Here is an 88,306-nt window from a genome sequence, read left to right as displayed (position 1 = left end):
ATGAGTGAGCGGCGGCAAACCGTGCCGCCGGCGCGCCCGGGCACACGCCTCGTCACCGACCCCCAAAGGGGCGAGTGGCGCAAACTCCCGGCACGGTGACGGCCGCAGGGAATAGACGGCGCAGTGGACGCTTACGCCAATTTCGCCAACGAGCGCGGCGCAGCGGGGAGACGCGTCGTCGGTACCGCGCATTCGCACCAACGTTCGGGTCACCGGCACCACCCACGGAGCAAGAGGAGCCGCTTCGCTCACGTGGAAGTCGACCCGAAAAGCGGCACAGCAGGCACCACAACGCAGGCAGGGATTTGCCGACTCGATCTGCTTCATGGGGTGCTCCTTCGCTCGGAGAGGTTTGCAGTGACCCGGTAGAGGCTTTGATGCGAGTCGTGGTATTTGCGTTCAAAGGGGGTGAGCGGCTCGCCTTGCGGCACGAAGGGGGTGACGGTCGCGGCCACACCGCTCTCGTGCAACGCCACGGCAAGCTCCTCGGCAAAGACCGGCCAGTTGGTTCGGCACTCGAACTGCCCGCCCAATTCGAGCACCGTAGGCCAAACAGGGTGGGCATACCACCGGCGTTTGAGGTGCCCGATCTTCGGCCAGGGGTTGGGATAGAGCCACCAGTGGGCTAAAAGGGGGACGCGCGCCTCGGCAAGGAGGCGCCAGAAATCGATCACGTCGGCACGAAGAAAGAGGAGGTTCTCTGGCCAGAGCGCCTCTGGGAGGGGTTTTCGCCGGTTGAGCCGCTCCTCGGACTGGTCGACACCGACCACCAGCGCTTCGGGATGGTCGCGCGCGAGCCGCAGCGAAGACCAACCGACGCCGCAGCCGGAATCGAGAATCACCGGCGTGCGGCCATCCCACCGTTCCCGAAACCGTTCGAATGCCGCCAAGTTGTAGGGGGCGTAGGGTTTGCGAAAGGGGGTAGCGAGGTGGCGCCGAACCACCGCGACGAGCTGCGTGTGAACCCCTTGTTGGGCGCTTGTGGGGATACGGGAGATGCCATAACTCATGGCGCGCGATTTTATTGCTTTTTTTCCCTTTTTTGGCGATAATTCCGTTTTCCCCTGATTCATCGGCGGCCACAATCGCCGTCGGCCTATTGCGAGGTAACCCCATGAAAGAAGGAATCCATCCTGACTACCACGAAGTGACCGTCACCTGCTCGTGCGGCAACAGCTTCGTCACCCGCTCCACGTACGCCAAACCGACGCTGCACGTGGAAGTCTGCTCGAACTGCCACCCCTTCTACACGGGCAAACAGAAGATCGTCGACACCGCTGGTCGTGTCGAGCGCTTCCGCCAGAAATACGGTCAGATGGTTCGCTGATCGGTAGCCTTCGGTGGCCCAGGCCTTGGGCCACCGCACGGTTGCGATGTTCTTCGATCCGCCCCCATCCCGCGAACCGGCGCTCTGGGAGCGGCTCCTCTTCGGCACGCTGGGTGCCGTTCTTCTTTTTACCCTTTACGCGCTCGTTGGGCTCCACCACGCGCCGTGGCTCGGCGAAGATCTCCGCCACCTCTGGTCGGCGTGGGCCGTCGCGCACGGTCAGCTGATCCCGGACGCGCTAACCCACCCCGATCTCATCCCATGGGGCCCCCTCTATGGCTGGAGCGCAGCGCTCTTGGGTTCGCTCGCCGAAGTGGTCGGCGTCCCCTTTCACGACGGGAGCCGGCTCGCCACCCCGTTGTGGCTCGCTGTGCAAACGCTCCTCGTTACCGACGCTGTGCGGCGAATCGCCGGTCGAAATGGCGCGATCGTTGCGGCAATCGCCGCCGCAACGCCATTAGGGTGGCTCATCTTTGGCCACCTCCATTCGAGTGTCGCGGCAGTCTCCGCCGCCGTCGCGTGGCTCCTCTGGGGAAGTGTCGCCATTGAGGCACGCTCCCTCCGTCTCTTGCATGGACTAATCGGCGCAACGCTCCTCTTCTGGAGTAGCGGCATTCCGGGGTTGATCCTCGCCCTCGGCGCGCTGCCGCTTATCCTTCGCCGCGCCGCAGTAGCTCCCCGTACCTCGGCGCTTTCCCCGGTGCTTGCCGCGTACCCCGGTTTCCTAACCCAGACGACCCCGCCGTCCCTCCGGAACAGCCGCCGTTTGCCCGCTTGGTTTGCCGCCACTGTTGCTGCGCTTCTCGTGCTCGCCACTGCGGCGCTCCTGTTCCTCTTGCCCGACGCCGTGGCGTGGGCCCGCGCGACCTTCGACACCGTCGCGCTCGACCCGCGACGCGGGTTCGACGCGCTCCGCTCGCGCGGGGGCTGGACCCTCTGGCCGCTCTGGTTGGTGGTGTTTTGGCCCAATCGCCTCTACGAACTGTGGCGGCTCCCCGAGGTTGCCCCCATCGCGCTCTGGCTTCTCTGGCTCCTCCTCGCCACCCTCGTCCTCTTTCCCGTAAGCGAAAGTACGCTGCTCCTCCTCACCGCGCCGCTCGCGTGGGTGGCCACCGTGCGGCTGCTGCGCTTTGGTCCGAGCACGTCGGCAGCGTTTGCCTCGTTTACGCTCGCGATGACGCTCGTGCTCCTTGTGCTCGTCGCGTTGGTCACCAGCGCGCAACTCCTCGACTGGCCGCCGGGATTGGCGCGTTACGTGGCACGGGTCGCTCCCGATTTTCGCCTCGACGCGGGACCGGTACGGCTCACTGCTGCTGCGGCCGGTCTGCTTCTCTGGGTGCTGCTCATCAAGCACCTGCCGCGGCAGGCGGTGCGCGCCGCAGCCCATTGGCTGTTGAGCGTGGTGCTCATCTGGTGGCTCACCGTGCTCCTCCTCTTTCCGTGGATCGACGCAGCACGCGATCTTGCCCCCACGGTGCGCACCCTGTGGCACCATCCCGTTGTCGCCGCCCATCAGTGCCTTGCCCCGCACCCGCGGATGGGGGCCGATGTTGTCGCGGCGCTCAGCTACTACGCCCCCGCACAGGGTAGAATCGCCGCTGATTGTCCGCTGGTCACTGTGCGGCTCAAAGCGCGGGCGCTCGACCCGGCGTGGCGACGGTGGATCATCGCCCAAGCCGTACGGGGGAGCGGCAACCGCACCGAGTGGTGGATCGTCGTCCCTCTGAGCGCGCCGCCGCTCGCCGCCCTGAAGCAAAGTGACGAGGAGGAAACCCCATGAGCGAAAAGAGCCGCAGTAACCCCGATCCCCTTGTGCGCTTCTGGCGGCCACTGGAAAAAACGGGCGAACACGCCGAGCTGCTCGCCGCGGCTGAGCCGTGGCGAACCTTCCCGATCCGGGAACACCTCGCCGCCGACCCGGCGCGGGTGGCGGCGCTCACCTGGAGGATCGGTGAGTGGACCGCCGACCTCAGCAAGCAGGCGTGGGACCGGTCAGTGGTCGAGCGGCTCGTTGCCCTTGCGGAGGCGGTGGGGCTCCAGCAGGCGATCGCCGCCCTCTTTGCTGGCGAAGCGCTCAACTTCACCGAGAATCGGCCGGCGCTCCACATGGCTTGCCGCGGGGGAGCGCCCGTACCCGACGCCGACCGCGCGCGCTTTGCCGAGAGTGAGGCGCACTTCGCGGCACTGGTCACCGCCTACCGTGCGGGTCAGGTCACCGGGGCGAGCGGCGCAACGCTCGACACCGTCGTCAACCTCGGTATCGGCGGCTCCGACGTCGGCCCGCGCCTCATTGCCGAGGCGCTCGCCCATTGGGGCTATCCCCAGCACGGGCGCGTGCGCTTTGTTGCCAACATCGATCCGAACGACTTCACCCGGGCAACCGCCGACCTCGACCCGGCGCGCACCCTCTATGTCGTCACCTCGAAGAGCTTCTCGACCGCTGAGACGCTGACGAATAGCCGTCTTGCCCGGTTGTGGCTCTCGGAGGGGCTCGGAATGGCGGCTACCGACCCGCGCCTCAACCGCCATTTCGTCGCGATCACGAGCGCCCCGGCAAAAGCCGAGCAGCTCGGGTACGACCGCGACCGGATCCTCTGGCTCCCCGAGTGGGTCGGGGGGCGCTATTCGCTCTGGTCGAGTGTCGGGTTGCCGATCGCGCTCACCTACGGCATGGAGCCTTTTGCCGAACTGCGCGCCGGGGCGGCTGAAGTCGACCAGATCTTCCGCACCACCCCGCTTCTGGACAATCTCCCCGTGATCCTTGGGCTCCTCGGGGTGTGGCTCGCCACCTACCTCGACCAGCAACAGTACGCGCTCCTCCCCTACGCGCAGGGGCTGCAGCTCCTGCCCGCGTGGTTGCAGCAATTGGAAATGGAGAGCAACGGCAAGCGGGTCCGCCGCGACGGGTCTCTGGCTCCCTACCCCACCGCGATGGCCGTCTGGGGGATGGTGGGAACGCTCGGGCAGCACGCCTTCCACCAGTGGTTCTACCAGGGAACCCGGCCGATCGCGCTCGAATTCGTTGCGTTCGCCGACGCCGCGGCACAAGAGGGGAATAGCGCGCTTGCCGCGGCGCGGCGCAAAGCAGCGTGGGCGCTGGCGGCCAACGCGATCGCGCAAGCCGAGGCGCTCCTTGTCGGCCGGTCGCGCGACGCAGCGTATCAGGCGCTCCTTGCCCGCGGCGTCGCGGAGCACGATGCGGAGCAGCTTGCGCCCCATCTCGAGATTCCAGGGAACCGCCCGAGCACTTTTCTCATGGCCCGCTCCACCGGGGCGAGGGCACTCGGGCAGCTCTTGGCGCTCTACGAACACGCGACCTTTGTGCGCGGCTTTCTCTGGGGAATCAACCCCTTCGACCAGTTCGGCGTCGAGCTCGGCAAGGAGATGGCGCGGGGGCTTACCACGTCGGAAGAGACCCCGCACGACCCGTCGACGGCTCAGCTGCTCGCGCTGTTGAAAAAGGCAGCGCGGTAACGGCGCAACTCCTCGATCGACTCGAGAATGTCCGCAAGCGCCGTATGGGCGCTCTCTTTTTGGAAGCCCTTCAGAACCTCGGGCGCCCAGCGCTTCGCGAGCTCCTTGAGGGTGGAGACGTCGAGGTTGCGGTAGTGGAAATAGGCCTCCGCCTTCGGCATGTAGCGGTAGAGAAAGCGGCGGTCCTGGCAGATCGAGTTGCCGCACATCGGGCTTTGCCGCGGTGCCACGTACTGCGCCATAAAGGCGATCATCCGGGCTTCGGCTTCGGCTTCAGAAACCGTCGACGCGCGCACGCGGTCGATCAACCCCGATCGGCCGTGGGTCTTCTGGCACCACTCGTCCATCGCCGCGAGCACCTCGTCGCTCTGGTGGACCGCAATCGGCTCCAGCACCCCGACCACATTCAGCGCATTATCGGTCGCAACCAGCGCCACCTCCAGAATGCGGTCGTTGTCGGGGTCGAGCCCGGTCATCTCCATGTCGATCCAGATGAGGTAGGGGCTTACCTGCTCTTGGTCGCTCATCGTCGTCCCATCCTATTTGCCTTCCAAAACCAACCGCGCTATGATGACACAACAGAGGGAAAAGACGGAGAGACACCCCATGAAACGGACCGCCCAACCCTGGCATCTTCCCCTCACCGCAGCGGCGCTCCTCTTTACCGAGACCGGCATCGGCGCCGACCCCTTCCCCAACGCCAATCTCGAACAGGGCCAAGCGTTTCACGACGAGCTCTGTGTCGCCTGCCACACCCGCCGCTTTGGCGGCGAAGAGGGTTCGGGGGCCTACCTGCGGGAGAACCGCCGGGTCAAAAGCCCCGACGCGCTCACCCAGATGCTCACCGCCTGCACCACCAACCTCCGGCTCGAGCTCTTTCCGGAGGATGAATACCACATTGCAGGATACCTCAACCGGCGCTTCTACCGCTTCGGTCTCGAATGAGCCCGCGAAAGGAGCAGTGCGAAGAGGGGATCGTCGTCGCCGCGCACGGGCGCCACTTTTGTGTCCAGCAGACCCCCAGCTTCTCGGCACCCCTGATCCTTGCCCACACCCGCGGCAAACGAAACGACTACGCGTGCGGCGACCGGGTGCTTTTTCGTCGGGTTACAACAGACCGGGCAGTGATCGAAGCGCGCCAACCGCGCACGACGCTGCTTTACCGCGCCGACGCCGTACGGGAGAAGCTCCTGGCGGCGAATGTCGACCTCGTGGTGGTCGTGACCGCCGTCGAGCCGAGCTTCTCGCCGGAGATCGTGAGCCGCTGTCTGGTTGCCGCCGAAGCGGAGGGAATCGCGGCGCTCATCCTCCTCAACAAGTGCGACCTCCCAGGCGTCTCCGCAGCAGAAAAGGCGCTCGCCCCGTTTGTCGCCGCAGGTTACCCGGTGCTCGCCCTCTCCGCCCACCAGTCGGTTGCTCAGCTCGCTGAACGGCTCGACGGGCACCGCGCCGTGCTCGTCGGCCAATCGGGAATGGGGAAATCGACGATCGTAAACGCCCTCATTCCGCACGCCGAGGCCCGCATCGGCGAGATCTCCCGCGCGCTCGACTCAGGCCGTCATACCACCACCTTTATCCGTCTCTACCCCTTTGGGAGCGGCTGGGTCATCGATAGCCCGGGACTTCAGCGCTTCGGTTTGGCGCACATCGACGAGCAGATGCTTCCCAAGACCTTCCCCGAATTTCGCCCCTACCTCGGGCAGTGCCGTTTTCGCGATTGCCGCCATGACGACCAGACGCCCGGCTGCGCGATCACCGCCGCGGTAGCTGCGGGCAGAATCGCCGTCGAGCGCTGGCGCCACTTCGTCACGTTGAGCGAGGAGCTCAGAGCCGTTCGAAGATCGCGGTGATCCCTTGCCCGCCGCCGATGCACATCGTCACGAGCCCGTACCGGCCGTTGATGCGGCGCAACTCGTAGAGCAATTTGGTGGTCAGAATCGCACCCGTCGCCCCCACTGGGTGGCCGAGCGCGATCGCCCCCCCGTTTGGGTTGGTCTTCGCCGGGTCAAAGCCGCACTGTTTGAGCACGGTGAGCGCCTGGACCGCGAACGCCTCGTTCGATTCGATGACGTCGATATCGTCAAGGGTAAGCCCTGCGCGCTTCAGCGCCACTTGAGTGGACGGAATCGGCCCCTCTCCCATCACGTCGTTCGGCACCCCCGCGACGGCATAGGAGACGAGGCGGGCGAGCGGCTGCAACCCCCGCTTTTCGGCGACCGAGGCGTCGGTCAGCACCAGGAACGACGCGGCGTCGTTGATCCCCGAGGCGTTGCCGGCGGTGACCGTCCCATCTTTCTTGAAGACGGGTTTGAGTTTCGCCAAGCTCTCCATCGTCGTCTCGGGTTTGGGGTGTTCGTCGGTGTCGAAAACGACCTCCCCTTTGCGCGTCTTGATGGTGACCGGCACGATCTGCTCTTTGAACCGCCCTTCCGCGATCGCCCGGGCGGCGCGACGCTGCGACTCCAGCGCAAAGGCGTCCTGCTCCTCGCGGGTAATGCCGTATTTCTGAGCGAGATTTTCAGCGGTGACCCCCATGTGGCCGACGCCAAAGGGGTCGGTGAGGACGGCCACCATCGCGTCGATCGCCTGGGTGTCCCCCATGCGGGCACCGTTGCGGAGCGCCGGCAAGAGATATGCGCCGCGCGACATCACCTCCACCCCGCCGCCGACCGCCCAATCGACGTCACCGAGGAGAATCTGCTGCGCCGAGGTGACGATCGCCTGGAGCCCCGAACCGCACAAGCGGTTCACCTGCATCGCCACCGAATTCATCGAACAGCCCGCCTGGATCGATGCGACCCGCGGCACGTAGGCGTAGCGCGCTTCCGTGGGAATGCAGTTGCCCACGGTAATGTACTCGATGAGATCGGCTTCGATCTGCGCGCGCTCGATCGCCGCTTTCATCACGATCCCGCCGAGATCGGCCGGTTCGATGCCGGAAAGGGTCCCGCCGAAGGTCCCGATTGCCGAACGGACTGCACTGACGACAACGACTTCACGTGCCATTTTTCCCTCCCTTAGGTTGAGTTTGAGTAGAAGTACCAATTTACCACGAAATGATCGGATCAGAAGGGGTGGTCTCCTGCGCTTCGCTCTGCGGCTCAAGCTTGCGCGGATCCCCACCCACCCGCTCGGTAATCGTCTGCGCCGCCTGGCGGACTGCCTGCGCCATCGGCCCATCCCACGCAGGGTCGAACGACTCCTGTGGCCCCAACACTGTGAGCGCCAACGCAAGATGCCCATTGTGGTCGAAAACCGGGGCGGAGAAGGCGTTGATCCCGGGAATCGGTTGCCCAACGACGCGCGCCATCGCGTGGCGCCGCACCTCGGCCACCTGCTCTTCGACAAAGCGGCGCGAGATCCTGAGCCGCTCGCGCCCCCCGGCAAGGCGCTGCAACTCGCGCTCGATCAGCGGTTCGACGAGGCGCGGCGGAAGGTAGGCGGCAAAGACCCGTCCCGTCGCGGTGGTCAAGAGCCCCATCACCGTTCCCGGACGCATATTGACGTGGATCGCCCGCTGGCACTCCTCGACATCGACGATTGTCGCCCCGAGATTCCCCCAGACGGCGATCGCCACGTTCTGCCCCACCGCGTCAGCGAGTTGCGCCGCCACCTCGTTCGCCACCCGCACCGGGTTGAGCGCGTGCAGCGCCGCCAACCCCATCCGCAGCGCGAACGGCCCCAACTTGTAGCGGCCGGTGAGCGGGTCCTGCTCCACCAGCCCCAGTTTGCCGAAACTGACCAAGTAGGGGTGGGCTTTCGCCGGGGTCATCCCTGCTGTCGCCGCGAGATCCTTCAACATCATCGCGGCACCTGCCTCGGCAAGCACCCGCAACAACTGCCCTCCGACCTCGACCGATTGGATTCCTCGCCGTTCCGTCGCCATGTTCACCTGATCCTCTTTGCCGAACGATGTTCGATAATATCAAATCTATTGACAATTGTTGAATCTCGCGCTAAGCTGGTAAGAGAAAAGTCTCTCAAGGAACCCAACTATGACACAGAAAGCCTTTGCCTCGGTAGCCGATCTGGAAGAAAAAGCCGTCTCGTTCGTGCAGCTCTCGGAACACGCGTGGGCCTATACCGCCGAAGGGGATCCCAATACCGGCGTGGTGATCGGCGATGACGCGGTGATGATCATCGACGCGACCGCCACTCCGGTAATGGCCCAGAGCGTCATCGCCAAAGTGCGCGAAGTGACCGACAAACCGATCAAATATGTGACGCTCACCCACTACCATGCGGTGCGGGTGCTCGGTGCCTCTGGGTACAAAAAGGAGGGGTTGGAGCAGATCATCGCCAGCTACCCCACCCTGGAGCTCATCCGCGAACGGGGGCAAGCCGACATGGAGTCAGAGATCGGCCGCTTTCCTCGCCTCTTCCGCGCCGTCGAGAGCATCCCCGGTCTCACCTGGCCGACGCTCGCCTTCAAAGAGGAGATCACCCTGTGGCTCGGGGAGCTCGAAGTCCGCATCTGGCACCCGGGACGCGGCCACACCAAAGGGGATACGGTCGTCTGGCTCCCGCAAGAGAAGGTGCTCTTCTCGGGCGACCTGCTTGAAGCCGAGGCCGCCTGCTACACCGGGGACGCCTACTTGAGCGACTGGCCGGAAACCCTTGCGCGGCTCGAAGCGCTGGGCGCCGAAAAGGTGGTCCCCGGCCGCGGCCCGGCGCTCACCACGCCCGAGGCGATCGCCAACGCTTTTGCCTACACGCGCGACTTCGTCACCACCCTCTTTGCTGCCGCGCAAGAGGCGGTGGCGCAAGGGCTCGACCTCAAAGGGGCGATGCGGATCGCACGCGAACGGATGGACCCGAAATTCGCCCACGTCTTCATCTACGAACACTGCCTGCCGTTTGACGTCACCCGCGCCTTTGACGAAGCGAGCGGCATCCGCGACCCGCGCGTCTGGACCGCCGAGCGCGACCAGGCGATGTGGCACGCGCTGCAAGAGGCTTGACCGACCACACGAGAAGAAGAGACCCGACGCCGTTCCGTTGCCGCCGCACCACTCGTCCCTAACCAAAGGAGGTGATCGCGATGCTCAAAACCTACACCTACCCGAAGTTCCCGTTTGTCCGACCGCCGGAGCTCGACCAGCACGACGCCACCCGCCACGTCCCGGTGGTCGTCGTCGGAGCGGGCCCCGTCGGGATGTGCGCCGCGCTCGATCTGGCGCAAAAGGGCAAACCGGTGCTGCTCTTGGATGACGACGACACCGTCTCGATCGGCTCGCGCGGCGTCTGCTACGCCAAGCGGGCGCTCGAAATACTCGACCGCCTGGGCGTTGGCGAACGGGTCACCCAGAAGGGGGTCTCGTGGAACGTCGGCCGCACCTTCTACCGCAACGACGAAGTCTTCTCGTTCAACCTCGTCCCTGAACCCGACCACCACCGCCCCGGGATGGTCAACCTGCAACAGTATTACCTCGAGGAGTACCTCGTCGACGCCTGCCGCGCGACGCCCGGACTCGAGATGCGGTGGAAAAACCGCGTGATCGCGGTCACCCCCGGAGCAGATCAGGTGGCGTTGCGGGTCGAAACGCCCGAAGGGGCCTATTCGCTCACTTGCGACTGGCTGATCGTCGCCGACGGCGCCCGCAGCCCGATCCGCCACATGCTCGGCCTTGAGGTCGAAGGGAAGATCTTCCTCGACCGCTTCCTCATCGCCGACGTGGTGATGAAGGCCGATTTTCCCGCTGAACGGTGGTTCTGGTTCGACCCCCCGTTCCATCCGGGGCAGTCGGTGCTCCTCCACAAACAGGCCGACAACGTCTGGCGGATCGACTTCCAACTCGGTTGGGACGCCGACCCCGAGGTCGAAAAACAGCCCGAACGGGTGATCCCGCGCATCCGCGCGATGCTCGGGGACGAGCGCGAATTCGAGCTGGAATGGGTGAGCGTCTACACCTTCCAGTGCCGGCGGATGAACCGCTTCAACCACGGCCGCGTCCTCTTTGTCGGCGACGCCGCCCACCAGGTCTCGCCGTTCGGGGCGCGCGGGGCCAACTCGGGCATCCAGGACACCGATAACCTGATCTGGAAGCTCAACCTCGTGATCGACGGCAAAGCCCCCGCGACGCTCCTCGACACCTACAGCGAGGAGCGCACCTATGCGGCCGACGAGAACATCATGAACTCGACGCGCAGCACCGACTTCATCACGCCGAAAGGTCCGGGCAGCAAGACGATGCGCCAAGCGGTGCTCACCTTGGCGCGCCACTACCCCTTTGCCCGGAAACTCGTGAACTCCGGCCGCCTCTCGGTGCCGAGCTTCTACGTCACCTCTTCACTCAACACCCCCGACCGCGACCCCTTTGCCGGACGGATGGTGCCGGGTGCGCCGATGGACGACGCGCCGGTCGCCACCCCCGACGGTCGAGCCGACTGGCTCCTCAACTGGGTGGGCAACCGCTTCCAGCTCCTCTACTATGTCGACGACGCCGCTGCGATCCCTCCCGAAACGGCAGCGCTCCTCACCCGCTGGGCGATCGCGCCGGTCCCGATCGAACCGCTCGTCGTCGCGCAGCGGGGCGTCGCGCCGGAGGGGATCGCCACCCTCCACGACGTCAAAGGGCGGGTCCGCGAACGCTACGACCTTGCCCCCCAAACCACCTACCTGCTTCGCCCCGACCAACACGTCGCCGCCCGCTGGCGCACGCCCGACGTTGCCGCGATCGACGCTGCGCTTGCCCGTGCCACCTGCCGCGACCGCTGGTAACGAAAGGAGTCCTGACGATGCTGCTCAACACCCAACCCAATTTCCACCACCCGGAGAAGCGCTACTTCTACGACTACTCGCCGGGCGACGACTTCTACGCGCTCCTCATCGACGCCCACCGCGACCTGAGCGACGAGAAGAGCGCCCTGTTGAACGCCCGCCTCGTGCTCCTCTTGGCGAACCACATTGGCGACCTGCGCATCCTTGAAGAGGCGATCGCGATCGCGAAAGCCGAGCTCTAACCTGGGAGAAACTGCCATGAGCCTGATTCGGAAAATCCACCACGTCGCTTACCGCTGCAAAGACGCCTACGAGACTGCGAAGTGGTACGAAAAGCACCTCGGAATGCGCCTCATTCTCTCGATCGCTGAGGACGAGGTCCCGTCGACGAAAGAGCCCGACCCCTACATGCACATCTTTCTCGACGCTGGAAACGGCAACATCCTCGCCTTCTTTGAACTCCCCACCCGCCCGCCGATGGGGCGCGACCCCAACACCCCGGCGTGGACGCAACACATCGCGTTCGAGGTGGGGTCGCTCGAGGAGCTCCTTGCGACCAAAGCGCGGCTCGAAGCTGAAGGGATCGAAGTGGTCGGCCCCACCGACCACGCGCTCTTCCAGTCGATCTACTTTTTCGACCCCAACGGCCACCGGATTGAACTCGCGGCGAACACCCCGCGCCCGGGGATGCTTGAAGCGCTCGACGCGGTGAAGTGGGAGATGCTCGAAGAGTGGCGGGCCACCAAGCGCGCCCCGCACCACGCCCGGTGGATGCACGACGGCCGCTACCGGACGATGTTCCCCGAAGCGTAGATTACGGAGCAGAAGATGAAACTTGCGACCCTCAAAGCGGGCGGACGCGACGGCACGCTGGTCCTCGTGTCGCGCGACCTCACCCGCTGCCAAGCGGTTCCGGAAATTGCCCCGACGCTGCAGCGGGCCCTCGACGACTGGGCGACCATTGCGCCGCAACTCGCGGAGGTTTACGAGGCGCTCAACGCTGGCGCGGCGCGCCACGCCCAACCCTTCGACCCGCGCCGCTGCGCCTCGCCCCTGCCGCGCGCCTACCAGTGGGCCGACGGCTCGGCCTACCTCAACCACGTCGAACTCGTCCGCAAGGCGCGCGGCGCCGAGATGCCGCCGTCGTTCTACGACGACCCGCTGATCTACCAAGGAGGGTCGGACAGTTTCATCGGCCCCTACGACCCGATCCGCGCGCGCGAATCGTGGGGCATCGACTTCGAAGCGGAGGTCGCGGTCGTCACCACCGACGTCGCGATGGGGATCGACCCGATCGCCGCCCGCGATGCGATCGCGCTCGTGATGCTGGTCAACGACGTGAGTCTGCGCCACCTCATCCCGGGGGAGCTTGCGAAAGGGTTCGGCTTCTTCCAGTCGAAACCGGCGAGCAGCTTCTCCCCCGTCGCCCTCACCCCCGACGAGCTGGGCGACGCGTGGCGCGACGGTAAAGTCCATCTGCCGCTCAGGGTCGCCTACAACGGCCGCCTCTTTGGCTATCCCAACGCCGGGGTCGACATGCAGTTCGACTTTGGCCGGCTCATTGCCCACGCCGCGATGACCCGCGACCTCGCTGCGGGGTCGATCATCGGCTCCGGCACCGTCTCGAACAAACAGGGGGGGCTCTACGGCTCGAAGGTCGAAAATGGCGGCGTGGGCTACTGTTGCATCGCCGAGGTGCGGATGCTCGAGACGATCGAAACTGGCGCGCCGCAAACCCCCTTCATGAAAGATGGCGACACCGTCGCGATCTGGATGACCGACCGCGACGGCAACGACCTCTTCGGCCGCATCGAAAACCGCGTCGCGGCGCTCCCCGAGGAGTCACCGCGATGATCCGCCTCTACAGCTACTTTAGGAGCTCCGCCGCCTACCGCGTGCGGATCGCGCTCGAGCTCAAGGGGCTCTCCTACGAGATCGTGCCGGTAAATCTCCTTGCGGGCGAGCAGAAGAGCGCCGAACACCGCGCCCGCCATCCAGCGGGGCTGGTGCCGGTACTCGAATTTGCCGACGAGACGGGAAGCGGGATGCTCACCCAGTCGCTTGCGATCATCGAGTTTCTCGACGAGCGCTACCCCACCCCCCCGCTCTTGCCCGCCGACCCCTTCGCCCGCGTGCAGGTACGCGCGATCGCGCAACTGATCGCGTGCGAGATCCACCCCGTCAACAACCTGAGGGTCCTCAACGCCCTCACCGGCATGTTGGGGGTGAGCGACGAGGCGAAACTCGCCTGGTACCACCACTGGATCCACGAGGGGCTCACGGCGCTCGAGGCGATGCTCACCGCCCCCACCAACCCGGGCGGCCCTTTTGCCTGGGGCGAGACCCCCACGCTCGCCGACTGCTGCCTCATCCCCCAGCTCTTCAACGCCCGCCGCTACGGCTGCGACCTCACCCCCTACCCACGGCTCGTTGCGATTGACGCGGCGTGCCAAGCGCTCCCCGCCTTTGCCCGCGCCGCCCCCGCCGCGCAACCCGACGCGCGGTAAAAGAAAGTCCCCACAGACGGGAGAGCGGGAGGTGATCGCTGAGAACCCACACCCTATGCGCTTCCGCGCAGCGACGTTGCGGTGAATGGCATCGACCGCGCGAAAGCTGCGGCGCTTCTCGATCTCATCGCGCGGGAGCGAAGCGTCCGGCGCCCCTGTGATATACTGGTTTAGTGCGCCTTTGTCGCTCCCTCTTTTCAGCGATACCCTTGATGAGTCCTTCCCTTCAAGATTGGTTGCAGCTCCAGGAACCGTTTACGCTTCTCACTGCCCTGGCCGCAACCGTTGGCCTTCTTGTCGTCGTCAGCGTACTGCTCCGGCGTGTCCGGCGCCAGGCGCGAGCGATCCGAGAGGCGGATATCGAACGCCACGCGATTCTCGAGGCGCTGGGCGACGGGGTGATCGTCCAGGACGCCGCCGCGGACCGGATCCTCTACATCAACCCGACTGGGGCGCAGATGCTGGGGTACACCCCCGAAGAGCTGATCGGGCAACTGAGCCACGCGACGCTCCACTACGCCCACCCAGACGGTTCGCCCTACCCCCACGAAGCGTGCCCGATCTGGCAAACCGCCCAAGACGGTCGGGCGCGGCGTGTCGACGACGCCTTCTGGAGCCGCCACGGCGAGGCGATCCCCGTCGAGCTTTCGGTCACCCCGATCCGCAACGACCACGGCCGCATCACGGCGCTCGCCGTTGCCTTCCACGATCTCCGCGAACGGCAGCGGCTCCTCGCCGAAATCGCACACACCGCCCACTACGACGCCCTCACCGGCCTACTCAACCGCCACGGATGGGAGCGTGCGCTTCCCCGGGAGCAGGCCCGGCTGCAACGAAACGGCACCACTGCGGCGGTGGCGCTCATCGACCTCGACCACTTCAAACAGATCAACGACCGCTACGGCCACGACGTTGGCGATCAGGTCCTCAGCGCGCTCGGCGCACTGCTCACCCAGAACCTGCGCCCGACCGACCTCATCGCCCGCTGGGGGGGCGAAGAGATTCTCGTGCTGTTCCCTGAGACCGATCTCGACAGTGCGCTCGCGGTCCTCGAGCGGCTACGCAACCAATGGCAACGGCAGCGGTGGGAGACCCCCGAGGGGCCGTTAGAGGGGGTGACCTTCTCGGCAGGCGTCGCCCTGTGGAACGGCGAAACCCCATTTGCCGACGTGCTGCGCGCCGCCGACCAGGCGCTCTACCACGCTAAGCGGTCGGGACGGAACCGGATCGAGACGGCGTTGCTCCCCACGCCGCTTGCGCCACCGCCCGCGCGAGCGCCACAAGGCCATCGGTGAGCGCCGCCGGCCCCGGTTGCAGGATCAGCGACGACTTGATCTCGACGAGCTGGCCGCGCGCCACCGCGGGAATCGCCTCCCATCCCGGCCGCGCCGCCACCTGTTCGGGGCGGAACTTCTTGCCGCACCACGAGCCGATGATGAGATCGGGCGCGCGCCGCACGACTTCCGCGGGATCGGCAATGATCCGGTTGCGCGCAAGCGGCTCAGCCGCTCGGTCGGCAAAGATATCTTCGCCGCCGGCGATCGCGATCAGTTCGCTCACCCAGCGAATGCCGCTGATCATCGGCTGGTCCCACTCTTCGAAATAGACCTTGGGGCGAAAGGGGAGCTGCTTGCCCGCCTCCGCAACCGCCGCGATCTGCTCTTGCCACGCGCGCACCAGCGCCTCGGCGCGCGCCTCTGCCCCAACCCACGCGCCCAAGCGGCGAACGTAGGCCAAAATCCCCGCAACGGAGCGGTGGTTACTCACCCAGACTTCGACCCCGGCGCGGATCAGCGTTGCGGCGATCTCCGCCTGCATATCGGAAAAGCCGATCACGAGATCGGGCTCGAGGCGCAGAATCTCGTCGATCTTCGCGCTCGTGAAGGCCGAGACCTTCGGCTTCTCTTTGCGCGCCCGCGCCGGCCGGACGGTAAAGCCGGAGATGCCGACGATGCGCCGCTCTTCGCCAAGCAGATAGAGCGTCTCGACGCTCTCCTCAGTCAGGCACACGATTCGCTGCGGCCACGGCTCGCCGCTGAGCGACGACAGAGGGTCACCGCTTGCGGTAGTCACGGTGGCAATCCTGACACGCCTGATAGACCCGGTCGTAGGCCCCCTTGAGCGCGGCGCGCGCCTGCTCCTCCCCTTGCGCGCTCCCTTGCGACGAAAGGGTTGTGCGCTCTGCCTCCACTGCCCTTTTCAACCCCGCCACCGCGTCGAGAAAGGCGGTTTTGCGCTGGGCAAAGCCACTGGGATCGCTACAGGTTTGCGGCGTCACCTTCGCCGGGGGCACGCAGGTATCGGGGCGAAAGTGGGGCCAGGGGGCGTCGGCGAGGTCGGAGAACTTCGCAAAATGGTCGAAGAAGCGCTGGGCGTCCCACGGCCCCTGACGCAACATCACCCCCATCGGTTCGAACTCGCGCAACATCGCTTTGAAGAACTTTTGCCGCGTCGCGATCGGCTGCCCAGGCAACGGGTCCTGAGGTTCCGATCCGCACGCGGCAACGAGCAACAGCGCCATCGCAGCAACGACTCTGGTTCGCATCGACCCGCTCCTTGCGAAAAGCGCAATGGTAGCAAAAGGGGGGTCACTCCGCGCAGTGGAACCGGTGCTGCACCACGGCAAAGCGGCGGGCGACGAACGCGGCGTCGCAGTAGCTCGCGTTCGCCGCGGGGTTGAGCCCTGTACCGTGGTAGTCGGAGAAGGCGGCCGACTGGTTGACGTAGACGCCGTCTGTGAGGTTGAGCGACAACGCCACCCCCGCCCGCCAGCTCGCTTCGATCATCCGCTCCTGATAGTGCGCGTCGGTGCTGTAGAGCCCGAGGGTGAGCGCCCCGTGGTCACGGACGATCGCCTCCGCGCGGGTGATGAGGGCGTCGCGGTCGGCGCAACGCACGACAAAGGCGATCGGCCCGAACCGCTCTTCGAGGTAGGCTGCTTCGTCGCGCTCGTCGCAGGTGATGAGCACCGGCGTACGGACGCGCGCTGCGGGGTATTCGGGATGGGGTAGCGCCCGGCTTGGCAACACCACCTGCCCGAACTCGCCGGCATTCGCCCGCTCAATCCGCGCGAGCGTCTCATCCGATTGCACCGCGCCCAGCACCGCAAAGGCCACACGGGGGTCAGCGAGGAAGGTGTCGATCGCGTGAGCGAGATCGTGTGCCACCGTCTCGAACGACTTCACCCCTTCTGGCGTCTTCACCCCGTCGCTCGGCACCAGGATCGCCTGCGTCGTCGTGCACATCTGCCCCGAGTAGAGCGAGAGGGTAAACGCCAGATTCTTCAGCATCCCGGCGTAGTCGTCGGTCGATTCGATCACCACGGTGTTCACGCCGGCCAGTTCGGCATAGACCTGTGCCTGGCGGCAATGTTCAATGAGCCAGTTGCCAAAGGCGCACCCGCCGGTGAAATCGATCGACTTCACCGCAGGGTGTTGCACCAGCGTCTGCGTCGCTTGGCGTTCGTCGAAAACCGCGAGTTGCACGACGTTGGGGTCGCACCCCACTTCCGCGAGGACGTCGCGGATCACCCGTACCGTGATCGCCGCTGGCAACACCGCATGGCTGTGGGGTTTGACGATCACCGGGTTACCGGTGGCGAGCGCCGCAAAGAGCCCCGGGTAGGTATTCCAGGTGGGGAAAGTGCCGCAACCGATCACCACCCCCACGCCACGCCCGACGATCTCGTAGCGCTTCACCATTTTGATCGGCGGGTTCTTCCCTTGCGGCTTCTCCCAGATCGCCTCTTTGGGGATGCGCCGCATCTCGTCCCAGGCGTAGGCCACCGCCTCGATACCGCGATCCTGGGCGTGCGGGCCACCCGCCTGAAACGCCATCATCCACCCTTGGCCGGTGGTGTACATCACCGCGTGGGCGATCTCCATACTGCGGCGGTTGAGCCGGGTGAGCGCCTCCAGCAGCACCCCCACCCGCCCCTCCGGCCCGAGCCGCTGCCAGGGGAGCTGCGCCGCCTGCGCCTGTGCAATCAACGTCTCGACGGCAAAAACGGGATACTTCGGCGCGAGCGCAACCCCGTAGGGCGAGCGTTCCGGCGCAATCCACCGCTCAGCCTCACCCTGGTCGTGCAACGGAAATTCGCGGTCGTGGTAGCCGAGCGCCGCCGCTCTCCCCTCCTCGAGCGCCGTCTCGCCATAGACTTTGGGGCTCGGCATCTCGGGAAAGGGGGACCAGTAGCCGCGGGTGTGGATCGCGCGAATCGCATCATTGAGCAACGCTTCGTGGCGGGTAAAGAGTTCGTGGGACATCGCAGCTCCTCCGAGTGGTATGGGTCGACAAACTTTAACATAAACGAACGGATTAGAAAATATCAAAAACCCAGTTGACTTTGTCGCGCGTCGAGGATAAAGTATTCATCGAACGGCCGGTCGATCGAAGAACCGCCGCGACGACTACACCAAAGGAGGAAGAGGATGGAGAAGCCTTGGCGCACCATCGCCTACCGCGAAGCAAACGGCGTCGCGTGGCTCACGCTCAACCGCCCCGAGCGGCTGAATAGCTTCACCACCGAGATGCACCTGGAGGTGCGCGAGGCGCTTGCGCGCGTTGCCGCCGAACGGGAAGCGGGCCGAATTCGGGCGCTGGTGCTCACCGGCGCGGGGCGGGGCTTTTGCGCCGGACAAGACCTCAACGACCGTGCCGTTGCCCCCGGCGAAGCCGCACCCGACTTAGGGGCGTCGATCGAACAGTACTATAAGCCGCTGATCCTCACGTTGCGGCAGCTCGAGCTTCCGGTGATCGCGGCGGTGAATGGCGTCGCCGCAGGCGCAGGAGCAAACCTGGCGCTCGCGTGCGACCTCGTCTATGCCGCGCGTTCCGCCGCATTCATCCAGTCGTTCGCCAAATTGGGGCTCGTCCCCGACACCGGCGGCAGTTGGGTTCTGCCCCGCCTGGTTGGCCCGGCCCGCGCACTCGGGCTTGCGCTCCTCGGGGAGAAACTCTCCGCGGAGGAGGCAGAGCGTTGGGGGCTGATCTGGAAATGTGTCGCCGACGAGGAGCTGATCCCGACGGTGACCGAGGTGGCCGAACGGCTCGCCGCCGGCCCGACGCTGGGTTTCGCCGAAACCAAACGGCTCATCTGGACGAGCCTGGAATATGACCTCGCCGCGCAGCTCGACCGCGAGCGCGACGCGATGCGCCTCTGTGGCCAAAGCCACGACTACCAGGAGGGGGTGCGCGCGTTCCTCGAGAAGCGCGCCCCCAACTACCTCGGCCGCTAACCGAGCCGCCCTGTGGGAGGAGCCCCGATGACCACCCCAGCCGAATCAGCCGCTCAGCCCCTTCCCCCGTCGGCACCGGTGCTCGTGATCGGCGCCGGCGCGATGGGGCGGGGAATCGCCGCGGTCGCTCTGCTCGCCGGTCACCCCGTCACCCTCTACGACCTCGACGCCGCGCAACTGCAGCGCGCCCTGGCAGCGATCACCCAAGAGCTCGACGAAGGGGCCGCGAGCGGCAAGATCCCCTCGGAGCGCGCCGCTGCCGCGAAAGCGCGCCTCACCCTCGCAACCGATTACCGTGCCGCTGCCGCGTCAGCCGCGCTGGTGATCGAAGCGGTGGTCGAGGAGCTCACCGTCAAACAGCAGCTCTTCCGCGACCTCGAGGCGATCGTCGCCGCGGAGACGATCCTCGCGAGCAACACCTCGTCGCTGTCGCTCACCGCGATCGCCGCTCCCCTCACCCATCCCGATCGGGTCGTCGGAATGCACTTCTTCAACCCGGCCACCCGCATGAAGCTCGTCGAGGTCGTGAGCGGCCTTCAGACCAGCCCGCAGGTTGCCGCCACGGTGCAGGCAACGGCCCAAGCGTGGGGCAAAATTGCCGTTCGGGCGAGCTCAACCCCAGGGTTCATCGTCAACCGCGTCGCCCGCCCCTTCTACGGCGAAGCGCTGCGGCTCCTCCGTGACCAGGCGAGCGACATCGCGACGATCGACGCGGTTCTGCGCGACGCCGGCGGCTTTCGCATGGGGCCATTCGAACTGATGGACCTCATCGGCCACGACGTCAACGCCGCGGTCACCCGGTCGGTGTGGGAGGCGTACGGTTTCGACCCCCGCTTCCAACCGAGCCTCATCCAAGAGGAGCTGGTCATTGCCGGGCGGCTCGGCCGCAAAAGCGGTCGCGGCTTCTACGACTACCGCCCCGGCGCGGTCAACCCCACCCCCAACGACGCACCGCCCACCCCCCTTGCCGACCCCAACGCGACGTTGATTGGCGACCACCCGGCGATTGACGCCCTTGCCGAACGGTTGGCGCATGGGGGCGTGACGGTGAAACGGGCCACCGCTCCGACAGAGCCGCGGATCGAGACCCACACTGTTCGCCTTGCGCTCACCGACGGTCGCCCCGCAATGGTTCGTGCCGCAGCAGAACGGTGCCCCGCCTTGGCGCTCCTTGACTGGGTACGCGATTGGCGAACCGCGACCCGCATCGCGATCACCTTTGCCGCCACCACCCCCGAAGCGGCACGAGGGCAGGCGGTTGCGCTCCTCCAGGCGGCCGGTTTTCGCGTCGCGGTGATCAACGACCTTCCCGGGCTCATCTTCGCGCGCACCCAGGCGATGCTCGCCAACGAAGCGGCCGATGCCTGGTCGCAAGGGGTTGCGAGCCCGGCCGACATCGACCTCGCGATGCGTTACGGCACCAACTACCCAGAAGGGCCCCTCGAATGGGCCGAACGGGTCGGTGTCGCTCAGGTGGTGACGCTTCTCACCCACCTCCACCACCACACCGGCGACCCGCGCTACCGCGTCGCGCTCGCGCTGCAGCAACGTGCGGCCGAAGCGCAACTGGCCACCGCCCCCCGCCACCTCGGATAGGAGAAGCCCATGGCGACCCCGTCACCCGACGCCCCAACCCCCACTGACCCGCAGCAGCTTGCCGAAGCGGTCGCACAAGCGATGTACGCGCGCGACCATTGCGCCCACTTCCTCGGCATCACGTTGGAGGCGATCGCCCCGCACTACGCCAAAGTGGCGATGACCGTGCGGCGCGAGATGTTGAACGGCTTTGCGATGCTCCACGGCGGAATCCTCACCACCCTCGCCGACACCGCGTTCGCCTACGCCTGCAACAGCGACAACGAAATGACCGTCGCTTCGGGGATCGCCACCGAGTTCCTCGCCCCGGCCCACGAGGGCGACCGCCTCACCGCCGAGTGCCGGGTCGTCGCCGCGGCGGGCCGCACCGGCCTCTACGATGTCACCGTGACCAACCACCACGGCCGGCTGATCGCGGTGATGCGCGGCAAATCGTACCGCCGCAAAGGCCACCCGATCTACACACCCCATTGACACCCAAGAGAGGAGGTTTCCCCATGCCTGTGAAAAAACCGCAACCTGGCGATCTCGAACCGATCGAAACGGCGAGCATCGACGAACTGCGCGCGCTGCAACTCGAACGACTCCGGTGGAGCGTGCGCCACGCCTACGACAACGTCGCCCCCTACCGCGCCAAATGTGAGGCGAAAGGGGTTCACCCCGACGACCTGAAAACGCTTGAAGACCTCGCCAAATTCCCCTTCACCACCAAGCAGGACCTGCGCGACCACTACCCCTTCGGTCTCTTTGCCGTGCCGCGGGAGCGTATTGTCCGGATCCACGCCTCGAGCGGCACGACGGGGAAACCGACCGTCGTCGGCTATACCCAGAAAGACATCGACACCTGGGCCCACCTTGTCGCCCGCTCGATCCGCGCTGCGGGGGGCCGTCCCGGCGACATGGTCCACGTCGCTTACGGTTACGGGCTCTTCACTGGAGGGCTCGGGGCCCACTACGGCGCCGAACGACTCGGGTGCACGGTGATCCCGATGTCAGGGGGACAGACCGAAAAGCAGATCCAGCTGATTCTCGACTTCAAACCCGACATCATCATGGTCACCCCCTCCTATTTCTTGACGCTCCTCGACGAGATGGCGGCGCAGGGGATCGACACCCAGAAGATCTCGCTCAAAGTGGGTATCTTCGGCGCTGAACCGTGGACCGAGGCGATCCGCCAGAACATCGAGTCGCGCACCCCGATGGACGCCGTCGACATCTACGGCCTCTCGGAGATCATGGGACCGGGGGTGGCGAACGAATGCATCGAGACCAAAGATGGGCCGACCCTCTGGGAGGACCACTTCTACCCCGAAATCATCGACCCGATCACCGGGAAACCTCTCCCCGACGGCGAAGAGGGTGAGCTCGTCTTGACCACCCTCACCAAAGAGGGGCTGCCGATGATCCGCTACCGCACCCGCGACCTCACGCGACTCCTCCCCCCGACGGCGCGCAGCATGCGCCGCATGGCGAAGATCACCGGCCGCACCGACGATATGCTGATCATCCGCGGCGTCAATGTCTTCCCCACCCAGATCGAAGAGCTGATTCTGCGCGTGCCGCAACTCGCCCCCCACTACGTGATCGTCGTCGAAAAGGAGGGGCACCTCGACAAGCTCACCGTCAAAGTCGAAATCAACCCCGAAGCAGGGGTTGGCCGCAAGGAGGCAGTGCGGCAAGAGGCGGCGAAGCAGCTCGCCCACCTGATCAAGACCTTCGTCGGGATCTCCGCGGCGGTCGAGGTGGGGGATCCCTTCGCGATCGAACGGGTGACCGTGGGGAAAGCGCGGCGGGTCATCGACAAGCGCCCCAAAGAGTAAGCGGAAGAAGATGGCGCGGACGCGCAGCCCCAACTTCGCCGAACAGCGCGAAGCGATCCTCGAGAAAGCGGCGATGCTCTTTGCCCGCTTGGGCTTTCACGCGACCTCGATGGCGATGCTCGCCAAAGCGTGCGGCGTCTCGAAAGCGCTCCTCTACCACTACTACCGCGACAAGGAGCAGATCCTCTTCGACGTCGCCGACGCCCACGTCGAACGGCTTCTGACGATCGTCCGAACGGTGCTCGCCGAGCCCCTCCCTGAGGAGCGCGACGCGGCGGAGCGGGCGCTCGCCACCCTCATCGCCCAGTTTCTCGACGAGTATGCCGACGCGCAACACCGCCACATCGTCCTCGTGCAGGACGTCAAGCACCTCCCCGGGGAGATGGCCGAGACGATCCGCGAAAAACAGCGGCTGGTGGTGCACGGCTTCGAGCGGCTGATCGCTCGCCTGGTGCCGCCCGACACCCCGCAGGTGACCCGCTCCGCGCTCACCATGACCCTCTTTGGGATGATCAACTGGACCTTCACCTGGCTACGCCCCGACGGGCCGCTCAGCCACCGTGACCTCGCCCCGCACGTCACCGAACTCTTCTTGCGCGGCCTGCCGGCGGCTGCTGCCCATCCCGAGGTCAAGAACCGCTTTCCCCCGCCTCCCCCTGGAGAACCCCTATGAGAGAACCGGTCTTTCTCGTCGACGGCATCCGCACCCCCATCGGTCGCTACGGGGGCGCCCTTGCCCACGTCCGCCCCGACGACCTGGCCGCCCACGTGATCCGCGAACTGGTCGCCCGCCACCCGGAGGTCGATTGGACGCAGCTCGACGACGTCTACTTCGGCTGTGCCAACCAGGCGGGCGAAGACAACCGCAACGTCGCCCGAATGGCGGTGTTGCTTGCTGGCCTTCCCGTTGCGGTGCCGGGAAGCACGATCAACCGCCTCTGCGGCTCCGGGCTCGACGCGATCGGCACCGCGGCGCGTGCGATCGTCGCCGGCGACGCCGACCTGATGATCGCTGGGGGCGTCGAGAGCATGACCCGCGCCCCGTTCGTGATGGGGAAAGCGACGGCCCCTTTCTCCCGCACCGCGAAGATCGAAGACACGACGATCGGCTGGCGTTTCGTCAATCCGCTGATGGCCGCGCGCTACGGCACCGACTCGATGCCGGAGACCGCAGAAAATGTCGCGAGCGAGTTTGCGATCGCCCGCGCCGACCAGGACGCCTTTGCCTACCGCAGCCAGCAACGGACCGCGGCGGCGCAGGCAGCCGGTTTCTTTAGCGGCGAAATCGTCCCAATCGATGCGCCCACCGGGAGCAAAGGCAGCCAAACCGTCGCCGTCGACGAACACCCCCGCCCCGAAACGACGCTGGAGGCACTTGCGAAACTCAAAGGGGTCGTGCGCCCCGACGGAACAGTCACCGCCGGCAACGCCTCCGGGGTAAACGACGGCGCCGTCGCCTGCTTGATCGCAAGCGGCCGCGCCGTCGAGCGCTACGCGCTTCGGCCCCTCGCGCGCATCCACGCGATGGCCACGGCTGGCGTCCCTCCCCGGATCATGGGGATTGGCCCTGCGCCGGCGACGCAAAAGCTCCTCGAACGGACCGGGCGCCGGCTTGGCGAGATCGACGTCATCGAACTCAACGAGGCGTTCGCCGCCCAGGCCCTTGCCGTTTTGCGGCTCCTTGGGCTACCCGATGACGCCGACCACGTCAACCCCCACGGCGGCGCGATCGCGCTCGGCCACCCCCTCGGGGCGTCGGGGGCGCGGCTGGCGCTTACCGCAGCGCGGGCGCTCCACCGTCGCGACGGCCGCTGGGCGGTGGCGACGATGTGCATCGGTGTCGGCCAAGGGATCGCGATGCTCCTGGAAAAAGTTTGATCTGTGGTACCTTATGACCACCCCATCCCCGCCGGGTCAGTGCGGGTCCACTCGGAGGAACGAAAGGAGACCGACCATGAAAAAACCCCTGATCAAAGCAGTTGCCGTCGCCCTCGGCATCGCCTTTTCGGCCAGTAGCGCCTGGGCCGAGGTGAAGGTGGGCGTGAACGTCTCGGCAACGGGACCCGCAGCGTCGCTGGGGATCCCCGAAAAGAACACGATCGAGCTGATGCCCAAGGAGATCGCGGGCGAGAAAATCACCTACATCGTACTCGACGACGCCTCGGACACCACCACGGCGGTGAAGAACACCCGCAAGTTCATCACCGAAGACCAGGTCGATCTGGTGATGGGGTCGACAATCACCCCCAACTCGATCGCGATGATCGACGTGGTTGCCGAGGCAAAAGTCCCGATGATCTCGTTTGCCGCCAGTAACCACATCGTCGAGCCGGTGGACGCCAAACGGTACTGGGTCTTCAAGACCCCGCAAAACGACCTCCAGATGTCGACGGCAATCGTCGAACACATGGTCAATCAAGGGGTGAAGAGTGTCGGCTTCATCGGCTTTGCCGACGCCTACGGCGAAGGGTGGTACGAAAACTTCGCCAAAGTGGCCGAGGCGCGCGGGCTCAAGATCGTCGCCAACGAACGCTACAACCGCACCGACACCTCGGTCACCGGCCAGGTGCTGAAACTGGTCCAAGCGAACCCCGACGCGATCCTCATCGCCGGATCGGGCACTCCCGCGGCGCTGCCCCAAAAGACGCTCAAAGAGCGGGGCTATCGTGGCAAGATCTACCAGACGCACGGGGTGGCGAACGACGCCTTCCTCCGCGTCTGCGGCAAAGACTGTGAAGGGACCTTCCTGCCGGCGGGTCCAGTGCTCGTCGCCGACCAGCTGCCGGCCAACCACCCGGTGAAAGCCTCGGCGATGGAGTATGTCCAACTCTACGAAGGGAAGTACGGCAAAGGGTCGGTGTCGACCTTTGGCGCCCACGCGTGGGATGCGGGTAAGCTCCTCGCCGCGGCACTCCCTGAAGCGCTCAAAAAAGCGAAACCGGGTACCCCGGAGTTTCGCGCGGCGCTCCGTGACGCGCTCGAGAACGTCAAAAACGTCGCGGGCGCCCACGGCATCTTCAACATGAGCAAAGAGGATCACCTCGGGCTTGACCAACGCGCCCGCGTGATGGTCCAGATTCAAAACGGCACCTGGAAGTATGTCCCGTAAGCAAGGGCAATAGACCTCGTCCCCAAGCCGCCCCTCTCCCCACGCGCGGAGGGGGAGACTACAGGAGAACCGCCGCGATGGACTGGACGATCGCGCTCATCCTCACCCAAGACGGCATCGTCAACGCCGCGATCTACGCGTTGTTGGCGCTGGCGCTCGTCTTGGTCTTTGCCGTGACCCGCATCATCTTCATCCCGCAGGGAGAGTATGTCTCTTACGGGGCGCTGACCCTGGCGATGCTCGAACTCGGCAAAACCCCTGCAACAGTGTGGCTGCTCGTTGCCGGCGGCTGCGTTGCGCTGGCGATGGAGCTCGTCGCCCACCTGCGCGGCCGCGCCGTCTTCTGGCGGGAGGCGCTCCTCTGGTATGGGGCGATTCCCCTGGCGACGCTCGCCCTCGTCTATGCGTTCGACTGGGGGACGCTCCCCCACTGGAGCCGGATGGTGCTCACGATCCTCCTCATCGCGGCGATGGGGCCGATCACCTACCGCATCTTCTATCAGCCGATTGCCGAGGCATCGGTTCTGGTCCTTCTGATCGTCTCGGTTGCGGTCCATCTCACGCTGGTGGGGCTCGGGCTCCTCCTCTTCGGTGCCGAAGGCTACCGCACCACCCCTCTTTGGGATGAGCGGTTTGCGATTGGCCCCCTCCTTGTCCCCGGGCAGGCTTTTTGGGTCGTCGGTACGTCGCTCCTCCTCATCGCGCTCCTTGCCTGGTTCTTCAGCCGCACCCTCTACGGCAAGGCGTTGCGCGCAACCGCAGTGAATCGCAACGGCGCTCGCTTGATGGGGATCTCCCCGAACCTCGCGGGACGGATGACGCTGCTCCTTGCGGCTGCAATCGGCGCGATCTCGGGGATTCTGGTGAGCCCGATCACCACCCTCTACTACGACTCGGGCTTTCTCATCGGGCTCAAGGGGTTTGTCGCCGCGATCATCGGGGGACTTGCGAGCTACCCGATCGCCGCGGTGGGGGCGCTCGTCGTTGGCCTGATCGAAGCCTTCAGCTCCTTCTGGGCCAGTGCCTACAAAGAGGTGATTGTCTTCACGTTGATCATCCCCGTGCTCTTCTGGCGTTCGCTGACCACCCACCACGTGGAGGAGGAGTAATGGCGCTCACCCCTCAATCCCTCACCCAACAACCGCCTGTGGCCCCAGCCACTGGCGCAACCGGAATTCCGGCGCGCGCGCTCCTCATCGCCTTTCTTGCCCTGATTGCCGTCGCGCCGCTTCTCCTCGGCCCCTTTCACCTCACCCTCCTCAACTACATCGCGCTCTACGCAATGGTCGCGCTCGGTCTGGTGTTGCTCACCGGTGTTGCTGGCCTCACCAGCTTCGGCCAGGCGGCGTTCGTCGGCCTTGGCGCCTACACCAGCGCCGTGGTGAGCACGGGGCAGCTCCCCGAATGGCTCCAGTGGCTCCCCGCGTCGGCGTGGAGCGGTCTGCTCCTCGGGTTACTGCTCACGGCGATCGCGGCGCTGCTGATCGGCGCGATCACCCTTCGGCTCTCCGGCCACTATCTGCCGCTGGGGACGATCGCGTGGGGGCTCAGCCTCTACTTCCTCTTCGGCAATCTCGAAACGTTGGGGGGGCACACCGGGATGCGCGGCATCCCGCCGATCACCCTCGGGCCGTTCGTCTTGTCTGAGCCGCAGACGATCTACCCTCTCATCTGGGGCCTGCTGCTGCTTGCGATCTGGGCGGTTTCGAACCTCCTCGACTCGCGGCCGGGGCGCGCGATCCGCGCTCTCAAAGGGGGCGTGGTGATGGCCGAAGCGATGGGGGTAAACACCGCCCGCTACAAGATGGCGGCGTTTCTCCTTGCAGCGCTCCTTGCCGCCCTCTCCGGCTGGCTTTACGCCCACATGCAGCGCTTCGTCAACCCCACCCCCTTTGGGCTCCAGATCGGCATCGAATACCTCTTCATGGCGGTCGTCGGCGGTGCTGGCTACCTCTGGGGGGCGCTCCTCGGGGCAGTGCTCATCACCCTCACCAAACAGTGGCTGCAGGATCTCCTGCCACAGCTTCTGGGGCAGAGCGGCAACTTCGAGTTGATCGTCTTTGGCCTGGTGATGGTGGTGGTCCTCCACCAAGCCCGCGACGGCCTCTGGCCGATCCTGCGCCGCGTCGCCCCGGTCCGTCCTACCCCCCGCTGGCTTCCTGACCACGCCGAGCCGCTCCCCAGCCACCCCAAACCGCAATGGGGGGAGCCGCTCCTCATCGCCGACCAGGTGACGCGCCGCTTCGGGGGGCTGGTTGCGAACGACCAGATGTCGCTCACCCTCCACGCCGGGGAAATTCTCGCGCTGATCGGACCGAACGGTGCAGGAAAATCGACCTTTTTCAACCAGATCTCCGGCGTAGACACCCCCACCGCCGGTCGGATCCTCTTTCGCGGCGTCGACATCACTGGAAAGCCCTCACGCACGATCGCCGCGTTGGGGATGAGCCGCACCTTCCAACACGTTCGGCTCCTCCCCAACCTGTCGGTGCTCGACAATGTCGCGATCGGGGCGCACCTTCGCACCCACGCCGGGATCCTCTCCGCGATGCTCCACGCGGAGCGGCGCGAGGAGGGGCGAATTCTCGTCGAAGCGCGGCGGCAGATCGAACGGGTCGGCCTCGGCCCGTTCCTCCACACCGAAGCGGGCGCGTTGGCGCTGGGGCAGCAGCGGATCGTCGAAATCGCGCGCGCATTGATGAGCGATCCGTCGCTGCTGCTTCTCGACGAACCGGCGGCAGGGCTGCGCCACAAGGAGAAAGCGGCGCTTGCCGAGCTCCTCAAGCAGCTGCGCGCCGAGGGGATCGGGATTCTTTTGGTCGAACACGACATGGACTTCGTGATGAATCTCGCCGACCGCGTCGTGGTGATGGAGTTCGGCCGCAAAATCGCCGAGGGCCTCCCCGAGGAGGTGCAACAAGACCCGCGGGTGCTCGAAGCCTACCTCGGCGGGGTGCAATGAAGGAGCTGCGATGAGCGAGGCGATTCTGACCGTCAACAACCTCCACGTCCGCTACGGCCGGGTTGAGGCGCTCCACGGCGTCTCGATCACCGTCCCGCAGGGCGCGATCGTCACCGTAATTGGCCCGAACGGTGCCGGAAAGACGACGATGCTTTCGGCGATCATGGGGCTTCTCCCCTCCCAAGGGGAGATCCACTTCGCCGGCCAACGGATCGCTGTTCCCGACGTCGAGCAGCTGGTCCAGGCCGGGATGGCGTTGGTCCCTGAGAAACGCGAACTCTTCGGCGAAATGAGCGTCGAGGATAACCTCATCCTCGGCGCCTTTCAGCGCTACCGCAGAGGGGATCGCGCAATTGCGGAGACACTTGCCGACGTCTATGCCCTCTTTCCGCGCCTCCAGGAGCGGCGGAACCAGCTGGCGGCGACCCTCTCGGGAGGTGAGCGGCAGATGCTCGCCATCGGCCGTGCCCTGATGGGCAAACCGCGGCTGCTGCTCCTCGACGAGCCGTCACTCGGTCTCGCTCCGCTGATCATCCGGGAGATCTTTCGCACCATCGCCCGGCTGCGCGACCAGGGGGTGTCGATTCTCCTGGTGGAACAAAACGCCCGCGCCGCGTTGCAAGTGGCCGACTACGGCTACGTCTTGGAGACCGGCGAGGTGACCCTCGAAGGCCCCGCCGAGCGGCTGGCGAACGACCCCCAAGTGATCGAAACCTATCTCGGCATGAGCAAACGGCAAGAGAAGCTCGCCGCACTCTAAGAAGAGGATCCCCGATGAGCGAACAACCGACCCCTACCTCCCCGCAACCTTTTCACGGCGGCTGGCGCGTGGTCGAAGACGAGCACCAAGCGCTCGCCGCGGTGCTGCACGCGCTCCACTTTTTGCTCGACGAGATCGGCGCAGGCCGCATCGAACCCGATTTTCGTCTGCTGCGCGCGATGCTCTACTACCTCACCGAATACCCCGAGCGCCGCCACCACCCCAACGAAGACCGCTACCTCTTCGCCCGCCTGAAAGAGAAGACCCACGAGGCGGACGCCGTCATCGCCCGTCTCGAAAAAGAGCACGCCGCCGCAGAACAGCGCGTCAGTGAGCTCGAAGCGGCGCTCCATGCCTTTGCGAGCCGCGCCCCTGGCGGTTTTGAGCGCTTTCGCGAAGTCTTCGACCGCTACGCCCACTTCTACCGCCAGCACATGATGACCGAAGAACGGGAGGTGCTGCCGCTGGCTGAGCGCTACTTCACCACCGAAGATTGGGCCTTTGTTGCTGCCGGCTGGCAGAGCGCTGGCGTCGATCCGCTCGCCGGCACCACCACACGCGACGAGTGGCAGGCGATTTTCGACAAACTGGTCCGCCACGCCCCGCCGCCGATCGGCCTCGGAGCCGGCCCCTACCCAGACGACGTCGCAACCCGCGCGCGGTAGGCGGCAAGGCGCAGCGCCAGCGCGCGCAACATCGCCGCGGTCGCCCCCCAAATGAAATAGTGGCGCCACGGAGCGGCCCAATAGCTGCGCCGCACCCCCTCATAGGTGAGGCTCAAGCGCAAGTAGTTTGCCGGATCGGCGAAGCGGGCAAGCGGCGCAAAGAAGACCTCCGCAACCTCGAACGGGTCGGGGCGCAATTCGCCGACGGTGTCGCTCCACGCGATGAGCGGCGCGACCCGGTAACCGGTCACCGTGAGATAGTCAGGGAGCGCCCCCAGGATCGCGACGCGCTCAGCCGCCAACCCCACCTCCTCCTCGGCCTCACGCAGCGCCGCCTCCTCGACCGACTCCCCCTCTTCCACCCGCCCCCCAGGAAAACTGATCTGCCCAGGGTGGTGGTAGAGGTGCGGAGTCCGGCGGGTCAGCAGCACCGAGACCCCCTGTTCGGGATGGGGGGTCAAGAGCGCGACCACCGCCGCTCGCCACCGCTCTTGACGTGCGCCGTCGTCGCCATAGGGTTGCGGCACGACGACCGGCAGTTGCAACGCGGCGCGAATCGCCTCTGGTCCCCAGACCAGCGGGTGGTCACCGCCCCCGGTTTCCCCGTTTTCTCTCGCCATGTCCCTTCGCGCTAGCCCCTTTTCCGCACGCACAGTATAGCATGGGCCACCGCACCCCTCCCCGAGAAACGGCTGAACAAAAAATTTGACCGACCGGTCGGACTATTTGCACTTTTCTTGATCTAGATCAAAGAAATTTCCTTCCGATCGGCTACAATTCAACTCACGCAAACTTGTTTGCGATTTTTGAACGGCACCATCCACACGTAAGGAGGTATCACCATGGCACACAACGAAAAGCTCGCGCTCCAAATGGAGCTCCCCCCGGCCACGCCGCAACCCAACGTCTATCCCCTCTCGTGGCACGCCCACACGAAGAAGCTCGAAGAGATCTGGGACGCCGCGCAACGGGAGAACTGGGACCCGAAGCGACTTCCGTGGGATACCCTCGACGTCGACTCCTACACCTGGGAAGAGCGCGAAGCGATCGCCTACTGGTGGACGCTCCTCTCGGTCTTCGACGCCTCCGCCCCTCCTGTCTTCGCAACTGCGCTGATCAAGACCTACGAAGAGCACGAAGAGGACCCGGTTCGCCGCTGCTTCTTCTCGATCACCCGCGACGAGCAGAACCACGAACAGATGTGTGGTCTGACGATCACGAAGTTTCTCAACCACCACGACCCCCTCACCTACGAACCGAAAACCGAGCTCGGCAAGCGGCTGCAGAAGAACGCCAAATGGCTCTACTACAACGGCGGACGCTACTGGAACGGCTACAAGAACGCCGTCCCGAAATATTCGCTCGCGGTGCTCTTCTCCTCGTTCCTGATGGGCGAGATCGCCGCCGCGACGATCTTCAAGCAGATGCACGACAACAGCCGCGAACTCGTCTTCAAAGAGGCGTTCCGCAACATCGGCCGGGACGAGGGGCGCCACATGGCGATCTGCATGGCGCTGATGGAGCGCGACTACCCGAAACTCCCCGTCGAAGACAAAGCGCTCGTCACCAAGCAGATCCGCGCCGGTTACCTCTTCCTCTCCGCGGTGCTCTTCGAGCCGCCGATGGAGTTCTGGGATCTCCCCGAAGACTTCATCGCCAACCAGCGCGAAGCCGAAGAGGTGGCGCGCCAGGCCGGTTTCGGCATCCCCACCTATGAGGCGAAAAAAGAGAACTGGCGCAACGCCATCCTCAACCTCAAAGGGGTGCTCGACCGCTACGGGATCCCCTTCCCGGCGATTCCCGAAGTGGGCATCTCCGGCGAAGAGGTGAGCGAAGTCGACATGGCGTCGATCATCCCGGTCTTCTGAACCCCCCTTTTCCCACGCCAACCCTTTGGCCGGCGCCCCCGGGGCCGGCCACACCCCGGAGAGACAATCATGAGCGAACCCACGGTGATTCGCCTCTACCCCTCGAACCGCGAAGTGATTTGCCCCCCTGGGGATACGGTGCTGACCGCGCTCGAGAAGGCGGGCTATGCGCTCCCCAACAACTGCCGCGCGGGCGCGTGCGGCGAATGCAAAGTCAAGGTGCGCGAAGGGCAGTTCGACCAGGGGGTGGTGCTCGACATGGCCCTCTCCCCCGAGGAGCGGCGCCAAGGGTACGGCCTGATGTGCATGGCAAAGCCCCTCTCCAAAGTGTTGGTGATCGAATGGGGCACCGCCGACGCCAAACCGAAGCTCTTTCCCCCGCGGGAGAATCAGCGCTTTGTTGTGGTCGACCGCATCGTGCGCACGCCGCGCGTCGTCGAGCTGCGACTCCGTCCCGTCGGGCAACCGATGCGCTACTGGCCCGGCCAGTACGTGATGGTGAGCGACCTTGCCGGCACCGTTCCGCCGCGCTCCTACTCGATCGCCAACGCCCCCCGCCCCGACGGCGAGATCGCGCTGCAGATCGCCAAGATCGACAACGGCACGACGAGCCTTTGGGCAACAGAGCGCGTCGCCGTCGGCGAGATTGTCAAGATCGACGGCCCCTTCGGCACCTTCATCGGCGACCCGTCAGCGGAGACCCCAGTCCTCTGTCTTGCCGCCGGAACGGGACTCGCGCCGATCCTCGCCCTCACCGAGGCGGCGCTGCGGCGTGGCTACCGCAAACCGGTGACGCTGATCCACTCGGGGCGCACCCGCAGCGACCTCTATGGGTTGGGGATGATGCGCTACTGGGAGACGAAACACCGCAACTTTACTTACCGCGCAACGCTCACCCGCGACGCAGCGGAGGGCTTTTGGCACGGGCGGATTCCGGCGTTGCTGCCGGTTCACTTCCCCGACCTCTCCGCCTATTCGGTCTTCATCGCTGGAAGCCCCGAGTTCGTCGCCGACTGCAAAGAGGCGGTCGGCGCGCTCGGAGCGCCGGCCGCGCGCATCCACACCGAAGGCTTTTTCGGGCAGGCGCAACCGACGACGCCCCCCGCCGACGCGATGCTTTCAGCGTAAGTAACCTTAGGGTGCGGGTGCTACCGCCACCCGATTGCGCCCCTGCGCCTTCGCGGCGTAGAGGGCGGCATCGGCCCGGGCAAACCCCTCGTCGAACGATTCGCGGCGCGGGTCGAGCTCAGCGACCCCAACGCTCACCGTCACCCCTTCCCCGCCGCGCGTCCGCACGCTTTTTTCGATTTCGTGGCGGATCCGTTCAGCCTTCTTCTCCGCGTGCTGGCGGTCGCAGTTGGGCAGCAGCACGACAAACTCCTCGCCGCCGAAGCGGGCGAGAAAGTCGCTCGCCCGAATGGAGCGGGCGATCCGTTGCGCCACCGCGGTGAGCACCTGGTCGCCTTCGTCGTGGCCGTAGGTGTCGTTCACCCGCTTGAAGCGGTCGATGTCGATCACGAGGAGCGACAAGGGTTTGCCGTCGCGCTTCGCCCGCTCGAAATAGCGTTTCGCGACATCCTCGTAGGCGTGGCGGTTGGGAACGCCGGTGAGCTTGTCGGTCACCGCCATCACCTGCAAGAGGCGTTCACGCTCCTTGCTCTGGACGAAGAGGCGGCGCATCAGGACGAGATTGTGGACCCGCGCGAGGAGCTCGACATCGTGCGGCGGCTTGACCACGTAGTCGTTCACCCCAAGACGGTAGAGCTCGTTCTTGCGCGCCGTGTCGTGGTAGCCGGTGAGGACGATGATCGGATGGAAGACGAAATCCTCGGGCCGGCGACGGAGCTGCCGGATCAGCGCCAAGCCGCTCTCCCCCTCATTGAGCACCAGATCGATCACGAAGAGTTCGAATTCGTGCTGCGTGAGCGCCGCCCGCGCCGCTCGGACACTTTCGGCAACGGTCACCCGATAGCCGCGCCGCTCAAGGATCGCGCGGATGCTCTTCTGTTGAATAGGCGAATCCTCAACCAGCAGAACCTCCGCCCCCGCGACAAAGTCGCTGCGGTGGGCGAGGAAGTAGTTGAGAAAGTTCTCGAGTTGCGCGAGGTCGTCGCGGGTAAAGACGTCGGTCACCCCTTCGTGGAAGGCGCGGGCGAGCATCTCCTGGTTGTGTTCCGAAGTCACCAGAATCACCGGCGCCGCCTCCTGAAGCCACGGGCGAATCTGGCTCGCGAGCGCAATGCCATCGCCGTCGGGCAAGACATAGGTGGTCAGCACCACGTCGATGGGGTGGTCGCGCACGATACGAAGCGCCTCCCGCACGTCATAGGCGCGATGGATCGTGAGGCCAAACCGCTCGAGGACGCGGGTGAGAAACTTTCCCGACGCCTCCCCGGGGTCGACGAGGAGGGCGTGGAAAGCGTGCTTTTCCGCTAATGGGTCATGAACCATTCGATGATCCCTTTGGCGATGAAGCCGATGAAGCCGACCCCGAGCGCGACGAAGAGCCAGAGCGTCCCGTATTTTCCCGCTTTCGACTTCCACGCCAGATGGCCGATGATGAAGATCATGTAGAGGATGAAAGCGGGGACGAGGAGACGCATCGCCCACTCCTCCCACTCCTCAAAGGTGAGTCCCAGAATCAGCTCTTCACCCATCCGCCACCCCGCTGTGCCAGACCACCTACCCCGCTACCCAACCTGCACCCCGCGTCAGCCGCGCCGTTTCGCCGCCAGTTTCGCCGCGATCCGCAACCGCAGCGAGTTGAGGCGGATAAACCCTTCGGCGTCCTTCTGGTTGTAGGCGCCGCGGTCGTCTTCGAACGTTGCGATCGTCGGATCGAAGAGGGAGTCGGTCGCGGAGTCGCGCGCAACCACCATCACGCTCCCCTTGTAGAGCTTCACCCGCACCCAGCCGTTCACGCTCTGCTGGGTATAGTCGATCAGCGCTTGCAGCGCACGGCGCTCGGGACTAAACCAGTAGCCGTTGTAGATGAGGGCGGCGTAGCGCGGCATCAGGTCGTCCTTGAGGTGGGCCACCTCGCGGTCGAGCGTGATCGATTCGATCGCCCGGTGGGCTTTGAGCAGGATCGTCCCCCCCGGCGTTTCGTAGCAGCCGCGGCTCTTCATCCCGACATAGCGGTTCTCGACAAGGTCGAGCCGGCCGATCCCGTGCCGCCCCCCCAACGCGTTGAGCCGCGCGAGGAGCTCATGGGGCCGCATCCGCTCGCCGTTGATCGCCACCAGATCCCCCTTCTCGAAGGTCAGTTCGACATACTCCGGCTCATCAGGTGCCTTCTCTGGCGCCACGGTCCAGCGCCACATCGACTCTTCCGGTTCCGCCGTGGGATCCTCGAGGTGGCGCCCTTCGTACGAAATATGCAACAGGTTCGCGTCCATCGAGTACGGAGCGCCCCCGGCGCGGTGTTTCTGCTCGATCGGAATGCCGTGCTGTTCGGCGTAGGCGAGAAGTTTTTCCCGCGAGTTGAGATCCCACTCCCGCCACGGGGCGATCACGCGAATCTCCGGCATCAGCGCGTAATAACCGAGCTCGAAGCGCACCTGGTCGTTCCCTTTACCGGTCGCGCCGTGGGCAACCGCATCGGCCCCAGTCAAACGCGCGATCTCGATCTGCCGCTTGGCAATCAGCGGCCGAGCGATCGAGGTCCCGAGGAGGTATTCGCCCTCGTAGACGGCGTTCGCGCGAAACATCGGGAAGACGAAGTCGCGGACGAACTCCTCGCGGAGATCGTCGATGAAGATGTTCTCCGGTTTGATCCCCAACGCGAGCGCCTTCTGCCGCGCGGGTTCGAGCTCTTCGCCCTGACCGAGATCAGCGGTGAAGGTCACCACTTCACACTGGTAGGTATCCTGCAGCCACTTGAGAATCACCGAGGTGTCGAGCCCGCCGGAGTAGGCGAGCACCACTTTGCGCACGTTGCTCATCAACAAAGTCCTATGAAAGAGTCCAAGAGGGGTCGATAGAAACCGAAATCGTTGTCTATTTTACCATTTTTCCCGACAGGGACCGGCGGTGCAGCGCTGAGGGTTGGCGTCAGTGGTCCAAGCGCCCCAGCACCAGGTACTCCATCAGCGCCTTCTGGACATGGAGCCGGTTCTCCGCTTCGTCCCAGACCACCGACTGCGGTCCGTCGATCACCTCCGCGGTCACCTCCTCCCCGCGGTGTGCCGGCAAGCAGTGCATGAAGAGGGCGTCAGGGGCCGCGACCGCCATCATCTCGCTGTCCACTTGCCAGTCGCGGAAGGCGGTCGCACGCGCCTCGTGCTCCTCTTCAAAACCCATCGAAGTCCAGACGTCGGTGGTCACCAAGTGGGCACCGCGCGCCGCCTCCATCGGATCGGCGAAGCAGGTATAGTGGCCGTTTGGGGTCACCCGCGCCACATTCGGGTCAACGGCGTAGCCCGGGGGGGTTGAGACGTTGACGTGAAAATCGAGCACTTCGGCTGCCTGGAGCCAGGTGTTGCACATGTTGTTCGCGTCGCCAATCCACGCGACCGTTTTGCCGGCAATCGAACCGCGGTGTTCGATGAAGGTGAAGATGTCGGCAAGCACCTGACAGGGGTGGAACTCGTTCGTCAATCCGTTGATCACCGGAACCCTAGAGCGGGCGGCGAAGCGCTCGACGATCTCCTGTTCAAAGGTTCGGATCATCACCAAGTCGCTCATCCGCGAGATCACCTCGGCGGCGTCTTCGACCGGCTCGCCGCGCCCCAGTTGCGAGTCGCGGGTATTGAGGTAGACGGCAAACCCCCCGAGCTGCTGGATCCCCGCCTCAAAAGAGAGGCGGGTGCGGGTGCTCGCCTTTTCGAAGATCATCACGAGTGTGCGGTCAAAGAGGGGGTGCCACGGCTCGTAGTTCTTGAACTTCCTTTTGATCCACGCCGCGCGTTCGAAGAGGTAGTGGTACTCGTCAGCCGTGAAGTCACGAAACTGCAGATAGTGTTTGATCGCACCCATCATGCCCCTCCCAATGGTGTTTTATGCGGAAGCCAGAAAACGGTGAACGAGCGGCACAAGCCGCGCGACCAGCTCTTCACCCTCGGCGTCCGAAAGGATCAACGGCGGGAGCAGCCGGATCACCCGTTCCGCGGTGACGTTCACGAGGAGCTTCGCCTCCTCGAGCGCCTGCCGCATCAACGGCCCACACGGGCGGTCGAGGACGACGCCGAGCATCAACCCCTCCCCGCGCACTTCGACGACCTCTGGCGTATCGGCAAAGGCTGTAGTGAGCCGTTCCTTGAGCGCTCGGCCCTGCTTCGCGGCGTTCTCCCGCAGCCCCTCCTCCTCGATCACCGTCAGGGTCGTGAGCCCCGCGACACAGGCGAGGGGATTGCCGCCAAAGGTCGACCCGTGGTTGCCCGGGCCAAAGACCCCCGCGGCAGGGCCGCGTGCGAGGAGCGCCCCGATCGGCACCCCGGACCCCAGCCCTTTGGCGAGCGTCATCACGTCGGGCGCGAGCGCCTCAGGGGGCAAGCCCAACGCCGCGGCGGCCCACTGCCAGCCGAACCAGTGTCCGGTGCGCGCGACCCCGCACTGCACCTCGTCGCACATCATCAGCACCCCGCGCGCGGCGGTCTGCTCGCGGATCGCGCGCACCACCTCAGGGGCTGCAAGGCGAATTCCCCCTTCCCCCTGGATCACCTCAAAGAGGACCGCAACGACGTCGGGGTCGGCGAGCGCCGCCGCCAACGCCGCGACGTCACCAAACGGCACCCGCACGAACCCCTCGACGAGCGGTTCGAACCCCTTCTGCACCTTGACGTTGCCGGTTGCCGACAACGCAGCGAGTGTCCGGCCGTGAAACGCCTGCTCCATCACGATGATCTTGGGGCAGGCAATGCCACGCTGGTGGCCGTAGAGGCGCGCGAGCTTGATCGCCCCTTCGTTTGCCTCCGCGCCGGAGTTGGCGAAGAAGACCTCGTCCATCGCGCTCAACGCGCAGAGGCGATCAGCAAGCTCCTCCTGTTGCGGAATGCGGTAGAGGTTGGAGGTGTGAATGACCCGTCCCGCTTGCGCGCAGATCGCCTCGACGAGCCGCGGGTGGGCGTGCCCCAAGGTCGAGACGGCGATTCCCGCAAGCGCGTCGAGGTAGCGCTCGCCCGCCTCGTCGTAGAGCCAGACCCCTTTGCCGTGGGTAAAAGCGACCGGCAACCGGGCGTAGGTGTTCATCAGGTGGTTCATCATCTTCCCATCAACGAAAAGGGGGAACCGTACCCTCCGGTTCCCCAAGCAGCTATTTTATTCTGATTATTGGTTTTTCAATACGTCGGCGATCTGGTCGAGCGTGGAGCGGTCTTCGATCGTCGTCAAATCCCCCGGATCACGCCCTTCGGCCAGGGCCTGAATCGACCGGCGCAACATCTTACCCGAGCGGGTCTTGGGTAGGCCCGCGACGAAATAGACGCGGTGGGGCCGGGCGATCGCGCCAAGGAGCTCGTCGACCTTCTGCTTCACCTCCGCTTCGAGCTGCTTGCGCCCTTCGTCGCTTTCGATCCGCGACGGGTCCTTCACCACCGCAAAGGCGATCGGCACCTGCCCTTTCACCTCGTCGTGGACGCCGACGACGGCCACTTCGGCAATCGCCGTGTGCGCCTGGACCGCCTCTTCAATTTCGCGCGTCCCCAAGCGGTGGCCGGCGACGTTGATCACGTCGTCGGTCCGCCCCAGAATGAAGTGGTACCCCTCCTCGTCTTTGATCCCCCAGTCGGCGGAAGAGTAGACGAGGGGTTCGCGGAAGAGGCTGAAGTAGCTCTTGATGAACCGCTCGTCGTCCCCCCAGACGGAGCTCAGGCATCCGGGTGGCAGCGGCGGGAGGACACCGACGATCCCCTTCTCGTTCGGGCCACACTCGGTGCCATCTTCGCGGAAGATCTTGAGGTTGTAGCCATAGACGGGAAAGCCGGGAGAGCCATACTTGACCGGTTTCTCTTCGATCCCGCGGCAGATCGCCAGCATCGGCCAGCCGGTTTCGGTCTGCCAGTAGTTGTCGATCACCGGTTTGCCCAACGCCTCGTGGATCCAGCGGTGGGTCGTCTCATCGAGCGGCTCGCCCGCAAGGAAGAGGTGCTTCAAGGTGGAGAGGTCAGCGGAACGGAGGTATCCGGGGTCCTGCTTCTTGAGGACGCGAATCGCCGTGGGGGCCGAGAACATCACCGTGACGCGATACTTTTCCACCATCCGCCACCAGATCCCCGGGTCGGGCCGAAGCGGCGTCCCCTCGTAGAAGATCGTCGCCATCCCAGCAAGGAGCGGGCCGTAGACGATGTAACTGTGGCCGACGACCCAACCGATGTCGGAGGTGGCAAACATCGTCTCGCCAGGCTTGCCGCAGAAGATGTAGTCCATCGAAGCGGCAAGGGCCACGGCGTAGCCGCCGGTGTCGCGCTGCACCCCTTTCGGCTTTCCGGTCGTCCCGGAGGTGTAGAGGATGTAGCTCGGGTGGGTCGACTCGACCCATTCGACCGGCACCACGGCGTCGCGGTGGTGCGCAGCGAGCTCCGTGTAATCGAGGTCACGGCCCGCGACGCGCGGGAACCCTTTGTCCAACCCCCGATCGACGATCACCACCTTCTCGGGCGGCGTCTTCGCCAAGCGGCACGCCTCGTCGACGAGGTGCTTGTACGGCACCACTTTGCCGTTGCGCATCCCCGCGTCGGCCGTAACCATGATTTTGGGCTGCGCGTCGTCGATGCGGGTCGCGAGCGACGCCGCGGCAAAACCGCCAAAGACCACCGAGTGGATCGCGCCAATCCGCACCGCAGCGAGCATCGCAAAGGCCGCTTCCGGGATCATCGGCATGTAGATCAACACCCGGTCGCCCTTTTGCACCCCGAGGCTCTGGTAGATCGCCGCCATCCGTTCCACTTCGCGCTGGAGTTCGGCAAAAGAGTAGCGCCGCTCCTCGTCGGTCTCGGTCGAGACGTAGATGAGCGCGGTGTCGTTGGGGCGCGCGAGCGCGTGGCGGTCGACGGCGTTGTAGCAGAGGTTGGTCTCTCCGCCCTTGAACCAGCGGACAAACGGGGGCCGCGAATAGTCGCAGATCACCTCCGGCGCCTTGTGCCAATGAATTCGCTTCGCCTCCTCCGCCCAAAAGGCGTCGCGCTCGTCGATCGAACGGCGGTAGAAGGTCTCGTAGGCACCCATTGCTCTTTCCTCCCTGAAGTCACTCAAACCTGAATCAATAATTATGCATCACAGGTCACTGATTTTCACCACCGTCCGCCCCTTCGCCTGCCCCGCGATGAATTCGTCAAAAATCGCCGGGAGCGCCGTCCGAGGCACTTCGCGGGTGATCGCCCGAAGGTGCTGCGGTTTGAGGTCGGTGGCCAACCGCTCCCACACTTTCCCCCGCAGCGGAAAATCGGTGTAGGCCGAATCGACGCCGAGCAGACTCACCCCCCGCAGGATGAAGGGGAAGACGGTTGTTTCGAGTTTGAAGGAAGCGGCGTTGCCGATCGACGCCACCGTACCCGCCTGCTTCATCGTCGCCAGCATCCAGTGGAGAATCGGCCCGCCGACGTTATCGACCGCGCCAGCCCAGCGGCTTTTCTCGAGCGGCCGGGTTGCGGCGAAATCGATCGTCGTGCGGTCGAGGATCTCTGCGGCACCGAGCGCCTTGAGCTGCGCCTCCTCCGAGGCTTTGCCGGTGAGCGCCACCACGTGGTACCCCCGGCCGGCCAACATCTGGATCACCAGCATCCCCACACCCCCGGTGGCGCCACTCACCACCACCGGCCCCAGTTCCGGTTTCAGCCCTTCGTGCTCCATCCGTTCGACCGCCAACGCGGCGGTAAACCCTGCAGTGCCGAGCGCCATCGCCTCGAAGAGGTCGAGCCCCTGAGGGAGCGGCACGATCCACTTCGCCGGAATGCGCGCATATTCGGCGTAGCCGCCATGGTGCGAAACGCCGATGTCGTAGCTGGTGGCGATCACCCGATCCCCCGGGCGAAAGCGCGGGTCAGACGACTCGACCACTGTCCCGGCGAGATCGATCCCGCCGATACAGGGGAAACGGCGGATGATCTTCCCTTTCCCCGTTGCGGCAAGGGCGTCCTTGTAGTTGATGCTCGAGTAGTGGACGCGGATTAGCACCTCGCCCGGGTCGAGCGCCGAGAAGGGCACGGCTTCCCACGCTGCGGTCACCCCCCCTTCCGGATTTTCGCGAATCATCAATGCGGTGAAAGTCTCACTCATGATCACTCCTCCTGGTATCGACAAACGAAATTCCTATTCTAGCCGCAACGGCGCTCGAGCACCACGGCAAAAAAACCGTCGCAGCCGTGGCGGTGGGGAAAGAGGCGAACCGCCTCGGCGATGCCACCCACCGGACAAGGGCCGTTCGTGAACGGCGCCCCGCTCTCGGCGTGCCGCCAGTCGGCGGTGAGCCGCTCCCAGGGGATCGGGGCAAAATCGCCGTGTTCGGCGAGAAACCGCTGCACCACCTCGTCGTTCTCATCCGGAAGAATGCTGCAGGTGACGTAGATGAGCCGCCCGCCGGGTTTGACCAGTCGCGCGGCCGCGGTGAGGATGCTGCTCTGCTGCGCCACGAGCGCCGCCACCGTCTCTTCGTTCTGCCGCCATTTGAAGTCGGGGTTGCGGCGCACCGTCCCGATCCCGGAACAGGGGACGTCGACGAGCACCCGATCGGCCTTTGCCGCGAGCCGCTTTAGTTTCGCGTCGTGTTCGCTTGCAATCGCCAGAGGCTGGACGTTGGTGGCACCGGCGCGCGCAAGACGCGGCCGCAACCCGGCGAGGCGCTTCGCGATCGCGTCGAGCGCGAAGATCTGACCGGTGTTTTCCATCATCGCCGCGAGCGCAAGGGTCTTCCCCCCCGCGCCGGCGCAGAAATCGACCACCGTCTGCCGCCGCTTCGGCGCGACGAGCCGGGTGACCAACTGGCTCCCCTCATCTTGCACCTCGACCACCCCGTTGCGGTAGAGGGGGTGGGTCGGCAGCGCGATCCGGTCGGTGAGGCGAATCCCCCACGGCGACCACGGCGTGGCAGCAGCATCGACTCCCGACGCGCGCAACCGTTCGAGCACCGCGTCGCGCTTCGCCTTGAGGGTATTGACCCGCAGATCCAACGGGGCCGACGCGAGGAGCGCCGCGCCGATCGCGCGAGCCTCCTCCTCGCCGTAGGCCGCCGAGAGCCGCGTCCAGAGCCAGTCGGGGAGGCTCAACCGCTCGGCGTCACTCCAGGGGTAGTGCGCCATCGCCGCTTTGCGCGCAGCGAGCCATTCGGCTTCGTCGGCAACCAGAAGGGGCGCCAATCGCGCGACCGACCAACCGCAGCCGGTGACGAACCACGCCAAGAGCAACCGCCGCGGTGCGGTCGTCTCCGCCCAGACGGTGAGCCGTCGGTAGTGGCGGATGACACCGTAGTAGTTTTCGGCAATAAATGCCCGGTCGCGCTGCCCCAGTTTGGGCCATTCGCGGAAAAAGGCCGAGAGGACCTTGTCGGCTGGGGCGGTGAAGGTGAGCGCCTCGGAGAGCGCCTGAACGGTGGCCTGAATGCGGGGCTGGAGCCACTCAACGCTGAAGTTCATAGGCAAACGCCCCCTCTTCGCCCGTAACGGTCAGGCGGACGAGCCGCACCGTCGGCTCCTTCTGCCACCACACCCCCACCTGCCAGTCGCCGTTGGGGGTCTCTGCCGCAAAGCGCACCGTCGCCACCTCATCGCCGTTCGCGAGGCGCGTCTGCTCTTCACCGACCAGCCGGTAGCGGATCGCCTTGCCGCGCTTCACACCCAAAAGCGTCGTCTCGCCTGCGGTAACGCCTTCTGCCGCGCGGCTCGGCAGCGAAAAGAGGAGACTCAAGAAATCCTGCGCCTCCTCGGGCGCCGCGTAGTGGATCACCGCCCCTTTGCGCGTCACCTGAACGCCGTTATTCGTCCGCTCGATCACCTCCTCCGCTTTACCCGGGCGGCTGCGCACCACACGGGTCGGAATCCACCACCCCGAGCGGATCACACCCTCACTCACCCGCGTCTCGTCAAAAGGGACAAGGAGCGCTGCGACGCCGGCGCTTTGGGTCTGCAGCACAATCCGGTAACGCCCGTCAGTAAGACGCTCCCACGCAAGGCGTGCCGTTCCCACCGCGAGCCCCTCGCGAGAGACCCGGTATTCGGCCGCCCCCTGCGGCGCAGGCGACGCCGCTTTTTCCCTTGACCATGCCGCGTGACTCCCCAGAAGAAGGGCAAGGAGAACGCCGAGCACCCACCCCCTCACGCCTCGACCTCCGGTAGATGCAGCGACCGCTCCGGGTAACGGGCGTCGGCGACCACCACCCGGCCCTCGGGGGTAAGCGCGAGCCGCCCTTCGACAAACCAGCGGATCGCCTGCGGGTAGATCCGGTGTTCTTCGCGCAGCACCCGAAGAGCGAGCCGCTCCGGCGTATCGTCGGGCAACACCGGCACCGCCGCTTGGATGATGATCGGGCCGTGGTCGAGCGACGGGGTGACAAAGTGGACCGTCGCGCCATGGAGCCGACACCCCTCGGCGATCGCCCGCTCGTGGGTATGCAACCCAGGAAACGCCGGCAGGAGCGACGGATGGATGTTCATCATTCGCCCCGCGTAGCGGGCGACAAACGCTTCGCCGAGAATGCGCATGAACCCCGCGAGCACCACGAGGTCGGGGTGGAACCGGTCGATCGCTTCCGCGAGCGCCTGATCAAACGCGTCGCGGCTGCCGTAAGCTTTGTGGTCGACGACCACGGTCGGAATCCCGTGTGCTGCGGCAAAGCGCAACCCGGCCGCATCGGGTCGATTACTGACCACCGCCGCCACTTCGGCTCCGGGGATCTGGGCGCGCACGATCGCCTCCATGTTGCTCCCGCGCCCGGAGATGAGAATAACTAACCTTTTAGTGGCTTGACCCATCGCGTCGTTCCGTGATGCACACACGCGAGATTGTACGCCTGTCGTACAATCGCCCCATGCCCATTCAGCTCCTTCCCGACGCCCTCATCAACCAGATCGCCGCTGGCGAAGTGGTCGAGCGCCCCGCGTCGATCGTCAAAGAGCTCGCGGAAAATAGCCTCGACGCCGGCGCGACAGCGATCGAAATTCGCCTCGAAGGGGGCGGAATCGACCGGGTTTGCGTGCGCGATGACGGCTGCGGCATTCCCGCCGACGAGCTCCCGTTGGCGGTCGCGCGCCACGCGACGAGCAAAATTGGCTCGTTCGACGATCTCGTGCGCGTCGCGACCAAAGGATTTCGCGGCGAGGCGCTCGCGGCGATCGCCGCGGTCACCCAGCTCACGATCGCCTCGCGTCCCCGTGGCGCTCCCCACGGCATGAGGCTCGACGTCGCGAGCGGCGAAATCGCCCCGTGCGCGATCCCCCCCGGCACAGAGGTCGACTGCCGCGCCCTCTTCGCGACGGTCCCCGCGCGGCGCAAATTTCTCAAGAGTCCGGCCACCGAGCTCCACCACGCCCAAGAGGCGGCGCGGCGGCTGGCGCTCGCCCACCCGCAGGTCGCTTGGCACCTCCTCCACAACGGCAAAACCCTCTGGCGTCTCCCCGCGCAACCCCCCGCCCACCGTTTTTTTACGCTCCTCACCGAAGACCCTACCCGCTGGCGCGAGGTCACGGCGACGACCCCGGCAGCAGAGCTCTTCGGGTGGGTGATCGAACCGCGTTTTGCTCAAGCGACCCCCCAGCAAGCGGTGCAATACCTCTTCGTCAATGGGCGCGCGGTGCGCGATCGGCTCCTTGCGCAGGCGGTCAAGCGAAGCTACGCCGACATCCTGCACGGCGAGCGGCAACCGAGCTACGCCCTCTTTCTCACCATTGACCCGGAGCGGGTCGACGTCAATGTCCACCCCGCAAAGAGCGAGGTCCGCTTCCGCGACCCGAACGCCGTCTTTCACCTCGTCCACTCTGCGGTCAGCGCCGCGCTCGCGCCGACGGTAGCTCCTGCGAGCGGTTCCCTGAGACCCGCCCCTTCAGACTCTCTGACCCCCTCCGCTTCAGACCGCGTGCGCGCGGCCACCCCCGCTGCGCCGCCGCACACGGCCTATTCCAACTCCTTCCGCTCTTCTCCTCCGCGCGTCGCCGAGCCGACGATCACCCGCTATCTCGACCTCGCCGCACACGCCTTTCGCCAAGAAGCGCTCCCCCTCCACCCTGAGCCGCGTACCCCCGCGGCGCCACCCGAGACCAGCCCCCCCGCTCCCGACGCGCGAACCGGTGCCAAACAACCGCTAAGACCAGAAAACCAGCTCCCCCAGGAGACACCCCCGGAGCACGCACCCTCTCAGGAAACACCGCCACTCGGTCACGCGCTCGCGCAACTCCATGGCATCTACCTCTTGGCGCAGAATGAACGGGGGCTCGTCGTCGTCGATATGCACGCCGCCCACGAGCGAATCCTCTACGAGCGGCTCAAACGCGCCTACGACGCGACCGGTATCCTGCCGCAACCGCTCCTCACCCCCATCCCCGTGCCGTTGCGCGGTGAGGCGCTTGCGCTCTTCGGCGAACACCGCGAAACCCTCGCGTCACTCGGATTTGAGGCAAGCCAGATCGACGCGCAGACGATCGCGGTGCGCACCCACCCGTCGTTCGTCGCTCCCAACGACATCCCCGAACTCGTCGGCGAAATCCTCGCCGAACTCGCCGACGCCCCGAGTGCTCACGCCGCCACCGCCTACCGTGACCGGCTCCTTGCCCGCATCGCCTGCCACAGCGCCGTGCGGGCCAACCGGCGGCTCACCCACGACGAGATGGAGACGCTCTTACGCGACCTCGAAGCGACAGAGCGGGGTGGGCAGTGTAACCACGGCCGCCCCACGTGGATCGAACTCCCTTTGGCCGCGCTCGACGCCCTCTTCCTGCGCGGGCGGTAAAGGACTCCCCTCCCACCGCTGACGTGCGCCAACCGCACACCACGCGAGACGCCCTCCTACCCCCGCGCCGCGTACCACCCCAGCGCCACCACCACAAGCGCCACAGTCGCCCAGCCGATGCGGTCGATCGTGCGATGCAGCGTCGCCTCAAGCCGCTCCCCTCCCCACGCCATCAAGCCGGCTACGAGAAAGAAGCGTAAGCCCCGGCCAACGAACGACGCAGCGATGAAAGGGAGAAGTGCCATCTGCAGCACCCCCGCGGCAATCGTGAACACCTTGTAGGGGATCGGCGAAAAGCCCGCGACGAAAACCGCCCAGACACCCCACGCTTCAAACCACTCCCGCGCCGTCAGGTAGGCGGCCCAGTAGCGGGACCCCTGCAACCACGGCTCGATCGCCGCAAAAGCGCCCCAGCCGATCGCATAACCGGCAACGCCTCCCACCACCGACGCGACGGTGGTGAGGAGCGCGAGGCGCCACGCCCGCCGCGGCTGCGCCATCGCCATCGGCGCGAGCATGACGTCGGGGGGAACGGGAAAAAAGGAGGATTCGGCGAAAGAGAGGAGGGCAAGAAACCACGGCGCATTGCGGTGGCGCACCCACTGCATCACCCGGGCGTAGAGGGAAGAGAAGAGGCGCATCGAAAAGACCGAAAAAAGAAAACTGCAGCGATTCTAGCGCGCCCCCCGCTATTTTCGCCACAGCCAGAAGAGGAGTGACAAAAGAAGCGAGACGACGAGGCTGGTGGTGATTGGGAAGTAGAAGGTGAAGTTCTCCTTCTCGATCACAATGTCGCCCGGCAGGCGGCCCAACGGCAATTTACTGAGCCATGGGTAGAGGAAGGAAAGCGCGAGCGCGATCACGCCGATCCAGAAGAGCAGCTTTTGCATGGGCAGGGCAACCTCCAATCATTGCCAATCCGAGCAGCCCAAGGAAAATTCTACCCGCTGATGATTCTCCGTCAAATGCACCGTTGCTGTGCATCAACGCATCGTCTCAGAGCAGGGGTTGGTCTCCCAACCGCTCCTCACTTCTTACCTCGCTTGAAGAACCGGCTTTTTCTCTGAACGTGCCACGCAAACGGTAGAGATTCATCATCTGGCACATTTTTTGCTTCCTTTGCCCTTGCAATCATTTTCCACCTTTTGGGAGCATTCCGATGGACTTCAGACGAAAATGGATCGCCGTGGTGACCGTAGCCACATTCACCCCGCTTGCTTTCGCCGATGAAGCCGCAGCAGAGCACACATTCACTGGCAACATCACCTTCGCCTCCGAATATCTCTATCGGGGAATCGCGCAAACCCGAGGCAAGCCGGCCTTGCAAGGTGGTTTCGATTACGCCCACCGTAGCGGTCTCTACGCAGGCGTTTGGGGGTCGAATATCTCCTGGATCAACGACAGTGTCGCCGGTGCCAGTGCCAGCCTCGAGATCGATGTGTATGGCGGCTACAAAGGCGCCATTACCGACGAGTTCGGCTTCGACGTCGGCGTGCTGACCTATAACTACCCGGGCAGCGGCAAACCGAGTGGCAACGCTAAACCCGACACCGTTGAACTCTACGGGGCGCTGTCGTGGCGATGGCTGACACTCAAGTATTCGCGCACCACCGGGAGCCTTTTTGGCTGGACACAGCCTGACGGTGGCAAAACCAGCGGTTCCGGCTATCTGGAATTGAATGCGACGTACGATCTCGGTGATGGCTGGGGGATCACCGGTCACATCGGCCATCAAAATGTCAAGGGGCTGAGCGACGCCTCCTACTCCGACTTCAAGGTAGGCGTCACCAAAGACGTTGGGTTTGGCGTCGTCGGCTTAGCTTATTCGACCACCACTGCCCGGGACCGCTGCGCCGGAAGCGGGCCCGCTGGCCCACGTGACCTCTACTGCTTCGTCAAGCACGACGGCAGCAGCGCTTACGAGGCTGGAAAAAATCGCGTGCTTCTGACCTTCAGCAGAAGTTTCTAGCAGAGCATCGCTGGCGGAGAGGGCGGGATTCGAACCCGCGTGCCGGTTTTACCCGACCATCCGATTTCGAGTCGGCGCCGTTATGACCACTTCGGTACCTCTCCGCATCCCCAGGTGACTCCCCTGGTGCCGTTGGGCGGACTCGAACCGCCGACCTACTGATTACGAATCAGTTGCTCTACCAGCTGAGCTACAACGGCAAGGGACTCGCATTATAACAAAAAAAAGGCGAGGCAACGCAATGCCCACCCCGCTTGCCTCGCCAAGTGTTGACCCACCTCAAGGAAAATCGAGCCATTTTAGTTTATCATGATGGAAGAACCCTACTGGGAAACCAAGCCATGAACGCACCCCAACCCCCTCTCGCAGTCACTGAGACCCCGTGGCTCCCTCCGCGCAGCGTCACGGTGGCGTTGGATTCGGGTGACTTCTCCCTCACCGCCCATCCCGCGACTCAATTCACTGGCCCGATCGAATATGGCTGGCAGGTCTACCGCCAGTATGGGCAGAAGGCCTTCTCTCTGGGCGTTGGGCGGCTTGCCGACTCGCCGCTTGCGGGAACGCGCCGCCTCTTCGTCTGCGGCTACAGTCACCTCTGGGAGAGTTTCTACATCTCCTCGGCAGGCGGCGCCGCGTACACCTTCAAACACTTTGGCGTGCCGTGGGTCACCCTCTTGGGGCGCGCACCCCACCCGTCGGTGGTGATTTTGCGCTTTGATGGGAATCAACCGACCGTGACCGTGGAGCCGCTTCCCGACCTCGAAGCGCTCTGGCGCGAGGGGTACCACCGCACGAGTGACGGCGCGCGGCTCCGCGGCGCGCTCGCGGTGCAGCAAGCGGTGATCGACCGCTTCGGCGGCAACTTCCCGGCCAAAAAGGTGCGGGCGATGGCGGTGGGACCGGCAGCGGCCGTGACCTGGGAGGGGACGATCGTCTCCAATCCGGTGGAGAAGGGGGCGATCACCTGGGTCACCGAATTCTGCGGCCGGGGTGGGATGGGGTCGACGCTCCTGCGCGACTTCAACGTCGCCGCGCTCCTCTTCGGCGGCGACTGGGAACCCGGCACGAAGGAGAGCACCAAGGAGTATGACCCCGATTTCACCGCCCGCTTCGGCGACCGCTACATCCGGGTGGAACAGCGCACCACCCAGAAATATTCGCTCGACCCCAAAACGGGCACTGGCGGCACCTTCGGCTCCAACTACGCCGCGATGGGCGACAAGATTTTGTCGTTCCACTACCAGAGCGTCTTTGCGCCGCGCGAAGAGCGGATCAAGCAGCTCGAAACGTTTGTCTTGGGCCACTACTGGAAGCAGTTCCAAGAGGAGACGATCGCGCCAAAGCAGTTTGAACACTGCGGCGAGCCGTGCTCGGTCAGCTGCAAAAAAATGAACGGTCCTTACAAAAAGGACTACGAGCCGTACCATGCTTTAGGTCCGCTGATTGGAATCTTCGACCAGCGCGCCGCCGAGCGGATCAACGAATATGCCGACGCGATGGGGTTTGACGCGATCCAACTCGGGGGGATGCTCGGCTGGCTCTTCGAGGCGGTGGCCCAGGGTGACTTCGACCCGGCGGACCTTGGCCTCCCCCCCGCTGCGGAACTGCGGTTCCGCGGTTTCACCGCCGACCCCGCTGCGTTCGACGTTGTCGCCGACAGCGCCGCGAACGCCGACTATGCACTGCGGGCGATCGATGTGATCCTCTGGGACGAACGGGCAAGCCCGTTGCGCGAGGGGATCCGCGTCGCCGCCCAGGCACTGAACGCCCGATACCCCGCGACGCGCCCCGGCGACCGCGCGGTCTATCTCGCCCACGGCGAGCGGGGAGGACTCGTTCCCAACCAATATTTCGTCCCCGGGATGTTCAGCCCGATGCCCCTCATGGGCAAGTACTATGTCTTCTACGGCCACGACCTTCTCTCCCCTGAGTCGCTTGGCCAATGGAACGTCGCGCGGATGGCTGGGGAACTCCTTTCGGACAACGCAGGACTCTGCCGCTTCCACCGCGCATGGGGCGAACCGATGGCCGCGCAGCTCCTGACCCAGCACCGGGAACTGCCCGACGACTACCCCGAGCGGATCGTGCGCCTCACGCAGGAGATCTTCGCTGCCGAAGAACCGGCAAGCCGCTTCTGGGAGACGCCACGCCTCATCGACCTCTTTGCCCACTACTGGCGGTGGCAGCGGGAGAATGGCGTCGACCTTGCGCCGGTTGCCGACTTCTTCGCCCCTGAAGCGCTCCCCGGTGAGACGACGGCGGAGACGATCGATCGGCTGCTCGCCGCCAACGACCGCGCCACCTGGGAGCGGCTCGCCCGGCGCTACTGGGAGACGGTTCGCGCCGCGCAACGCAAAGCGGTGAGCGAACTGCGCCTTCGTTGACCTAGATCAAAGCCAACCTCCCTCCCTTTTGTTACGATTTCCCGTTCCACAAGGGAGGGACCCATGAATCCATTCACACTACCCGCAGGGACGCGCGCGCTCCTCTCAGGCAACGAAGCGGTCGCCCGCGGCGCCTGGGAAGCGGGCGTCGCGGTGGCCGCCGCCTACCCTGGGACGCCATCAACCGAAATCCTCGAAACCTTCGCCCACGCCCCCGACGGCTACGCCGAATGGTCGGTCAATGAGAAGGTTGCCCTCGAAGTCGCCCTGGGCGCGTCGGTGATGGGAAGCCGCGCGCTCTGCGCGATGAAGCATGTCGGCCTGAACGTCGCCGCTGACACGCTGATGACTGCAACGCTCACGGGCGTCGTCGGCGGCCTGGTGATCGCGGTTGCCGACGATGTCGGTCTCTCCTCGTCGCAAAACGAACAGGACTCCCGCTACTGGGGGCGCTTCGCCCATCTCCCCGTCATTGAACCGGCCGACTCGCAAGAGGCGCTGACCTTCACCCGGGAGGCCTTCGCCCTCAGTGAAACGCTCGGCGTCCCGGTGATTCTACGCCTCACGACCCGCGTCTGCCACGTCAAGACCCCGGTCACGGTCGGGACGCGCCAACCCCCACACCCCGACGAGACACGCCGCTTTCGCAAAGACCCAGCGCGCTGGGTGATGGTGCCGGGAAACGCGAAAGAGCGACTCCCGTGGCAACACCAGCGGGAAAACGAGTGGCGCGCGTTGAGTGAAAAGAGCGTGCTCAACCGCCTCGAACCGGGAAATGATCGCCGCTGGGGCTTCGTCGTCTCGGGGCCTGCCTACTACCACGTCAAAGAGGCTTTTCCCGACGCCCCTGTCCTCAAACTCGGCTGGTCGCACCCGCTCCCCTTTGCGCTCTGTCACCAACTGGCCGCGCTGTGCGAAACGGTCGTCGTTGTCGAAGAGACCGAGCCCCTGGTCGAACAGGAGTTGCGCGCCGCGGGTTTCGCTGTTGTCGGCAAGGAGCGTCTTCCCCGCTGGGGCGAATTGACGCCAACACGTCTGCAAGCGGCGCTCAGGGAAGAGGCACCAAGCCCCTCAGCTGCCGCTTCGCGCCGATCGCCCGTTGCCGCGACCGTCTCATCGCACCACGCTGAAAAAGGGTCACTCCCCGCACAACCGATCACCCTCTTTCCCCGCCCCTCTTCTCTCTGCGTCGCCTGTCCCCATCTCGGCGTCTATTACACCCTGTCGCAGCTGCGCAACGTCGTCATTGCAGGCGACATCGGCTGCTACACCCTCGGGGCTGGCCACCCGTGGAACGCGCTCGACACCTGCATCAGCATGGGGGCCTCGATTCCGATGGCGATCGGGATGGATAAAGGGCGGCAGCCCGAGGATGCCAAGCAACGCATCGTCGCGGTGATCGGCGACTCCACCTTTCTCCACATGGGGATGACCGGCCTCGTCGACGCCGTCTACAACCGCGCCAACATCACCGTGCTGCTCCTCGACAACCGCGCCGTCGGCATGACCGGCGGGCAGGACCACCCTGGAACCGGCCGGAATCTCCGTGGCGAAGAGGCCCCTCGCGTCGATTTTGCCGCACTCGTGCAAGCGCTCGGCGTTCCGGCCGAACATGTCGCGGTCGTCGACCCGTACGAACTCCCCACCCTCTTCAAGACGCTGCGGCGCGAGATCGCCTACGACGGCCCGTCGGTGATCATCACCAACCAACCGTGTGTTCTCACCGACCGCTTCGTTCCCCGCACCCCCTACCGCGTCGAGGAGGAGCGGTGCACCGGCTGCGGCAACTGTCTCGACGTCGGCTGCCCCGCGATCCACGTCCGCGAACGGCGCGACGCCGTGAAGCCGAGCGGTAAAACGGTGGAACTGGCGTTTGTGACGATCGACACCGTCGCCTGCACCGGCTGCGGCCTCTGCCTCCAGCCGTGTGCCCCCGACGCGATCCAGCCGGCGACACTCTCCCACCACACCGTTGCCGATCGCGACCATGCCCAAGCGGCGCTAAGCGTCGTGGAGGCGACCCCATGACGGTGATGAACATCCTCATCGTCGGCGTCGGTGGTCAAGGGGTCTTGACCGCGTCGGAGATTCTCGCGCAGGCGGCGCTCCACCTCGGGCTCGACGTCAAAAAGAGCGAAGTGGCCGGCATGGCGCAGCGCGGAGGCGTCGTCACCTCGCACCTTCGGGTGGGCGAACGGGTCCTATCGCCGCAGATCGACCCAGGCAACGCCGACCTGATCTTGGCGTTCGAGATCGCCGAAGCGCTGCGGTGGTTGCCGTGGAGCCGCCCGGAGGCGACGCTCGTCGTCAACAGCGGCCGCATCGTCCCCCCGGTGGTCGAACTGGGGCTCTACCGTTACCCCAGCGACGCGCACGAACAGCTCGTCGCCTCGGGCCGCCGCGTCCTCATCCTCGACGCAGCCACAGAGGCGCAAGCGCTCGGCGACATCCGCCTAGGGAACGTACTGATGCTCGGCGCCGCGAGCCCCTTCCTCCCTTTCACCCCCGAGAGGCTCCTGCAAGCGATCGAAGCGCGCTTTGCGCGCAAGGGAGAGGCGGTGGTCGCCAAAAACCGTGCCGCCTTTGCCCGCGGCCAAGCGATCGCCGCAGAGGGGACGCCGACTCCTGCCGCGACCGCAAGCCACTGACCCGCCCCCCAGGGGGGCGGAAGGAGGCAGTCGGTTACGCGCCGAAGGGGTGGCGGCGCAGGATCGTTTCACTCCGCTCGGGGCCGGTCGAGATCACGTCGATCGGCACCTCGCAGAACTCCTCGATGCGGTGGAGATAGGCACGCGCCGCGGCGGGCAGATCCTCCCAGCGCTTCGCCCCAAAGGTGCTCGCCTGCCACCCCGGCCACGACTCGTAGATCGGCTGGCAGCGGGCCACCTCATCCGCCCCCATCGGGAGCAGCTCGATCCGCTCCCCGTCGAGCTGGTAGCCGACGCAGAGCTTGAGCTCCTCGAGCCCGTCGAGGACATCGAGCTTGGTGATGCAGAGGCCCGTCACCCCATTGATGATCAATGACCGCTTCAACGCCGCAAGATCGAGCCAGCCACAGCGGCGCTTACGGCCGGTGACGGTGCCAAACTCCCGTCCCTTCGTCGACATCTGCCACCCCGGCGTCCCCTCGCGCTCAATCTCGAGCTCGGTGGGGAAGGGGCCACCCCCGACCCGGGTGCAATAGGCTTTGGTGATCCCCAAGACGTAGTGGAGCCGCCCCGGGCCAACCCCCGCGCCCGCAGCGGCCGCTCCAGCGACGCAGTTGCTCGAGGTGACAAACGGATAGGTGCCGTGGTCGATATCGAGGAGTGTCCCTTGCGCCCCTTCGAAGAGGAGGTTCCCCCCCTCCTTGTTGATGCGGTAGAGCTCGGCGGAGACGTCGGCAACGAGCGGCTTGATCACCTCAGCATCCGCAAGGAGCTGCTCCCAGAATGACTCCAGGGTAACCGGCTCCGCGTCGAGGAGCTCCGTCAGGAGGTGATTGACCACCGCGAGATTCGCCTCGATCCGCTCGCGCAGGCGCGCGGGCTCAAAGAGGTCATAGACCCGCACCGCCCGGCGCGCGACCTTGTCTTCGTATGCGGGACCGATCCCTTTGCCCGTCGTGCCAATTTTATTCGCCCCAGAGCGCGCCGCCTCGCGCGCGCGGTCGAGCGCCACGTGGTACGGCAGGATCAACGGGCACCCTGGGCTCACCTTGAGGCGCGAACGCACCTCGATTCCGCCCTCCTCCAGCGCCGCAATCTCCGCAACGAGATGGTGGATGTCGAGCACCACGCCATTGCCGATGAAACAGGCCACTTTGGGGCGAACGATCCCGGAGGGAACGAGGTTGAGCTTGAAGGTCTCTCCGCCCACCACCAGCGTATGACCCGCGTTATGCCCCCCTTGGAAACGGACCACCCCGTGCGCCGAATCGGTGAGCCAGTCGACGATCTTCCCTTTCCCCTCATCGCCCCACTGCGTCCCCACCACTACGACGTTTTTGGCCATCGAATCCTCCCTCCTCGGTTAGACCTTCTCGATGGGCACCACCGACCAGGCGCCCCCCTCCCAAACCAGACGACGGGTACATCCCGCCTCTTGCCAGCTCGCGAGCGAATGGCCCGGGAGCTCATCGACCACCACCTCCCCTTGGGCGCGCAGCACCCGAACCCGCTCAACGAGTTGCGCCCGCACCTCACACGGGATGTCGCGCGGAAGCATCGGCGCAAGGATCGCCCCCGAAAGCGGCGCAAGCGGTAACAGCGGCTGCACCGACCTGAGGTCGATCGAAAAACCGGTCGCAGCGCGCGCACGGCCGAAGACTGCCCCCATCCCGTCGTACCGCCCACCGAGGGCAACCGCCGCGGCACTTCCCGGCACGAACGCGGCAAACATCACCCCCGTGTGATAGTGGTAGCCACGAAGGTCGGCGAGGTCGAAGCCAATCGTCGCCTCCTCCTCGGCCAACGCTTCGGCAATCGCACGCAGATGGGCCAGTGCCGCCGCGATCTCGGGCCACGCAGGGAGTCGTGCTTGAGCCTCCTCAACTACCTCGGCACCGCCGTAGGCGTGGGGCAACCAGAGGAGCGCCTCAGCCACCTCAGCAGCGCACGACCGTCCCGCAACGAAATCGGCAAGATCGGCGCGGTTCTTTGCCCTAAGCAACCCAAAGAGGGTCTCCGCCTCCTCTTCGCTCCACCCGGCGGTGAGCGCCCGGAAGATCGCCATATGGGCGAACTCGAGGCGGATCGCCGCAAGCCCCGCCTCCTCGAGCAACCGCAACAGCAGCCGCGCCACTTCGATGTCGGCTTCGACCCCGGCGTGGCCGTAGAGCTCGGCGCCAAGTTGCCACGGTTCGCGCACCGCCAAGAGGTTGGCGGGCCGCGCATGGGCGACCGGCCCGCAGTAACAGAGGCGCGTCACCCCCTCGCGATTGAGGAGATGCGCGTCGATCCGCGCGATCTGCGGCGTCATGTCGGGACGAACGGCGAGCGTCTTACCGCTCACCGGATCGACCACCTGGAAGGTCCGCTCCGCAAGATCCCGCCCGGAACCCACGGTGAGCGCCTCCAAGTACTCCAAAAGGGGCGGTGCAACCAGCTGGTAGCCGTGGCTGCGCAGCAGCGCCAACGACCGCCGCCGCAGCGTCTCCAGCTGCTCGGCAGCGGGAGGGAGCTCGTCACGGAAATGGTCAGGGACCGTCCACAACGTCATCGCGACCCCTCGGAACCCTTGAGATCGCCGCGAAAGTGGCGGAAGAATTCGCTCGTCGCGTCAAGGACCAGAACGTCTTCGCGCCGGGCAAAGCTCGCCCGGTACGCCTCGAGGCTGCGGTAGAAGCGGAAGAAGTCGGGATCTTTGCCGAACGCCTCGTTGTAGACTCGCGCCGCTTCCGCGTCCCCCTCACCGCGGATCCTCTGCGCCTCCCGGTAGGCGTTGGCGATGATCACTTCGCGCTCGCGATCGGCTTCGGCGCGGATCCGCTCGGCGTCGGCCGCTCCTTCCGAGCGCAGGTTGTTCGCGACCCGTTTCCGTTCGGCCTCCATCCGGCGATAGACCGATTCCGAGACTTCGGCGGGGAGGTCGACCCGCTTCAAACGGACATCGACGATGGTGACGCCAAAGGTTCGGGCATCTTTGTCGGTCTTCTGGCGCACCTCCTCCATCACCTTGTCCCGCTCGCCCGAGACGACGTCGTGGACGGTGCGCAAACCAAACTCTTCGCGGAGCGACGCATTCACGGTCTGCAGAATCCGCGTGCGGGCGCGCAGCTCGTCCCCCGCAAGCGAGACGAAGTACTGTTTCGGATCGACGATCCGCCACTTGACGAAATGGTCGACGAGGACGTTTTTCTTTTCCGAGGTGATGAACCGCTCGGGGTCTGGGGTGTCGATCGTCAAGAGCCGCTTATCGAAAAAGCGGACGTTTTGGATGAGGGGAAGCTTCACGTGAAGGCCCGGCTGGTCGATCACCTGGCGCACTTCACCGAACTGCATCACGAGCGCGTAACGCCGCTCATCGACGACAAAGAGGCTCATCGAGGCCAACACTGCAACGAGCAGCGTCACGCCGAGTAAGAGGGTAACTCTCGGATTCATGGGCGACTCTCCCGATCACGCGTCAAGGCCCGAACCGCATCGCGCGGCCGGTCAGGGAGCGGCGAACCCGCGTTCCCCCCGCCGGGACTCACCGCTCCCGAGACCGCGTCGCGCAGCAGATCTTCAGGCGCCTGGCTCGCATCGCTCGCGGCAGTGCCACTGTTCCCGCGCCCTTTTTGCGCGAGCAGCTCGGCAAGGGGGAGCAGCAACAGGTTGTTCGACGACTCAGCGTCGACGAGCACCTTACTCGTGTGGGTGAAGACCTGCTGCATCGTCTCGAGGTAGAGCCGTTCGCGGGTGAGCGCCGGCGCTTCGCGGTACTGGGTGTAGAGGCTCAAAAAGCGTTGGCTGTTCCCCGCCGCTTCGCTCACCACCCGCGATTTGTAGGCCTCGGCCTCTTCGATCATTCGCGACGCCGTCCCGCGTGCCCGCGGGACCACCGCGTTCGCGTACGCCTCCCCTTCGTTGCGCAGCCGTTCGCGGTCCTGCCCCGCCTTGACCGCGTCGTCAAACGCTGCCTGCACCTGCTCGGGCGGCTGTGCGTTCTGGAGCGTCACCCGAACGATCTGCACCCCCGTCTGGTAGCGGTCGAGCATCTGTTGCATCAACGCCTGCGAACGCGCCGCAATATCCTCGCGCCCTTCGTAGAGGACGTAGTCCATTTTGCTCTTGCCAACGATCTCCCGCATCGCGCTCTCGGCCACCTGTTTCACCGTCTCATCGGGCGCTCGGTCGCGGAAGAGGTAGTCCTCCGGGGATTTGAGGCGATACTGCACCGCGAAGAAGATGGTGACGATGTTCTCATCGTCGGTGAGCATCAGCGCTTCGCGGAGGTTCTTGTTCCGTTCGCTCCCGCGGTAGCCCACCTCGACCGTTCGAACGCCGGTGAAATCGACCAGCTGATGGGACTCAAGCGGCCACGGCAGCCGCCACCGCAGCCCCGGCTCGGTGGTTTCGAGGTATTTACCCAGGCGCAGCACGACCGCCCGCTCGTTGGCTTCGACCTTGTAGAATCCTGAGGCCAACCAGAGCACGAGTAGCGCGACCCCAATCAGGCCCAAAAAGAGCCCCAGCCGCCGCGGGTCGCTTCCGCCACTGCCAAAACCTCGGTCACGGGGGGACTCTCCCCCCCCTTTGCCGCCAAAGAGGGTATTCAGCCGTTCGTTGAACTGCCGCCACACCTCGTCGAGGTCGGGTGGTCCCTCCTCGTCGGGACGAGTACCCAACGGGCGTTGCCGCGGATCCTTGGGTTCGGTCGGTCGCTGGGGCGCGTTGTCGTCACCCCACCGCGGGTCGTTCAAAGCCATGGCGATCTTTCCCTTTCGCACCATTCCGGGGCGTCGTTGGTCGCAGTCGCGCCGCGCTGCTCCTCGGCAAGCGCCTGCAGCCGCTCGTCCATCGCGCTGCGGAGGAGCTCAAGCCCTGCTCCTGTTGCGGCGCTCACGGTGACGCGGCGAATCGTACCACACGGCTCCCGCACCACCTCTGGGGTTTGACCGAGGAGGTCGATTTTGTTCCCCACCTCAAGAACGGGCACGCTCTCGGCCCCAATCTCCCGCAGCGTCTCCGTGACCGCGTCACGCTGCGCTGCGCTGTCGCGGCTCGCAAGGTCGCTCACCACCAGCAGCAGATCGGCCTCTCTCACCTCTTCAAGCGTCGCGTGAAATGCGGCGACGAGATCGTGCGGCAACGCGCGAATGAAACCGACCGTGTCGGAGAGGGCGATGTTCCCAACCGTCGGCAGCCAAATCCGCCGCGTCGTGGTGTCGAGGGTGGCAAAAAGCTGGTCGGCCGCGTAGCTCTCCGCTTTGGTGAGCGCGTTGAAGAGGGTCGATTTGCCCGCGTTGGTGTAACCCACCAGCGCCACTTGCGGCACATGGTAGCGGATGCGCCCGCGCCGCCGGGTCGCCCGCTGCCGCTCAAGGCGTTTGAGCCGCTCGCGCAAGCGCTTCACCCGCTCGCCAATCAACCGTCGGTCGGTCTCCAACTGCGTCTCGCCCGGGCCGCGCAACCCAATCCCACCCCGCTGCCGCTCCAGGTGGGTCCAACTGCGGATGAGCCGCGTGCTCAAGTACTGCAGCTGCGCGAGCTCCACCTGGAGCTTCCCTTCAGCGCTCTTCGCGCGCAGCGCAAAGATGTCGAGGATCAACGCGTTGCGGTCGATCACCCGGCAGGAGAGCGCCCGCTCGAGATTGCGCTGCTGGCCGGGGGTCAGGGGATGGTTGAAGACCACGAGATCGGCGTGATGCTCTGCGACGAGCGCGGCAAGCTCCTCGACTTTGCCCGCACCGATAAAGGTCGCCGGGTCGGGTTTGGCACGTCGGGCGGTGAGCGACCCGACAATGCACCCTCCGGCACTCAACACCAGCTGCCGGAGCTCCTCGAGCCACTCGGCAACGTCTCCTTCGCCGAAATCGACCTGAACGAGCCAGGCCCGCTCACCGAACCGCGGGCGTTCGAACATCAGGACTCTTCGCTCTCCCCGTGCACCTCCCGGAGCGTCACGGGACGGGACGGCACGACGGTGGAGATCGCGTGCTTGTAGACCATCTGGGTCACCGTGTTCTTGAGGAGCACGACGTACTGGTCGAACGATTCGATCTGACCCTGCAGCTTGATGCCATTGACGAGGTAGATCGACACCGGCACCCGCTCTCGGCGGAGGAGATTGAGAAACGGATCTTGCAGTTGTAGGGCTTTATTGCTCATCTTGGTAACTCATCTTTTGGGGAGTGAGAACACGATATTGTACGCGACTTCCTTCCCGCGTGCACCGGGCGTCACCGCTCCTTTTCCGCATAGGGGTTGTGGGTTGTGCGGAATTCAAGGCGCAGGGGAGTCCCTTTCAACGCAAACGCCTCAGTAAAACCGTGCTCTAGGTAGCGCACATAGGATTTGGGTAGGTGCTCGAGGGCGCTGCCGTGGACCACGATGATCGGGGGATTGCTTCCCCCTTGGTGGGCGTAGCGGGGTTTGGGACGGAAGAGCCCATGGCGCGGGGGGGCTTGCCGCTTGACGAGTTCCGCAAGGACTCGGGTAAGCTGCGGCGTCGGAAGCTTTTTCATCGCCGCCGCGTAGGCCTCATTGACCGCTTTCATCAGCGCCTTGAGGCCATGACCAGTTTTCGCCGAAAGGGTCACCACCGGTGCAAAGGAGAGAAATCCGAGCTTATGCGCGAGTTGGTTTTTGATCCGCTGCCGTTGATAGGTGTCTGCCGCGTCCCACTTATTCACGGCGACGACGAGCGCCCGACCCGTCTCGACGATGAAGCCACCGAGGTGGGCGTCCTGCTCCCCCACCTCCTGGGTCGCATCGAGGGTCAGCACCACCACATGGGCCCGCTCAACCGCCTGGAGCGCTTTGATCACCGAAAACTTCTCGACCACGTCGGTCACACGCCCCTTCTTCCTCACCCCGGCGGTATCGACCAGCGTGTAGCGGCGCCCGTCGAGCTCGAAGGGGACATCGATCGCGTCGCGCGTCGTCCCCGGCATATCGAAGGCGATCAGCCGCTCTTCGCCGATGAGTGCGTTGATGAGCGTCGATTTTCCTACGTTGGGGCGGCCGAGCACCGCGACGCGGATTCCCTCTTCCTGCTCCTCTTCCTCGTCACCCGTCGCAAGCGGCTCTTCGGGGCGTTTCGGTTTGGGGAAAGGGGCAAGCAGCTCGTGGATCATCTCCCGCACCCCGTCGCCGTGCGACGCCGAGATCGGGAGCGGTTCGCCAAAACCGAGCGCGTAGAAGTCGCTCCGCGCCACAATCCGGTCGATCCCCTCGCTTTTATTGACCACGACGCGCACCGGCACCCCCAGCGCCCGCAGGTAGGCGGCAATCTCCTCGTCGTGGGGGGTGAGTCCTACTCGCGCATCGACAACGAAGAGGACAAGATCGGCCTCGCGGATCGCGAGCTCCGCCTGCCGCACCATCTCGGCAGTAATCCCCTCCTTCGCTGTCGGGTCGAAGCCGGCGGTGTCGACCACCAAGTAGGGGCGCCCCCCCACCTTCCCCCGCCCATAGCGACGGTCACGGGTCAGCCCCGGAACATTCGCAACGAGCGCGTCGCGCGAGCGCGTCAGGCGATTGAAGAGCGTCGACTTGCCGACGTTGGGTCGTCCAACCAAAACGAGTGTTGGTAACCGCTCGCTCACCGAACCCCCTCCACGACTGCCACCGTTCCGTCGCGGTTCTGCACCACAACGGCGCCATCCGGTAACCGCTGCGGCGGGACGACGATGGGGCCGCTCCCCACCCGAACCCGCGCCCGCACCCGACCCTCCCCCAGGTCGATCGCGTGGAGATACCCTTCACTGTCGCCGACGAGCGCCATGTCGCCCACCACCACCGGGCGCGTCAATTGACGATAGGCCAAGCGGTCGTTCTGCCACCGCTCCCGGCCGCTGAAGAGGTCGAGCGCCAAGACGCGGTCGGTCTCGTCCACAGTGATGATCGACCGCAGATCGCGATCGATCCCGACCCGCGTCGAGACAGGGCTGGAGACCACCTCGCGCCCGCTCTGCAGGTCGAAACAGGCGATCCGAACCTGATAGGCCGCTGCACAGAGCTCATTGCGGTCGACGAGGATCGTCCCGACGATATCGGTCAGCCGCTCGATCTCCGTCGTCCCTTTGGGCGGTGCGACCGTCAGTTCAAAGAAGGGTTGCCCCCGTTTCGGATCGAGCGCAGCCACCACACCTCCGGGATAACCGACGAAGATCGCCCCCCCTTCGGCAAGGAGCGGCGCGCTTTGCCGAAGCGACAACGGGGGCAAAGGCCGTTCATAACGCCAACGCTCCTTGCCGTCGAACCCGTCAAACGCCACCAGGCGATGGTCGACGGCACGTACCACAACGAGCCCCTCAGCAACAAGCGGAGGGGTCACCGCCGGTAGCGCGGCCATTTGCCGCCAGCGCACCGAACCGTCGCTGACGTTCAACGCCACCACCTCCCCTTTTTCGGTCACCACCGCGGCAAGCCGCCCGTCACTGCCCACGCCGGCAAGGATCGGTGCTCCGATCTGAACCTGCCAGCGGCTTGTCCCTTTGGCGTCGAAGAGGGTTACATCCCCGTTGCCGCCCGCGACGACCAGACCGTCGGCAATCGGTGCCGGGGTCAAGTAGCGGCGGTCACCGTTTGAGACCGACGCGGTAAAGCGAACCGGGGCGGTCAAAGGGGCGACGAGCTCCGGGAGCGGCGCGCGTTTCGGTTCCGATGAGGCAAAGGGGTTGAGCGACGAACACCCCGAAAGGAGCAGGAATGCAGCCCAAGCAGCTGCCGAAAGGGATCTGCGGCGCGCACTCATGGGGTTTTCTCCTTGTTCGCGTTCGCCATCGCTAGGCTCACCTCCCGCTTGGCGCGCAGCACACGCTGCGCCGCGGGGTCAGTCACCGCAGCCAACGCCGCATCAAAGTGGCGGAGCGCCTCATCTGGACGATTTTGCGCGAGCGCCACATCCCCTTTGCGCTCGTCAAGGAGCGGTGTAAAGGGCGCCGGAACGGAGACCGGCAGCAAACGAGCGGCTTCATCCGCTTTCCCTTGCGCTAAAAGCATCGCTGCGGCATTGAGTTGCAAAAGGATCTGCGCCTCAGGCTCCCCGGTCAACGCGAGCGCTTCGGTGACGACCGGTAGCGCACGCTCCCACGCCTCGGCTTTTGCCGCGCGATCGGCGACAAGGAGTGCCGCGTAGAACGCCTGCCGCTCGCCCACCCACGGCACCGCCTTGAGCTGCCGCCACGCTTCACTCGCCTTCTCCCAGGCGTTCGCATCAAGCGCCTCCTCGAGCGCGGCAAACGCTTGCGCCGCGCGCTGCTCCTGCGCTCCCCGCCACCACTGCCAGCCGTGCCAAGCGACAGAAAAGAGGAGTGCAGCACCCACCGCTGCGATCAGAAAAAGGCGATTTTCCCGCCACCACGCCTTGAGGGCATCGACCTGCTCTTGCTCTTCATGCGAGAGGATCAGCGCCATCGTCCGTCTCCGTCCCCAATTGCAGTTGCGCCACCACCTCTTCGAGTTGCGCCCACGCCACCTGCCGCTGCGCCCCCGGGCGGCGTAACGGTTTCACGGTCGCGGTTTGATGGGCAAGCTCCTCTTCGCCCAAAATCACCGCAACTTCTGCGCCACTCGCGTCGGCCCGTTTCATCTGGCTCTTGAAGCTGCCCCCGCCGGCATGAACGACCACGGAAAAGCCGCTCGAGCGCAGCGCCTCCGCGAGTTGAAACGCCGCTTGCGTGCTTCCTTCGCCCGAATGGACCAGATAGACGTCGAGTTCGGGGCGCGGTGGCTCACCCCCCGAGACCAACCAGAGTTCGAGGACCCGCTCGATACCGAGGGCAAAACCTGCCGCGGGCGCCGGTTTCCCACCGAGCTGCGCAAAGAGACCGTCGTAGCGCCCCCCCGCACAGATCGTCCCCTGTGCCCCCAATTTCGGCGTCACCCATTCGAAGACGGTGCGGTTGTAATAGTCGAGCCCGCGCACGAGCCGCGGATTGATCCGATAGGGGACCCCCGCCGCTTCGATCAGCTCCAGGACCGCGTCGAAGTGGGCCCGCGTCTCCGCGCCCAAGTAGTCCAAAATCTTGGGTGCCCCTTCGATAAGCGGCTGCATCGCCGGATTTTTACTGTCGAGAATCCGCAAGGGATTGCGGGTGAGACGCCGCCGCGAATCGTCGTCCAACTCACCCTCATGGTCCCGGAAATAGGCAACCAACGCCTCACGGTGCGCCGCGCGTTCGCTGCTGTCGCCCAACGAATTGATCTCCAGGCGCACGTCGGTAATGCCCAGATCGTCCCAGAGACGCGCCCCCATCAGGATCAATTCGGCGTCGATCTCCGGCCCAGCAAAGCCGAGCGCCTCCACCCCCACCTGATGAAACTGCCGGTAGCGCCCTTTCTGGGGGCGCTCATGGCGGAACATCGGCCCCCAGTAGTAGAGGCGCTGCGGCCCATGGTGGAGGAGATTGTGCTCGATCGCTGCCCGGACGCACCCCGCCGTCCCCTCGGGACGGAGCGTCAGGTGCTCGCCATTGAGCGCGTCTTCAAAGGAGTACATCTCCTTTTCGACGATGTCGGTCACCTCGCCGATCGCGCGGGTAAAGAGCGCGCTATGTTCGACAATCGGGAGACGCACCGGCCGGTAACCGTAAGCAGCAGCCCACGAGTGAACCAGTGCTTCGAATTCGCCCCACAGGTGCGACTCGGGGGGCAAAATGTCATTCATGCCGCGAACGCCGCGGATCATCTTCTGACTCATCTCATCCTTTCCGGGGAAAGCGGGTGGTGACGTAGCGCTCAATGAGCGCGAGAAACTCCTCGGCAACACCGTCGCCCCGCAACGTCGCAATCTTTTCGCCATCGACGAAGACGGGCGCAGCAGGCGCTTCGCCGGTACCGGGAAGCGAAATGCCGATGTGGGCGTGGCGCGACTCGCCAGGGCCGTTGACTACGCACCCCATCACGGCAACGTTCAGCTGCTCGACCCCGTCGAACTGCTGCCGCCACTCGGGCATCCGCGCGCGTAAAAAGGCTTCGGTGCGCGCGGCGAGTTCCTGAAAGAGCGTCGAACTGGTCCGGCCGCAACCCGGACACGCGGTCACCGTGGGCGCAAAGGTGCGCAACCCCAGCGCCTGAACGATCTGCTGCGCGACCACCACCTCCTGCGTTCGCGGCTCCCCCGGCGCCGGGGTGAGCGACACCCGAATCGTATCGCCGATCCCCTCTTGCAACAGGACCGCGAGCGCTGCGGTGCTCGCGACGATCCCTTTGCTGCCCATTCCCGCCTCGGTGAGCCCGAGGTGGAGCGGATAGCGACAACGCGCCGCCAATGCGCGGTAGACGGCGATCAGATCCTGCACACTCGAGACCTTCGCCGAAAGGACGATCCGGTCCGGCGCCAACCCCAGCCGCTCCGCTTCCCGCGCCGATTCGAGCGCCGAGGTGACCAGCGCTTCGCGCATCACCGCCTCCGCCGGCCATGGCTCGGCCCGCCGGCCATTCTCGTCCATCAGCCGCGCCAGCACCGACTGGTCGAGACTGCCCCAGTTCACGCCAATGCGAATGGGCTTCCCATAGCGGCACGCGAGCTCGACAATCGCGGCAAACTGCGCGTCCCGTTTGGCGCCAAAGCCGACATTGCCGGGATTGATCCGCCACTTCGCCAACGCCTCGGCGCAGGCGGGATGGTCAGCGAGAAGCCGGTGGCCGTTGTAGTGAAAGTCGCCGACGAGCGGCACCTCGACCCCCCACGCGATCAGACGGTCGACGATTTCAGGAACCGCCTTCGCCGCCGCGTCGCTATTGACCGTGATGCGCACCAATTCCGACCCCGCCTGCGCGAGCTCCGCCACCTGCCGCGCGGTTGCGACCACGTCGCTGGTCTCGGTATTGGTCATCGATTGGATCACGATCGGCGCGTCCGAGCCGATCGTCACCCGTCCCACCCGCACCGCGTAGGTCGCGCGGCGTGGCGCGGGCCCGACAGAGATCGGCGGGCAGAGGGGCGCGATATCGGTGGTTTTCGTCATGCTTTCCCCGTCATGGCTTTCCCGGAACCTGCATGCGCACGACCCCCGGCCCTGGCAGCGCCAGCGCACGCCCCTCCCACTCGAGGAGCAACGCTTTGGCGTTCCCAATGTGGAGCGAATAGGGAGCCCCATCGGGGGGGAAGAGACGGTGAGACCCCTGGCGCAAGACGCCGTCATAGACCACCTTGCCATCGGCAGCGGTGATCCGCAGCCACGAATCCCCGTGCTCGGCGCGCACCAAGAGTCCGCGCCGCGAAACCTCGCCACGCGCCTCCGCTTCACCTGCCTGCGCGGGTGGCTGGGGCTGTTGCACACCACCACCTGCGGGTGGAGATCCCGATGGGAGCGTACGCTCGGGCAGAATAGGCGTAACCGGTTGCCGTGATGAGGGTGTCGTCGTTAGACCTTTTTCGACCGCCTCCCCTCCCCCCTTAGGAAGCGCCCCGTTAGCCGCCGCTTCAGCGGGAGCGGCAGGAACTGCGGGTTCCGCCCTATGCGCTCCCTCGTCACCGGATGGTTCGCGAAGCGGCTCGCGTTGAGGCTCGGGTTCACCCCGCTCGCCGTTTGGGGCAATGAGCGGAGTGACCGCGACCATACTTCCGCCACTCTCCCGGGTGGCGCCGCTCTCCCAAACACCAAACCACTGCAAATAACCGGCAAGCAACGACGCAATCAGGAGCGCCCCCACCACGAAACGAAAGAGCGGACGGCGCCAAAAGGCGCCGCGTTCAACGATCTCCCCTTCGGCGTTGCGCGGAGGGATGAGGTCCACCGTTTGCTCACCAAAAACGCGCGCCACCGCCGCGAGCCACGGTTCGGGGTCGCGCCCAGCCCATCGGGCCACCCCTTTCACCACCCCCCGGACAAACACGGCACCCGGCAACGCCTGCCACTGTCCTGCCTCCAGTGCAGCCAGTTGCCGCGGAGCGATTTTGAGTTCCGCCGCGAGCGCCTCGAGCGACCAACCCGAAGTTTCGCGCAAACGGCGGATCTCAGCTCCCACCGTTTCGGCCGTAGCCCCCTGCCCTTCGGTCACCATGCCTCCCACTCCCCGCGCTCCAATCGCCGCGTCTCGAGCCGTTCGGACGCATCATGCCGCAACCGCGCCGTCCACCGCGCCTCCTCAACACGATCCCCTTTGGCGTGGGCGACGTTCGCGGCAAGCCACCATACTGTCGGATCGTCGGGTGCCGAGCGCAACAGCCGATCGAGATGGCGCGCCGCAACCTCCCACTGCTTTTTGCGTACCGCCCACTGCAACGCGCGCATCTGCACCAGGAAGTCGTCAGGCTGGAGTGCCAACGCCAGATCGATCATCTGCTGCGCCTGCGACTCATCGCCCGCGCGCCACGCACACCACGCGGTGTTCGCGAGCGATCGCCCCCGCCGGGGATAGTAGGGATTGGCTGCAGCGTGCTGCAACCGCACCAACCCCTCTGCGTGGTGACCGGCTTCGCACAAGAGTGTACCGAGCGCGTGAAGAATATCGGGGTCAGCAGGCGCCAACTGCTCCGCCGCGCGAAAGCTCGCCTCGGCTGTTGCGCGATCACCCAAAGCGAGATGGGCAAGCCCCCACGCGTAGGGAACGAGTGGATCGTTGCGGTCGAGCGCCCGGGCCTTCTGAATCTCATCCAACGCCACATCGACCCGACCTAACTCCAGATAGGCGAGCGCCAGGTCAAGCCGCGCTTTACGCTCCTTTTCCCGCCCCTCCTCGGGCACACGGTCGAGAAGGGGCGCCGGATAGGTAAAGCCAGACTCTGCTCGGGAGCCTGTAACCCCCCCCGATGTCGCGCACCCCCCGACCACCAGCGCAGCCAAGAACGCCCAGAGCACGCGGCGCCCCACCATCACCCCTCCACAGCCGCGACACGCATCGTCCGGCGTGTACGATCCTGCACCTGCCCTGCAAGCTGGCCACACGCGGCAGCAACGTCATCGCCGCGCGTCCGCCGGATCGTCGTCACCTTGCCAGCAGCCATTAGCCGCTCGGCAAAGTCGCGAACCCGCTGCGGATCGGGACGACGGAAGGGGCTTCCCGGAAAGGGGTTAAAGGGAATCAGGTTGAATTTACACGGAATGTCGCGCGTGAGCGCCAAAAGCTCGTCAGCGTCTCGCGGCGTATCATTGACGCCGGCGAGCAGCACATACTCAAACATGATGAAGTCGCGCGGCGACACGGTGAGATAGCGCGCGCACGCCGCGAGCAACTCCTTCAACGGGTACTTCTTATTGATTGGCACCAATTCATCGCGCAGCCGGTCGTTCGCCGCGTGGAGCGACACGGCAAGCGCTACCGGACACTCTTCCCGCAGCCGGTCGATTGCCGGCACCAAGCCCGATGTCGAGACGGTGACGCGCCGCCGGGAGAGCCCATAACCGAAATCGTCGAGCATGATGCGAATCGCCCGCACCACGGCGTCGAAGTTCGCCAGAGGTTCGCCCATGCCCATCATCACGACGTTGGTCACCACCCGCCCGTTGTCGGTCCAGTCGCCATCCTCAAGCCGCGCCTGCTCATAGGCCGGTCCCAAAACATGGTTCGCCAACCAGAGCTGCCCGATGATCTCACCCACCGAGAGGTTGCGGTTGAACCCTTGCTTGCCGGTCGCGCAAAAAGCGCAATCGAGCGCGCACCCCGCCTGCGTCGAAATACAGAGTGTTCCGCGGCTGCGCTCCGGAATAAAGACGGTTTCGACCGCGTTGCCCCTGCCGACATCCAAAAGCCACTTGCGCGTCCCGTCGCCCGAAACGCGGTCGGAGATCACCTGAGGGGGCAAGACGGCGGCGCACTCTGCCAATTCAGCCCGCAACGCCTTCGCCACATCGGTCATCGCGGCAAAATCCCCCACCCCCATGCGGTGGATCCAGCGAAAGATTTGCCGCGCTCGAAAAGGTTTCTCACCCCGCGCAACGAACCACGCTTCGAGCTCCTCGCGGGTCATCGCGAGGAGGTTCGTGCGCGAACTTGAGTCCAAGGGTTGCGGGCTATTCATCACCGGTCAACGCGAGTAGATCGCCATTTCCGGGAAGAAGAAGGCGATCTCAGAGCGCGCGGTCTCAGGACCGTCGGAGCCGTGGACGGCGTTGGCGTCGATCGATTCGGCGAAATCGGCCCGGATCGTCCCCGGAAGTGCCTTTTTCGGGTCGGTCGCGCCCATCAATTCGCGGTTTTTCGCGATCGCATTCTCCCCCTCGAGCACTTGAACCATCACTGGCCCAGAGGTCATGAAACGGACGAGATCAGCAAAAAAGGGACGCTCTTTGTGCACCGCGTAGAACGCAGCCGCCTCTTTCTCAGAGAGCCAAACCATCTTCGCCGCGACGATCTTAAGCCCCGCATCTTCGAAACGCTGGTAGATCTTTCCGATGACGTTCTTGGCAACTGCGTCCGGTTTGATGATCGACAAGGTCCGTTCAATAGCCATAACCAGTTCTCCAAGGAAAAGAATGAATTATAGCGCACCTCCCACCTAGAGGAGGTGCTTGAAGAGCGTGTCCTGCCTGCGCAACGGCGGTTTGACTCTTGCTAGCGTTTTTTCGCCGTGCGAATCGGTTTTTCGCTCCGCGGGGGCTCACCGCTACCGTTTGCAAGTTGCGCAAGCGCGATCTCCGGCGCATAGGTGCAGTCGTTGGCAATCGGCCGCTCGTTTTTGAGATTGAGCAAAACGCTCTTCCACGGCAAATCGATCCACAGCAGCCCCGCTCGGTCACTCGCGTAGCGCGGCAGCCCCGACTTCGACGCCTCGCGCTGGAGCTCATGGACCGCCCCCCGGTAGTGGACCTTGATGCTCGTTGCCGACTCGGCGCCCCGTTCGACCCCGACCAACGGTTCGCCATACGCGCAGCGGTAGACCCCGGTGGGCAACTGCAAAGAGAGCTGCGTCTCTGCCGCCTCTCCCCCCGCGGTCATCGCCCAAGCCCCACTCGACCCCACCGCCAAAAGTCCCAGAACAACGGCCCGTTTCCAATCCATCTCTTTCTCCATGACCCATACCACGCAACTATTCTATAATACACGGAATCGCTTGCCCAGAGCACACCGCACCCCCCCTTGGACACACAAACCATCGCCCTCTTCTGCACCCGGATCGACAACTGGGGGGATATCGGTGTGACCTGGCGCCTGGCCCGCGCGCTTGCTGCCCGCGGCCGGCGGGTGATCTGGTGGGTCGACGACCTTGCCGCCGCCCGCACCTATACCGCGCACGCGCCGCTTCCCGCTTCAGTTGAACTGCGCCATTGGACGAGAGACGCCCCCACCCCTGTGGATCGCGCCGTACTTACCACCGTCGCTGCGGTGGTCGAGGCCTTCGCGTGCGGCTTCTCCCCTGCGTGGCTTGAGACGTTCGCGGCAATCTCCCCCCCGCCCACTTGGATCGTCCTCGAACACCTCGTTACCGAACCGTGGGCCGCTGAGGTTCATGGTCTTGCGAGCCCCCACCCGCGCCTCCCCCTTACCGCCCGCTGGTGTGTCCCCGGATTTGAACCCCATAGCGGTGGCCTCCTGCGCGAAGAGCCGCTGCCACTCCCCTTCGCCGCCTCATGCGACTCTCCCCAACCGGGCGTCACCGCCCGATGCGGCGACACCACCCGCTCTGGCGGCGCCACCCCCTCGCCCCCTCTTTGGCCCCATAGCCTCCCCCTGCCGCTCGACCGCTACCGCCACATCTCCCTCTTCTGCTACCCCGACGCGCCGCTTGGCGGCTTCCTGACGGCACTTGCCGCCGACCCCACCCCGACCCTCATCTGGGTGCCCCCGGAAGCGCCGCGCGCCGCGCTTGCCGCGCACGGGATCGCACTCACCGACACCCCACTCCCCTGGCCGGGAACTCCCCACCGTTTCCAACCCATCCCTTTTCTCCCGCCCGACGCCTACGACCAGCTCCTCGCCTTCTGCACCCTCAACTGGGTTCGGGGCGAAGATTCGTTCCTGCGCGCCCAATGGGCCGCCCGCCCCTTCGTCTGGAGCCCCTACCGCCGTCCCGATGGGGCCCACGCCACCTTTGCTGCGGCGTTTCGCGCCCGATTCCGCGGCGACTGGCCTCTTGCCGACACCGAACCGGCGATCGCCGACCCCGCCACCTGGCAACGCGCTTTCGCGACCCTCCCCGCGTGGGAGGCCCACTGCTGGAGGTGGCGACAAACGCTCCTCGCCCTACCGTCACTCGTCGATGCGCTCCTTGGCTTGATCCCGTCGAACATGCGATAATAGCGGTTTGTCTTTTCTCGCAAAGAGGCTGGACCCCATGATGAAGCAAGCTCAGGAATTGCGTAACGGCAACGTCGTCATGATCAAGGACGAACCTTACGTCGTCCTCAAAGGCGAATACAACAAATCGGGACGCAACGCCGCAGTGATGAAGCTGAAACTCAAAAACCTCTTCACCGGCAACGTCTCCGAGACCGTCTACAAGGCGGACGAAAAGTTCGAAACGGTGATCCTCGAGCGCAAAGAGTGCACTTATAGCTACTTTGCCGACCCGATGTACGTCTTCATGGACGAAGAGTTCAACCAGTATGAGGTCGAGAAGGAGAACATGGAAAACGTGCTCCCTTTCCTCGAAGACGGCATGACCGCCGAGATCGTCTTCTTCCAGGGGAAACCGATCGGTGTCGAACTCCCCCCGTCGGTCGTGCGCGAAGTCGAATACACCGAGCCGGCAGTGCGCGGCGACACCTCGGGCAAAGTGATGAAACCGGCGCGGATCAAACCAACCGGCTTCGAAATCCAAGTTCCTGCATTTGTCGAAATCGGCGACAAGATCGAAATCGACACCGCGACGCTCGAATACAAGCGGCGCGTGCAATAATTCCACGACGGCGCGGCGCCCGACGCCTTCCACGCGACGAACGCCCGCCGCTTCTACGCGAATTTCCCCCAGAGCTGCGCACCTCTTGGTTTGAAAACCGCAGCACGCAAAAACCCCCTTTCGGCGTAGAGAGGGGGCTTTTGTCCAGTAGCGCGTCTTCAACCCGTCTGGGCTCAGGCTGATGGAGTGGAAGCGAGATCAAGCGAAAATGTGGTCGGGGAAAGAGGATTCGAACCTCCGACCCCTGCGTCCCGAACGCAGTGCTCTACCAGGCTGAGCTATTCCCCGACTGACTTAGTAGCTTCGCTCAACTGCGAAGTCCGCTAATTGTAGCAAACTTTCCCGACAAGGGGAAGAGGGGAGAAGCTGCAACGCCGCCTTCGCAGCATCGGCATGACGCCGGGCAGCGGCGTAACTCGCCTCGATCGCACCACAATCGCGCACCGCAGCAACCACCGCGTCGAGCTGGTCTCGCCCCCCTTGGGCGATCACCTCGCGAATGAGCGATCGCTGCGCTGGACTTCCCCGCTCGAGCACGTAGAGGAGCGGGTAGGTCGGCTTCCCCTCAGCGAGATCGTCCCCCAAATGCTTGCCGAGCTCTTTTTCGTCCGCGGTGTAATCGAGCACGTCGTCGGCAATCTGAAACGCAATCCCCAATTCGCGACCGTAGGTGGCCAGTGCCGCCTCGACCTCAGGCGCGGCCTCGGCGACCACCCCCCCCAACTGCGCCGCCGCTTCGAAAAGCTTTGCCGTCTTGTAATCGATCACGCGAAAGTAGTCGTCCCAGCTCACCTCGGGGTTACCGCAATGCATCAGCTGCAGCACCTCCCCTTCAGCGATCGCGTTGGTGGTTTTCGCCAAAATCTCCATTACCCGCATCCGCCCGACCGAGACCATCATCTCGAATGAGCGCGAGTAGAGAAAGTCACCGACCAACACGGCAGCGGCGTTGCCAAAAACGGCATTGGCCGTCCGCCGTCCTCGGCGCAAATCGGACTCGTCGACGACGTCGTCGTGGAGCAGCGTCGCCGAGTGGATAAACTCGATCACCGTAGCCAACGTCACCCGATCCCTCCCCTCATAGCCACACGCCCCGGCTGCCAGAAGATGGACTGCTGGCCGGAGCCGCTTGCCGCCCGCGGCGATCAGATAATCGGCAATCGTTCGCACCAGAGCAACATCCGAATGGAGTTGCCGCCGAATCTCTTCGTCGAGCGCCGCGAATGCCGACTGGATCGGCGTGAGGAATGGCAACGGTTGGTGGGTCATCGCTGCTCCTTAGAGATCGGGAATCACCTTCCCCGGGTTGAAGAGCCCTTCGGGGTCGAGCGCCGCTTTGATCCGCCGCATCAACGCGAGCTCCGCGGCAGGCTTGTACCGCACCATCTCAGCGACCTTCAACCGGCCAATCCCATGTTCGGCCGAGAAAGAGCCGCCGCGCCGCATCACCGCGTCGTGGACCCAACGGGTCACCGCTGCCGCCATCGCATCGCGACGCTCCAGCGGAAGATCGCCGGGCAAAAAGCAATTGTAATGGAGATTGCCGTCGCCGAAGTGGCCAAAACAGGCGATCCGCAACCCTGGGAAGCGGTGCGGCAACTCCGCCTCGCCCTCCTGGATGAAAGGGACGACTTCCGCCAGCGGCAACGCAATGTCGTGTTTGACACTGAACCCTTCGCGCCGCTGCGCTTCGGACGCCTCTTCGCGCACCCGCCAGAAGAGGCGCCGCTCCTTTTCGTTTTGCGCTACCACCACGTCGCTCACCCAACCCCGGTCAAAGAGCGTCAGCCAAAACCGTTCCGCCCACTCGTTCCACCCCGGCCAGTTGCTGGTGTCGCTCAACTCAACCAGCACCCCCCACGGCGGCACCGCGTCACCCCATGGCAAGCGCACTTCAGAGATATGGCGCGCCACCAACTCGAAGAGGGGGCGCCCCATCAGCTCAAACGCCGAGACTTTGTCGCCGAAGGTCTCGAGTAACGCGCCAAAGAGGTCGACCACCCGCGCGAGTTCAGGTAATGCCAGCCAAACGGTCTGGACCCACTGCGGGCGGGGAAAGAGGCGGACGGTCGCGGCAGTGATCACCCCCAGCGTCCCCTCCGCCCCAATCAAGAGATCGCCCCAGTCGTAGCCGGTGTTATCCTTGCGTAGCCCCGAGAGGCGCGAAACGATCGACCCGTCGGCAAGCACCGCCTCGACCCCCAACACCTGCGCCCGCATCGTCCCGTAGCGGACGACATGGACACCGCCCGCGTTGGTCGAAAGCACCCCGCCCAGTGTTGCGCTCCCTTCCGAGGCGAGTGACAACGCAAAGAGGCGCCCGACTGCTTCCGCGGCCTCTTGCAACTGAGCAACGGTCACCCCCGCCTCAGCAGTCAAAGAACCGCCGAGAGGATCGACGGCGCGAATCCGGGCCATACGTTGGAGGTTGAGCAGGAGATGGGGACGATCCCCACCCAGAGGGGTCGCCCCGCCACAAAGACCAGTATTCCCCCCCTGCGGCGTGATCGCGACCCCATGACGGCGACACCAATCAACCACCGCCGCAACCTCTTCGCGCTCGCGCGGAAAGGCTACTGCGATCGCTTCACCACGGAAACGACCCCGCCAATCGGTGAGCAGATGGGAAAACTCCGCTGTCGAACCGACCACAAGCGTCGGCAGGGCTTGACGGAGCGCTGCAACAAGCGCCCCTTCGCGATCACAAGCCATCGAGCACCGCCTCGATCTGTGCGCGCATTCGGCGCGTCGCGGCAATCCCCTCCTCGATCGCCTCCCGGCCGCGGTGGAAATCGAGAATCGAGAAATCAACCAGACGCGGCTGAATCAGGACATCCGGCGGGTCGCCTGCTAAACGGGCCCGCGCGATGCGACTCTGCATGATGTTGATCGAGGTGGCAAGCACCGCCCCCAAAGGGGGGATCTCATCCGCCTCCTTGCGCGACTCCACCCACTCCAAGAGGGACGAGGCGCCAATCCAACTGAGGAGCCGCTCCTTCATCTGATCCGTCAACCCACCCTTCCCCTCATCAGCAGGGGGAATCTTGCTGCGTCCGTCTCGGCGGAGGTGCCGGGTCGCGCGGCCGGCCCCCAATTCGACAGCGATCACCACATCGGCTCCGAGTGCACGACACAACGAGACCGGCACGGGATTGACCAGCCCCCCATCGACCAGCCAGTGGCCTGCCAAGCGCTGCGGCTGAAACATCCCCGGAAGCGCCATCGACGCGCGAAGCGCAGGCGGAAGGGGGCCGTCGCGCAACCAAACCTCACGGCCGGTGCTCAGTTCTGTCGCCACACACGCAAAGGGGAGCGCAAGCGCGGTAAAGGAGTCGGCAAAAAAATGCTCGGCACAATACTCGACCACCCGGTCGCCTTGCAATGCGCCTCCGCGCAACGAGACATCCATCAAGGCGACGACATCGGTCCAGCCGAGCGAGGTCACCCACTCCGCCATCGCCTCATCTTTGCCGGAGGCAAGCGCTGCGCCCACCAACGCACCAATCGAAGTGCCACAGACAATATCCACAGGGACGCCCAAAGCGCGCAACTCACGGATGACGCCAAAATGGGACCAACCGCGAGCAGAGCCCGAGCCCAGAGCCAAACCGACCTTCACACTATCCTCTCAAAACGCAAAAAGCCGGCCCTCACGGTACCGGCTTGGGATGCTGAGGGTGTGCCGCACGACCTGTGGACTACCCCGCAACCTCTTCACGGGGAGCCGCTGCGGTTCGGTCGACCAATTCGATGATCGCCATCGGCGCATTGTCACCATCGCGAAAACCGAACTTGAGCACCCGGGTATAACCACCGGGACGGTTGAGCGAACGTTGCCCCAGATCATCGAAGAGTTTGACGACCGCATCACGATCACGCAGGCGGGCAAAAGCCAAGCGGCGATTCGCCACCGTCGGCTTTTTCGCGAGGGTGATCAGCGGCTCGACGTAACGGCGAAGCTCTTTCGCCTTCGGAAGCGTCGTCACAATCTGCTCTTCCCGAATCAGGGCGCTCGCGAGATTGCGCAGCAACGCTTGGCGATGACTCGATGTACGGTTGAGTTTCCGGTACCCTTTTTTGTGACGCATGATCAAACTTCCTTCTCTTTGTCGGCATCGGCACGCACCAAGCCTGCCGGCGGCCAGTTGTCCAACTTCATCCCGAGTGACAGGCCATGCGCTGCGAGAACCGATTTGATCTCGTTGAGCGACTTACGACCCAGGTTAGGTGTCTTCAACAACTCCTGCTCCGTCTTCTGGATCAGATCGCCGACGAAATAGATGTTTTCCGCCTTGAGGCAATTGGCCGAGCGAACAGTAAGCTCAAGCTCGTCGATCGGACGGAGCAGAATCGGATCCATCGCCTCTTCACGCTCAGAGGTGGCAGGCGCTTCATGCCCTTCGAGCGTGGTGAAGACCTGGAATTGATCGATCAACAGCTTAGCGGCCTGCCGAACCAACTCGACACCGTCGACCGCGCCATTCGTTTCGATCTCCAGCACCAGGCGATCCAGGTCGGTCCGCTGCTCGACGCGCGCGCTCTCCACCGTATAGGCAACGCGACGAACGGGGGAAAAGGAGGCGTCCATCGCGATCCCGCCGATCACCTTCGCTTCCCGGCTGCTCGCGGGGACATAGCCGCGCCCGGCCTCGACGACCACTTCCATCTCAAGCCGTCCCCCCTCTTCGAGGTGCGCGATCACGTGATCTTCATTGATCACCTCGACCCCGTGAGGCAGGGCAAAGTCACCCGCCTTGACCACGGCAGGGCCCACCACCTCCAGACGGACAACCGCCTCATCCCGATCATGGAGGCAAAAGACCACCCCTTTGAGGTTGAGCAACAGGTCGACCACATCTTCGCGTACGCCATCGAGCGCACTGTATTCGTGTAAAACGCCCGTAATGCGCGCCTCAGTAGGGGCAAACCCGCGAAGCGACGAGAGCAACACACGGCGCAGCGCATTTCCCAGCGTATGGCCAAAGCCGCGCTCGAACGGTTCCAGCGTAATGCGCGTGGTGACCGGCGAGAGCATCTCGACCTGAATCGAACGCGGCGTCAAATAGGTATCAAACGGCATTGCGCTGTCCTCAGTAGGTTAACGCGAGTAGAGCTCGACCACCACCTGCTCGTTGAGCGTCGGCGAGAGCTCAGCGCGCATCGGATAGGCTTTGAAGATCCCTTTGCCCTCATCGACGTTGACCTCAACCCACTCCGGGAAACCCCGTTCTTGGGCACTTTTGAGCGCAGCCTTGACGCGGAGCTGATTGCGAGCCGATTCCGTCAGCTCGACGACATCACCGGGGCGAACCAAATAGGAGGGGATATTGACCCGCTGACCGTTCACCAACACGCCGTTGTGACGGACCAGTTGGCGGGCTTCCGCACGCGAGGCGCCAAAACCCATCCGGTATGCGACATTATCCAGGCGCCCTTCAAGCAGTTGCAACAGGTTTTCACCCGTCTGGCCTTTGCGCCGTTCCGCCTCAGCGTAGATGCGGCGGAACTGATTTTCGAGAACGCCATAAATCCGGCGGATCTTCTGTTTCGCGCGCAACTGCAAGCCATAGCCGGAAAGACGGCGACCGGAGTTCTGGCCATGTTGACCGGGCGCGTAGGAGCGGCGCTCAAACGCACATTTATCGGTGAAGCACTTCTCCCCTTTCAGGAAGAGCTTTTCACCTTCACGCCGACACTGGCGGCATTTGGGATCACGATTACGTGCCACTGATCATTCTCCTCATCAAACCCGACGTTTCTTGGGTGGACGGCAACCGTTGTGGGGGATCGGGGTGACGTCGGCAATCGCCGTGATCTTGATTCCCAACGCAGCCAACGCACGGATGGTCGACTCACGACCGGGGCCGGGTCCTTGAACACGGACTTCCAGATTCTTGATCCCACACTCCATAGCGGCCTTGCCCGCCGCATCCGCAGCAACCTGAGCGGCAAACGGGGTGCTCTTACGGGAACCCTTGAAACCGGAGGAGCCGGCCGTAGCCCATGCGAGCGCATTCCCCTGCCGATCGGTAATGGTAACAATCGTGTTGTTGAAGGTCGCTTGGATGTGCGCGATCCCGTCGGAGACATTCTTCTTGACGCGGCGACGCGTCTTGACGCTGCTCTTCGCCATTCTTTCAAATCCTCAAAATTACTTTTTCTTACCCGCAATGGTCTTGCGCGGCCCTTTGCGTGTTCTGGCATTGGTGCGCGTGCGTTGCCCACGAACTGGCAAGCCGCGACGATGACGCATACCGCGATAGCAGCCGAGATCCATCAACCGTTTGATGTTCATGGTGATCTCGCGGCGAAGGTCACCCTCCACCTTGTACTTCGCCACCTCTTCACGCAAACGGTCGATTTCAGCGTCGGTCAGATCCTTGATCTTGGCTTGACGTGAAACACCAGCGGCATCGCAAATTTTGCGAGCACGCGAACGGCCGATCCCAAAGATATGGGTTAGCGCAATTTCAGCGTGTTTATGATTGGGTACGTTTACCCCAGCAATTCGGGCCATATCCACTCACCCCAATAAAAAGTTTGTGATTCTAGCGGAATCTCGCACCGTGATCAACCTTGGCGCTGTTTATGGCGCGCCTCTTTACAGATCACCCGCACCACGCCATGGCGACGAATGATCCGGCAGTGACGACAGATCCGCTTGACAGAAGGTTGCACTCGCATGATTGCTCTCCAATTTTATTTGCTGCGAAAGACGATTCGCCCGCGCGTGAGATCGTAGGGCGTCAGTTGCACCGTCACCTTGTCCCCGGGAAGAATGCGAATGTAGTTCATGCGCATCTTCCCCGAGATATAACCCAAAATTTCGTGCCCATTCTCGAGCCGCACGCGGAAGGTCGTGTTCGGAAGGTTCTCGATCACTTCCCCCTGCATCTCGATCACATCTTCTTTGGCCATCTTGACTCAACCTCTCGTTCGACCAGAGCGCAGATTTGCTTTCTTGAGCAGACTCTCGTATTGGTGCGACAGGATATGCGACTGGACTTGATTCATCAGATCCATCGTCACGACAACGATGATCAGGAGCGACGTCCCCCCGAAATAGAACGGTACATTCCACTCGAGGATCAAGAACTCGGGAATCAAGCAGACCAGAGTCACATACAACGCACCGGCAAGGGTCAACCGGGTCAGCACCCGATCAAGATAGCGCGCTGTCTGCTCTCCGGGGCGGATACCAGGAACAAAGGCACCGCTCTTCTTGAGGTTCTCGGCTGTCTCTTTGGCGTTAAAAACGAGCGCCGTGTAGAAGAAGGCAAAGAAGACGATTGCGACTGCATAGAGCAAGATGTAGACGGGCTGACCCGGCGAAAGGGCAGCCGCCAAGTTGCGCAACCACTCAAGCGACTCGGAAGAGCCAAACCACTGCGCCGCTGTAGCCGGAAAGAGAATGATCGACGACGCGAAGATGGGTGGGATCACCCCCGCCATATTGAGCTTCAAGGGCAGATGCGAACTTTGCCCGCCGTAGAGCCGGTTGCCGACCTGCCGCTTCGCGTAGGTGATCGGAATCTTGCGCAACGCCTTTTCGACAAAGACGACAAAGGCGGTAACGGCAAAGACCAGAAGGAGGATCAAGAGCGCCGCGAGCGGATGAAGGGAACCCGTCGACACCAACTCAAAGGTTCCGGCAAGCGCACGGGGCAAGCCGGCAACGATCCCTGAAAAGATAATCAGAGAGATCCCGTTCCCAATACCCCGTTCGGTAATCTGCTCACCCAGCCACATCAGGAACATGGTGCCGGTCACCAGTGTCACCACAGTGGTCAGGCGGAAGGTGAAGCCGGGATCGAGCACCAACCCAGGCTGATTCTCGAGCGCAACCGCAATGCCCAGGGCCTGGACGAAGGCAAGAAGCACAGTGCCGTAGCGCGTGTACTGCGCGATCTTGCGCCGCCCTGCCTCACCCTCTTTCCGCAACTGCTCAAGCGGCGGAAAGGCATAGGTCATCAACTGCATCACGATCGACGCCGAGATGTAGGGCATGACCCCCAGCGCGAAGATCGTAAACCGCGAGAGCGCGCCACCGGAAAAGAGATTGAGCACCCCGAGGATTCCGCCTTGCTGCGTCTCAAAGAGTTTAGCGAGCTGGACAGGGTCAATGCCGGGAACCGGGATATGCGCACCGATACGGTAGACGATCAACGCGCCGACTAAAAACCAAAGTCGGCGCTTCAGATCGGCAAATTTACCGACGGCAAAGGCAGGGGCGGTCATTGTCGCCACAGGTGATCACTCCGCCTCAACCGAACCGCCAGCAGCTTCGATCGCGGCGCGAGCCCCTTTCGTCGCTTTGATCCCGCGCAACACGACGCGACGGGTGATCTCACCCGCTTGGATCACTTTCGCGCCGATTGCGTTGTTGGGGAGCAAGCCAGCCTGCTTGAGAACGACCAAGTCGATCTCATCAAGGGGCAAACGCTCAAGATCGCTCAACCGCAGCTCGAACACCAAGCCTTGGTTCTGCGAGGTAAAACCGCGCTTCGGCAACCGGCGTTGCAGCGGCATCTGACCCCCTTCAAAACCGACCTTGTGGAAGCCACCCGCACGCGATTTCTGCCCCTTGTGCCCGCGACCGCAGGTTTTACCCAAACCGGAGCCAATCCCACGACCGACACGCCGCCGCTCCTTTTTCGCTCCTGCGGCGGGTTGGAGTTGATTGAGTCGCATCGCTTATCCCTCTACTTTCAACAGATAGCCTACCTTGCGGATCATCCCCCGCACCTGCGGCGTGTCCGGCAGATCAACGGTATGGTTCAGTCGCCGCAATCCCAGACCACGAACGGTAGCGCGATGATCGCGGCGCGTTCCGATCAATGACCGCACCAAAGTTACCCGAATCGTTCCTTCGCTCATCGTCTCACTCCAGGATCTCTTCGACCGACTTACCGCGCTTGGCAGCAATCTCGGATGCCGTTTGCATGCGCGTCAACCCCTTCATTGCGGCACGAAGGACGTTGTGGGGATTGCGCGAACCGAGCGATTTACAGATCACGTCCTTGACCCCCATCGCTTCAAAGAGCAGACGCATCGCACCGCCCGCAATGATCCCGGTACCGGCAGGAGCAGGTTTCATGATGACAGAACTCGCACCGTGCTTGCCGATAATCTCGTGATGGAGCGTCCCGTTGCGCAACGGGATTTCGACCAGGTTGCGACGGGCGTACTGCATCGCCTTCTGCACGGCGACCGGGACTTCACGCGCCTTCCCTTTGCCAATGGCCACCCGCCCATCACCGTCACCCACAACGGTGAGTGCCGCAAAACTGAGGATACGACCGCCCTTCACCGTTTTGCTGACGCGGTTGACGGCCACCAACTTCTCGATCAGCTCTTCCTGCGCGGCAACTTCACGCGCCTTATTTCCCTTTTTACTCATCGCATCACCCCGTCAGAATTTCAGGCCCGCTTCACGCGCAGCTTCAGCAAGCGCCTTGACCCGGCCGTGGTAGAGGTAACCCGAACGGTCGAATGCCACCTCTTCGATTCCGAGCGCTTTTGCTTTTTCAGCAATTGCCTTGCCGACCAATGCGGCCGCTGCAGTGTTGCCACCGTTTTTGACCAGATCACGCAGCTCTTTCGAAAGCGTTGAAGCGGCTGCAAGAACCTTGGCCCCGTCCGGAGTCGTGATCTGGGCATAAATATGCGCGTTGGAGCGGTAGACCACCAGGCGGATCTTCTTCAGCTGCGCAATTTTGGCCCGGGTTTTGCGGGCGCGGCGCAAACGAGCAATTCTTTTGTTCATAGCTAAGCCACCTTATTTCTTCTTCGTCTCTTTCAGGACCACCTGTTCGCCCATATAGCGAACACCCTTCCCTTTGTAGGGCTCTGGCGGACGGTAAGCGCGGATCTTCGCCGCCTCCTGCCCGACCAAATGTTTGTCGATCCCTTTGAGAACGATCTCCGTTTGCGATGGCGTTTCCGCCTTCACCCCAGCAGGAAGCGCATGGACCACAGGATGGGAAAAACCGAGCGAAAGCTGGATCTGGTTCCCTTGCGCCTGGGCACGATACCCCACCCCAACCAGTTGCAAGCGGCGCTCAAACCCTTGAGAAACCCCTTTGACCATATTGGCAAGAAGAGCCCGCACAGTCCCAGCATGCATCGACGCCTCTTCAACACCCTCTTTGGGATGGACACGAGCAACGCCGTTTGCCACCTCGACGCGCACAGCCGGGTGGAGTTTCATCTTCAGCTCGCCCAGCGGCCCTTTGGCGCGGACCGTATCCTCGGTGACCGCAACCTCGACCCCTTTAGGGAGTACCACTGGCAATTTAGCAATACGCGACATGACCGACTCTCCCTTTAAGCGACGATGCAAAGCACTTCACCGCCAACACGTGCTTTGCGTGCCGCACGGTCACTCATCACGCCTTTAGGGGTGGACACAACTGCAATCCCCAGGCCATTCAAGACTTTCGGCAACTCGTCCGCGCCGCGATAGATGCGAAGACCGGGACGGGAGACCCGCTCAATCTTGTCAATCACAGGTCTACCCGCGTAGTATTTCAATGCCAATTTCAAAGTAGCTTTCGGGCCGTCGCGGAGAACTTCATACCCTGCAAGGTAGCCTTCTTCGTGCAAAACCTTCGCGAGCGCCTCTTTCAATTTGGAGTGCGGAACCTCGACATGGGTTTTTTGCACCATTTGGGCATTGCGGATACGCGTCAGCATATCGGCAATGGGATCAGTCATACTCATCGCACGCTCCTTACCAGCTCGCCTTGGTCATGCCGGGAATCTGGCCCGTGAAAGCCAGTTCACGCAACTGATTGCGGCACAAACCGAACTTGCGGAATGTGCCCCGCGGACGACCGGTCAGAGCGCACCGGTTGCGAAGCCGCACTGGGCTCGCATTACGTGGGAGCTGCTGCAGCTTCAAGCGAGCCGCCATCCGCTCTTCGAAGGGGCGTGACTCGTCTTGGATAATCGCCATCAGCTCAGCGCGCTTCTGGGCATACTTCGCGACCAGAAGTTCGCGCTTCTTTTCACGGTTGATCATCGATTTCTTTGCCATAATCCTACCCTTACGTCCGGAACGGGAAGCGGAACGCTTCAAGGAGCGCCCGACCCTCTTCATCGGTTTTCGCCGTGGTGGTGATCGTAATGTTGAGACCCCTCACCGCATCGACTTTGTCATACTCAATTTCGGGGAAGATGATCTGCTCGCGCACCCCGAGGTTGAAGTTGCCTCGGCCATCAAACCCCTTCCCCCCCACGCCGCGAAAGTCACGAACACGGGGCAGAGCGACCGAGATGAGGCGATCGAGGAATTCGTAAGCACGCACACCACGGAGCGTCACTTTACAGCCGATGGGATACCCCTCACGAATCTTGAAACCAGCAACCGATTTGCGCGCGCGCGTAATGACCGGCTTTTGACCCGAGATTTTTGCGAGATCGCTCATCGCATGCTCAAGGACTTTTTTGTCAGCCACCGCCTCGCCAACCCCCATATTGAGGGCAATCTTGACGATCCGCGGCACCTCCATCACTGAGCGATACCCAAATCGCGCCATCAGTGCAGGCACCACCTCTTCTTGGTATTGCTTTAGCAACCGAGCCATCGTCGCGTCCTCACGCCTCTACCAGTTCGCCAGTGCTTTTGAAAAAGCGCACTTTGCGACCATCTTCTAGGATCTTGATGCCCACCCGATCCCCTTTTTGGGTTTTCGGATTAAAGAGCATCACATTGGAAATGTGGATCGGCATCTCCTTGGTCACAATGCCGCCCGGCTCACCCTTCAGCGGGTTAGGACGGACATGTTTTTTCACCACGTTGATGCCTGCAACGATCACACGATCAGGACCCACACGCATCTGGACGACGCCGCGGCGCCCTTTATCTTTTCCAGCGATGACGATCACCTCGTCACCCTTTCGAATCTTCTGCATGACGCACCTCAGATCACTTCTGGAGCCAGCGAGACGATCTTCATAAACCGTTCTGTGCGCAACTCACGCGTAACGGGACCAAAGATACGCGTTCCGATGGGCTCAAGTTTGTTGTTCAACAGCACTGCCGCGTTTTCGTCAAACTTGACCAGAGAACCGTCAGGACGGCGAACGCCTTTAGCCGTACGAACGACGACGGCATTGTAGACGTCCCCTTTCTTGACACGACCGCGCGGCGCGGCATCTTTAATCGAAACCTTGATGATATCGCCGACATTTGCGTAGCGCCGCTTGGAGCCACCCAATACCTTGATGCACATCACTTTGCGCGCACCACTGTTGTCAGCGACCTCGAGAAGGGTCTGCATTTGAATCATGTTAGACTCCAACTTATACCGCTAAGCGGACAGTATTGGACTGGGAACAAGTCGCCCCGCTCGTTGGGCGGGGCGACGAACCAAAAGTCCGATTATACTGTCGTTCTAGGAGAAAAGCAAGTACTGATTAGACCAAGCCCGCTTTTTCGACAATTCTCGTGACCACCCAGTTTTTCGTCTTGGAGAGCGGCCGCGATTCGACGATCTCAACGATGTCGTTGAGGGCGACGTTGGGGTCTTCGCAGTGGGCATGGAACTTACGCGACTTGGTGACGTACTTGCCGTAGATCGGGTGTGCGATCCGACGCTCAACCAGAACCGTCACCGTCTTCTGCCGCGCAGTGGAGACCACCTTGCCCTGCATCCGGCGGCGATTTTTTTGCTGATCCTGAAGATCGCTCATCTCCGCACCCCTTTCTCCGCCAACACCGTTTTGACCCGAGCAATATCGCGCTTCACCGCGCCGATCTGCGCGGTGTTGCTCAACTGCTGGGTCGCCAGCTGCATCCGCAGTGAAAACTGCGCTTTGCGCAGTGACAGGAGCTCATCCTGCAACTCGGCCACCGATTTTTCTCTCAACTCTTTCGCTTTCATCATCAACTCCCCAGACGCCGGGTGACGACAATCGTCCGGAAGGGCAGTTTTGCCGCAGCAAGGCGGAACGCCTCGCGGGCAAGCTCTTCAGAGACACCGCCCATCTCATAGAGGACTTTGCCGGGCTGGATCTCGGCAACCCAATATTCGGGGTTCCCTTTACCGCTCCCCATCCGCACCTCAGCAGGCTTCTGGGTAATGGGCTTGTCAGGAAAAACGCGGATCCAGATGCGACCACCCCGCTTGATATGGCGCGTCATCGCGCGACGTGCGGCCTCGATTTGACGGGCCGTCAACCGGCCACGGCCGATCGCCTTAAGGCCGAAATCGCCGAAAGCGACCTCGGTGCCACGGGTCGCAATCCCTTTGTTGCGCCCCTTCTGAACTTTACGGTATTTAGTTCGTTTCGGCTGTAGCATGGTTCACTCCTGATTTTGCCGCAGCTCTGCTGCCACGGCCGCGGCGGCTGTTCTCGCGAAGGCTCCGGCGGACCTTACGGGGCTCTTCAGGGGAAGCGGCAAGGGGCGACTGGTTGCGATTCAACACATCCCCTTTGTAGATCCACACCTTGACACCGATCACCCCGTAGGTGGTCACCGCTTCGGCAAAACCGTAGTCGATTTCAGCACGCAGGGTATGCAGCGGGACCCTTCCCTCGCGATACCATTCCGAACGAGCGATCTCGGCGCCATTGAGGCGGCCCGAGGTCATCACCTTGATCCCTTTAGCGCCCAGGCGCATCGCGCTTTGCATCGCCCGCTTCATCGCGCGACGGAACTGAATGCGCTTCTCCAACTGAGTAGCGATCGATTCGGCGACCAGTTGGGCGTCGAGTTCCGGCTTGCGAACCTCTTCAATGGCAACCTGCGCAGGCACCCCCAAGCGCGCAGAGACCTCTTCGCGCAACTTTTCGATATCCTCGCCTTTTTTGCCGATCACCACGCCAGGGCGGGCAGTATGAATCGTGATTTTGGCCGCTTTTGCCGGACGTTCGATCACGATGCGGCTCACAGCCGCATGTTTCAAGCGATCCTTGAGATAGCGGCGCAGATCGATATCGGCATGAAGCGTCGGGGCAAAGGTCTTACTTGGCGCGTACCACCGCGAGAGCCAGTCACGAGTCACCGCGAGGCGAAAGCCGGTTGGATGAATTTTCTGTCCCATCGATGCGACTCCTTACTCGCCCACCGTCACGTAAATATGCGACGTCGGTTTCAAAATCCGGGCGCCACGACCTTTTGCTCGCGCGGTAAAACGCTTCAGCACAAAACCCTTTTCCACATGGATGCTGACCACTTTGAGGGCGTCGATATCGGCACCGTCATTGTGCTCCGCATTGGCAATCGCAGAAAGCAGAGCTTTTTTGACGATTTTTGCCCCTTTCTGCGGCATAAACTCAAGGATGTTGAGCGCCTGCGCAACAGGCTTACCGCGCACCAGATCGGCAACCAGGCGACCTTTTTGCGGAGAGAGACGTACCCCGCGAATCACTGCTCGTGTGGTTTTCATCGTCATCACTCCTTACCGTTTCGCCTTCTTACCGGCAGCATGGCCTTTAAAGGTGCGGGTGAAGGAGAACTCACCCAACTTATGTCCGACCATCGCTTCGGTGACAAAGACCGGAACATGTTGCCGACCGTTGTGGACGGCAAAAGTAAGCCCGATGAATTCAGGAAGAATCGTCGAGCGCCGCGACCAGGTTTTAATGGGCCGCTTGTCGTTCTTTGCCCGCGCCGCCTCGACCTTTTTCATCAGGTGCGCATCGACAAATGGCCCTTTTTTTACTGAACGTGCCATCGCTTACCCCTTACCGTTTGTGACGGCTTTGAATGATCATGCCGTCCGTGCGCTTGTTCTTACGCGTACGATAACCCTTGGTCTGCCAACCCCACGGACTGACAGGGGGGCCACCCGTGCCGGTACGACCCTCACCCCCGCCGTGCGGGTGATCGATCGGGTTCATCGCCACACCGCGAACAGTCGGACGAATTCCGCGCCAACGCGAAGCGCCCGCCTTACCGAGTTTCTCGAGGTTGTGCTCGCTATTGGAGACTTCCCCGATCGTTGCCCGGCACTCCATCGGAACACGGCGAACTTCACCAGAACGGAGACGAATCTGGGCGTAGCCGCCTTCGCGACCGACCAACATCGCTGAAGCACCCGCTGCTCGGGCCAGTTGCGCCCCTTTGCCTGGTTGCAATTCGATATTGTGGATCGTTGTCCCCACGGGGATGGAACGCAACGGCAAGGAGTTGCCGATGCGGATCGGGGCTTGCGGGCCACTCTCCACCGTCATCCCCACCTCAAGGCCCTTGGGCGCCAGAATGTAGCGGCGCTCGCCATCAGCGTAGCAGACTAGGGCAATATGAGCTGTACGGTTGGGATCGTATTCGATCCGCTCCACTTTGGCGGGAATGCCGTCCTTGTTGCGCCGGAAATCGACGATCCGGTAGTGGTGCTTATGACCACCCCCTTTGTGACGGGTCGTGATCCGCCCAGCGTTATTTCTTCCCGCTTTGCGCGTCTGCGCTTCAAGCAGCGGCGCGTAGGGCTCCCCTTTGTAGAGATGGGAATGAACCACTTTGACGACGTGGCGCCGCCCCGGTGATGTGGGTTTCAGTTTGACGATCGGCATGATTACGCACTCCCACCCATGACCAGATCAAGCTCTTGACCTGGCTCGAGCGTGATATACGCTTTGCGCGTATCGGCTCGACGCCCAGAAAAACGGCCAAAGCGCTTGTTCTTGCCTTTGACATTGATCACACGAACATGGGCCACGCGAACATTGAAGAGCCCTTCCACCGCCGCTTTGATTTCCGGTTTTTGCGCGTCTGGGGCGACTTTAAAAACAACCGTATTGCGCTTTTCCCCGAGCATCGTCGACTTTTCGGAAATCACCGGCGCAAGCAGCACCTGGTAATGCCGTTCTTTGAGCGCGCTCATTGCCACATCTCCTGGAATTTTTCGACCGCACTCTTGGTCACCATCACCAGATCGAAATGGACCAAGGCCACCGGGTCGACTTCGTGCGCCTCAAGCGCCAAGACATTTTTCAAATTACGGCTACCGAGCAGCAAATTCTCGCTGAGACGATCCGTCACCACAAGGACGTTGCGATCATCCACACCCATCGCCTTGAGCTTACCGACGACCATTTTCGTCTTGGGCGCTTCGACATCGAACCCATCCACCACAACCAGGCGATCTTGCCGAGCAAGTTCCGAGAGAATCGACGCCATCGCGGCGCGATACATCTTGCGGTTCACTTTGTGGGAGAAGTTTTCGTCGGGAGAGCTCGGGAAAATCTTCCCGCCTCCGCGCCACAAGGGGCTCGAGGTCATCCCGGCACGCGCACGTCCCGTCCCCTTTTGCCGCCAGGGCTTACGGGTGGAGTGCTTGACCTGAGAACGATCTTTTTGCGCGCGTGTACCGCGGCGCGCATTCGCCATGTAGGCCACCACCACTTGGTGCACGAGTGGCTCGTTGAATTCGCGGCCAAAAAGCTGTTCCGATACCGTGAGGGTACCGGTTGCCTGACCATTACTATCGAGTAGTTTCAGTTCCATTGTCGCCTCGCTTAGCCTTTGGCTTTCACCGCGGGACGCACAACCACCTCGCGCCCCTTCGCGCCGGGGACCGCCCCTTTGACCCAAATCAGCTGACGCTCAGCATCGACCCGCACCACTTCAAGATTCTGGATCGTCACCGTCTCATCACCGAGGTGGCCTGCCATGCGCTTACCCGGGAAGACGCGACCAGGGTCTTGCGCCATCCCAATGGAACCAGGTGCGTTGGTGGTGATCGAGTTACCATGAGAAGCGCGGTTGGAACTGAAGTTATGCCGCTTGATCGCACCAGCAAACCCTTTACCGATCGAGCGACCCGTCACATCGACCCTTTGCCCAACCTGAAAGAGAGCGACCGAGAGGGTATCTCCCGGTTTAAACTGTTGCAAATCGGCAGGATCAACGCGGAACTCGCGCAAAACCTGGGCGGGAGTGACACCCGCTTTGGCAAAGTGACCAGCAAGGGGCTTGGTCACACGGATAGGACGCCGCTCACCAAAGCCGACCTGAATGGCTGAATAGCCGTCGGATTCGGGAGACTTGATCTGAACGACGCGGTTGCCGGCAGCCGACAATACCGTCACGGGAATGCTTTGCCCGTCGTCGGTAAAGATGCGGGTCATGCCGACCTTGCGTGCAACAAGGCCAAGACTCATTATTCTCTCCTATTCCGGTTGCGATTGACCGGAGGTTGTCAATAACTAAAGCCGCACGAGCGAAACGCGGCATTCTAACACAAAAAACAATCAGAGCAATCGGATATCCACATCAACGCCTGCTGGCAAGTCGAGTTTGGAGAGAGCATCGACCGTCTTGTCGGTAGGATCGACGATATCCAGCAGCCGATGGTGCGTTCGGATTTCGAACTGATCCATCGATTTTTTGTTGACATGGGGGGAGCGCAAAACGTTGAACCGCTCGATTTTTGTGGGCAGTGGCACAGGACCACGGACCACCGCTCCGGTGCGTTTGACGGCATCGACGATCTGGGATGCCGAGAGGTCGATCAGCCGGTAGTCAAACGCCTTGAGGCGAATCCGGATTTTTTGCGTTTTCATCACTCGATCCTTAAAGAACGAAAGAAATGCCCTCGCATCAGCGAGGGCACGATTCTAACACAATGCCGTTACTCGATGATCTTGCTGACGACGCCGGCACCGACGGTGCGC

Annotated in this window: 101 protein-coding genes and 3 tRNA genes; 32 read left to right on the top strand and 72 right to left on the bottom strand. The window is 64.0% G+C overall.

Annotation, left to right across the window (positions count from 1 at the left end; genetic code table 11):
• Both ACYQ6T_RS03260 and trmB read right to left on the bottom strand, forming a co-directional pair.
• A partial coding sequence (locus ACYQ6T_RS03260) for a YkgJ family cysteine cluster protein (RefSeq protein WP_459827540.1) occupies positions 1-327 on the bottom strand: 327 nt, incomplete at its 3' end.
• A complete protein-coding gene (gene trmB, locus ACYQ6T_RS03255; protein ID WP_459827537.1) occupies positions 324-1,010 on the bottom strand; it encodes a tRNA (guanine(46)-N(7))-methyltransferase TrmB in 687 nt (228 codons plus the stop codon). The genes ACYQ6T_RS03260 and trmB, both read right to left, overlap by 4 nt.
• A gap of 104 nt (positions 1,011-1,114) precedes the next feature.
• Between trmB and rpmE the strand changes: the two genes are divergently transcribed.
• Genes rpmE through pgi form a run of 3 tightly spaced genes read left to right on the top strand, consistent with a single transcriptional unit; the run spans position 1,115 to position 4,801 of the window.
• Positions 1,115-1,327 carry a 50S ribosomal protein L31 gene (gene rpmE, locus ACYQ6T_RS03250; RefSeq protein ID WP_459827534.1) on the top strand — a complete coding sequence of 71 codons (213 nt, stop codon included), beginning with the start codon at positions 1,115-1,117 and terminating at the stop codon, positions 1,325-1,327.
• Between the two features lie 13 nt (positions 1,328-1,340).
• Positions 1,341-3,107 (top strand): hypothetical protein, encoded by a 1,767-nt coding sequence (locus tag ACYQ6T_RS03245; RefSeq protein WP_459827531.1) that lies wholly within the window; start codon positions 1,341-1,343, stop codon positions 3,105-3,107.
• Positions 3,104-4,801: a glucose-6-phosphate isomerase gene (gene pgi / locus ACYQ6T_RS03240; RefSeq protein ID WP_459827528.1), complete on the top strand. Its 1,698-nt coding sequence runs from the start codon at positions 3,104-3,106 to the stop codon at positions 4,799-4,801. Before ACYQ6T_RS03245 ends, pgi begins: the two co-directional genes overlap by 4 nt.
• Here pgi and orn read toward each other — a convergent pair.
• Entirely contained in the window at positions 4,765-5,328 is a 564-nt protein-coding gene (gene orn, locus ACYQ6T_RS03235) for an oligoribonuclease (protein WP_459827525.1), read from the bottom strand. The two genes, pgi and orn, sit on opposite strands and share 37 nt — an antisense overlap.
• 79 nt (positions 5,329-5,407) lie before the next feature.
• On the opposite strand from orn, the gene ACYQ6T_RS03230 reads away from it, so the two are divergent.
• Both ACYQ6T_RS03230 and rsgA read left to right on the top strand, forming a co-directional pair.
• Positions 5,408-5,746: a c-type cytochrome gene (locus ACYQ6T_RS03230; RefSeq protein WP_459827522.1), complete on the top strand. Its 339-nt coding sequence runs from the start codon at positions 5,408-5,410 to the stop codon at positions 5,744-5,746.
• Positions 5,743-6,651, top strand: coding sequence for a ribosome small subunit-dependent GTPase A (gene rsgA, locus ACYQ6T_RS03225; RefSeq protein ID WP_459827519.1), 909 nt, complete (start codon positions 5,743-5,745; stop codon positions 6,649-6,651). The genes ACYQ6T_RS03230 and rsgA overlap by 4 nt, the downstream gene beginning before the upstream one ends.
• On the opposite strand, the gene ACYQ6T_RS03220 is transcribed toward rsgA, so the two are convergent.
• The gene (locus ACYQ6T_RS03220; RefSeq protein ID WP_459827516.1) at positions 6,626-7,807 is read right to left on the bottom strand and encodes an acetyl-CoA C-acyltransferase family protein; all 1,182 of its coding nucleotides are present in this window, start codon (positions 7,805-7,807) and stop codon (positions 6,626-6,628) included. The genes rsgA and ACYQ6T_RS03220 overlap by 26 nt on opposite strands.
• A gap of 40 nt (positions 7,808-7,847) precedes the next feature.
• On the bottom strand, positions 7,848-8,687 hold the full coding sequence (locus ACYQ6T_RS03215) for an IclR family transcriptional regulator (protein ID WP_459827551.1): 840 nt from the start codon (positions 8,685-8,687) through the stop codon (positions 7,848-7,850).
• Positions 8,688-8,796: 109 nt separating this feature from the next.
• On the opposite strand from ACYQ6T_RS03215, the gene ACYQ6T_RS03210 reads away from it, so the two are divergent.
• The 7 genes from ACYQ6T_RS03210 to ACYQ6T_RS03180 all read left to right on the top strand — a co-directional run bounded on the left by ACYQ6T_RS03210 (position 8,797) and on the right by ACYQ6T_RS03180 (position 15,324).
• A complete protein-coding gene (locus ACYQ6T_RS03210) occupies positions 8,797-9,762 on the top strand; it encodes an MBL fold metallo-hydrolase (RefSeq protein WP_459827514.1) in 966 nt (321 codons plus the stop codon).
• Between the two features lie 80 nt (positions 9,763-9,842).
• On the top strand, positions 9,843-11,522 hold the full coding sequence (locus ACYQ6T_RS03205; RefSeq protein WP_459827511.1) for an FAD-dependent oxidoreductase: 1,680 nt from the start codon (positions 9,843-9,845) through the stop codon (positions 11,520-11,522).
• A gap of 17 nt (positions 11,523-11,539) precedes the next feature.
• Positions 11,540-11,764 carry a DUF2783 domain-containing protein gene (locus ACYQ6T_RS03200; protein WP_459827508.1) on the top strand — a complete coding sequence of 75 codons (225 nt, stop codon included), beginning with the start codon at positions 11,540-11,542 and terminating at the stop codon, positions 11,762-11,764.
• Positions 11,765-11,780: 16 nt separating this feature from the next.
• Entirely contained in the window at positions 11,781-12,335 is a 555-nt protein-coding gene (locus tag ACYQ6T_RS03195) for a VOC family protein (protein ID WP_459827505.1), read from the top strand.
• A gap of 15 nt (positions 12,336-12,350) precedes the next feature.
• Positions 12,351-13,376 carry a fumarylacetoacetate hydrolase family protein gene (locus ACYQ6T_RS03190; protein ID WP_459827502.1) on the top strand — a complete coding sequence of 342 codons (1,026 nt, stop codon included), beginning with the start codon at positions 12,351-12,353 and terminating at the stop codon, positions 13,374-13,376.
• Complete coding sequence (gene maiA, locus ACYQ6T_RS03185) at positions 13,373-14,029, top strand: maleylacetoacetate isomerase (RefSeq protein WP_459827499.1); 657 nt, start codon at positions 13,373-13,375, stop codon at positions 14,027-14,029. Before ACYQ6T_RS03190 ends, maiA begins: the two co-directional genes overlap by 4 nt.
• Positions 14,030-14,241: 212 nt before the next feature.
• Positions 14,242-15,324 (top strand): GGDEF domain-containing protein, encoded by a 1,083-nt coding sequence (locus tag ACYQ6T_RS03180; protein ID WP_459827496.1) that lies wholly within the window; start codon positions 14,242-14,244, stop codon positions 15,322-15,324.
• On the opposite strand, the gene ACYQ6T_RS03175 is transcribed toward ACYQ6T_RS03180, so the two are convergent.
• The 3 genes from ACYQ6T_RS03175 to paaN are packed head-to-tail and all read right to left on the bottom strand — an operon-like array spanning position 15,233 to position 18,294.
• Positions 15,233-16,102, bottom strand: a complete 870-nt coding sequence (locus tag ACYQ6T_RS03175) for a cobalamin-binding protein (protein WP_459827493.1) — start codon at positions 16,100-16,102, stop codon at positions 15,233-15,235. The two genes, ACYQ6T_RS03180 and ACYQ6T_RS03175, sit on opposite strands and share 92 nt — an antisense overlap.
• Positions 16,083-16,574, bottom strand: coding sequence for a c-type cytochrome (locus tag ACYQ6T_RS03170; RefSeq protein WP_459827490.1), 492 nt, complete (start codon positions 16,572-16,574; stop codon positions 16,083-16,085). Before ACYQ6T_RS03170 ends, ACYQ6T_RS03175 begins: the two co-directional genes overlap by 20 nt.
• A gap of 43 nt (positions 16,575-16,617) precedes the next feature.
• On the bottom strand, positions 16,618-18,294 hold the full coding sequence (gene paaN / locus ACYQ6T_RS03165; protein WP_459827487.1) for a phenylacetic acid degradation protein PaaN: 1,677 nt from the start codon (positions 18,292-18,294) through the stop codon (positions 16,618-16,620).
• A 165-nt stretch (positions 18,295-18,459) separates the two neighbouring features.
• Here paaN and paaG point away from each other — a divergent pair, with 165 nt between their 5' ends.
• From paaG to ACYQ6T_RS03110, 11 genes are all read left to right on the top strand, one after another.
• Positions 18,460-19,266, top strand: a complete 807-nt coding sequence (paaG, locus tag ACYQ6T_RS03160) for a 2-(1,2-epoxy-1,2-dihydrophenyl)acetyl-CoA isomerase PaaG (protein WP_459827485.1) — start codon at positions 18,460-18,462, stop codon at positions 19,264-19,266.
• A 27-nt stretch (positions 19,267-19,293) separates the two neighbouring features.
• A complete protein-coding gene (locus ACYQ6T_RS03155) occupies positions 19,294-20,862 on the top strand; it encodes a 3-hydroxyacyl-CoA dehydrogenase (RefSeq protein ID WP_459827482.1) in 1,569 nt (522 codons plus the stop codon).
• Between the two features lie 9 nt (positions 20,863-20,871).
• Positions 20,872-21,336: a hydroxyphenylacetyl-CoA thioesterase PaaI gene (gene paaI, locus ACYQ6T_RS03150; protein ID WP_459827480.1), complete on the top strand. Its 465-nt coding sequence runs from the start codon at positions 20,872-20,874 to the stop codon at positions 21,334-21,336.
• A gap of 23 nt (positions 21,337-21,359) precedes the next feature.
• On the top strand, positions 21,360-22,682 hold the full coding sequence (paaK, locus tag ACYQ6T_RS03145) for a phenylacetate--CoA ligase PaaK (protein ID WP_459827477.1): 1,323 nt from the start codon (positions 21,360-21,362) through the stop codon (positions 22,680-22,682).
• A 10-nt stretch (positions 22,683-22,692) separates the two neighbouring features.
• Complete coding sequence (locus tag ACYQ6T_RS03140; RefSeq protein ID WP_459827474.1) at positions 22,693-23,355, top strand: TetR/AcrR family transcriptional regulator; 663 nt, start codon at positions 22,693-22,695, stop codon at positions 23,353-23,355.
• A complete protein-coding gene (gene pcaF / locus ACYQ6T_RS03135; RefSeq protein WP_459827471.1) occupies positions 23,352-24,560 on the top strand; it encodes a 3-oxoadipyl-CoA thiolase in 1,209 nt (402 codons plus the stop codon). The genes ACYQ6T_RS03140 and pcaF overlap by 4 nt, the downstream gene beginning before the upstream one ends.
• A 76-nt stretch (positions 24,561-24,636) precedes the next feature.
• Positions 24,637-25,791 carry an ABC transporter substrate-binding protein gene (locus tag ACYQ6T_RS03130; RefSeq protein ID WP_459827468.1) on the top strand — a complete coding sequence of 385 codons (1,155 nt, stop codon included), beginning with the start codon at positions 24,637-24,639 and terminating at the stop codon, positions 25,789-25,791.
• Positions 25,792-25,868: 77 nt separating this feature from the next.
• Positions 25,869-26,900, top strand: a complete 1,032-nt coding sequence (locus ACYQ6T_RS03125; protein WP_459827465.1) for a branched-chain amino acid ABC transporter permease — start codon at positions 25,869-25,871, stop codon at positions 26,898-26,900.
• Positions 26,900-28,753 (top strand): branched-chain amino acid ABC transporter ATP-binding protein/permease, encoded by a 1,854-nt coding sequence (locus tag ACYQ6T_RS03120; RefSeq protein ID WP_459827462.1) that lies wholly within the window; start codon positions 26,900-26,902, stop codon positions 28,751-28,753. Before ACYQ6T_RS03125 ends, ACYQ6T_RS03120 begins: the two co-directional genes overlap by 1 nt.
• Positions 28,754-28,763: 10 nt before the next feature.
• Positions 28,764-29,513: an ABC transporter ATP-binding protein gene (locus ACYQ6T_RS03115; RefSeq protein ID WP_459827459.1), complete on the top strand. Its 750-nt coding sequence runs from the start codon at positions 28,764-28,766 to the stop codon at positions 29,511-29,513.
• Positions 29,514-29,527: 14 nt separating this feature from the next.
• Positions 29,528-30,178, top strand: a complete 651-nt coding sequence (locus tag ACYQ6T_RS03110) for a hemerythrin domain-containing protein (RefSeq protein ID WP_459827456.1) — start codon at positions 29,528-29,530, stop codon at positions 30,176-30,178.
• On the opposite strand, the gene ACYQ6T_RS03105 is transcribed toward ACYQ6T_RS03110, so the two are convergent.
• The gene (locus tag ACYQ6T_RS03105; protein WP_459827454.1) at positions 30,145-30,798 is read right to left on the bottom strand and encodes an NUDIX hydrolase; all 654 of its coding nucleotides are present in this window, start codon (positions 30,796-30,798) and stop codon (positions 30,145-30,147) included. The genes ACYQ6T_RS03110 and ACYQ6T_RS03105 overlap by 34 nt on opposite strands.
• A gap of 222 nt (positions 30,799-31,020) precedes the next feature.
• Here ACYQ6T_RS03105 and ACYQ6T_RS03100 point away from each other — a divergent pair, with 222 nt between their 5' ends.
• Positions 31,021-32,046: a hypothetical protein gene (locus ACYQ6T_RS03100; protein WP_459827451.1), complete on the top strand. Its 1,026-nt coding sequence runs from the start codon at positions 31,021-31,023 to the stop codon at positions 32,044-32,046.
• A gap of 69 nt (positions 32,047-32,115) precedes the next feature.
• Positions 32,116-33,174 (top strand): 2Fe-2S iron-sulfur cluster-binding protein, encoded by a 1,059-nt coding sequence (locus ACYQ6T_RS03095; RefSeq protein WP_459827448.1) that lies wholly within the window; start codon positions 32,116-32,118, stop codon positions 33,172-33,174.
• 6 nt (positions 33,175-33,180) lie between these two features.
• On the opposite strand, the gene ACYQ6T_RS03090 is transcribed toward ACYQ6T_RS03095, so the two are convergent.
• The 10 genes from ACYQ6T_RS03090 to purN all read right to left on the bottom strand — a co-directional run bounded on the left by ACYQ6T_RS03090 (position 33,181) and on the right by purN (position 43,946).
• Entirely contained in the window at positions 33,181-34,497 is a 1,317-nt protein-coding gene (locus ACYQ6T_RS03090) for a diguanylate cyclase (protein ID WP_459827445.1), read from the bottom strand.
• Positions 34,479-34,703 carry a DUF2788 domain-containing protein gene (locus ACYQ6T_RS03085; RefSeq protein WP_459827442.1) on the bottom strand — a complete coding sequence of 75 codons (225 nt, stop codon included), beginning with the start codon at positions 34,701-34,703 and terminating at the stop codon, positions 34,479-34,481. Before ACYQ6T_RS03085 ends, ACYQ6T_RS03090 begins: the two co-directional genes overlap by 19 nt.
• 54 nt (positions 34,704-34,757) lie before the next feature.
• Positions 34,758-35,990, bottom strand: a complete 1,233-nt coding sequence (locus ACYQ6T_RS03080; RefSeq protein ID WP_459827439.1) for an argininosuccinate synthase — start codon at positions 35,988-35,990, stop codon at positions 34,758-34,760.
• A 109-nt stretch (positions 35,991-36,099) separates the two neighbouring features.
• Positions 36,100-37,023 carry an ornithine carbamoyltransferase gene (argF, locus tag ACYQ6T_RS03075; protein ID WP_459827436.1) on the bottom strand — a complete coding sequence of 308 codons (924 nt, stop codon included), beginning with the start codon at positions 37,021-37,023 and terminating at the stop codon, positions 36,100-36,102.
• Between the two features lie 21 nt (positions 37,024-37,044).
• Positions 37,045-38,247 (bottom strand): aspartate aminotransferase family protein, encoded by a 1,203-nt coding sequence (locus tag ACYQ6T_RS03070; RefSeq protein ID WP_459827433.1) that lies wholly within the window; start codon positions 38,245-38,247, stop codon positions 37,045-37,047.
• 66 nt (positions 38,248-38,313) lie between these two features.
• On the bottom strand, positions 38,314-40,209 hold the full coding sequence (locus tag ACYQ6T_RS03065) for a propionate--CoA ligase (protein WP_459827430.1): 1,896 nt from the start codon (positions 40,207-40,209) through the stop codon (positions 38,314-38,316).
• Between the two features lie 48 nt (positions 40,210-40,257).
• Positions 40,258-41,259, bottom strand: coding sequence for an oxidoreductase (locus ACYQ6T_RS03060; protein ID WP_459827428.1), 1,002 nt, complete (start codon positions 41,257-41,259; stop codon positions 40,258-40,260).
• Between the two features lie 38 nt (positions 41,260-41,297).
• Positions 41,298-42,611, bottom strand: coding sequence for an RsmB/NOP family class I SAM-dependent RNA methyltransferase (locus tag ACYQ6T_RS03055; protein ID WP_459827426.1), 1,314 nt, complete (start codon positions 42,609-42,611; stop codon positions 41,298-41,300).
• Positions 42,595-43,293 (bottom strand): DUF3108 domain-containing protein, encoded by a 699-nt coding sequence (locus ACYQ6T_RS03050; protein ID WP_459827424.1) that lies wholly within the window; start codon positions 43,291-43,293, stop codon positions 42,595-42,597. Before ACYQ6T_RS03050 ends, ACYQ6T_RS03055 begins: the two co-directional genes overlap by 17 nt.
• Entirely contained in the window at positions 43,290-43,946 is a 657-nt protein-coding gene (gene purN / locus ACYQ6T_RS03045; RefSeq protein ID WP_459827421.1) for a phosphoribosylglycinamide formyltransferase, read from the bottom strand. The genes ACYQ6T_RS03050 and purN overlap by 4 nt, the downstream gene beginning before the upstream one ends.
• A 56-nt stretch (positions 43,947-44,002) precedes the next feature.
• On the opposite strand from purN, the gene mutL reads away from it, so the two are divergent.
• Positions 44,003-45,916 carry a DNA mismatch repair endonuclease MutL gene (gene mutL / locus ACYQ6T_RS03040; RefSeq protein ID WP_459827418.1) on the top strand — a complete coding sequence of 638 codons (1,914 nt, stop codon included), beginning with the start codon at positions 44,003-44,005 and terminating at the stop codon, positions 45,914-45,916.
• Positions 45,917-45,972: 56 nt separating this feature from the next.
• Here the strand turns inward: mutL and ACYQ6T_RS03035 are convergent, their stop codons facing one another.
• Positions 45,973-46,557, bottom strand: coding sequence for a YqaA family protein (locus ACYQ6T_RS03035; protein ID WP_459827415.1), 585 nt, complete (start codon positions 46,555-46,557; stop codon positions 45,973-45,975).
• 48 nt (positions 46,558-46,605) lie between these two features.
• A complete protein-coding gene (locus ACYQ6T_RS03030; RefSeq protein WP_459827413.1) occupies positions 46,606-46,806 on the bottom strand; it encodes a DUF2905 domain-containing protein in 201 nt (66 codons plus the stop codon).
• Between the two features lie 269 nt (positions 46,807-47,075).
• On the opposite strand from ACYQ6T_RS03030, the gene ACYQ6T_RS03025 reads away from it, so the two are divergent.
• On the top strand, positions 47,076-47,885 hold the full coding sequence (locus tag ACYQ6T_RS03025; RefSeq protein WP_459827411.1) for a TorF family putative porin: 810 nt from the start codon (positions 47,076-47,078) through the stop codon (positions 47,883-47,885).
• Positions 47,886-47,896: 11 nt separating this feature from the next.
• On the opposite strand, the gene ACYQ6T_RS03020 is transcribed toward ACYQ6T_RS03025, so the two are convergent.
• Together ACYQ6T_RS03020 and ACYQ6T_RS03015 are read right to left on the bottom strand one after the other, a co-directional pair.
• Positions 47,897-47,989, bottom strand: a tRNA-Ser gene (locus ACYQ6T_RS03020).
• Positions 47,990-48,009: 20 nt separating this feature from the next.
• Positions 48,010-48,085: transfer RNA gene (locus tag ACYQ6T_RS03015), tRNA-Thr, on the bottom strand.
• Between the two features lie 141 nt (positions 48,086-48,226).
• Between ACYQ6T_RS03015 and ACYQ6T_RS03010 the strand changes: the two genes are divergently transcribed.
• The 3 genes from ACYQ6T_RS03010 (at position 48,227) to ACYQ6T_RS03000 (ending at position 52,917) form a co-directional block, all read left to right on the top strand.
• Positions 48,227-50,269: an aldehyde ferredoxin oxidoreductase C-terminal domain-containing protein gene (locus tag ACYQ6T_RS03010; protein ID WP_459827408.1), complete on the top strand. Its 2,043-nt coding sequence runs from the start codon at positions 48,227-48,229 to the stop codon at positions 50,267-50,269.
• A 63-nt stretch (positions 50,270-50,332) separates the two neighbouring features.
• Entirely contained in the window at positions 50,333-52,297 is a 1,965-nt protein-coding gene (locus tag ACYQ6T_RS03005) for a thiamine pyrophosphate-dependent enzyme (RefSeq protein ID WP_459827405.1), read from the top strand.
• Positions 52,294-52,917, top strand: coding sequence for an indolepyruvate oxidoreductase subunit beta (locus ACYQ6T_RS03000; protein WP_459827402.1), 624 nt, complete (start codon positions 52,294-52,296; stop codon positions 52,915-52,917). Before ACYQ6T_RS03005 ends, ACYQ6T_RS03000 begins: the two co-directional genes overlap by 4 nt.
• A 34-nt stretch (positions 52,918-52,951) precedes the next feature.
• Here ACYQ6T_RS03000 and ACYQ6T_RS02995 read toward each other — a convergent pair whose 3' ends face one another.
• From ACYQ6T_RS02995 to ACYQ6T_RS02920, 16 genes are all read right to left on the bottom strand, one after another.
• The gene (locus ACYQ6T_RS02995; protein WP_459827400.1) at positions 52,952-54,262 is read right to left on the bottom strand and encodes an adenylosuccinate synthase; all 1,311 of its coding nucleotides are present in this window, start codon (positions 54,260-54,262) and stop codon (positions 52,952-52,954) included.
• Positions 54,263-54,280: 18 nt separating this feature from the next.
• Entirely contained in the window at positions 54,281-55,468 is a 1,188-nt protein-coding gene (locus tag ACYQ6T_RS02990; RefSeq protein WP_459827397.1) for an ATP phosphoribosyltransferase regulatory subunit, read from the bottom strand.
• Entirely contained in the window at positions 55,465-56,352 is an 888-nt protein-coding gene (gene hflC / locus ACYQ6T_RS02985; RefSeq protein WP_459827393.1) for a protease modulator HflC, read from the bottom strand. The genes ACYQ6T_RS02990 and hflC overlap by 4 nt, the downstream gene beginning before the upstream one ends.
• Positions 56,349-57,659: an FtsH protease activity modulator HflK gene (hflK, locus tag ACYQ6T_RS02980; protein ID WP_459827390.1), complete on the bottom strand. Its 1,311-nt coding sequence runs from the start codon at positions 57,657-57,659 to the stop codon at positions 56,349-56,351. The genes hflC and hflK overlap by 4 nt, the downstream gene beginning before the upstream one ends.
• On the bottom strand, positions 57,650-58,816 hold the full coding sequence (hflX, locus tag ACYQ6T_RS02975) for a GTPase HflX (protein ID WP_459827387.1): 1,167 nt from the start codon (positions 58,814-58,816) through the stop codon (positions 57,650-57,652). Before hflX ends, hflK begins: the two co-directional genes overlap by 10 nt.
• Complete coding sequence (hfq, locus tag ACYQ6T_RS02970; protein ID WP_459827384.1) at positions 58,816-59,061, bottom strand: RNA chaperone Hfq; 246 nt, start codon at positions 59,059-59,061, stop codon at positions 58,816-58,818. Before hfq ends, hflX begins: the two co-directional genes overlap by 1 nt.
• A 71-nt stretch (positions 59,062-59,132) precedes the next feature.
• The gene (der, locus tag ACYQ6T_RS02965; RefSeq protein WP_459827381.1) at positions 59,133-60,500 is read right to left on the bottom strand and encodes a ribosome biogenesis GTPase Der; all 1,368 of its coding nucleotides are present in this window, start codon (positions 60,498-60,500) and stop codon (positions 59,133-59,135) included.
• A complete protein-coding gene (gene bamB, locus ACYQ6T_RS02960) occupies positions 60,497-61,651 on the bottom strand; it encodes an outer membrane protein assembly factor BamB (protein WP_459827379.1) in 1,155 nt (384 codons plus the stop codon). The genes der and bamB overlap by 4 nt, the downstream gene beginning before the upstream one ends.
• On the bottom strand, positions 61,648-62,313 hold the full coding sequence (locus ACYQ6T_RS02955; protein ID WP_459827376.1) for a YfgM family protein: 666 nt from the start codon (positions 62,311-62,313) through the stop codon (positions 61,648-61,650). Before ACYQ6T_RS02955 ends, bamB begins: the two co-directional genes overlap by 4 nt.
• Positions 62,291-63,598, bottom strand: a complete 1,308-nt coding sequence (gene hisS / locus ACYQ6T_RS02950) for a histidine--tRNA ligase (RefSeq protein WP_459827374.1) — start codon at positions 63,596-63,598, stop codon at positions 62,291-62,293. The genes ACYQ6T_RS02955 and hisS overlap by 23 nt, the downstream gene beginning before the upstream one ends.
• Position 63,599: 1 nt before the next feature.
• Positions 63,600-64,868, bottom strand: coding sequence for a flavodoxin-dependent (E)-4-hydroxy-3-methylbut-2-enyl-diphosphate synthase (gene ispG, locus ACYQ6T_RS02945; RefSeq protein WP_459827371.1), 1,269 nt, complete (start codon positions 64,866-64,868; stop codon positions 63,600-63,602).
• Positions 64,869-64,878: 10 nt separating this feature from the next.
• The gene (locus ACYQ6T_RS02940; RefSeq protein ID WP_459827368.1) at positions 64,879-65,907 is read right to left on the bottom strand and encodes a helix-turn-helix domain-containing protein; all 1,029 of its coding nucleotides are present in this window, start codon (positions 65,905-65,907) and stop codon (positions 64,879-64,881) included.
• Positions 65,901-66,719 carry a tetratricopeptide repeat protein gene (locus ACYQ6T_RS02935; protein ID WP_459827366.1) on the bottom strand — a complete coding sequence of 273 codons (819 nt, stop codon included), beginning with the start codon at positions 66,717-66,719 and terminating at the stop codon, positions 65,901-65,903. The genes ACYQ6T_RS02940 and ACYQ6T_RS02935 overlap by 7 nt, the downstream gene beginning before the upstream one ends.
• Positions 66,719-67,864 (bottom strand): dual-specificity RNA methyltransferase RlmN, encoded by a 1,146-nt coding sequence (gene rlmN, locus ACYQ6T_RS02930; protein ID WP_459827363.1) that lies wholly within the window; start codon positions 67,862-67,864, stop codon positions 66,719-66,721. Before rlmN ends, ACYQ6T_RS02935 begins: the two co-directional genes overlap by 1 nt.
• 6 nt (positions 67,865-67,870) lie before the next feature.
• Entirely contained in the window at positions 67,871-68,296 is a 426-nt protein-coding gene (ndk, locus tag ACYQ6T_RS02925; protein ID WP_459827361.1) for a nucleoside-diphosphate kinase, read from the bottom strand.
• A 101-nt stretch (positions 68,297-68,397) separates the two neighbouring features.
• Positions 68,398-68,844, bottom strand: coding sequence for a hypothetical protein (locus tag ACYQ6T_RS02920; protein ID WP_459827358.1), 447 nt, complete (start codon positions 68,842-68,844; stop codon positions 68,398-68,400).
• A 78-nt stretch (positions 68,845-68,922) separates the two neighbouring features.
• On the opposite strand from ACYQ6T_RS02920, the gene earP reads away from it, so the two are divergent.
• Both earP and efp read left to right on the top strand, forming a co-directional pair.
• The gene (earP, locus tag ACYQ6T_RS02915) at positions 68,923-70,080 is read left to right on the top strand and encodes an elongation factor P maturation arginine rhamnosyltransferase EarP (protein ID WP_459827356.1); all 1,158 of its coding nucleotides are present in this window, start codon (positions 68,923-68,925) and stop codon (positions 70,078-70,080) included.
• 40 nt (positions 70,081-70,120) lie between these two features.
• Entirely contained in the window at positions 70,121-70,681 is a 561-nt protein-coding gene (efp, locus tag ACYQ6T_RS02910) for an elongation factor P (RefSeq protein ID WP_459827548.1), read from the top strand.
• A gap of 211 nt (positions 70,682-70,892) precedes the next feature.
• On the opposite strand, the gene ACYQ6T_RS02905 is transcribed toward efp, so the two are convergent.
• The 33 genes from ACYQ6T_RS02905 to rpsJ form a co-directional block, all read right to left on the bottom strand.
• Positions 70,893-70,969 (bottom strand) — tRNA-Pro (locus ACYQ6T_RS02905).
• A gap of 6 nt (positions 70,970-70,975) precedes the next feature.
• A complete protein-coding gene (locus ACYQ6T_RS02900; protein ID WP_459827353.1) occupies positions 70,976-71,950 on the bottom strand; it encodes a polyprenyl synthetase family protein in 975 nt (324 codons plus the stop codon).
• A gap of 9 nt (positions 71,951-71,959) precedes the next feature.
• The gene (locus ACYQ6T_RS02895; RefSeq protein ID WP_459827350.1) at positions 71,960-73,393 is read right to left on the bottom strand and encodes an FAD-binding oxidoreductase; all 1,434 of its coding nucleotides are present in this window, start codon (positions 73,391-73,393) and stop codon (positions 71,960-71,962) included.
• Complete coding sequence (gene rssA / locus ACYQ6T_RS02890) at positions 73,383-74,300, bottom strand: patatin-like phospholipase RssA (RefSeq protein WP_459827348.1); 918 nt, start codon at positions 74,298-74,300, stop codon at positions 73,383-73,385. The genes ACYQ6T_RS02895 and rssA overlap by 11 nt, the downstream gene beginning before the upstream one ends.
• Before the next feature lie 79 nt (positions 74,301-74,379).
• A complete protein-coding gene (gene rplQ, locus ACYQ6T_RS02885; protein WP_459827345.1) occupies positions 74,380-74,769 on the bottom strand; it encodes a 50S ribosomal protein L17 in 390 nt (129 codons plus the stop codon).
• Positions 74,770-74,771: 2 nt separating this feature from the next.
• A complete protein-coding gene (locus ACYQ6T_RS02880) occupies positions 74,772-75,761 on the bottom strand; it encodes a DNA-directed RNA polymerase subunit alpha (protein ID WP_459827342.1) in 990 nt (329 codons plus the stop codon).
• 18 nt (positions 75,762-75,779) lie between these two features.
• Positions 75,780-76,409 carry a 30S ribosomal protein S4 gene (rpsD, locus tag ACYQ6T_RS02875; protein ID WP_459827339.1) on the bottom strand — a complete coding sequence of 210 codons (630 nt, stop codon included), beginning with the start codon at positions 76,407-76,409 and terminating at the stop codon, positions 75,780-75,782.
• Positions 76,410-76,424: 15 nt separating this feature from the next.
• Positions 76,425-76,814 carry a 30S ribosomal protein S11 gene (gene rpsK, locus ACYQ6T_RS02870; protein ID WP_459827336.1) on the bottom strand — a complete coding sequence of 130 codons (390 nt, stop codon included), beginning with the start codon at positions 76,812-76,814 and terminating at the stop codon, positions 76,425-76,427.
• Between the two features lie 18 nt (positions 76,815-76,832).
• Positions 76,833-77,198, bottom strand: a complete 366-nt coding sequence (gene rpsM, locus ACYQ6T_RS02865; protein WP_459827333.1) for a 30S ribosomal protein S13 — start codon at positions 77,196-77,198, stop codon at positions 76,833-76,835.
• A 53-nt stretch (positions 77,199-77,251) separates the two neighbouring features.
• Positions 77,252-77,365 (bottom strand): 50S ribosomal protein L36, encoded by a 114-nt coding sequence (gene rpmJ / locus ACYQ6T_RS02860; protein ID WP_119334498.1) that lies wholly within the window; start codon positions 77,363-77,365, stop codon positions 77,252-77,254.
• Between the two features lie 15 nt (positions 77,366-77,380).
• On the bottom strand, positions 77,381-77,599 hold the full coding sequence (gene infA / locus ACYQ6T_RS02855; protein ID WP_119334497.1) for a translation initiation factor IF-1: 219 nt from the start codon (positions 77,597-77,599) through the stop codon (positions 77,381-77,383).
• A 6-nt stretch (positions 77,600-77,605) separates the two neighbouring features.
• A complete protein-coding gene (secY, locus tag ACYQ6T_RS02850; protein WP_459827546.1) occupies positions 77,606-78,919 on the bottom strand; it encodes a preprotein translocase subunit SecY in 1,314 nt (437 codons plus the stop codon).
• Between the two features lie 15 nt (positions 78,920-78,934).
• On the bottom strand, positions 78,935-79,372 hold the full coding sequence (gene rplO, locus ACYQ6T_RS02845) for a 50S ribosomal protein L15 (RefSeq protein ID WP_459827328.1): 438 nt from the start codon (positions 79,370-79,372) through the stop codon (positions 78,935-78,937).
• A 3-nt stretch (positions 79,373-79,375) separates the two neighbouring features.
• On the bottom strand, positions 79,376-79,558 hold the full coding sequence (gene rpmD, locus ACYQ6T_RS02840) for a 50S ribosomal protein L30 (RefSeq protein WP_459827325.1): 183 nt from the start codon (positions 79,556-79,558) through the stop codon (positions 79,376-79,378).
• A gap of 4 nt (positions 79,559-79,562) precedes the next feature.
• Positions 79,563-80,081, bottom strand: a complete 519-nt coding sequence (gene rpsE, locus ACYQ6T_RS02835) for a 30S ribosomal protein S5 (protein ID WP_459827322.1) — start codon at positions 80,079-80,081, stop codon at positions 79,563-79,565.
• Between the two features lie 12 nt (positions 80,082-80,093).
• On the bottom strand, positions 80,094-80,447 hold the full coding sequence (gene rplR / locus ACYQ6T_RS02830; protein ID WP_459827319.1) for a 50S ribosomal protein L18: 354 nt from the start codon (positions 80,445-80,447) through the stop codon (positions 80,094-80,096).
• A gap of 12 nt (positions 80,448-80,459) precedes the next feature.
• Positions 80,460-80,993, bottom strand: a complete 534-nt coding sequence (gene rplF / locus ACYQ6T_RS02825) for a 50S ribosomal protein L6 (protein ID WP_459827316.1) — start codon at positions 80,991-80,993, stop codon at positions 80,460-80,462.
• A gap of 14 nt (positions 80,994-81,007) precedes the next feature.
• On the bottom strand, positions 81,008-81,403 hold the full coding sequence (gene rpsH / locus ACYQ6T_RS02820; RefSeq protein WP_459827313.1) for a 30S ribosomal protein S8: 396 nt from the start codon (positions 81,401-81,403) through the stop codon (positions 81,008-81,010).
• Positions 81,404-81,413: 10 nt separating this feature from the next.
• Positions 81,414-81,719 carry a 30S ribosomal protein S14 gene (gene rpsN / locus ACYQ6T_RS02815; RefSeq protein ID WP_459827310.1) on the bottom strand — a complete coding sequence of 102 codons (306 nt, stop codon included), beginning with the start codon at positions 81,717-81,719 and terminating at the stop codon, positions 81,414-81,416.
• A gap of 10 nt (positions 81,720-81,729) precedes the next feature.
• Positions 81,730-82,269, bottom strand: coding sequence for a 50S ribosomal protein L5 (rplE, locus tag ACYQ6T_RS02810; protein WP_459827309.1), 540 nt, complete (start codon positions 82,267-82,269; stop codon positions 81,730-81,732).
• A 10-nt stretch (positions 82,270-82,279) separates the two neighbouring features.
• Positions 82,280-82,597, bottom strand: a complete 318-nt coding sequence (rplX, locus tag ACYQ6T_RS02805; protein ID WP_459827306.1) for a 50S ribosomal protein L24 — start codon at positions 82,595-82,597, stop codon at positions 82,280-82,282.
• Positions 82,598-82,605: 8 nt separating this feature from the next.
• Positions 82,606-82,974, bottom strand: coding sequence for a 50S ribosomal protein L14 (rplN, locus tag ACYQ6T_RS02800; RefSeq protein ID WP_217125729.1), 369 nt, complete (start codon positions 82,972-82,974; stop codon positions 82,606-82,608).
• 127 nt (positions 82,975-83,101) lie between these two features.
• A complete protein-coding gene (gene rpsQ, locus ACYQ6T_RS02795; protein ID WP_459827303.1) occupies positions 83,102-83,377 on the bottom strand; it encodes a 30S ribosomal protein S17 in 276 nt (91 codons plus the stop codon).
• Entirely contained in the window at positions 83,374-83,568 is a 195-nt protein-coding gene (gene rpmC, locus ACYQ6T_RS02790) for a 50S ribosomal protein L29 (protein WP_459827300.1), read from the bottom strand. Before rpmC ends, rpsQ begins: the two co-directional genes overlap by 4 nt.
• A gap of 2 nt (positions 83,569-83,570) precedes the next feature.
• A complete protein-coding gene (gene rplP, locus ACYQ6T_RS02785; RefSeq protein ID WP_459827298.1) occupies positions 83,571-83,987 on the bottom strand; it encodes a 50S ribosomal protein L16 in 417 nt (138 codons plus the stop codon).
• A complete protein-coding gene (gene rpsC, locus ACYQ6T_RS02780) occupies positions 83,965-84,732 on the bottom strand; it encodes a 30S ribosomal protein S3 (RefSeq protein ID WP_459827295.1) in 768 nt (255 codons plus the stop codon). The genes rplP and rpsC overlap by 23 nt, the downstream gene beginning before the upstream one ends.
• Before the next feature lie 12 nt (positions 84,733-84,744).
• Positions 84,745-85,077 (bottom strand): 50S ribosomal protein L22, encoded by a 333-nt coding sequence (gene rplV / locus ACYQ6T_RS02775; protein WP_459827543.1) that lies wholly within the window; start codon positions 85,075-85,077, stop codon positions 84,745-84,747.
• Between the two features lie 12 nt (positions 85,078-85,089).
• Complete coding sequence (rpsS, locus tag ACYQ6T_RS02770; protein ID WP_459827292.1) at positions 85,090-85,365, bottom strand: 30S ribosomal protein S19; 276 nt, start codon at positions 85,363-85,365, stop codon at positions 85,090-85,092.
• Positions 85,366-85,375: 10 nt separating this feature from the next.
• Positions 85,376-86,203 carry a 50S ribosomal protein L2 gene (rplB, locus tag ACYQ6T_RS02765; RefSeq protein WP_459827290.1) on the bottom strand — a complete coding sequence of 276 codons (828 nt, stop codon included), beginning with the start codon at positions 86,201-86,203 and terminating at the stop codon, positions 85,376-85,378.
• 2 nt (positions 86,204-86,205) lie between these two features.
• Complete coding sequence (gene rplW / locus ACYQ6T_RS02760) at positions 86,206-86,514, bottom strand: 50S ribosomal protein L23 (RefSeq protein WP_459827288.1); 309 nt, start codon at positions 86,512-86,514, stop codon at positions 86,206-86,208.
• Positions 86,511-87,137: a 50S ribosomal protein L4 gene (gene rplD, locus ACYQ6T_RS02755; RefSeq protein ID WP_459827286.1), complete on the bottom strand. Its 627-nt coding sequence runs from the start codon at positions 87,135-87,137 to the stop codon at positions 86,511-86,513. The genes rplW and rplD overlap by 4 nt, the downstream gene beginning before the upstream one ends.
• 11 nt (positions 87,138-87,148) lie before the next feature.
• On the bottom strand, positions 87,149-87,793 hold the full coding sequence (rplC, locus tag ACYQ6T_RS02750) for a 50S ribosomal protein L3 (protein WP_459827283.1): 645 nt from the start codon (positions 87,791-87,793) through the stop codon (positions 87,149-87,151).
• Between the two features lie 90 nt (positions 87,794-87,883).
• Positions 87,884-88,195, bottom strand: a complete 312-nt coding sequence (gene rpsJ / locus ACYQ6T_RS02745) for a 30S ribosomal protein S10 (protein ID WP_459827280.1) — start codon at positions 88,193-88,195, stop codon at positions 87,884-87,886.
• Between the last annotated feature and the right edge of the window lie 111 nt (positions 88,196-88,306).

It is taken from the genome of Hydrogenophilus islandicus, assembly GCF_054657095.1.
The sequence above is the reverse complement of the archived record's forward strand: the minus strand, read 5'-3'. Positions and strand labels throughout refer to the sequence as shown.

Excerpts from the sequence above, each read along its gene's own strand:
- trmB (WP_459827537.1), bottom strand. The coding sequence starts at position 1,010 with ATGAGTTATGGCATCTCCCGTATCCCCACAAGCGCCCAACAAGGGGTT.
- rpmE (WP_459827534.1), top strand. The coding sequence starts at position 1,115 with ATGAAAGAAGGAATCCATCCTGACTACCACGAAGTGACCGTCACCTGC.
- pgi (WP_459827528.1), top strand. The coding sequence starts at position 3,104 with ATGAGCGAAAAGAGCCGCAGTAACCCCGATCCCCTTGTGCGCTTCTGG.
- orn (WP_459827525.1), bottom strand. The coding sequence starts at position 5,328 with ATGAGCGACCAAGAGCAGGTAAGCCCCTACCTCATCTGGATCGACATG.
- ACYQ6T_RS03230 (WP_459827522.1), top strand. The coding sequence starts at position 5,408 with ATGAAACGGACCGCCCAACCCTGGCATCTTCCCCTCACCGCAGCGGCG.
- rsgA (WP_459827519.1), top strand. The coding sequence starts at position 5,743 with ATGAGCCCGCGAAAGGAGCAGTGCGAAGAGGGGATCGTCGTCGCCGCG.
- ACYQ6T_RS03220 (WP_459827516.1), bottom strand. The coding sequence starts at position 7,807 with ATGGCACGTGAAGTCGTTGTCGTCAGTGCAGTCCGTTCGGCAATCGGG.
- ACYQ6T_RS03215 (WP_459827551.1), bottom strand. The coding sequence starts at position 8,687 with ATGGCGACGGAACGGCGAGGAATCCAATCGGTCGAGGTCGGAGGGCAG.
- ACYQ6T_RS03210 (WP_459827514.1), top strand. The coding sequence starts at position 8,797 with ATGACACAGAAAGCCTTTGCCTCGGTAGCCGATCTGGAAGAAAAAGCC.
- ACYQ6T_RS03205 (WP_459827511.1), top strand. The coding sequence starts at position 9,843 with ATGCTCAAAACCTACACCTACCCGAAGTTCCCGTTTGTCCGACCGCCG.
- ACYQ6T_RS03200 (WP_459827508.1), top strand. The coding sequence starts at position 11,540 with ATGCTGCTCAACACCCAACCCAATTTCCACCACCCGGAGAAGCGCTAC.
- ACYQ6T_RS03195 (WP_459827505.1), top strand. The coding sequence starts at position 11,781 with ATGAGCCTGATTCGGAAAATCCACCACGTCGCTTACCGCTGCAAAGAC.
- ACYQ6T_RS03190 (WP_459827502.1), top strand. The coding sequence starts at position 12,351 with ATGAAACTTGCGACCCTCAAAGCGGGCGGACGCGACGGCACGCTGGTC.
- maiA (WP_459827499.1), top strand. The coding sequence starts at position 13,373 with ATGATCCGCCTCTACAGCTACTTTAGGAGCTCCGCCGCCTACCGCGTG.
- ACYQ6T_RS03180 (WP_459827496.1), top strand. The coding sequence starts at position 14,242 with ATGAGTCCTTCCCTTCAAGATTGGTTGCAGCTCCAGGAACCGTTTACG.
- ACYQ6T_RS03170 (WP_459827490.1), bottom strand. The coding sequence starts at position 16,574 with ATGCGAACCAGAGTCGTTGCTGCGATGGCGCTGTTGCTCGTTGCCGCG.
- paaN (WP_459827487.1), bottom strand. The coding sequence starts at position 18,294 with ATGTCCCACGAACTCTTTACCCGCCACGAAGCGTTGCTCAATGATGCG.
- paaG (WP_459827485.1), top strand. The coding sequence starts at position 18,460 with ATGGAGAAGCCTTGGCGCACCATCGCCTACCGCGAAGCAAACGGCGTC.
- ACYQ6T_RS03155 (WP_459827482.1), top strand. The coding sequence starts at position 19,294 with ATGACCACCCCAGCCGAATCAGCCGCTCAGCCCCTTCCCCCGTCGGCA.
- paaI (WP_459827480.1), top strand. The coding sequence starts at position 20,872 with ATGGCGACCCCGTCACCCGACGCCCCAACCCCCACTGACCCGCAGCAG.
- paaK (WP_459827477.1), top strand. The coding sequence starts at position 21,360 with ATGCCTGTGAAAAAACCGCAACCTGGCGATCTCGAACCGATCGAAACG.
- ACYQ6T_RS03140 (WP_459827474.1), top strand. The coding sequence starts at position 22,693 with ATGGCGCGGACGCGCAGCCCCAACTTCGCCGAACAGCGCGAAGCGATC.
- pcaF (WP_459827471.1), top strand. The coding sequence starts at position 23,352 with ATGAGAGAACCGGTCTTTCTCGTCGACGGCATCCGCACCCCCATCGGT.
- ACYQ6T_RS03130 (WP_459827468.1), top strand. The coding sequence starts at position 24,637 with ATGAAAAAACCCCTGATCAAAGCAGTTGCCGTCGCCCTCGGCATCGCC.
- ACYQ6T_RS03125 (WP_459827465.1), top strand. The coding sequence starts at position 25,869 with ATGGACTGGACGATCGCGCTCATCCTCACCCAAGACGGCATCGTCAAC.
- ACYQ6T_RS03120 (WP_459827462.1), top strand. The coding sequence starts at position 26,900 with ATGGCGCTCACCCCTCAATCCCTCACCCAACAACCGCCTGTGGCCCCA.
- ACYQ6T_RS03115 (WP_459827459.1), top strand. The coding sequence starts at position 28,764 with ATGAGCGAGGCGATTCTGACCGTCAACAACCTCCACGTCCGCTACGGC.
- ACYQ6T_RS03110 (WP_459827456.1), top strand. The coding sequence starts at position 29,528 with ATGAGCGAACAACCGACCCCTACCTCCCCGCAACCTTTTCACGGCGGC.
- ACYQ6T_RS03105 (WP_459827454.1), bottom strand. The coding sequence starts at position 30,798 with ATGGCGAGAGAAAACGGGGAAACCGGGGGCGGTGACCACCCGCTGGTC.
- ACYQ6T_RS03100 (WP_459827451.1), top strand. The coding sequence starts at position 31,021 with ATGGCACACAACGAAAAGCTCGCGCTCCAAATGGAGCTCCCCCCGGCC.
- ACYQ6T_RS03095 (WP_459827448.1), top strand. The coding sequence starts at position 32,116 with ATGAGCGAACCCACGGTGATTCGCCTCTACCCCTCGAACCGCGAAGTG.
- ACYQ6T_RS03090 (WP_459827445.1), bottom strand. The coding sequence starts at position 34,497 with ATGGTTCATGACCCATTAGCGGAAAAGCACGCTTTCCACGCCCTCCTC.
- ACYQ6T_RS03085 (WP_459827442.1), bottom strand. The coding sequence starts at position 34,703 with ATGGGTGAAGAGCTGATTCTGGGACTCACCTTTGAGGAGTGGGAGGAG.
- ACYQ6T_RS03080 (WP_459827439.1), bottom strand. The coding sequence starts at position 35,990 with ATGAGCAACGTGCGCAAAGTGGTGCTCGCCTACTCCGGCGGGCTCGAC.
- argF (WP_459827436.1), bottom strand. The coding sequence starts at position 37,023 with ATGGGTGCGATCAAACACTATCTGCAGTTTCGTGACTTCACGGCTGAC.
- ACYQ6T_RS03070 (WP_459827433.1), bottom strand. The coding sequence starts at position 38,247 with ATGAACCACCTGATGAACACCTACGCCCGGTTGCCGGTCGCTTTTACC.
- ACYQ6T_RS03065 (WP_459827430.1), bottom strand. The coding sequence starts at position 40,209 with ATGGGTGCCTACGAGACCTTCTACCGCCGTTCGATCGACGAGCGCGAC.
- ACYQ6T_RS03060 (WP_459827428.1), bottom strand. The coding sequence starts at position 41,259 with ATGAGTGAGACTTTCACCGCATTGATGATTCGCGAAAATCCGGAAGGG.
- ACYQ6T_RS03055 (WP_459827426.1), bottom strand. The coding sequence starts at position 42,611 with ATGAACTTCAGCGTTGAGTGGCTCCAGCCCCGCATTCAGGCCACCGTT.
- purN (WP_459827421.1), bottom strand. The coding sequence starts at position 43,946 with ATGGGTCAAGCCACTAAAAGGTTAGTTATTCTCATCTCCGGGCGCGGG.
- mutL (WP_459827418.1), top strand. The coding sequence starts at position 44,003 with ATGCCCATTCAGCTCCTTCCCGACGCCCTCATCAACCAGATCGCCGCT.
- ACYQ6T_RS03035 (WP_459827415.1), bottom strand. The coding sequence starts at position 46,557 with ATGCGCCTCTTCTCTTCCCTCTACGCCCGGGTGATGCAGTGGGTGCGC.
- ACYQ6T_RS03030 (WP_459827413.1), bottom strand. The coding sequence starts at position 46,806 with ATGCAAAAGCTGCTCTTCTGGATCGGCGTGATCGCGCTCGCGCTTTCC.
- ACYQ6T_RS03025 (WP_459827411.1), top strand. The coding sequence starts at position 47,076 with ATGGACTTCAGACGAAAATGGATCGCCGTGGTGACCGTAGCCACATTC.
- ACYQ6T_RS03010 (WP_459827408.1), top strand. The coding sequence starts at position 48,227 with ATGAACGCACCCCAACCCCCTCTCGCAGTCACTGAGACCCCGTGGCTC.
- ACYQ6T_RS03005 (WP_459827405.1), top strand. The coding sequence starts at position 50,333 with ATGAATCCATTCACACTACCCGCAGGGACGCGCGCGCTCCTCTCAGGC.
- ACYQ6T_RS03000 (WP_459827402.1), top strand. The coding sequence starts at position 52,294 with ATGACGGTGATGAACATCCTCATCGTCGGCGTCGGTGGTCAAGGGGTC.
- ACYQ6T_RS02995 (WP_459827400.1), bottom strand. The coding sequence starts at position 54,262 with ATGGCCAAAAACGTCGTAGTGGTGGGGACGCAGTGGGGCGATGAGGGG.
- ACYQ6T_RS02990 (WP_459827397.1), bottom strand. The coding sequence starts at position 55,468 with ATGACGTTGTGGACGGTCCCTGACCATTTCCGTGACGAGCTCCCTCCC.
- hflC (WP_459827393.1), bottom strand. The coding sequence starts at position 56,352 with ATGAATCCGAGAGTTACCCTCTTACTCGGCGTGACGCTGCTCGTTGCA.
- hflK (WP_459827390.1), bottom strand. The coding sequence starts at position 57,659 with ATGGCTTTGAACGACCCGCGGTGGGGTGACGACAACGCGCCCCAGCGA.
- hflX (WP_459827387.1), bottom strand. The coding sequence starts at position 58,816 with ATGTTCGAACGCCCGCGGTTCGGTGAGCGGGCCTGGCTCGTTCAGGTC.
- hfq (WP_459827384.1), bottom strand. The coding sequence starts at position 59,061 with ATGAGCAATAAAGCCCTACAACTGCAAGATCCGTTTCTCAATCTCCTC.
- bamB (WP_459827379.1), bottom strand. The coding sequence starts at position 61,651 with ATGAGTGCGCGCCGCAGATCCCTTTCGGCAGCTGCTTGGGCTGCATTC.
- ACYQ6T_RS02955 (WP_459827376.1), bottom strand. The coding sequence starts at position 62,313 with ATGGCGCTGATCCTCTCGCATGAAGAGCAAGAGCAGGTCGATGCCCTC.
- hisS (WP_459827374.1), bottom strand. The coding sequence starts at position 63,598 with ATGAGTCAGAAGATGATCCGCGGCGTTCGCGGCATGAATGACATTTTG.
- ispG (WP_459827371.1), bottom strand. The coding sequence starts at position 64,868 with ATGACGAAAACCACCGATATCGCGCCCCTCTGCCCGCCGATCTCTGTC.
- ACYQ6T_RS02940 (WP_459827368.1), bottom strand. The coding sequence starts at position 65,907 with ATGGTGACCGAAGGGCAGGGGGCTACGGCCGAAACGGTGGGAGCTGAG.
- ACYQ6T_RS02935 (WP_459827366.1), bottom strand. The coding sequence starts at position 66,719 with ATGGTGGGGCGCCGCGTGCTCTGGGCGTTCTTGGCTGCGCTGGTGGTC.
- rlmN (WP_459827363.1), bottom strand. The coding sequence starts at position 67,864 with ATGAATAGCCCGCAACCCTTGGACTCAAGTTCGCGCACGAACCTCCTC.
- ndk (WP_459827361.1), bottom strand. The coding sequence starts at position 68,296 with ATGGCTATTGAACGGACCTTGTCGATCATCAAACCGGACGCAGTTGCC.
- ACYQ6T_RS02920 (WP_459827358.1), bottom strand. The coding sequence starts at position 68,844 with ATGGATTGGAAACGGGCCGTTGTTCTGGGACTTTTGGCGGTGGGGTCG.
- efp (WP_459827548.1), top strand. The coding sequence starts at position 70,121 with ATGAAGCAAGCTCAGGAATTGCGTAACGGCAACGTCGTCATGATCAAG.
- ACYQ6T_RS02900 (WP_459827353.1), bottom strand. The coding sequence starts at position 71,950 with ATGACCCACCAACCGTTGCCATTCCTCACGCCGATCCAGTCGGCATTC.
- ACYQ6T_RS02895 (WP_459827350.1), bottom strand. The coding sequence starts at position 73,393 with ATGGCTTGTGATCGCGAAGGGGCGCTTGTTGCAGCGCTCCGTCAAGCC.
- rplQ (WP_459827345.1), bottom strand. The coding sequence starts at position 74,769 with ATGCGTCACAAAAAAGGGTACCGGAAACTCAACCGTACATCGAGTCAT.
- ACYQ6T_RS02880 (WP_459827342.1), bottom strand. The coding sequence starts at position 75,761 with ATGCCGTTTGATACCTATTTGACGCCGCGTTCGATTCAGGTCGAGATG.
- rpsK (WP_459827336.1), bottom strand. The coding sequence starts at position 76,814 with ATGGCGAAGAGCAGCGTCAAGACGCGTCGCCGCGTCAAGAAGAATGTC.
- rpsM (WP_459827333.1), bottom strand. The coding sequence starts at position 77,198 with ATGGCCCGAATTGCTGGGGTAAACGTACCCAATCATAAACACGCTGAA.
- rpmJ (WP_119334498.1), bottom strand. The coding sequence starts at position 77,365 with ATGCGAGTGCAACCTTCTGTCAAGCGGATCTGTCGTCACTGCCGGATC.
- infA (WP_119334497.1), bottom strand. The coding sequence starts at position 77,599 with ATGGCCAAAGAAGATGTGATCGAGATGCAGGGGGAAGTGATCGAGAAC.
- secY (WP_459827546.1), bottom strand. The coding sequence starts at position 78,919 with ATGACCGCCCCTGCCTTTGCCGTCGGTAAATTTGCCGATCTGAAGCGC.
- rplO (WP_459827328.1), bottom strand. The coding sequence starts at position 79,372 with ATGCGACTCAATCAACTCCAACCCGCCGCAGGAGCGAAAAAGGAGCGG.
- rpmD (WP_459827325.1), bottom strand. The coding sequence starts at position 79,558 with ATGAGCGAAGGAACGATTCGGGTAACTTTGGTGCGGTCATTGATCGGA.
- rpsE (WP_459827322.1), bottom strand. The coding sequence starts at position 80,081 with ATGAGTAAAAAGGGAAATAAGGCGCGTGAAGTTGCCGCGCAGGAAGAG.
- rplR (WP_459827319.1), bottom strand. The coding sequence starts at position 80,447 with ATGAACAAAAGAATTGCTCGTTTGCGCCGCGCCCGCAAAACCCGGGCC.
- rplF (WP_459827316.1), bottom strand. The coding sequence starts at position 80,993 with ATGTCGCGTATTGCTAAATTGCCAGTGGTACTCCCTAAAGGGGTCGAG.
- rpsH (WP_459827313.1), bottom strand. The coding sequence starts at position 81,403 with ATGAGTATGACTGATCCCATTGCCGATATGCTGACGCGTATCCGCAAT.
- rpsN (WP_459827310.1), bottom strand. The coding sequence starts at position 81,719 with ATGGCAAAGAAATCGATGATCAACCGTGAAAAGAAGCGCGAACTTCTG.
- rplE (WP_459827309.1), bottom strand. The coding sequence starts at position 82,269 with ATGGCTCGGTTGCTAAAGCAATACCAAGAAGAGGTGGTGCCTGCACTG.
- rplX (WP_459827306.1), bottom strand. The coding sequence starts at position 82,597 with ATGCAGAAGATTCGAAAGGGTGACGAGGTGATCGTCATCGCTGGAAAA.
- rplN (WP_217125729.1), bottom strand. The coding sequence starts at position 82,974 with ATGATTCAAATGCAGACCCTTCTCGAGGTCGCTGACAACAGTGGTGCG.
- rpsQ (WP_459827303.1), bottom strand. The coding sequence starts at position 83,377 with ATGAGCGATCTTCAGGATCAGCAAAAAAATCGCCGCCGGATGCAGGGC.
- rpmC (WP_459827300.1), bottom strand. The coding sequence starts at position 83,568 with ATGAAAGCGAAAGAGTTGAGAGAAAAATCGGTGGCCGAGTTGCAGGAT.
- rplP (WP_459827298.1), bottom strand. The coding sequence starts at position 83,987 with ATGCTACAGCCGAAACGAACTAAATACCGTAAAGTTCAGAAGGGGCGC.
- rpsC (WP_459827295.1), bottom strand. The coding sequence starts at position 84,732 with ATGGGACAGAAAATTCATCCAACCGGCTTTCGCCTCGCGGTGACTCGT.
- rplV (WP_459827543.1), bottom strand. The coding sequence starts at position 85,077 with ATGAAAACCACACGAGCAGTGATTCGCGGGGTACGTCTCTCTCCGCAA.
- rpsS (WP_459827292.1), bottom strand. The coding sequence starts at position 85,365 with ATGGCACGTTCAGTAAAAAAAGGGCCATTTGTCGATGCGCACCTGATG.
- rplB (WP_459827290.1), bottom strand. The coding sequence starts at position 86,203 with ATGCCGATCGTCAAACTGAAACCCACATCACCGGGGCGGCGCCACGTC.
- rplW (WP_459827288.1), bottom strand. The coding sequence starts at position 86,514 with ATGAGCGCGCTCAAAGAACGGCATTACCAGGTGCTGCTTGCGCCGGTG.
- rplD (WP_459827286.1), bottom strand. The coding sequence starts at position 87,137 with ATGGAACTGAAACTACTCGATAGTAATGGTCAGGCAACCGGTACCCTC.
- rplC (WP_459827283.1), bottom strand. The coding sequence starts at position 87,793 with ATGAGTCTTGGCCTTGTTGCACGCAAGGTCGGCATGACCCGCATCTTT.
- rpsJ (WP_459827280.1), bottom strand. The coding sequence starts at position 88,195 with ATGAAAACGCAAAAAATCCGGATTCGCCTCAAGGCGTTTGACTACCGG.